The sequence below is a fragment of the Plantactinospora sp. CNZ321 genome (assembly GCF_004217235.1).
Genome location: NZ_SHKQ01000001.1, coordinates 6,793,461 through 6,908,803, shown reverse-complemented (window position 1 = coordinate 6,908,803; position 115,343 = coordinate 6,793,461). Strand labels below are relative to the sequence as shown.

The following is a 115,343-nucleotide window of genomic DNA, read 5'->3' as shown; positions in this document are numbered from 1 at the left end:
TGCGCTTCCAGCCGGTGACAACCTGGGCTTTCTTCTTGAGTTGCGGCGTGATGGAATCTCGGAGGTCCGACCCGCCCGGGTCGGTCGATCAGCGGTGCCCTGGGCCATGGGCCGGGTGCTGGATGGGAAGGCGGTGACGTGAGCAAGCGGCCGAAGACAGCAAGCCCGTTCCTGTCGCGTCTCCGCTGGCCGGTCGCCGGCCGGCTGCGCGACATGCCGATCTGGTCGAAGCTGGGTCTGATCATGATCGCGCCGACCATCGCGGTCGTCGTGGTCGGTACGACCAGCATCGTCGACCACATGGAGACGCTGGACGACGCGAACCGGGCGCACACCCTCGCCACGCTCTCCCAGGCCTCCGGCGAACTGGTGCACGACCTGCAGGACGAGCGGGCCGCCGCCGTACTGCTGCTCGGCTCCCGCAACGACACCGCCCGGAAGGCCGCCCGCGACGTCTACAACAAGGTGCACCCCGAGGTCGACAAGGCCAAGGGGCCCTACTCGGAGCGCCGGGCGCAGCTCGACGAGCTGCCGGGCAACTTCGACGCGCTGCTGACCCAGATCGACCAGGGCCTGGGTGACCTGCCGGGCATCCGCAGCCAGGTCATCAACTCGAAGCTCAAGCTGACCGACGCGGCGCAGTCGTACGAGGGTCTGATCAACGACCTGCTGAACATCCGGGACCTGGCCTCGCAGCTCGCCGGCGACTCCTCGCTGAGCGACCGGATGCGGGCCGCCGCCGCCAACGCGCGCGGCAAGGAGTTCCTGTCGATGCGGCGGGTCGTGGTGCACCGCGCCCTGATCGACGGCCGGCTGACCTCGGCGTTGCAGACCGACTACATCGCCACCGAGACCGGTCAGCAGCAGGCGCTGCAGACCTTCAAGACGATCGCCACCGGTCCCGAGTCCGCCTTCTACGACGAGACGGTCACCGGCGCCGACGTGCGCGAGGTCGACAGCTACGGCGGCTGGATCCGGGGCCGGACGGACGGGAGCATGGCCGCCGCCCCGTTCGACGCCGAAGACTGGGACTCGGCGATGGTCGGCAACGCCCAGCTGATCCGCGCGGTCGAGGGTCGGCTCGACGCCGACGTGCTCGCCGAGGCGAGCGCGCTCCGTGACGACGTGCAGCGGCAGGTGTTCCTGGAGACGGGGCTGCTGCTCAGCATGCTGCTGCTCGCGGTGCTCTTCGCCTATCTGGTCGCCCGCTCGATGGCCCGCTCGCTGCGGGAGCTGCGGCACGGCGCGCTCTCCATCGCCCAGCACGGCCTGCCACACGCGGTGTCCCGACTGCGTGACCCGCAGATGACCGCGCAGATGTCGCCGGTACAGGTGGCCAACCAGATCGCCGAGCCACTACCGGTGCGGAGCAAGGACGAGTTCGGCCAGGTGACCGAGGCGTTCAACGCCGTCCACCTGGAGGCCGTCCGGACCGCCGCCGAGCAGGCCGCACTGCGCTCCTCGGTCGCGACGATGTTCGTCAACCTCGCCCGCCGCTCGCAGATCCTGGTGGACCGGCTCATCGGTCACCTGGACCGGCTGGAGCGGGGCGAGGAGGACCCCGACCGGCTGGCCGAACTCTTCCAGCTCGACCACCTGGCCACCCGGATGCGCCGTAACGACGAGAACCTGCTGGTGCTCGCGGGCGCCGACTCGACCCGGGTGCAGCGCGAACCGGCGGCACTGATCGACGTGCTCCGGGCCGCGCAGTCCGAGGTCGAGCACTACACCCGGATCGAGTTCGGCATGGTCGACCGGGACATCGAGGTCCAGGCCGCCGCCGTCAACGACCTGGTGCACCTGGTCGCCGAGCTCTTCGACAACGCCACGGCCTTCTCCCCGCCGGACTCCCACGTGATGGTGGAGGCCCGCCGGGTGGGTGACCGGGCGACCCTCTTCGTGGAGGACCGGGGCATCGGCATCAGCGCCGAGCAGCTACAGGACCTCAACGAACGGCTCGCCACGCCGCCCGCCGTCGACGTGACGGTCTCCCGGATGATGGGCCTGGTCGTGGTCGCCCGGCTGGCGTCACGGCACGGCGTAAAGGTCGAGCTGCGCCCCGGACACGACCGGGGCACGGTCGCCGACGTCACGCTGCCCACCTCGATGCTGATCCCCCGGGCACTCTCCGGCCGGACGCAACAGCCGGGTGGTTTCCCGGCCGCGCCGGAGCCGACCGCCCGTCCGGCGCTCGGCGCCCCGCTCGCCCTGGAGAGCGGACCGGCAGCGCCGCCGGCACCGGCCTTCGGCGGCGGCGACCGTGGTCCGAGCTTCGGCGGCGACCGTGGCCCGGCCTTCGGTGGGGACCGTGGCCCGGCCTTCGGTGGGGACCGCAACCGCGACGGCGCCCCGACCGGCCGGCCGTACGAGCCGGCGATGAACGGTGGCGGACAGTCCGGCCCGCCGAGCCAGCCGAGGGACATGCCGGCCTGGTCCGACCTGACCGGCGCCCGGGTGGGACGCAACGGCGGCGACCCGTTCACGCCACGGATCCCCAACGGGCACGAGATCGAGCCGCTGCCGCAGCGGCGGGCCACCGAGCAGGACCCGTCCGGTCTCTCCGCGAACGAGACGATGTCCGGGTTCATCCCCCGGCAGCGTCCGGCCACGCCGGAGCCGCAGCCGCACGGGCTGACCGCGCTGCCGCCGGTCTCCGCGCCGCCGGGTCCGCCGGTCTCGGGCCCGCCGGCAGGGCAACCGCCGGTCTCCGCACCGCCGTTCGGTCTGACTCCGCCGCCGGCCGCGCAGCCGCCCGCACCGGTTCCGGTGCCGCCGCCGGCCGCGCAGCCACCGGCTCCGGTGCCACCCGCCGCGCAGCCACCAGCTCCGGCGGTCAGCGCGCCGCCGGCCTGGCCGCCGGTGAACACGCCGGACCGGGAGACCACCGCGCCGCCCGTACCGGAGCGCCTGGCCGCGGCCCTGGACATGACCGCCGAGCTGCCCCGGATGGCTCGGCCCCCGGCGACGGAGACCGCGGCCAACGTGGAGGCCCGGCCGAAGTTCGCCGACGAGACCATGGAACTGCCGATCTTCCGCGAGCTGGAGTCGGCCTGGTTCCGGACCCGCCGGAAGCCCGAGGAGACCGGTGGGCAGCCACAGGGAGCCGGTACGGCTTCCCAGCCGACCGGCCAGGCCGTCGCGGTGGACAACGTTGTTCCCGGCGCGGCTCAGGCCGGATCGGCACCGACCGGCAACCCGGCGCCGGTGAACAGCCCCAGGCCCGGCGGCCAGCAGCCGGGGAGCGGGTCGGCCACCAACGGCACCGGCCGGCCGGGTGACAGCGGCTGGCAAACGGCTGCCGACGACGGTTGGCGGGCAGCCATGGCGGCTACGGCGGCCGCCACATCCGGTACCCAGACCACCCAGACCGGACTGCCCAAGCGGGTACCGATGGCCCAGCTGGTACCCGGAGCCGTGGAGAAGCCGACCACCTCGGTGCAGCGTCGTACGCCGGAGGCGGTGCGCGGCTTGCTGTCCGCGTACCACCGTGGGGTGCAGCGTGGCCGCACGCACCCGACGGACGGCCAGTCGACCAACCCGGAGGCAACTCCGGCAGGGCAGCAGTCCTCGCAGGCCGAGGTGGGCCCCGCGACCGCAAGCGGCCAGAAGGAGCATGAAGGATGACATCTACGCAGGATCTCGGTTGGCTGCTGGCCAACTTCGCCGATCGTGTGCCCGGCGTCGCCCACGCGATCGCCGTCTCCGCGGACGGCCTGCTCCTGGCGTCGTCACGGGATCTTCCGCGCGACCGGGCGGATCAGCTCGCCGCGATCGCGTCCGGCCTGGTCAGCCTCACACAAGGGGCGGCTCGCTGCTTCGAGGGTGGGGCGGTGTTGCAGACAGTGGTCGAGATGGACAATGGTTTCCTGTTCCTGATGTCCATCTCGGACGGCTCGTCCTTCGCGGTTCTCGCCGCCCGGAGCTGTGACGTCGGGCAGGTGGGATATGAGATGGCACTGCTCGTCGACCGGGTGGGTGACGCGTTGACGCCGCCGACCCGGGCCGCCGCGGGGATGCTGAGCTAGGCGGTACCCGGCCGGTATGGTTCGCTGGCCGGTGCGACGACAATGGAACAATGACGAACTCCAGGCTTTGAGTCTCGGGTACGACGAGAAGGGGGTGAACGGCGATGATGGCCGAACGCGACGAGCCGACGGGCGCGCTGGTGAGGCCATATGCCGTCACTCGTGGTCGCACCAGGCCGAGGCTCGACATCGCGCTGGAGGCGCTCGTCGAGACGACGGTGCGCGGTCGGTCCGCCGGCAACGGCAATGGCGGCCAGGGCCGGGAGCATCAATACATCGCCGCGCTGTGTGATGGTCGGCTGCAGTCGCTCGCGGAGATCGCGGCGCGGATGCAGTTACCGCTCGGAGTGGCTCGGGTCCTGATCGCCGACATGGCCGCCGATGGCCTGGTGGCGGTGCACGAACCGACAATCCTGGACGACTCAAACGACGCGGTGGGCACTGAACTGCTGGAGAGGGTGCTGAGTGGACTTCGCAGGCTCTGACATGTCGCACCGCCCAACGGCCGGGCGCGTGACATCGGCGAAGATCGTCATCGCCGGTGGCTTTGGCGTCGGCAAGACAACACTGGTCGGTTCGGTCTCGGAGATCACGCCGCTGACCACCGAGGCGATCATGACGTCGGCTGGTGTGGGTGTCGATGACACCCGCCAGGTGCCGGGCAAGACGACCACCACGGTCGCCATGGATTTCGGTCGGATCTCGATAGACCGAGATCTCATCCTTTACCTGTTCGGCACGCCGGGCCAGACGCGGTTCTGGTTCATGTGGGACGAACTGGTGCGGGGAGCGATCGGTGCGGTCGTCCTGGTCGACACCCGCCGGTTGGCCGACTGCTTCGCGGCCATCGACTTCTTCGAGCACCGGCGGCTGCCGTACCTCGTGGCGATCAACTGCTTCGACGGGATGCAGTACCACGACCCGCAGGACGTGCGGGACGCGCTGGCGATCTCGAACGAGGTGCCGGTCGTCGCGTGTGACGCCCGGAACCGGGAGTCGACCAAGCACGTGCTGATCTCCCTGGTCGAGTACGTGCTCACCATGCGGCGCTCGCGTGCCGTAGCACCGGCCTGACCGCCGCGCCACGTGCCGGCAAGGTGGCCCGGTCGTAGGCGCCGGTACGCCCCACGGGGTCGTCCGGCCCCCGCCGGGTGTCCGGCTGCCCGCGTACCCGGGATGTCGTGCTGGCCGCCAACCTCGGCGTGCCGCGCCGCTTCGCGCCGTGCCGGCGTCGATGATCCGGGCACCTCTCCTGTGGTGGCGACCCGGTGGCGACGGACAGAGGTCGGCGCCCGGGGTCCGGCGCGCGTCGTCGACCCGGCCGAGACGAGGAACGGCCGCGGTCCGCGGGATGACGGACGGTCGAGCGGGGCGGACCGGGTGACGGCCCGAGCACGGCGTGCGGGAGCGACCGGCGGCGGGATGGGTCGGGAGACCGGATCCTTCCGGGTCAGGAGACCCGACTCCAGGAGCCGGAGACCACGCTGAAGACGCCGAGCGAGTCCGCCTCCATTCCGCCGTGCCGGATAGGCGCGAACGAGTACGCCCCGGCGATCCCCTCGGTGATCTGGTTGCCCAGGTAGGCGCGGAGCCGACCCCGGTCGACGCTCTTGCCCAGCCGGGCGGCGTTGACGATCAGTCGCAGGGCGTCTGCCCCGTACGGGGCGAAGCCGCTGAACGAGCCATGCAGGTGGATGTAGCGGTAGACGAAGTCCCGCCGGTCCAGCCCGGCCGGGGTGGTGTTGGTCAGCGACGAGCTGCCCAACGAGCTGGGGTGCACGGCGTACGCCCCCTCGACCGCAGGCGCGTTCTCCTCCGAGAGGGTGTCCTCGGCGACCGCGCCGGCGTCGAAGAAGATCCGTCCCTGGTAGCCGGTCTGGCGCAGTGTCCGGGCCGCCGCGCCGGAGAACGGGGCGGTGCCCCAGACGACCACCGCCTCGGGATCGGGGTCGGTGGCCTTCCGGACCGCCGGGCGGTAGTCGGCGTTCTCACCTCCGGGCAGCCGGACCGCCTTGACGAGCTCGACCTCCACGGACTTCAGGGCTGCTGTGAGGGCCCGTACGCCCGAATCTCCGTGTGCCCCTGGTGCCGCTAGCAGTCCGACCCGTTCGATGCCCTGTGAGCGAATCAGCGGGGCCAGCGTCCGCGCCACGTCACGGGCGTCCGGCGTGAGTTTGAAAATGTACGTCCGCTGAGCCAGCGGCACCGTGATGTTGTCGGCGGCGGCCAGCGAGATGAACGGCACCTGTAGCCGCTGCGCGACCGGGATGATCGCCAGGGAGGTCTCGGCGAGGCAGCCACCGGTCAGCGCGTGCACGTTCTCCTGGTTGGTCAGCTCGGTCGCGTGCTGAGCGGCGAGCCGCGGTTCGCCGGCATTGTCCCGGATCACCAGCCGGACGTTGCGCCGCAGGTTGCCGACCGGCACCCCCTGCTCGTTGAACTTGTCAGCGGTGATCTTCAGGGCCCGTTCCTGGAGCACTCCGAGTGCCTGGCCGGGTCCGGTGAGTTCGAGGCTGACACCGACGACGAGTTCCCGCGAATCGGCCCGACCGGGTCCGCCCCGCTCCTCGTCGTCGCGTCCGCAGGCGGCGACCAGGGTGGTGGCGGCTGCCGCCAGGAGGCCGCGCCGGCTCAGCGTCCACGCGTCGACTGCCGGTCCGGCCATCGTCGCCCCCTCCCTGCGCTGGTCGTAGGTGTCGCCTACGGTCCCGGGGTATGTTCTCGGCCGCTCAGCAGCGCCGTCAACTCCGCACGATGTGGTAAGAAACACCAGGTCGACATAGGTCTGATGCTGATTGGCCAGTCAGTCCACGGGTCCTGACCGGACGGTCCGGCCGGGCTTGTCGAGCGGCCGGGCTTGTCTGCGGCCGGGCTTGTCTGCGGCCGGGCTTGTTCTGCGGCCAGGCTTGGTCAGCGGCCGGGCGCAGCGGTCCGACCCGGCAGACGCATCCCGGCAGACGGAGTCCGGCAGACGCGGAAAACCCACACCGGCTGCCGATGGCGACGCCGGTGTGGGTTCCGGGTGAACAGGGGATCCGGTCGGTCAGGAGCGGTAGCCGGCGGAGCGGTACTCGTAGTCGACGTTGTCGGCCCGCTCGTCCGGGTCACGGCTGAAGTCCCAGCCTCCGGCGGCCTCCCGGCCCGGCCGGCCGCCGACGGCGTAGCCGCCGATCTCCTGACCACGACGCCAGCCCCGGAAGTAGCCGGTGGTGTGCTCGGCGATCCGGGCCGCGTCGCGGACGATCCGCAGCGGCCGCTCGTCGCGCAGCGGCGACCCGGGCACCAGATTGGCCTGCGGCACCCGCTTCGGCAGGCCGGCGTTGGTGGAGGCGCCGACCGAGGGGCGCGCCGCCTGCTGGGCGGCCTGCCAACCGCTGTCGGCCGTCGACGACCACTCCACCTCCGTCTCCTCCGAATGGCCGGTGAACCAGGCGGACCTGGCCGCCGCGAAGATCAGCAGGTCGCCGTCACCCTCGTCGGAGACCGGCGGCGCGCTCGGCTCCGCGCTGCGGCGGGGCAGGCTCGACCCGGCCTGGGCCGGGTCACCCCGGTCCACCAGCCGCAGCGGTGGGTTTTCGGCGGAAAGCCTGTTGTGCGAGGGCTGGTCGGCCAGCGGCGGCTCGACGAGACGCAGCGTGGGCGGCTCCTGGGGCAGGTCGTCCGCCTGCCACGGTGGGGTGACCCGCCCGTCTGCGGGCGCCGGGCTGACCGGCGCGTCCCGCTCGTCGGGGTAGCCCGGGTATCCCGATCCGCTCGCCCGGTCGTCCTGCTCCTCGCCCGAATTCATCAGCGGCCAGTTGGCCCGGGAACCGGGCGGTGCCGGCGGCTCGGGCCGGGTCGCCGGCACCGAGACGGTCAGGCCGGCGGCAGAGATGCTGCCCGCACGTGCCGCGCTGTCTCCGTTGGTCTTCGGCCGGGGGGTGATCGGCGTCGGCCGCCGCTCGTTGCGGGCGCTGTTGATGGCGGCGGTGGTCAGGGTGGCCCGGAACGGTTCGCCGGCCTCGGCGGGTGGGATCGACCCGCGCTGTGCCGGTGGCATCGGCGTCATCCCGGGCGGCGGGGGCGGCGGCGCGGAGACCGGCCGGTTCGCCATCGTGTCGGCCTGGTAGGCCGGCGGCGCGGAGGAGGGCGTGGCCGAGCGGGATTCGCGGGGCGGCCCGGAGACCGGGACGACCGGCATGGCGAGCGTGGCGGCCGGCGACAGCGGCGGTGCGGAGGAGGGGGTGACCGGTGGCGGTGCCATCGGTGGCGGCGAGACGGGTGCCGGAGCGACCGGCGGCGGCCCCAGCGGCTGGGGACTGGCGGGGGAGTTGCCGGCCGCCGTCGGCTGGTGCCGGCTGCGCCGGCCCGAACTGGGCACCGGCTCCCGGGCCGGACCGGACAGTCCGGCGCCTGTCGGCACCGGTGCCTCGGCTGCGCTGCGCCGCCCGGCCCGCCGGCTCGGGGCGGCCGGCGTCGTGACAACCCGGGCCGCCAGGGTGGCGATCAGCGCGTCACAGCCGGCGTCGCAGGCGCGTACGGCCGCCACGGCCTGTCGTACCGTCTCCGCTGCCGCAGAGGTGAGAGCCTTGTTGGCGGTGCCCCGCCGGGGGGTTTCCGCGATGGCGACCCGCAGCGCGGTGACCGCCTCGGTGATGACGTCGGCCTCGGCGACGCCGTCCGCGGCGAGGTGGGCGGCGATGGCGTCGGTGGCCACCGACGTCTCCCTGCCGCGTCCGCCGGTGCCGCCGAGCATCCCCGGCTCGGGCAACGCGTCCAGTACGGCCAGGGAGACCGGCTCGGCCGGATCCGGGTACGCCCGCAGCGCTGCCGGGTAGAGCTCACGCAGCACCTCGCGCAGGGCCACGGCGGCGGCGTGCCGGCCGTTGGCGAGCGCGGCGTGCGCGGCGAGGACCGGCTTGAAGCTGACGAGTTCGCGCGGCGGCGGGAGGCTGGCCGCCGAGAGGGCGCCGGCCTGTAACGCCCGGGCGAGCCCGACGGCGCGTCGCTCGGCCGGGGCGGACTCCCGCTCCTCGACCGACTCGTCGTCGGCGAACCGTTCGGCGAAGTCGTCGACGGAGTCGTCGTCGGCGACGACCAGTGGACGTCCCGCCGCGCTCAGCAGCGAGGTCACCATGTGGTCGTCGCTGTCGGCCGCGACGGCCGCGCCGCTCGGTCCGCTGCCACGCTCCACGAGCACCGCGCCGAGCTGGGCGTACCCAGCCGGGTCGTCGGTGATCTCGCAGACATGGAGCAGTCTGCCTGCGTCGTCGACCACCGCGGAGGTCAGCGTCGTACCGGCCGAAGTCGACCGGCTCGTCGCATCCGCAGAGGCCAGACCGCAGTACACCCGCACGAGCGCCACGGCGTCGTCCTCCTCCCGAGACACAAGTGGTGTGCCAAAGACTGATGCTCCCTGGTGAGGGGTCAGTCGCGCCAGTCCACGGCGGCAGAGATCTTGCCGATAATCGTGCGCCACCCGAGACTTGCGGTTTGTGCCCCGATTTTCTTCAGCCGCCGCCGGCCCCGGAATCCGCCGAGACCGCCGGCCACGGTAGCCCGGAGCGCCTCGTCGAGGTCATCCAGGCTGGAGCCGGGGGAGAGCATATCGAGAACCGCGGGCAGCCGAAGTGCGTAGGCCAGGTCACGGGCCACCTCACCAGCCTCGATGAGCAGCGTCGAGTCCCAGACGTCGTGCCCGCCGCGGAGATTCTCCACCACGAGGTCGAGCTCGTAGGAGTCCTCGTCGAGCGGTGCGACGTCGGCCGGGGTGATCCGTTCGACGAGCTGCTCCCAGGTGTCCAGTTCGGCCAGGTCGTGCGGTGCGCCGGACCTGACGAATGTGACAAGTGCCTCAGGAGTCTTGAACAGGAGCAACCTGCCCCGGTGGGTGAGGAAGGCCGGCACCTCCTCGTCATCCTCCTCGGCATCTTCGGCGGCCGCCTCGGAGTCGGAGTCGGCCTCGGAGTCGTCGGCCTTGGCCTTCCCGTCCCGCTCCGCGTCCTCCTTGTCGGCCTCGGCGAACTGGTCGGCGATCTCCTCGTCGAGGATCACCACCGCCTCGTCGCCGTCCTCCTCCTCGACCTCGGCCTGCCGGGACCGGTTGGCGAAGAGGTCGTCCTGCTCGCGGTCCTCGATGTCGGTCGGGGTCAGCTCGCTCGCCGGGCGGTACGTCCGCAGGGTGAAACCGGAGCCGGAGGGGAGAGCGATCTCGACCGGGTCGATCCGGACCTCTTCCCACAGCGACCGGTCCGGAGTGCCGGACGTCACCGGGTCATCGGCGGTGTCATCGCTGCTCTCCGACGAGCCGGCGTCGATCTGCCCGGGGTCGGCAGCCCCGTCGCTTCCGGCGGGCTCGTTGCCGGGCTCGTCGGTGTCGGGCCGGTGGGACGACTGGCGGGCCACGCTGACCTCCGTGTGCGCTCGATATGGGCACCCGACCCGGCGAGGTGCCGGCGGATCGGTGACTCTGCGCACACACCCTAGTAGGCCGACGGCGGACGTGGATGCCGGCACCCCGTTGGACTTTGCCGCACATATTAGTAGTCTTGCTACCTATGAACGCCCAGGCGCTGCACGGCCATCTCGATGCGCTGCTGCTCGCGGTGCTTGAGCAGGGCGCACTGCACGGGTACGCCATCATCGAGGCGCTCCGGGCCCGCAGCGGCGGTGTGCTCGATCTGCCTACCGGGACGATTTACCCGGCGCTGCGCCGGCTGGAGCGGGCCGGATACGTCAGCAGCGCCTGGAGCACCGTCAACGGCCGGGAACGCCGGACCTACGAACTGACCGGCGCCGGGCGGCGCGCCCTGGCGGGCGAGCGGACCAGCTGGCAGGAGTTCAGCTCGACGGTGGGGCAGTTCCTCGGCGGGGCGGACGCCCCCGGCGCCCCGGCCTGAGCCAGCGAGGACGGACGGCCGGTCGCCAGCCGGTGCCGGCCCAGCCCGTGATCGCGGGGCCCAGCCCGTGATCGCGGGGCCCAGCCGGTGATCGCGGGGGCTCAGCCGGTGATCGCCAGATAATCGCGTTCGGCGCCGGTCTGGCGCAGCCACTGGTCGCGGTACCAGCCCGGTCGGCCGACCAGTTCGGCGTGGCTGCCCCGGTCGGCGATTCGCCCCTGGTCGAGTACGACCACCTCGTCGTACCGGTCCAAACCGGCTAGTCGGTGCGTGACGAGTACGACCGTGCGGTCCGGCCCGGCGTGTGCGGTCGCGGAGGCGAGTACCGCGTCGGCAGCGCCGGGATCCAGCCCTTCGGTCGGCTCGTCCAGCACCAGGATGCCGGCCGGTTCCGCGAGCAGGACCCGGGCCAGCAGCAGCCGCTGGCGTTGCCCGCCGGAGAGCTGACCGCCCTCCTCGCCCGCCATCGTGTCCCAGCCGGCCGGCTGCTGGCGTACCCAGTCGAGCAGGCCGGCCGCCCCGGCCGCGCCGGCCAGATCGTCGTCGTTCGCTCCGGCGCGGCCGAGCAGGAGGTTCTCCCGGACCGTGGCGTGGAAGACGTGTGCCTCGGCGAGCAGCCCGCCGACGATCCGGGGCAGCTGGTCGACGGGCAGGTCGGACAGGTCGACGTTGTCGTACACGACCCGGCCCCGGTCCGGCCGGACCATCCCGGTCAGTACGGCGAGCAGGCTGCTCTTGCCGGCACCGCTCGGACCGACGACGGCGATTCGGCGTCCCGCAGGCAGGTCCAGGCTCACCCCGTCGAGCGCGGGCGGGCCCGACCGGCGGTACCGGAGGCTCACCTCCTCGATCCGGCAGTGCCACCGTGGCGCGATTCCACCCGCCGGCGAGCCGTCCCCCGGCTCGGCCCCCGGCGTGGACGCCGGCCCGCCGGTCGGCGTCCCCGGGTCGGCCGCCGACGAATCGGCCGCCGACGAATCGGAGGCCGACGGGTCGGCAGCCAATGGGGTGGACGCCGACGGATTGGACGCCAACAGGTCGGCCACCCGGGTCAGGCCGGTGCGCAGCCGGGTCCAGTGCCGGGCCGCGCCGACCAGCGCCAGCGCCGCCTCGACGGCGGCGAGCGTGCCGACCGCGAGGACCCCGACGAGTACGCCGGACACGCCCGTCCGCAGCGCCACGGTCAGCACGGCGGCGCTGGTCGCACCGGCCACCAGTACCCCGAGGCCGTCCACGGCCCAGCCCAGGGCCGCGGTCCGGCGCTCCAGGGCCGCGAGTTCCCGGGCCCGGGCGTCCGCCCCGGCCAGGGCCGACTCGGTCGCGCCGAACGCGGCCAGGTCGGCGGCGCCGGTGGTCAGGTCGACCGCGTCCGCGGCGAGCGCGCCGCGCAACGGCGCCACCCGGTCGGCGGTACGCCGGGTGAGCAGCGCCGCCAGCACCGGTAGCGCGACTCCGGCCAGCAGCAGGCCGCCGGCCAGGGCCAGTCCGGCGAGCGGGGTGACGGCGGACGCGCCGGCCACCGCGAGCAGGCCGACGAGCGTGGCGGCCGCCCCGGGGACCAGCACCCGCAGCAGCAGGTCCTGTACCGCCTCGACGTCCGAGACGAGCCGGCTGAGCAGGTCTCCGGAGCGCCGGGCTGCGGTGGTGCGCCGGGCAGCCAGCGCGGCGAAGACCCGGGCCCGGACCTCGGTGACGACCCGCAGCGCGGCGTCATGCCCGGCCAGCCGCTCGGTGTAGCGCAGCACGCCCCGGCTGATCGCCAGGGCCCGGACCACGACGATCGCCACGGTGAGGGTGTCGAGCGGCGGTCGGCCGGCGGCGCTGACCAGCAGCCAGGTCGCGGTCGCCAGCAGGGCTAGCCCGGCGAGTTCGGTGCCGGCGGCGAGCAGGCCGGCGCCGAGCAGCCGACCGAGGTACGGGCGGGCAAGCCGCCAGACGGTACGTTCGGGTCGCAGCCTCACCCCACCACCTCCCGGGGTGGTGTCGTGATCTCCACCGCTGCGGATTGTTGCTCGGTCACCCGGCCGTCCTCGACCCGGAGTACCCGGTCCGCCTCGGCCAGCAGCGTCGGGCGGTGCGCCACCAGCAGCGCCGTACGTCCGGCGACCAGTCGCCGGGTGGCCGCGAGTACGGCCGCCTCGGAGCCGGCGTCGAGCCGGGCGGTGGGCTCGTCGAGCAGCACGATCGGGGCGTCCCGGAGGAAGGCCCGGGCCAGCGCGATCCGCTGCCGCTGCCCGCTGGAGAGCCCGTGGCCGCGCTCGCCGAGCCGGGTGTCGAGGCCGTCCGGGAGGTCGGCGACCACCTCGGTCAGGTCGGCGGCCCGGACCGCTTCCCGGACCGCCGCCAGGGGCGCGTTCGGTGCGCCGAGCCGGATGTTGTCGGCGACGGAGGTGCCGAACAGGTGGGCCCGCTGCGGTACCCAGGCCAGTTGCCGCCGCCACCGGGCCAGGTCCAGCGCCGCGAGGTCCGTACCGTCCACGGTGATCCGCCCGCTGCTGGGGGTGACGAAGCCGAGCAGCAGGTGCAGCAGGGTGCTCTTGCCGGCGCCGCTCGGCCCGACGACGGCGATCCGCTCACCGGGTCGGATGGTGAGGGTGACGTCCCGCAGTGCGGTGGTGCGCGGGTACTCGACCGTCACGGACTCGAATCTGATCTCGTCGTGCCGCCCCGACCAGGGCTGGAGGTCGCACTCCCGGTCGACCAGCGCAACGGCGGTGCGGGCGGTCGGCCGTGCGGCGGTGGAGGCGGTCGGCGGTGCGGCGGTGGAGGCGGTCGGCGGTGCGGCGGTAGGGGCGGGTGGCTCGGGTTCGAGCAGGGTCAGCGCCTCGTCCAGCGCGGTCAGACCCTCCTGACTGGCGTGGAACTGGCTGCCGGCGGCGCGCAGCGGCAGGAACGCCTCGGGGGTGAGCAGCAGCACCAGCAGCGCCGTCTCCAGGGCCAGGCCGCCGCCCAGCAGCCGGAGTCCGACCGGCACCGCGACCAGTGCGACGGAGAGAGTGGCGACCAGTTCGAGTACCAGCGCGGAGAGGAACGCGATCCGCAGCGTCTTCATGGTCGCCTGGCGGTGCCGGTCCGCCATCCGGCGTACCACGGTCACCTGGGCGGAGGCCCGGCCGAACAGGTGCAGGGTGGGCAGCCCGCGCAGCATGTCCAGGAAGTGGCCGCCGAGCAGCGCCAACCGGCGCCACTGGCGTTCGGTGGCGGCCTGGGCCTGCCAGCCGAGCAGGGCTCCGAAGATCGGGACCAGCGGCAGGGTCACCGCGATGACCAGGGCGGAGCTCCAGTCGGCGAAGAACAACCGGACCAGTACGGCCAGCGGCACGGTGACGCTGAGCACCAGCTGCGGCAGATAGCCGGTGAAGTACGCGTCGAGGGCGTCGAGCCCGCGCCCGGCCAGGGTGGCGAGTTGCCCCGTACGCTGCCCGGACAGCCAGCCCGGTCCGCGCCGGCCGACGGCGTCGAGCAGGTCGGCCCGGAGCGTGGCCTTGGCCGTCGCGGCGGCCCGGGCCGCCACCGTGCCCTGTGCCCAGAGCAGGGCTGCCCGGCCGGCCACACTGCCCAGGAAGCCGGCCAGCGCGGCCCGGTCGAGGTGTCCGCCGGCCGCCTCGGCGAGCACGGTGGCGAGCGTGGTGGCCTGGGCGATCACCAGTACGGCGGCGGTGACGCCGAGCATGCCGAGCAGTCCGAGCTGGCGCCGCGTGCCGGGTACCCGGCGCAGCAGGCGAGGGTCGAACGGGCGGCGGCTCACGGGCGTCCCGGCAGCTCGCCGACCCGCCGGTCCGGGCGGGCGTCCGCCTCGCCCGGCCGGCGTGACCGGCGACCGTCCATGACCCATATCCCACGCATCTTTTCGGGCAGCTTCCGTGACAGGGCCAGTTTACTACGAGATGTAGTAGTTGCCCGGTGGCTCAGTGCAGGAACAGCGACACCGGCAGGGCGACCAGGGCCGTCGCCAGGACCAGCGCGGTCGCGCCCGGCAGCCGCCCCGGCCGGCGGGTCGCCAGCAGCCGCTGCAACCGGGCGTCGAGATCACCGTCGGCGACCCCGAGTGCACCGACCGGGGTGACCCGGGCGCCGGCGCTGGCGAACCGCAGCAGCGCGGTCGCCAGGGGGCCGTCGGCGTGCAGGCGTCGGGCCTTGTCGTCGGCCCGCATCTCGACCAGCAGGGCGACGGCGTCGTGCGCCGCGCGCACCCAGCGGACGCCGGGGAGGGCCCGGCAGAGCGCGGTGAAGGGGAGCAGCACCAGGTCGTGCCGCTCGTCGGCATGTGCCCGCTCGTGGCTGAGCACGGCGGCGAGCTGCGCCCGGTCGAGCAGGCTCAGGGTGCCGGCGCTGACCACCACCTGCGGGCGTACCCCGGGCAGGCAGTAGGCGGCCGCGCTGGGGTGGTCGAGTACCAGCGCGCCGGGTGCCGCCGGGTCGTCCCGGGCCACCAGGGCCAGCACGTCCCGGTGCCGACGCTGGGCGCGCAGCGCGCCGAGCAGGCTGCGTACCGTCGAGCCGAGCAGCACCACCGTGACGCCCACGCCGACACCGACCAGCCCGAGATGGGTCACGCCCAGGCCGGGCGGCAGGTTACCGCCGCCGAGCAGGTCACCGGCGAGGGACCGCAGCGCGGACCCGGTGCCCTGACCGTACGGGGCGAGCCCGAGCGAGATCGGCAGGCCGATCGCGGAGAGCCCGAGAGCCAGCCCGACGAACTGCCAGCAGACGATCGCGACTCGGGGACTGTGCCAGGCCCACCCCGCGCCCAGCCGGCCGGAACGGGCCAGCACCTGCGCGGCGAGATAACAGGCCAGCACGGCGAGCGCGAAGCACGCGGCGTAGCGCATCGGTTCAGACCTGCCGCTCCGCGGCCGACGGGCGGTCGGTCGCCGGCGAGGTGTCGTCGGCCTCCCCGGCGAGCGCCGCGCGCAGCACCTCCGCCTCGGTCCCGGTCACCGACCGGGCGAACCGGACCAGCGCGGCGTCCCGGCTGCCGGCCAGGTCCAGGGCGTCGAGCATCAACCCGGCGATGTGCGCCTCGCGGCTGGCCGCCGGCCGGTAGCGCCAGGCCCGGCCCTCCCGCTCGCGCTCGACCATGCCCTTGCCGGCCAGCCGGTCGAGCACCGTCATCACCGTGGTGTACGCCAGCTCACGGCCCCGCAGCGCCTCGGCCACCTCGCGTACGGTCGCCCCGGCACCGGTGCCCCGGTCCCAGAGCACGTCCATCACCGCACGTTCGAGATCACCGAGTCGCGTCACGCGGCAAGTCTACTACCCTCCGTCGTACGTCAGCTCGCCGCCACAGCAGGTGTTGGCAAGGGGCGCTTCTACGACAGCAGACGATTCGCGGGGGCCCTTCCTTACCCGCCCTTGGGGTGCCAGACCGTCTTGGTCTCCAGCAGGGCGGTCATGCGGCCGATCCCCGGATCGGCGGTCCAGTCGACCGGGGCGGCAGGTGGCCGGAGTACCCGCTTGAGGTTGCCGGCCGCGGCCCGTTCGAGTTCGGTGCCGAACTCCGGGTCGGTGACGCCGGTCAGGTCGAGCGCGTTCACGTCCATGTGCCCGGCCAGCCAGGGCGCGGTCTCGGTCGGCCGGCCGGTCAGCAGGTTCACCACCCCGCCGGGCAGATCCGAGGTGGCCAGCACCTCGGAGAGGGTGATCGCCGGCAGCGGACTCGCGTCGGCGACCAGCACCACCACGGTGTTGCCGGTGACGATCGCCGGAGCCACCACGCTGACCAGCCCGAGCAGTGCCGGCTCGGCCGGGGCGAGCACCCCGACCACCCCGGTCGGCTCCGGTGCGGAGAGGTTGAAGTACGGGCCGGCGACCGGGTTGGCGTTGCCGTACACCTGGGTGATCTTGTCGGACCAACCGGCGTACCAAACCCAGCGGTCGATCGCCTCGTCCACCTCGGCGGTCGGTACGCCGAGCCCGACGAACTGGTCCCGCCGACCCTCCAGCATCTCGGCGACCCGGTAGAGGACCTGACCCCGGTTGTACGCTGTCGTGCCCGACCAGCCCCTGACCGCCGCCCGCGCCGCCAGGACGGCGTCCCGGACGTCCTTGCGGGAGGCGAGTGCCACGTTGGAGTTCTGCACCGGATACGACCGCCCCGACTCGCTGCGCGGGAACTTCCCGCCGATGAAGAGCTTGTACGTCTTGCGTACCGCCACCCGTTCAGACATCGAGGTACGCCTCCAGCCCCTGCCGGCCACCCTCCCGGCCGTAGCCCGACTCCTTGTAGCCGCCGAACGGCGAGGTCGGGTCGAACTTGTTGAACGTGTTGGCCCAGACCACTCCGGCGCGCAGCCGATCGGCCATCCAGAGGATCCGGGAGCCCTTGTCGGTCCAGATCCCGGCCGAGAGCCCGTACGGGGTGTTGTTCGCCTTCTCCACCGCCTCGGCCGGGGTGCGGAAGGTCAGCACCGAGAGCACCGGCCCGAAGATCTCCTCCCGGGCGATCCGGTGTGCCTGGCTGACCCCGGTGAAGATGGTCGGGGCGAACCAGAAGCCCCGGTCCGGCAACTCGCACGGCGGCGACCAGCGCTCGGCCCCCTCGGACGACCCGATCTCGCTCAGCGTCCGGATCCGGTCCAGCTGAGCCGACGAGTTGATCGCGCCGATGTCGGTGTTCTTGTCCAGCGGGTCGCCGACCCGCAGCCGGGCCATCCGGCGCTTGAGCGAGGCGAGTACCTCGTCGTACACCGATTCCTGGACCAACAGCCGGGAGCCGGCGCAGCAGACGTGCCCCTGGTTGAAGAAGATGCCGTTGACGATGCCCTCGACGGCCTGGTCGACCGGGGCGTCGTCGAAGACGATGTTCGCCGCCTTGCCACCGAGTTCCAGGGTGAGCTTCTTGCGGCTGCCCGCCACGGAGCGGGCGATCTGCCGGCCGACCTCGGTGGAGCCGGTGAAGGCGACCTTGTCGATCCCGTCGTGTTCGACCAGCGCCCGGCCGGTCTCGCCGGCTCCGGTGACGATGTTGACCACGCCGGGTGGCAGGTCGGCCTGCTGGCAGATCTCCGCGAAGAGCAGCGCGCTCAGTGGGGTGGTCTCGGCCGGCTTGAGTACCACGGTGTTGCCGGCGGCCAGCGCGGGGGCGATCTTCCAGGCCAGCATCAGCAGCGGGAAGTTCCACGGGATGACCTGGCCGGCCACCCCCAGCGGGCGGGGGGCGGGACCGAAGCCGGCGTACCCGAGCTTGTCGGCCCAGCCGGCGTAGTAGAAGAAGTGCGCGGCGACCAGCGGGATGTCGACGTCCCGGGACTCCCGGATCGGCTTGCCGTTGTCCAGCGACTCCAGCACCGCCAGCTCGCGGGCCCGCTCCTGGACGATCCGGGCGATCCGGAACAGGTACTTTGCCCGGTCCCGGCCCGGCATCTTCGCCCAGACCTCGTCGTACGCCCGGCGGGCCGCCCGGACCGCCCGGTCCACGTCGGCCGGGCTGGCCGTGGTCACCTCGGCCAGCACCTCCTCGGTGGACGGATTGATCGACTTGATCTGGCCGCCGTCGCCGGACTCGACGTCGAGACCCTCGCCATCGACGAACTCGCCGCCGATGAACAGCCCGTACGACGGCTTGAGGTCCACCACGGCGCGCGACTCTGGCGCGGGGGCGTATTCGAACACGTCCAGTCCAGGGTGAAATTCGAACATGTTCAGTCCAGGGTGAAGTAGTCGGGACCGGAGTAGACGCCGGTGCTCAGCTTGGTGCGCTGCATGAGCAGATCGTTGAGCAGGCTGGAGGCGCCGAACCGGAACCGGTCCGGGTGCAGCCAGTCCGGGCCCGCGGTCTCGTTCACCAGTACCAGGTACTTGATGGCGTCCTTGCTGGTCCGGATCCCGCCGGCCGGCTTGACCCCGACCTGCCGCCCGGTGGCGTCCCGGAAGTCCCGGACCGCCTCCAGCATCACCAGGGTGACCGGCAGGGTCGCGGCCACCGGCACCTTGCCGGTCGAGGTCTTGATGAAGTCGGCGCCGGCCAGCATCGCCAGCCAGGAGGCCCGCCGAACGTTGTCGTAGGTGACCAGCTCGCCGGTCTCCAGGATGACCTTGAGGTGGGCGTCCCCGCAGGCCGCCTTCACCGCGACGATCTCGTCGTAGACCTCCTGGTAGCGGCCGGAGAGGAAGGCACCCCGGTTGATCACCATGTCGATCTCGTCCGCCCCGCCGGCCACCGCCGAGCGGGTGTCCGCGAGCCGGACCTCCAGCGGCGCCTGCCCGGACGGGAACGCCGTGGCAACGCTCGCCAGGTGCACCCGGGGCGCGTCCCCGGCGGGTCGGTGCACCCCGGGCGCGTCACCGGCCGGTGGGACGGTCCCGCCCCAGAGTGCCTCGGCGGCCACCGGGACCATCGTCGGGTAGACGCAGAGGGCGGCGACCGGCGGGCAGGACGGGTCGGCCGGGTCCGGGCGGAGCGCCTTGGCGGCCAGCGCGCGTACCTTGCCGGGGGTGTCGGCGCCCTCCAGCGTGGTCAGGTCGACCATCCGGATCGCCAGGTCGATCGCCCACGCCTTGCTGGTGGTCTTGATCGAACGGGTACCGAGCATCGCCGCCCGCTGCTCCGCGCCCACCTGGTCCACCCCGGGCAGGCCGTGCAGGAAGGTCCGTAGGGCCCTCTCGGAGCGCCCCACCTCGGTCAGGTCGGATCGCGCCGACGTCGCTGTCGCCGTCATGCGGGCAAGTCTACGCACCGATCCGCACCTGTGATCTTGGCCATAGCCACCCGCTGGCCGTCGCCCGCTGCCCGCCGACGTCCGGCATCCGGTGCGCTCCGGACCCGGCGACCAGGGGCCCGGAAGCCGGTGACCAGGGGAGGGTCCGGCCCGGGGTTGGCGGTAGGTTGAGCGACCGTGGACGTACTCGTGGTTGACCATCCCGTGGCCCAGACGCGGCTGACCGTGATGCGCGACGCCCGGACCGACTCGGCGTCGTTCCGTGCCGCGCTGCACGAACTCACCACCATGCTGGTGTACGAGGCCGCGCGCTCGCTGCCGGTCGAACAGTTCCCGATCGACACCCCGGTGGCAGCCACCCAGGGCATCCGGCTGGCCAACCCGCCACTGCTGGTACCGGTACTCCGGGCCGGGCTCGGCATGGCCGACTCGGCGCTCGGGCTGCTGCCCGAGTCGTCGATGGGCTTCGTCGGGCTGGCCCGGGACGAGCACACCTACGAGCCGCGTGCCTACATGGAGTCGCTGCCGACCGACCTGACCGGCCGACCGGTACTGGTACTCGACCCGATGCTGGCCACCGGCGGTTCGCTGGAGCACTGCTGCCGGCTGCTCGCCGACCGGGGCTGCACCGACATCACCGTGCTCTGCGTCCTCGCCGCGCCGGCCGGCATCGAGCGGCTGGACCGCTCCGGTCTGCCGCTGCGGCTGGTCACCGCCGCGATCGACGAGCGGCTCAACGACCGGATGTTCATCGTCCCCGGCCTCGGTGACGCCGGAGACCGGCAGTTCGGCGGCATGCCCCGGTTCTGACCGCCGGGGGTTGGCTCTGACCGTCCGGGGGCCGGTTCTGACCGCCCGTCCCGGGGCCGGTTCTGACCGTCCGGGGCCGGCGCTGATTCCGTGTCGGTCGGTCCGGTGTCGCGCCGATCGGTATCGATTTCAGCGCGGCCGGCCCCGGTCCGGCCGGGACGCATGCGCGGCTGGCCCGGAACGGCTACCGTTCCGGGCCATGACAGGTGTTGGGTTGGCCGAGGAGTTGCTGCTGCTCGGCTACGACGATGAGTCCGGCAAGGCGACCGGGTCCCGGATCGGCCTCGACCTCGGCATGGCCGCCGCCGTGCTGGTCGACCTCGCGCTCGCCGGCCGGGTCGCCTTCTCCGACGGTTCGATCGTGGCCACCGATCCCACGCCGACCGGCGACCCGGTCGCCGACGACGTGCTCGCCCGGATCGCCGCCGACACCCCGCACACGCCGGCCTCCTGGGTGCAGCGGCTCCGGCACGGGCTGCGCGACCGGATCCTGGCCGGCCTCTGCGCCCGCGGCGTGATCAGCGACGTCGACGAGACCGAACTCGGCCACATCCACATCCACCGCTATCCGGTGCGGGACCCGTCCGTGGAGGCGGAGATCCGGCGCCGGCTGATGGACGCGTTGACCGGGGAGGCCGTACCGGACGAGCGGACCGCCGCGCTCGCCGCGGTGATGGCGGCGATCCGGGTACAGCCCAGCCTCGGGCTGACGGGCCCGGCGGCCGAGGATGCCCGGAAGCGGCTGACCGAGATCGCCCGGGGCGCGGGCTTCACCGACGGGGGGAGCCTGGAGGAGTCGACCATCCGCCCCTCGGTGGCACTGGTGATCGCCGCTCTCTCCCGGGCCATCGACGCCGCGCTGGGCAGCCGGACCTGAGCGCCGGCCGCCGCCGGCCGGCGGGGATCGGCGGCTGACGGCCTACCAGATGCCGAGGGCGGCGGCGGTCTCGGTGCGCAGCGCGCGGACCGAGGCGGCGGCACGCTCCCGGGCCGCCGGTACGTCGCCGTCGACCACCGGCTCCACCACCTCCAGGTACGCCTTCAGCTTCGGCTCGGTCCCGGACGGCCGGACCACCACCCGGGCCGAGTCGGTACGCAGGATCAGCACGTCCGCCTCCGGGTTCAGGTCCCGCACCGAGGTCACCGGCTCGTCGAGCAGGGTCTTCGGGGTCCTGGTCCGGATGTAGGTCATCGTGGTCCCGATCTCGCTCAGGTCGTCCACCCGGACCGAGAGCTGGTCGGTCAGGTGCACCCCGAACTCGCCGGCCAACTCGTCCAGCCGGTCGGCCACGGTCCGCCCCTGCTCCTTGAGTGTCGCCGCAAGCTCGGCGAAGGTGAGCGCGGCGCTGATCCCGTCCTTGTCGCGCACCTGGTCCGGGGCGACGCAGTAGCCGAGCGCCTCCTCGTAGCCGTACACCAGTTCGGCGTCGCCGTTCTCCGCCCGGACGATCCACTTGAACCCGGTCAGCGTCTCGCCGTACGGCAGGCCGCGCGCCGCGCACAACGCGCCGAGCAGGGACGACGAGACGATCGTGCTGGCGTACAGGCCGGTGCGGCCCTGCCGGGCCAGATGGTCGGCGAGGAGTACGCCCACCTCGTCGCCGTGCAGCATCCGCCAGCCGCGTACCCGGTCGGGGATGGCCACCGCGCACCGGTCGGCGTCCGGGTCGTTCGCGAGCGCGATGTCCGCCCCGATCTTCTCGGCCAGCGCGATCAGCCGGTCGATCGCGCCCGGTTCCTCCGGGTTGGGACATGCGACGGTGGGAAAGTCGGGATCCGGCTCGGCCTGCTCGGCCACGATTCCCGGCATCGCGAACCCGGCCCGGGCGAAGACCGAGGTGAAGACGGCGGCACCCACCCCGTGCAGCGGGGTGTATGCCACGGTCAGCCCGCGCGGCCCGTCCGGCGCGACCACCCCGGCGGTGGCCCGGACGTACCGGGCCACCACGTCGTCCCCGAGTACCTCTCCGGGCTGGCCGAGCGGTACCGCGGCGAGCGGCCCGACGGCCTGGATCGCCGCGGAGATCTCGGCGTCGACCGGGGGCACGATCTGCGCCCCGGCGCCCCGGGGACCGCCGGTCGAGGCGCCCAGATAGACCTTGTAACCGTTGTCCTGCGGCGGGTTGTGGCTGGCGGTGACCATCACCCCGGCGACCGCGCCGAGGGCCCGGACCGCGTACGCCAGCACCGGGGTGGGCAGCGGCCGGGGCAGCAGCAGGGCCGGCCGCCCCGCGCCGGTGGCCACCCGGGCGGTCCGCTCGGCGAACTCCTTCGAGCCGTGCCGGGCGTCGTACCCGATCACCAGCGGCCCGGGTGCGCCACGGCCGGCGAGCCAGCCGACCAGACCGGCCGCGGCCGCGGTGACCACGGCCAGGTTCATCCCGTTCGGGCCGGCCCGCAGCGGGCCTCGCAGCCCGGCGGTGCCGAAGGTGAGCGGTCCGGCGAACCGGTCGGCCAGTTCGGCCCGGCTCGCCGGCAACCGGTCGAGCACTCTCCGCAGTTCCTCCCGGGTCGCCGGGTCGGGGTCGTCGTCGAGCCATGCCTGGGCCCGGGCTCGTAGCCCGGCCAGTTCGTCGGGGGACCCGTCCGGGGTTACGTGGTCCGGGGATACGTCCGGCTGGTTCGGTTTCGCCGCCATCGGACTGTGATAGCACGTCGACCGTCCCCGGACGCGGTCCGGCCCCGTCCCCGGCGTGGTGTGCGCCGGGGCGGGACCGGGTCGGAACGGGTCAGCCGGCGCCGGTGAGCCGGAACGACTCGACCATCTCGTCGAAAATCGGCCTGCTCTCCTCGAACCGCTCGTCCGGGGTGGTCAGATAGAACGAGTACACCTTGCCGCCCTGGACGGCCCCACGCCATATGCCGTGCCGTTGCTCGCTGCCGCTGCCGCAGGTGTACTCCAACTGCGCGGCGGGCTTACCGCCGAGTTCCTCATCCGTCAGGTCCACCTGGCGATAGGGCTTGGCGCAACTCCTGCTGTTCTTCAGGCCGTTTGCGGCGATCTCGGCCCAGCGGCGCGAGCTGTCGCCCTTGAACTCCTCGACCAGGACCCGGACCCGTCGTCCGCTGTCGTCCGGGTCGGTGTAGTCGATGTAGACGGCCTTCTTCGGAGCCGCCTTCTTCCAGTCCTTCGGCACGTTGACCGAGACACCGCGTTCGGCGTGCGATTTGGTGGGGAAGGCCGCCGGCACCTTCACCTCGGGCGAGTTTCCGGCCTGCGGGGGAGGGGTGACGACCGGCTCCTCGCCGCCGCCGAGGGAGAGCGCGACGATGCCGATCAGCAGCACCGCGGCCACCCCGCCGGCCACGGCGACCTGCGTCCGTCGGTTCCAGCCCCGGACGGTCCGCAGCGCCGAGTCGCCGGCCTGGCGGGCGCCGGTCAGGCCGCGCCCCAGCCGGCCGCCGCTGGCCGTGTGCACCGTGCCGCCCCGGCCGCCGGGCCCGGGCATCGCCCCGGTCGGCGTACCGAGTGGACCACCGCGCCGGCCGGTCGAGCCGGGCATCGCCCCGGTCGGGGTGTTCAGCGGGTTGGCGCCGGCCGCCGGGGGCCGGTTGGCGGCGGCCTCGTGGGCGTTCCGGGCGATCCGGTCGGCCGGGGACTCACCGGGGGCGAGCATTGCCGAGCCGCCGATCTCACCGCTGCTCGGCGGCCGGGTGAACTGGCCCGGCCCGGCTCCGGCCGGCGCCGGTGACTGGGAGCCGGAAGCCGGCTGCTGCCACGGCGAGCGCTGGGACGGCACCACCGCGTACGGGTCGGTGACCATGTGCCCGGCGGCGTTGCTGGCCAGCGGGCCGGCCAGCAGTTCGCGGAGCATGGTGCGGGAGGCGGTGACGTCGAGCCGGCGGGCCGGGTCCTTCTCCAGCAGGCCGAGTAGCACCCGGGTCAGTGGACCGGACCGGACCGGCGGCGCCGGCGGGTCCTCCACCACGGCGTGCATGGTCTCGATCGGGTCGCCCTTGTCGAACGGCGGCCGCCCCTCCACCGCCGTGTAGAGGGTGACGCCGAGCGAGAAGAGGTCGCTGGGTGGGCCGAAGTCCTGGCCCATGGCCCGCTCAGGCGAGATGAAGTGCGGGGAGCCGAGCACCATGCCCGGGGTGGTGAGCTGGACGTCGGTCGGCATCCGGGCCACCCCGAAGTCGGTGAGCACGCACCGGCCATCGGAGCAGATCAGCACGTTGGCCGGCTTGACGTCGCGGTGCAGCACCCCGATCGCGTGCGCCACCTCCAGCGCGCCGAGCAGGGCGATGCCGATCTTGGAGACCGCGCGCGGCGCGAGCGGGCCGTCCTCGATCACCATGTCGGCGAGGCTGCGCGCGTCGAGCAGCTCCATCACGATCCACGGTCGCCCGCCCTCGGTGACCACGTCATAGACCTGCACCACCGCCGGGTGCTGGAGGGCCGCCGCGGCCCGCGCCTCGCGGAGGGTGCGTTCGTACATCGCGTCGCGGTCGCTGGGTGCCAGCCCCGGCGGGAGCACGACCTCCTTGACCGCCACGTCGCGGCGCAGCAGGGTGTCGGCCGCGCGCCACACGGTGCCCATGCCGCCGTGGCCGACCGCCGCCCGCAACGAGTACCGACCACCGATGGTGATGCCGGGTGCCGCACGTCCGTTGGTGGGATTGGCCGGTCCGCCACTCCACGTCGGGATCTGAGTCACAGAAGAGCCACCGGAGAGAATCGAGGGGGCACAGGACAGAACCCCCCTATATTGCGGGTTCCGACCGCAGAAGGGAAAGACAACCGCCGGACTTGCCGAGAACTCGACCGTACGTGTCGTTATCCTCACTCAGGGTTCGTCTTTGTCGACGGTGAGTGCCGGTCCGCTCACCCGGCCCGACGGCCGGGCCGAGCCGGCCGAGCCCTTTCGGGCGCACCATCCGGCCCAGCCGGGTCGGCCCAGCTCAGACGCGTCGCCAGATCGGGCCTACCATGCGGTTCATGAGTGAAGGCCGGTCGAGCGAGTCGGGTTTCCCGATCAAGACGATCTACGACGCCGCCGACGTACCGGAGGGTTTGGACGCCCGGCTCGGTGCGCCCGGCGAATTTCCCTACGCCCGGGGCGTCTACCCGACGATGTACACGTCGCGGCCGTGGACCATGCGCCAGTACGCCGGCTTCGGCACCGCCACCGAGTCGAACGCCCGCTACCACCAGCTGCTCGCCGCCGGCACGATGGGGCTCTCGGTCGCCTTCGACCTGCCCACCCAGATGGGCTACGACTCCGACCAGCCGATCGCGCAGGGCGAGGTCGGCAAGGTCGGCGTGGCGATCGACTCGATCGACGACATGCGGGCCCTCTTCGCCGGCATCCCGCTGGACCGGGTCTCCACCTCGATGACCATCAACGCCCCCGGCTCGGTGCTGCTGCTCCTCTACCAACTGGTGGCGGAGGAGTCCGGGGTGTCCGGCTCGGCGCTGAACGGGACGATCCAGAACGACATCCTGAAGGAGTACATCGCCCGGGGCACGTACATCTTCCCGCCCAAGCCGTCGCTGCGGCTGGTCGCCGACACCTTCGGCTACTGCCGCAAGGAGGTGCCGAGGTGGAACACCATCTCGATCTCCGGCTACCACATGGCGGAGGCCGGGGCGACCCCGGTGCAGGAGATCGCCTTCACCCTGGCCAACGGCCTCGAGTACGTCCGCGCCGCGATCGCCGCCGGCCTCGCCGTGGACGACTTCGCGCCCCGGCTGTCGTTCTTCTTCGTGGCCCGGACCACCCTGCTGGAGGAGGTGGCGAAGTTCCGGGCCGCCCGGCGGATCTGGGCCCACCTGATGCGGGACGAGTTCGGCGCGCAGAACCCGAAGTCGCTGATGCTGCGTTTCCACACCCAGACCGCCGGGGTGCAGCTCACCGCACAGCAGCCGGAGGTGAACCTGGTGCGGGTCGCCGTGCAGGGCCTGGCGGCGGTGCTCGGCGGCACCCAGTCGTTGCACACCAACAGCTTCGACGAGGCGATCGCGCTGCCCACCGAGAAGGCGGCCCGGCTGGCGCTGCGTACCCAGCAGGTGCTGGCGTACGAGACCGACCTGACCGCCACGGTGGACCCGTTCGCCGGCTCCTACGTGGTGGAGTCGATGACGGACGAGATCGAGGCCGGGGTACGCGAGCTGATGGGCCGGGTCGCCGAGTACGGCTCGGCGGTGGAGGCGATCGAGGCGGGCTTCCAGAAGCGCGAGATCGAGGCGTCGGCGTACCGGGTGGCGCAGGAGATCGAGTCCGGTGACCGGGTGGTGGTCGGGGTCAACCGGTTCACCGTCGACGACGAGGAGCCGTACCAGCCGCTCCGGGTCGACCCGGCGATCGAGGCGGCCCAGCGCGAACGGCTGGCCCGGCTGCGGGCCGACCGGGACGCCACCGCCGTCGAGCGCGCCCTCGCCGACCTGCGCACGGTCGCCTCGGGTACCGAGAACGTGCTCTATCCGATGAAGGAGGCGCTGCGGGCCCGGGCCACCATCGGCGAGGTCTGCGGCGTGCTGCGCGAGGTGTGGGGGACGTACCGGCCGAGCGACCGGTTCTGACCCGCCCGCCACCGCCCCGGGACGTCTCCGGCCTGGGCCGCTCGGCCGGGGCTGGTCGGGGCTGCCCGAGGAGTGATCGGCGGTCCGTGGAGTGTCAGGGCGGTTTTTCGGGTAACGGGAGGTTGCCCGGCCCCGCCGGTGGATGACGGACAGCCTGTGCGCGGTCCGTTTGACACCAACTGTCACCCTGGGACGCCCGCCATCCCACCCGGTGGTGCCGCACCGTCACCTGCGCGCAGGACCGTCGGACAACTCGACAAACCGGACGGGCGGCGCTGCTGCCGAGCTTGATCGTGACCGGTGAAACCGTCACGCGTTGTAGGAGGTGTGGCACAGATGGCGGGGTCTGACGGCGGGATAGGCAGCGTTCCGCCCGTCGCTCGACGCTCCTACCAGGGATTTCGTGACGCTGTGCTGTCTGATCACTACCAGAACGAGGTTGCGCAGCGTCACCGTCGGCGGTCTAGGCTGTCCGAGTCCCATCCCATCCACAGTGATCGAGAATTCGACGTGACGAGTGCGTTGCAACTGCCCACCGGCAGCCAGCCGGCGTCGTCGGAATCCGAGACGCCGCCCGGGGCCGGGCCCCTGCCCTTCGGGCTCGACCGGATGCTCGACGCCCGGCTGTCCGATCTGATCGCGACCCGCCGGTTCCTGCACGCCCACCCGGAACTCTCCGGCCAGGAGTTCGACACCGCCGCGCTGATCGCCCGGGAACTGGCGTTGGCCGGCCTGGAGCCGCGCCTGCTGCCGAAGGGCAACGGGGTGATCTGCGACATCGACGGGCGGCCCTCCGGGCCGGTGGTCGCACTCCGGGCCGATCTCGACGCACTGCCGCTGACCGACGTCAAGGACGTACCCTATCGGTCCACGGTGGACGGAGCCTGCCACGCCTGCGGGCACGACGTGCACACCACCGTGCTGCTCGGGGTCGGACTGCTGCTGGCCCAGCTCGCCCGGCGGGGCAAGCTGGACGGGCGGGTCCGGCTGATCTTCCAGCCGGCCGAGGAGATCCTGCCCTGCGGCTCGCTGGAGGTCATCGAGGCCGGCGGACTGACCGACGTGACCCAGATCTTCGCCCTGCACTGCGACCCGAACCTGCCGGTCGGCCGGGTCGGCCTCCGGGTCGGCCCGATCACCGCGGCGGCGGACAACATCACCGTCCGGCTCGGCGGACCCGGCGGACACACCGCCCGGCCACACCTGACCGTGGACCTGGTCGACGCGCTGGGCCGGCTGGTCACCGAGGTACCGGCGCTGGTCAACCGCCGGGTTCCGGCGAACAGTGGACTGCTGCTGGTCTTCGGACAGGCCTCCGCCGGTACCCAGTACAACGTCATCCCGAACGAGGCGATGGCGGCCGGCACGCTGCGGGTGCTGGACCGGGACACCTGGGACCAGGCGCCGAAGATCGTCGCGCAGGTGGTCCGGGACGTGATCGCCCCGACCGGCGCCACCGTGGACGTCGAGTACCTGCGCGGACGCCCTCCGGTGGTCAACGACGCCGGGGCGATCCGGGTGCTGGCCGCCGCGACGGCCGCGTCGGCCGGCCCGGCCGCTGTCGCCGAGACCCCGCAGAGCATGGGGGGCGAGGACTTCTCCTGGTATCTGGAGCACGTACCGGGGGCGCTGGCCCGGCTCGGCGTCGGGCGGACGGCCGCCAACGTCGACCTGCACCGGGCGACGTTCGACGTGGACGAGCGGGCGATCGGGGTCGGCGTACGGCTGCTGGTGCAGACCGCGCTCAAGGCGCTGGCGGACTGATCCACCGGCACCGTACGCCGCCCGAACGAAAGGCCCGGACCCGCAACGGCAAGGACTCAGCCGGGCGGGGCCGGCGCCTGGGTCGGGACCGTGGGCGTGCCCCGGGGCGGAGTCGGCGGAGCCGGTGGAGTCGGCCGGGAGCGGCCCCGGAACCGGCGGACCAGCCAGACCACACCGAACGCCGGCAGGCCCAGCGCGACGGCCCACGGCAGCAGCGCACCCAGCACGGTCAGCAGAATCCGCAGCGACACGACGAACGCCTTCCAGCCGCCCTTCAGCCCGGCCAGGAACCCGGTCGCCGGCTCGTCGTCCTCCGGCGCCTGCGCGTTCGGGCCGAGCAGTACGGCGGTGACCGTGGAGAGCGCGGTCAGGTCAGCCAGCCGGCGCTTCTTCGCCTCCAGCGAGGCGAGGTCCGCCTCCCGCTTGGCCAGCTCGCTCTCCAGCATCACCAGGTCCGACAGGGACTTCGCCTGGGCCAGCAGCCGCCGGCCGCTCTCCACCCTCGCCCGCTGGGTGGCGATCCGGGCGTCCAGGTCGAGGGTCTCCTCGGTGACGTCGTCGGTCTTCACGTCCCGACGCAACTGCTCGCCGAGCCGGGCGACCTCGTCCACCACCGCGGCGAACCGGTCGGCCGGGACCCGCAGTTGCAGGGTCGCCTCGGAACGGGACGCGTCGCTGCTCCGGTTGTCGCCGCCGACGAAGCCGCCGGCCCCGTTCACGATGCCCACCGCCCGGGCCGCCGCCGCGTCCACGTCGTCCACCCGTACCGTGACGGAGCCGGTGTAGACGATCGCCCGCTGGCCGACTCCCAGTTCCGTCGGGGGTTCCTTCGCCGGCTGGCCGGCCCGGGGTTTACCGTCACCGGCCAGCGGCACCTCGGCCACGCCGGGCTGTCCCTGCTCGGCGCCGCCCGCGGCCGGTGCGTCCGCGACCGAGCTGCCGGAGCTGCTGTCCCGGCCTTCGGCACCGCAGCCGGCCAGCACCAGGGTGGCAGCCAGCGCCACCGCGCCCAGCAGTCCAGCCCGGCGGCGACGAGCCGCCCCGGGCATGGTATCGCTCTGTCTGGTCATGTTCCCTCCCGTTCGTCCGCCCCCGTGGAGGCGTTCCGTCAGACGCGCCGCGAAGTCGCTCCGGTTCCGGCAGACTGCGCTGGGGACATCACGATTCGGTGACCGGGGAGTCTCGATGCGACGGTCCAGCTACGGCCACGTGTGCGTACGAGTGGCGGACGGCACCGAGCGCTGTCCACACCGGACCGGTCGGCCCCTGCGAACCGCTGGCGACTGAACCCGGAGGATCGAGAGAATGCCCGGCCTGTCCCGTGACCTCGTCGAGCGGCTCTACGCCGCTCCGCCGGACGGCTTCGTCGCCGCCCGCTCCGAGGCGGTCGCCGCGGCCCGGGCCGCCGGTGACCCGACCACCGCTCGGGAGATCGCCAGGCTGCGCAAGCCGACCGTGGCCGCCTGGCTGGTGAACCTGCTCGCCCTGCGCCGCCCGGAGTTGATGGCCGAACTGGTCGAACTCTCCGCCGCGCTCCGCGGCGCCCAGCGGGAACTGCGCGGCGACCGCCTACGGGAACTCTCCGCCCGGCGGCGGGGCGTGGTCGGCGCGCTGGTCGGCCAGGCCCGGGCGCTCGCCGAGGAGGCGGATTCCCGGCTGGCCGCCGGAAAGCTGCCGCTGGCCGAGGTGGAGGCGACGTTGAACGCGGCGCTGGCCGACGTCGAGGTCGCCGAGCAGGCCCGGTCCGGCCGGCTGGTCCGGGCGACGAGCTACGCCGGCTTCGGCGAGGTACCCCGGCCGCAGCTTCGGCTGATCGTCGGCGGCCCGGACACCGACGAGCTGACCGGGGACGTCGTCGACGTACCGGTCGAGGATGCCGCCGAGGAATCGGCCCGGGCCACCGGCGACGGGTCCCGGGCGGCGGGTGGTCGGCGTGCCGGGGGAGGGGTGGCCCGACCCGGTGGTGCGGGTGGGCAGCGGGCTACCTCCACGGCCGACCGGGCGGCCGCCCGGACAGCCCGGGCCGAGGAGTCCGCCCGGGCCGCCCGGGCCGAGGAGTCAGCCCGGGCCGCCCGGCGCCGTACCCTGGACCGGGCGCTGGCCGAGGCGCGTAACCGGCAGGAACAGGCAGAGGCGGAGCTGGCGGCGGCGGTGGCGGCCGAGCGGGACGCCGCTGCGGCGCTGGCCGCGATCGAGTCCGAACTCGCCGAACTGGAACGACGCAGGGCCGTAGCCGAACAGGACTCCGGGCGGCGCAAACTCGCGCGACGGGCGGCCGAGCGGGCGGCGGTTGCCGCCCGCCGCCGGACCGGCGAGGTGCAGGCGGCGGTCGAGGCGATGGCGGAGGACGGCGACGACACGCCCTGACCCGGCACCGGTTCGCGGGCCGACCGGGGCGTGCCCGGCGAGTCGTCCGGCGCGGCTGAGGGCCGGGGCTGCCGAAATCGCGGTCCGCGGGGCAGACTCAACCGGGTGACGCGGGCGGAACCCGGAATTCAGACCGGAAGGCAGTGTCGTTGACCCCCGAGCAGGCCGCCGGCGCGGCCAGGCCGATCGTGCAGAAGTTGGGCACCGCCTTCATCGAGTGTCCCCGCACGTTGCGCCGGGCGCGCCAGATGGGCATCTCCGGGTGGGCCTTCCTGGTGACCGGTCGGGGCGCGGTCCTCGGCGACGTACGGACCGAGACCGTGGCCGCCGCGATCGGCATCCTCTCCCCGGAGGCGGTCGCCGACGGCTGGGAGGCCGCCGTCCGGGTGACCACCCCGAGCGCCGTGGCCGAGGTCAGCCGGGCCGAATGCTGCCGCTGGGGGATCGACTACCTGGCCGGCTTCCCGCCGATCGGGCGGCTGATCGAGTTGGTCGAGCCGGTCGTGGTGGCGGCCGACGCCACCGGGATGCCCCTCTTCGCGGCCTGGCGCGGCATGCCGGTACCGGCCGACGCCGCACCGGCGGCCCGGGCGGCGGTACTGCTGCACCTGCTCTTCGAGTACTACTCCGGTGCCAACCTGATGGCGGTACGTGCGGCCGGTATGACGGCGATGGAGATCATCCTTGCCGGCCCGGAGGGCGAGTCCGGCGCGGTGGCCTACGGCTGGTCACCGCCGTACCCGCCGGTCGGGCCGCTGGTCCGGCGGCGGCTCTGGTCCGAGTCGGTGGCCGACCGCATCGTGGCCCAGGCCTACGGGGTGCTCGACCCGGCGGAGCGGGTGGAGTTGGTCAGCCTGCTCGGCGCCGCGCTGGCCGGGGCCCGGATGTCACCGCCCAACCTGGACTGACCCGCGGATCCCGGCCCGCGGGCGATCAGGACCAGCGAAACAGCTTCGCGGCCAGCCCACCGAAGAGCGCGATGCAGCCCACCAGCACCGCCAGGTGCAGCGGCTGCGGCCAGTCGCCGGCCCAGCTGTCCTGGAGCGCCTGGGAGGCGGCGCCGAGCGGGGTGAAGTCGGCGACCCGGCGTACCGCCTCCGGCATCAGTGGGCCGGGGGTCCAGACTCCGGCGGCGAAGAGCATCGGGTAGTAGATCAGACTGCCGATGCCCATCGCCGCCCGGCTCGTCGGGGTGAAGGCGGCGACCAGCAGGGCCAGCGCCACCATCGAGGCCGAGCCGAGCACGAAGGCGGTGAGCAGTCCGGCCACGTTCGGCCGGGCCTCGATCCCGAAGACCAGCCGACCGGCGAGCAGGGCCAGCGCGGAGCCGACCAACAGCGCGACCACGGTGACCGTCAACTGCGCCACCAGCAGCCGGACCGGCGAGACCGGCGTGGTGGAGAGCCGGCGCAGTACGCCCTTCTCACGGTCGGCGGCGAGCGTGTTCAGCAGGTTGACCAGGGCGACGGTGCCGATCGCCAGGGCCAGGGTGATCGGTAGGAAGAACTCGATCGGCTTCCGGCCGCCGATGTCAGCGCTCGGCTCGTTGAAGCCCGGCATGGCGCTGCCCAGGACCAGGATCAGGGTGGCGGGGAAGATCACCGCGAAGAAGGAGCCCAGCGGGTCCCGGACGAAGAGCTTCGCCTCGGTGACGACCAGCTTGGCGGTGCTCCGGCCGGCGGTACGGCCTCTGCGGGGCCGGCCACCGGTGGCGCCGGACGGAGCGGTTTCGGGCAGGGCGGTGGTGTTCATCAGAGTTCCTCGATTCTTGGGGTCGGGTGGTACCGGCTCAGTTCGGGCTGCTGGCGGTCGGACCGGTCAGGGCGAGGACGGCGTCCTCCAGGGTGGGCCGCTCGACGCCGGGCACGTCGGCCCGGGCCACCAGCGCGGCCGGGGTGTCGATCGCGACCACCTCACCGGCCCGGATCACCGCCAGCCGGTCGCAGAGCCGCTCGGCCTCGTCCATGAAGTGGGTGACCAGGACGACCGTGACGCCCCGGTCCCGGACCTGCCGGACCAGCTGCCAGGTGTCCCGACGGGCCTGCGGATCCAGCCCGGTGGTCAGCTCGTCGAGTACCGCGATCCGGGGGTTGCCGACCAGGGCGAGCGCGACGGAGAGCCGCTGCTTCTGCCCGCCGGAGAGCTTGCTGAACACCGTGTTCCGCTTCGCGGTCAGCCCCAGCTCGTCCATCAGCGCCCGCCAGTCGGCCGGCTCGGCGTAGAACGAGCTGTACAGGTCGAGTGCCTCCCAGACCTTCAGCCGGTCCGGCAGGTGGCTCTCCTGGAGCTGGATGCCGACCTGGCGGCGCAGCGCGGTGCGGTCCCGGGCCGGGTCCAGTCCGAGTATCCGGAGCGTTCCGCCGTCGGCACGGCGCAGCCCGGTGAGGCATTCGACCGTGGTGGTCTTGCCGGAGCCGTTGGGACCGACGATCCCGAAGATTTCACCGGCCCGTACCTCGAAGGAGACATCGCGGACCGCGACCTGGTCGCCGTACCGCTTCTGCAGGTTGCTGATCTCGATGACTGTCATGGGAGAAACGCTAGGAATTCTGGCGGTCGACCGTACTGCGTCCAGCTGCCCGGCCCGGGTGCAGGTAACTACACCCCGGCCGGGTCCCTGGCCACAGTCCGTCGTGAACGACCGGGGACGAGACTGGACGCATGCTGCGCCGGTACGGTCTCGCATTCGTCCGTAACCTCGCCCTGGCCGGGTTGGGGCTGCTCGGCATGCTGATGTCGGTACTGCTGGTGGCGGCGGCCACCCTGGTCGTGCCGTACCTGCCGGCGGCCCGGGCCGGCAAGCGGCTAACCGACCTCGGGCGGCGGCTGGCCGGGCGCTGGGGCGGCGTCCCGGTGCCGGTCGAGCACCGCCCGGGACCGCCGGTGCCGCAGCGCCGGGCCGACGGCTGGTACGTGCACGAGAAAGAGCTGTACCGCTCGCCCCGGCTGCCGGCGTACCTGATGGAACTCACCTGGCGCGGCGAGGACCCGGCGCTGCTCCGCGAGTGGGTCTGGCTGCACCTGACGCCGTTCGTCGGCGGTCTCGGCACGCTGGTCCCGCCGGTGCTGGCCGGTGCCGGGATCGGGCTCGGCGCCCTCGGGCTGACCGGCGGCACAGCCCCGGTCGTCGGCTCGCCGCCGCCGGTGCTGGCGCTGCCGCTCGGGCTGGCGCTGGTCGTGCTCGGTGTGACGGTCGCGCCGCTGGCGCTGCGGCTGCACGCCCGGTGGACCCGGCTGCTGCTCCAGCCGCCGGAGCGGTCCTGGTGGCACCGGTCGGGGCTGGCCGGCTGGACGCGCCGGCGGTCGAGCGCCGCCTGGCACGCTGCCGGGCTGGCCGGCCTCGGCTTCGCGGCGTTCGGCGGCTTCCTGTTGAACCTGGTGACCCTGATGGTCGGCTTGGGTTGGCTGGCGCCGCAGGTGTCGAGGGTGACCCGCCCGCTGGTCAGCCGCTACCGCCGGTACGGACACCGATGGGCCGGGGTGACGATCCCGGAGCCCTACCGGCCGTATCCCGAGCCGCCACGACCGGAGGAGGACGGCCGCTACCGGGTCGGCCGTACCCTCTACGACGACCGGGCGGCGGCGATCCGGGGCCAGGCGTACGGCTGGCTCCTCACCGATCCGGCATTCTGGCGCGACCAGCTCTGGATGGCCACCAACCCGCTGGTCGGGCTCCTCGGACTGGTCCCCGCCGCGCTGGTCTCGGTGGGGCTGTTCGGGCTGGTCGGGCAGCCACTGTGGTGGTGGCCGTGGGCGGTGCCGCTGGGACTGGTCACCGGCGAGTGGGTCACCCCCTGGTACATCTGGTACGGCGTCACGTACGCCGTGCCGGACCTCGCCGGGATCCCCGGCTGGACCAGCGCGCTGCTCGGGCTGGCGATGGCCTGCCTCGGTGTGCTGCTCGCCCCGGCCCTGCTCCGGCTGCGTCTCCGGTACGACCGGCTGCTGCTCGTACCGACCCGCTCGGCCGAACTGACGTCGCGGGTACGGCAGCTGACCGAGACCCGGGCCGACGCCGTCGACACCCAGGCGGCCGAACTGCGCCGGATCGAACGTGACCTGCACGACGGGGCGCAGGCCCGGCTGATCGCGGTCGGGCTCAGCCTGGCCGGGCTGGAGCGGCTGATCGAGGAGGATCCATCCGCCGCGCAGGCGATGGTGGCCCAGGCCCGGCTGGCCTCGGCGACCGCGTTGACCGAACTGCGGGACCTGGTCCGGGGCATCCATCCACCGGTACTGGCCGAGCGGGGACTGCCGGACGCGCTCCGCGCGGTGGCGCTGGACAGCCCCGTCCCGGTACGGGTGACCGGAGAGCTGCCCGGCCGGCTCGACCCGCCGGTGGAGTCGGCGGGGTACTTCTGCGCGCTGGAGGCGCTGGCGAACGCCACCCGGCACGGCGGAGCGAGCAAGGTGGAGATCGACATCACGCACACCGGTACGGTGCTGCGGGTCACGATCACCGACGACGGCCGGGGCGGCGCCGATCCGGACCGGGGCACCGGGCTGCGCGGCGTGCAGCGCCGGCTGGGCGCGTTCGACGGGGTACTGAGGGTGCACAGCCCGGCCGGCGGGCCGACCACGGTGACCGTGGAGATCCCCTGCCCACTCCCGGAGTAGCGGACCGGCGCGGGTCAGCCGGGCGCGGCGCGGGTCAGCCGGACGCGGCGCGGGTCAGCCGGACGCGGCGCGGGTCAGCCGGACGCGGCGCGGATCAGGTGGAGGCGGTGCCGGTGGGCCGGGAGCGCAGTTCGGCCACGTAGTCGTCGGGCGCGCCGGCCTTCTCCGCCGCGTTGGCGATCTCCGACAGGTACCACGCGGTGGGCAGCCCGCCCTCGTAGCCGGCGAAGACGTAGACCCAGGCGGTGATCTCGCCGTCCAGGGTGACCACCCGGACGTGCAGCTTCCGGTACGTGCCGGAGGACACCCCCTCGACCTCGTCGAGCTGGGCGGCGTCCCAGGAGTGCACGTCGTAGAGTGCGACGAAGACCCGATCGCCGGGCGACTCGACGATGGTGGTGACGGCACCCTCCCAGCCGATGACCCCCTCACCGGCGAAGGTGAGCCGCCAGCCTTCCAGCCAGCCGGTGCCCACCATCGGTGAGTGCGGGCAGTAGGCACGCATCCGGGCGGGATCGAGGTTTGAGCCGTACGCGGCGTAATGACGCACGGCGATGACGATAGCCCGGTGGAGGGGTGGGGGAGAATACGACGGTGCGTGTCGGACGGGTTCTGGACAAGATTGTCACTGGGAGCAGCGACGGAGGGCGAGCACTGTGAGCCGGATTGTGATCATCGGCGGAGGGCCGGCCGGCTACGAGGCGGCGCTGGTCGCCGCCCAGTTGGACGCCGACGTGACGGTGGTCGAGACCGACGGGGCGGGCGGAGCCTGCGTACTGCACGACTGCGTACCGTCGAAGACCTTCATCGCCAGCTCCGAGGTGGTGACCGGCTATCGGGACACCGAGGAGTTCGGGGTGCACTCGGACGGGCTGGACGCGATCACCGTCGACGCACCGACCGTGCACGGTCGGGTCAAGCGGCTCGCGCTCGCCCAGTCCGCCGACATCCAGGCAAAACTGATCAAGGCGGGTGTGACCTTTGTCTCCGGTCGGGCCCGGCTCGGCGAGGACACCCTCGGTCACACCCACCGGGTGCTGGTGACCCCGTCGGGCGGTGACTCCGCGTATTCGATGGACGCCTCGACCGTGCTGATCGCCACCGGTGCCACCCCGAGGGTGCTGCCCACCGCGGTACCGGACGGCGAGCGGATCCTGACCTGGCGCCAGGTGTACGACCTGCCCCAACTGCCGGAACGGCTGATCGTGATCGGCTCCGGCGTCACCGGTGCCGAGTTCGCCAGCGCGTACCTGGCGATGGGCGTCGAGGTGACCCTGGTCTCCAGTCGGGACCGGGTGATGCCGCACGAGGACCCCGACGCCGCGATGGCGATAGAGCAGGTCTTCCGGTCCCGGGGGATGGAGATCCTCAACAACAGCCGGGCGAACGCGGTGCGGCGTGCCGGCGACGGGGTGGAGGTCGAGCTCGCCGACGGCCGTGTGGTGTCGGGCTCGCACGCGCTGATGGCGGTCGGCTCGGTCCCCAACACCGCCGACCTCGGCCTGACCGAGTACGGCGTCACGGTGGCACCCGGCGGCTACGTCAGCACCGACCGGGTCTCCCGGACCAACGTGCCCGGCATCTACGCCGCCGGTGACTGCACCGGGGTACTGCCGCTGGCCAGCGTCGCCGCCATGCAGGGCCGGATCGCCATGTGGCACGCGCTCGGCGACGCGGTCTCACCGCTACGACTGCGTACCGTCGCCGCGAACGTCTTCACCGACCCGGAACTGGCCACGGTCGGGGTGTCGCAGAACGAGGTGGACTCCGGTCGGATCCCGGCCCGCCAGGTGATGCTGCCGCTGGCCGGCAACGCCCGGGCCAAGATGGCCGACGTGCGGGACGGGTTCGTGAAGCTGTTTTGCCGGCCGGCCAGCGGGCAGGTCGTCGGCGGGGTGGTGGTGGCGCCGAACGCGAGCGAGCTGATCCTGCCGATCACGATGGCGGTGGAGAACAACCTCACCGTCGACCAGTTGGCGATGACCTTCACCATCTATCCCTCGCTGTCCGGGTCGATCACCGAGGCGGCCCGGCAGTTGATGCTGCACGAGCTGGAGTAACGGTTCCGGTGCACACCCGTCTGGGCGGCTCCGGACGGGTGGTACGGATAGCGTCGCGGGGCGGTGCCGGCGCGGCTGGCGGCGTACCGTTGTCCGCGCGCGAACCGCCTCCCGCCGGGTCCCCCGTTTCCGGTGGTCGAAGCGGTTCGCCACCGGGCCGCCGGCGGGTCCCGCGCCGGCGGCCCGCTATACCGGCTTGCCCGGCAATCCCGATTCCCGACCTGAGCGCGGCCTCTCCTCGTTCTCGGGCACCACCCGGGGCTCGACGGAGAGGTGTGGCAGGATCCGGTCCAGCCATCGCGGGATCCACCAGTTCGCCCGACCGAGCAGGTGCATGACCGTCGGGACGAGCATGGTGCGCAGCACGAACGCGTCGAGTGCGATGGCGGCGGCGAGCCCCAGGCCCAGCTCCGAGACGACCCGGTTCTCCTGTAGCACGAACGAGCTGAAGACGAAGATCATGATGGCGGCGGCGGCAGTGATCACCCGGCTGGTCTCGACCTGTCCGACGGTGACCGCCCGGCGGTTGTCGCGGCTGTGCAGCCACTCCTCGTGCATCCGGCTGACCAGGAAGACCTGGTAGTCCATGGCCAGCCCGAACAGGATGGCCAGCAGGATCACCGGCAGGAACACCTCGATCGGCCCGCTGCCGACACCGATCAGGTCCGCCGCCCAGCCCCACTGGAAGACCGCCACGACGATCCCCATCGTCGCGGCGGCGGCGAGCAGGTTCATCACCGCGGCGGTGAGCGGGATCAGGAGGCTGCGGAAGGCGACCAGCAGGAGTACGCAGCCGAGACCCACGACGAGCGCGACGAAGAGCGGGAGGTCGCCGCGGAGCACCGCGGTGAAGTCTTCGAGGACGGCGGTCTGGCCAGCCACGTACACGCGCAGGGTCCGGCCCTCCTCGGCGGCGGGTACGACCTCTTCGCGGAGTTTCCTGATCAGCTCGGCGGTCGCCTCGTCCTGCGGAGACGTCGCCGGCACCAGCTCGATGATGGCGACCGTGCCGTCCGGGCTCGGCACGACGGGACCGACGGCGGCGACCCCGGCCAGGCCGGCGACCCGGGTGCCGAGCTGGTCGAAGCCGGCCCGGTCGTCGGCCGACCGGATCTCGGCGACGAGTTGGAGCGGCCCGTTGAAACCCGGACCGAACCCCTCGGCGAGCAGGTCGTACGCCTGGCGGGTGGTCGTCGACGGCGGGTCGATCCCCTGGTCGGGGAAGCCCAGCCGCACCGAGAGCGCCGGCAGCGCGAGCACCACCATGCCGACCGCCGCGACGGCGGCGAGCAGCCCCGGCCGGCGGGCGCTCACGGCGGCCCAGCGGACCCACAGACCGGTACGGGCCGGCGCGAGACCGGTACCGGCGGGCGCGTCGCCGGCCGCGCCGGCGGCGAGGCGGCGCCGCTCGCGGCGGCTCAGCACCCGCCGACCCACGATGCCGAGCATGGCCGGTAGCAGCGTGGCCGCGGCAGCGACCGTGAGAAGCACGGCGATCGCCGAGCCGAGCGCGATGCCGGCGAGAAAGCTGACATCCAGCACGAGCAGGCCGAGCAGCGCGGCGCAGACCGTCCCACCGGCGAAGACGACGGCGCGCCCGGAGGTGTCCAGGGCACGGGTGGCCGCCTCCCGGACGCCCAACCCGGCCCTGAGCCCGTCCCGGTGCCGGGTGACGATGAACAGCGCGTAGTCGATCCCGACGCCGAGCCCGATGAGGGTGCCGAGGACCGGTGCGATGGTGGAGATCGCCATGCCGTGGCTGATCAGGCCGATCACCATCAGCGCCGGGGCGAGTGCGAACAGCGCGATGACGATCGGCAGCAGCATGGAGAGCAGCGAACCGAACGCCAGCAACAGGATCACCGCGGCGGCCGCGATGCCGACCAGCTCGCTGTGCACCTCCCCGTCGCCGGGGATCTCGCCGACGGTGGGGCCGCCGACCTCGACGGTCAGGCCGCTGGTACGCGCGCGGTGGGCGGTCCGCACGAGTTCCTCGACCGCGGCCAGGCTGGGGACGACCGCCTCGAAGGTGACGGTCGCGTACGCGGTCCGCCCGTCCCGGCTGATCTGGCCTTCGCCCTCCGGACCGTACGGGCCGACGACGGCGGTGACCCCGTCGATCCGGGCGATCTCGTCGAGTGTGCTGGTCATCCGGTGCCGGACGGCGGGGTCGTGGACCGTCCCGGACGGCGGCACCTGCCAGACCACCGTGTCGGTCTCGCCGCCCCGTCCGGGAAACGCGTCCTCCAGCACCGCCAGCGCCGCACCCGACTCGGCACCGGGCAGCGAGAAGTCGTCGTTGTAATCGGTGCCGACGACGATCGAGACCGCGCCGAGCCCGACGACGGCCACCAGCCACAACCCGAGCACCGTCAACCGGTACGTCACACACCACTGCGCGAGTCGACTCATGGTCGACATCGAATCGGCGCGCGGGCGGCGGCGGTAGCGGGCAAGGTCCTGGCCCGAACCGACGAAAGTCGCATGGCCGCCGGCCAGCCACGACTTTCGTCGCCGGGACAGCAGGAATCGGCACCCGGCGGCCTACCGTGTTGCTATGCGGCGTGAGGTGCTCTACGACGGCGCGGTGATCTGCGGCGCGGTCGCGCTCGCCTGTTTCGACACGCTCGACCCGCAGGGCAGCACACGGGCGCTCGGCGGGGTGACGACGGCCGTCCTGGCCGGCTCCGCGCTGTGCCTGGTGTGGCGGCGGCGTATGCCCGTCACGGTCGGCTGGATCGCGGTGGCCGCGGCGTTGGCGATGGCGGCGGTGGAGTGGACCTCCCCGGGCAGTCTGCTGCGGGCGAACCCCGATCCGGAGGCGGGACCCTGGCTACCGCCCATCGCACCGTTCGCCGCGTACGGCGTCATGGCGTTCGGCCGGGACCGCCGGACGGCCTGGCTGACCATCGGCGGGTTGACCGTCACGGTTGCCGGCCTGACCGCCGTGTCGGGGCAACCCACCGGCCTTCCCCGGTACGGGCAGTACCTGATGGGTCTCCTCTGGGTCGGCGTGCCGGCGTTGCTCGGCAGCTACGCCGCAGCGCGCCGGCGACTCCTCGACGCGCTGCGCGAACGCGCGGATCGCGCCGAACGGGAACGACACCTGCTCGCCGAACGGGCGCGGGCCGAGGAACGGGCCCGGCTCGCCGCGGACATGCACGACGTGATCACCCACCGGGTCAGTCTCATGGTCCTGCAGGCCGGGGCTCTGCGCATGACCACCGAGGACGAGACCGTCCGCCGTGCCGCGGAGAACGTACGCGACACCGGCTGTACGGCCCTGGAAGAGCTGCGTGACCTGGTGGGCCTGTTGCGGGACGCCGATCGGGCTGCCGGATCCGGCCCGGTCGACGAACCGGCTCCGGTCCCGGACCTGACACCGCTGGCCGCCGAATCCCGGGCGGTCGGCGTCGACGTCGAACTGGTCGAGCAGGGCAGCCCCACCCTGGTCTCACCCGTCGTGGGGCGGACGGCGTACCGGATCGTCCAGGAGGCGTTGACGAACACGCGTAAACACGCACCCGGTGCCCGGGCCCGGGTCGAGCTCCGGTACCGGCCCGACGGCGTACGCCTGCGGGTGACGAACACCGCTGCCACCCATCCGCCTGATCCGGCCCTCGCCGGCCCCGGCGCCGGCAGCGGGCTGGCCGGCCTGCGCGAGCGCGTCGACCTGATCGACGGCGTGCTGCACGCCGACCCGGAACCCGACGGCGGGTTCCGGGTCGACGTCCTCCTCCCGGCCCAGGTCTCCGCCGCCGGACGGGGGGAGGCCGGGTGATCCGGGTCGTGGTGGTCGACGACGAACCGATGGTCTGCACGCATCTGCGCGCCATCCTCGGCGCCGCCCCGGACATCGAGGTCGTCGACGACGCCTACGACGGCGCCGCCGCGGTCGAGTCGGTGGTCCGGCACCGCCCCGACGTCGTCCTGCTCGACCTGCGGATGCCCGGCGTGGGCGGGCTGGCCGCGATCGGCCGGATCACCGCGCTGCGTGAACCACCGGCCGTCGTCGTGCTCACCACCTTCGACGCCGACCAGTACGTCTTCCGCGCGCTGCGCGCCGGAGCCGCCGGCTACCTGCTCAAGTCCACGCCTCCGGAGGACCTCATCGGGCTGGTCCGGGTCGCCGCCCGCGGGCACAGCGTGCTGTCGCCCAGCGCCACCCGCCGGCTGGTCTCGGAGGCGGCCACCCGACAGGCGGCCCGCGACCGGGCGAGGGCCCGGCTCGACCAGCTCACGCAGCGGGAACGGCAGGTGCTGGCCTGCCTCGCCGAGGGGCTGTCGAACGCCCGGATCGCCGCGCGGCTGCAGCTGACCGAGGCCACCATCAAGGGGTACGTATCCCGGCTGCTGGACAAACTCGAGTGCGACAACCGCACCCAGTTGGGGCTGTTCGCCCACGAAGCGACGCGGCAGGGCGGCTGACGGCACGATTGGCTTCGCGCCGGGCCGTCGACGGTTTCCGCGTCGACGGCCCGGCTGGAAGCTGTCCGGCCTCTAGCAGCCGGTCCAGCGCACCGCCCGTACCCCACCGGGCACCTGGGGGTTGTGGAAGCCGGCCACCGTTCCGTTGTCGGCGAGAGCACGACCGCCGACCCCGTGGCCGGGTTCAGGCGAGGGAAGCGTCAGCACGCTCTTCCCACGCTGCAGCAGGGAGCCGGCCAGCACGGTGCCGTACGCGTTGACGTCGGCCTGCTCGTAGGCGAGCTGCGGGTCGAGCACCGTGTACCGGCCGGTCCGCAGGTCCCAGCGCAGCGCGGCCGGCGCACCTTCCTGCGAAGCGTGGCCAACCGCCCAGCGTCCGCTCGCGGCCTCGACAGTCACCGACGTCTCGCCGTCGGGGCCGGTCAGTGGACGCAGCACGCCGGATGGCGTCCGCAGCCACGAGGTGACCTGCATGGTTTCCGTGGTGCCGACGATGGTGCCGTCGTCGGTGAAGCCGGTGATGACGGAGTACGGCGAGGGAGTGTCGATCACCCGGACGGTGCCCGGAGCGCTTGCCGGCCACAGCAGCCCGTACCGCTGGTTCGTCGGGGTGAGGCCCATCCCCACGATGTCGCCACGGGAGTTGATGGCCACCACGGTGGTGTGGTCCGCCGGATCGGCCACCGGCAGCAGCTCTCCCCGGCCGTCGCGGTACCGCCACGGCGGCGACGGCACCCCTGTCGGACCGTTGCCGATGGCGACGCCGTACCGGTTGACGTCGATCGGAGCTCCGCCCGACGCCGGAGGGTCGAAGCTGGTGAGCTGGCCCTGATCCCAGAGCAGCACCGGGTAGGTGTCGGTGTCCTGGCGCACGATCGCCGAGCCGAGGATGTACCGGCCCGAGGGATCGATCGCCACGACGTCGCTGCGGTAGGTGTCCACCGGCGCCGGCAGGGTCTGCATGGTGCAGGGGGTGGGCGGGGGGAGAGACGCGGCGGAGGCCGCGAGGGCGGACCCGGACATCAGGGCGGCGGCTGCGGTGGTGACGGTCACTCCACGCAGGACAGCCCGTCGTGAGATTTTGATCATCGGTACCCCTCTTCAGGTGATCGAACAGTCGAAACACGTTGCGGAGTCGGAGAGGGTTGCGGTCGTGGATCCGACAGCGGCCGGCTGCAACCGATCGATACATCGATGGCAATCGTTCGATGGGTGGCGGCTCGGCCGGAGGGCCCGGAAATGGGCTGCGGCGGTGCCTCGGGCCGGAGTACCGTGGCCGCCATGCGCAGCGTGATGCGGGAGACGACGACGCCGGGAGACCCCGGCGTGCCGCGCTGACGCATACCAACTCGTCGACTGGCCCCGGGGCGATCCGCTCCGGGGCTTCGTCGTGCACACCAGATCGGCGCCGTTCCCGGGCCGGAGTCGCCGCCGGGTCCGTACCGATCCGGGAGAGAAGATGCACGACCACCGCAGGCTCGGTCGCGAGCTCGAGCTGTTCCACGCCGATCCGCTGTCCGGGGCCGGGCTGCCGGTCTGGCTGCCGGCCGGCGCCGCCGCCCGGCACGCCGTCGAGGAGTACGTCCGCGAGCTGGAGCGCCGGGCCGGCTACCAGCACGTGTACTCGCCCCCGCTGGGCAAACGCGAACTGTTCGAGCTGTCCGGGCATCTCGGCTACTTCGCCGCCGACATGTTCCCGGTGCTGCGGCTCTCGGCCGACGACGAGTTCGTACTCCGTCCGGCGCTCTGCCCGCACCACGCCCTCGTCTACCGGGCCCGGGGAAGGTCCTACCGGGAACTGCCGCTGCGCATCGCCGAGTTGGGCGGGATGTACCGGCCGGAGCGGTCCGGGGTGCTCGGCGGACTCAGCCGGGTGCGCGCGATCTCGCTCAACGACGCGCACAATTTCTGCGCCCCCGAGCAGGTCGGCGCCGAGGTCGTCGAGGTGCTGGACCTGATCCGCGCCGCACACGCCGCGCTCGGGGTACGCCCGGCGGGATTCCGGCTGTCGCTGCGCGGACCGGGCGAGAAGTACGTCGGTGACGACGAGGAGTGGCAGCGGGCCGAGGACCTGCTCCGGGCGGCGCTGGTCGGCCTCCCCTACGTCGAGGCGCCGGGGGAGGCGGCGTTCTACGGGCCGAAGATCGACATTCAGGTGCGGGACGTGGCCGGCCGGGAGTCGACCCTCTCCACCATCCAGCTCGACTTCGACAAGCCGGCCCGGTTCGACCTCTGCTACACCGACGCCCGGGGGCGGCGGGCGCGGCCGGTGATGGTGCACCGGAGCCTGGTCGGCAGCATGGAGCGACTCTTCGCGTACCTGATCGAGGTGCACGCCGGAGCCTTCCCGGCCTGGTACGCCCCGGTCCAGGTGCAGGTCCTGCCGGTCGGGCCGGAGCAGGTGGCGGCGGCGGAGGCGTTCCGGCGGGACTGCGTACTCGCCGGGCTGCGGGCCGAGCTGGTCGTCGACGGATCGCTCGGCGCCCGGGTCCGGGCGGCCGCCCGGCGCCGGGTTCCGTACGCGGCGGTGCTCGGTGCCCGGGAGGTGTCGGCCGGGCAGGTGGCGCTGCGGCTGCGGGACGGTCGGTCGGTGGAGCCGATGTCCGCGCCGGACGCGCTGCGGCTGGTCACCGGGATCGTGCTCGGCCGCTCGGCGGAGCTGCTGCCCTGAATCGCGCCGGAGCTCCCGGCCCCCGGACCAGGGGTGGTTCGGTCGGGCCGGAGTTCGGTGCGGCCCCCGGTCAGTGGGGGAGAAGGAGCACGAGCAGGGCGACGCCGACGTAGAGCACCTGTTGGGCCGTGCGGATGCCGAGCGGGGTGACCGGTCGGCCGGCCAGGGTCAGCTTGCGGCGGGCGGCGGAGACGTTGGCCGGGAACATCGCGATCATCAGTAGTGCCAACCCACCCGCGACCCAGCGGGAGCTGGCCGGAACGAGTAGCCCGACCACGCCGGCCAGCTCCAGTACGCCGGTCACGGTGACCAGCAGGGCGGGCCTGGGCAGTGCCGGCGGCACCATCGCGATCAGGTCGCGGCGGTGGCTCGGTGTGAAGTGCGCAGCCCCGGTGAGCAGCAACATCAGTGCCAGCCCGATCCGGAGTGCGGGCTGCCAGCCGTCGAGCGCGTCGACGCCGAGGAGTCCGGCGAGTCGAGCGACGAGCGAGCCGGCGAGGAGGGCGATCAGCGGCGCCATGGTGGGTCGTCCATCCGACGTCGGGAACTTGTCACTATCAAGATTGCCTGACGGGCGGCATCTTGTCAATAGAAAGATATGCTGTCGGGTATGACCGAGGAGGATGCCGCAGGGCGGCCCTACCATCACGGAAACCTGCGCCGCGCGCTGCTGACCGCGGCGGCGACCGCGATCGAGGACTCCGGTCCCGCCGGGCTCAGCCTGCGCGACCTGGCCCGCCGGGCGGGCGTCTCGCACGCCGCACCGGCGCACCACTTCGGCGACAAGGCCGGGCTGCTGACGGCGTTCGCCACCGAGGGATTCGAGATGCTGGCCGACACGTTGGCCCGGGTCGGAGAGGAGTCCGGCGGCAGTCTGCTCGAACTCGGCGTCGGCTACGTCATGTTCGCGGTGCGCCATCGCGCCCACTTCGAGGTGATGTTCCGGCCGGAACTCTTCCACCGCGACGACGCCGGGCTCACCGCCGCCCAACAACGGACCCGGGCGGCCCTCCGGGCCGGGGTTGCCGGGCTCCCGGCGGCGCCGGTCGGCCCGGCGGCCGCAGAGTCCGAGCTGGCCGCCTGGTCGATCGCGCACGGCTTCGCCACCCTGTGGCTCGGCAGGGCGCTCCGAACCGACCAGATCGGCGAAGATCCGGAGGCCGCCGCCAGGCTCGTGCTCAGCCGACTCTTCGCGCCCCTCGGCTGAGCGGCCGGGACCGGTGCCACCTCACCGGTGAGTGGCCGCGCCCACCGGGTGCTGGGCGGCGTTCACCAGTTGGTGGGCAGCGGCATCCCCTCGGTGTAGCCGGCGGCGCTCTGCACCCCGACCACCGCGTTGGCGTGGAACTCCGCGAGATCGGCCGCCCCGGCGTACGTGCACGCGCTGCGTACCCCGGCGACGATCTCGTCGATCAGGTCCTCCACGCCCGGCCGGTTCGGGTCGAGATACATCCGGGCGCTGGAGATCCCCTCCTCGAAGACCGCCTTCCGAGCCTGGTCGTACGGGCTGTCCTCGGCGGTACGCGCGCTGACCGCCCGGGACGACGCCATGCCGAAGCTCTCCTTGTAACGCCGTCCGTCGGCATCGGTGTAGAGGTCACCGGGGGACTCGTAGGTGCCGGCGAACCAGGTGCCGATCATCACGTTCGACGCCCCGGCGGCCAGAGCCAGGGCGACATCGCGCGGGTGGCGCACCCCGCCGTCGGCCCAGACGTGCCGGCCCAGTTCGCGGGCGGCGGCGGCGCAGTCGAGTACCGCGGAGAACTGTGGCCGGCCGACCCCGGTCATCATCCGGGTGGTGCACATCGCCCCCGGCCCCACGCCGACCTTGACGATGTCCGCCCCCGCCTCGACCAGGTCGCGTACCCCGTCGGCGGTGACCACGTTGCCGGCGGCCACCGGCACCGGCGGATCGAGGCTGCGTACCGCCCGCAGTGCCCGGAGCATCCGTTCCTGGTGGCCGTGCGCGGTGTCCACCACCAGGGTGTCCACCCCGGCCTCGAAGAGCGCGGCGGCCCTGCCGGCGACGTCGCCGTTGATGCCGATCGCGGCCGCGATCCGCAGCCGGCCCCTGCCGTCCAGCGCCGGCCGGTACAGCGTGGCCCGCAGCGCGCCCCGCCGGGTCAGCACCCCGACCAGCCGGCCGTCGACGTCGACCACCGGAGCGAGCCGGCGGCGACCCCGGGACAGCCGGTCGAACCCGGTGCGCGGATCGGACTCGGCGGGCACGGTGTGCAGTTCGGTGGACATGACATGCCGCAACTGCGCGAACCGGTCCACCCCGACCGTGTCGGCCTCGGTCACCACGCCGACCGGCCGCCCATCCGGATCGACCACGATCACCGCTCCGTGCGACCGCTTCGGCAGCAGGTGGATGGCATCCCCGACGGTGTCGGTGGGGCCGAGCGCGATCGCCGTGTCGTGCACCAGGTGCCGCTGCTTGACCCACCTGATCACCTCGGCGACCACGTCGATCGGGATGTCCTGCGGCAGCACGGTGAGTGCCCCGCGCCGGGCCACCGTCTCGGCCATCCGCCGGCCGGCCACCGCCGTCATGTTGGAGACCACGATCGGGATCGTCGTGCCGGTCCCGTCACTGCTGGCGAGGTCGACGTCGAGCCGGGACTCGACGGCCGACCGGACCGGGGCCAGGAAGACGTCGTTGTAGGTCAGGTCCTGGCTGGGCTTCCCACCGGTGATGAACCGCACCTCGCCATCATGCCGGAGGGCGATCCACCCGGCCGGTCACTCCCGCTGGTCGAGTGACCGACCTCTCCGGTCAGCGGAGAGCACCGGCCCGCGGCCGACCGTCCAGCCCAGCCGGGCCGGCCTGCGGTTCGTACTCAGTTGATGAGGCAGACGACGCCGCCAGCGGTGAGGACCGCGCCGACCTCGGCGGCGAGTTCGCGCACCACACCGGCCTTGTGCGCGTGCAACGGCTGCTCCATCTTCATCGCCTCCATCACGACGATCAGGTCACCCTCGGCTACCGTGTCGCCGTCGGCAACCGCGATCTTGACGATGGTGCCCTGCATCGGGGAGGTCAGCGCGTCGCCTCCGGCGGCGGCTCCGCCGGACGCGGCGGACCGGCCAGCCCGCCGGGATGGTCGCCGGGTGGCCCCGCCGGAGGTACCCGGGCCGGCGGCCAGGGCGGTACCCGTGCCGTAGCCGGCCGGCAGACTGACCTCCAGCCGCTTGCCGCCGACCTCGACCACGACGGTCTCCCGGGCCCCGGCCGGCTCGTCGGCCGGCACGGCGGCGGCGAACGCCGGCAGGGTGTTGTCGAACTCGGTCTCGATCCACCTGGTGTGCACGGCGAACGGCGCGGAGGTGAAGGCCGGGTCCCGGACGACGAGCCGGTGGAACGGCAGTGCGGTGGCCATCCCGTCCACCACCATCTCGTCGAGAGCCCGACGGGCGCGCTCCAGCGCCTCTGTACGGGTCTCGCCGGTGACGATCACCTTGGCGAGCAGCGAGTCGAAGTTGCCGCCGACCACGTCCCCGGCCACGATGCCGGTGTCCACCCGTACGCCGGGTCCGGTGGGCAGCCGCAGCGCGGTCACCGCACCGGGGGCCGGCAGGAAGTTCCGGCCCGGGTCCTCGCCGTTGATCCGAAACTCGAACGAGTGCCCGCGCGGGACGGGATCGGCGTCGAACCGGAGCTTCTCGCCGGACGCGATCCGGAACTGTTCCCGGACCAGATCGATGCCGGCGGTCTCCTCGGTCACCGGGTGTTCGACCTGGAGGCGCGTGTTCACCTCCAGGAAGGAAACGGTGCCGTCCGCGCCGACCAGGTACTCCACGGTGCCGGCGCCGTGGTAGTCGGCCTCCCGGCAGATCGCCTTCGCGCTGGCGTGGATCTTCGAGCGCTGCTCGTCGGTCAGGAACGGCGCCGGCGCCTCCTCGACGAGTTTCTGGTGGCGGCGCTGCAGCGAGCAGTCCCGGGTGCCGACCACCACGACGTTGCCGTGCTGGTCGGCGAGGACCTGCGCCTCGACGTGCCGGGGCCGGTCCAGGTAGCGCTCGACGAAGCACTCGCCCCGGCCGAACGCGGCCAGCGCCTCCCGGGTGGCCGACTCGAAGAGCGCCGGAATCTCCTCCACCGTCCGGGCCACCTTGAGGCCCCGGCCGCCGCCCCCGAAGGCTGCCTTGATCGCCACCGGCAGACCGTGCTCGGCCGCGAAGGCCAGCACCTCGTCCGGCCCGCTCACCGGCTCGGAGGTGCCGGGTACCAGGGGAGCACCGGCCCGCCGCGCGAGATGTCGGGCGGTGACCTTGTCACCGAGGTCGCGGATCGCCTGCGGGCTCGGCCCGATCCAGGTCAGGCCGGCGTCGATCACCGCCGCCGCGAAGTCCGCGTTCTCCGAGAGAAACCCGTAACCCGGGTGTACGGCGTCAGCGCCGGACCGGGCGGCCACGTCGAGCAGCTTGTCGATCCGCAGGTACGTCTCGGTCGCGGTCTCGCCACCGAGCGCGTACGCCTCGTCGGCGAGGGTGACGTGCAGCGCGTCCCGGTCGGAGTCGGCGTAGACGGCGACGCTGGCGAGTCCGGCGTCCCGGCAGCCGCGGACGACCCGGACCGCGATCTCGCCTCGGTTGGCGATCAGTACCTTGCGCACGCGGCTGTTCCTCCTCGAATCGCTCCCCACCGTCGCCGGCCGCCGAGGACGGCTGTCAGGGACGTGGCCAGGGATCTTGCCAGGGACGCTGCCAGGGACATTGTCAACGACCTCGGCCGTCCGGCCACCGGGTGGGGCGGCCGGGGCCACCTGGCCCCCCGCCCGGCCGCTCGGCCGGTGCCCGGGCCAGCGGTGGCAACTATTCAATTTTGGCTATTACGCTTCTGGGTGTGTCAGCTACCCGAATGATGATTCTCGGCCTGGTCCGGTGGATGCAACCGGTGCACGGCTATGACGTACGTCGCGAACTGCTGAGCTGGAGCGCGGACAAGTGGGCGAACGTCCAGCCCGGGTCGATCTACCACGCGCTGCGCAAGCTGACCGAGGAGGGACTGTTGCGCGAGGTGGCCACCGAGCAGGTCGGCGCCCGCCCGGCCCGGGTCACGTACGGGATCACGCCGAAGGGCGAGGATGAGTTCCAGGGCCTGCTCAGAGGAAACTGGTGGAACCTCGGCGAGGTGGTCGACCCGTTCTTCGCGGCCTTCTCCTTCCTGCCGGCGTTGCCCCGGGAGGAGGCGTCCGCAGCGCTGCGTAACCGGGCCCGGCTGCTGCGGGCGATGAACGACAGCCTGCGGGCGGCGATGGAGTCCGGTTGGATGAAGACGGACAAGCCGGTCCATGTCTCCTGGATGTGGCAGCTGTCCATCGCCCGGGCGGAGGGTGAGATCAGCTGGTGTGAGCGGATAGCCGACCTGATCGACGCCGGGGTGACGTACCTGCCGGAGGAACACGCGAAGAACTTCGACTGGCCGCACCTCGACTGGGCGCAGCACGCCCCGATGGCCGGCGATCAGGACGACGAGGAATCGCCGGGTGACGCGTAATAATCAATGTTGACTAGATGAGCTATATCGCGTTAGCCTCCGAGAGCGTTGCGGTGGGGCGCCTTCTGGCGTGCCCCGGGGGAAGGGGCCGGTGGGATGCCGGTCCGGCTGACCAGGAGCAGGCATGATCGAGACGAAAGGGTTGCGGAAGTCGTTCCGCTCCCGACAGGGCAGAGAGAAGAAGTCGGTCGACGCGGTCCGCGGTGTCGACCTTGTGGTGGCCGAGGGCGAGATCTTCGGCTTCCTCGGCCCGAACGGCGCGGGCAAGACCACCACGCTGCGGATGCTCGCCACGCTCATCGAACCGGACGGTGGCGAAGCCCACATCGCCGGTGTCGACCTGCGGACCAACCCGGGTGAGGTGCGGCGACGGATCGGCTACGTGGCCCAGGGCGGCAGCACCTGGGACGAGTCGACCGCCCGGGAGGAGCTGGTGCTGCACGCCCGGATGTACGGACTGAGCAAAGCCGAGGCGCACCGGCGCGCGGTACGCGCCCTGGAGGCGTTCCAGCTCACGGAGTACGCCGACCGCAAGTGCAAGACGTACTCCGGCGGTCAGCGCCGCCGGGTCGACATCGCCCTCGGCATCATCCACGAACCCAGGATCGTCTTCCTGGACGAGCCGACCACCGGCCTCGACCCGCAGAGCCGGGCGCACATGTGGGACGAGATCCGCCGGCTGCGGGCCCAGGGCATGACCGTCTTCATCACCACGCATTACCTGGACGAGGCGGACGCGCTCTGCGACCGGATCGCCATCATGGACCACGGCGAGGTGGTCGCCGAGGGGACACCGGCCGAGCTGAAGCGGGAGATCTCCGGCGACGTCGTGCAGGTCGCCATCGAGGGGTCGGCCCAGGACGCCGCCAAGGTGCTGGAAACCGAGCCGTACGTGACGAGGCTGGAGAGCTCCGACGACGGCGGGCTCCGGCTCTATGTCAACGACGGGGCCCGGGAGATGCCCCAGATCCTCCGCGTGCTCGACGCCGCCGGCGTCGCGCTCAGCTCGATCGAGTTGCACCGCCCCAGCCTCGACGACGTGTTCCTCACCAAGACCGGCCGCTCGCTGCGCGAGTCCTGACCTCTCGCCGCGCGAGTCCTCAGTGCTCGCCGTGCACGCCCAACAGGAGAACTGTGATGAAACTCGCCCGCGACACATGGTTGATCTTTCAGCGGCAGTTCCTGCTGCTGGTCCGCCAGCCCGTCTGGCTCTTCGTCGGCATCTTCCAGCCGGTGATGTACCTACTGCTCTTCGCCCCACTGCTCAAACCCGCGTTGCAGGCGTCAAGCGACGCCGAGGCGTACCGGATCTTCGTGCCCGGCCTGCTGGTGCTGCTCGCCATCTTCGGCGGGCTGTTCCAGGGCTTCGGCCTGATCGCCGAGCTACGGGCCGGGGTGATCGAACGGTCCCGGGTCACCCCGGTCAGCCGGCTCGCCCTGCTGCTCGGCCGATCGCTGCGCGACGTGGTGTCGCTGATCGCCCAGGCGATCATCATCACCCTGCTGGCGCTCGCCTTCGGGCTCTCCGTCTTCATCGGGGACCTGCTGCTCGCCTACCTGATGCTGGCCCTTATCGCGCTGATGACGTCGGCGCTGTCGTACGGGATCGCACTGGTGGTGAAGAGCGAGGACGCGCTGGCGCCGCTGATGAACACGATCGCCCAGCCGGTCCTGCTGCTCTCCGGCATCCTGCTGCCGCTGAGCTTCGCACCCGGCTGGTTGCAGGGGATCGCCGACTGGAACCCGTTCTCCTGGGCGGTCGACGGCGCCCGGGCACTCTTCGCCGGCGATCTCGGCAACGACGCCGTCTGGCAGGGACTGTCGGTGATGGCGGTGATCACGGCGCTCGCCGTGGTCTGGGCCGCGCGGGAGTTCGCCCGAAGCGTCCGCTAGCTCCTCATCGGGTACGGGTGGAGCCGGCGCCTCGACGCCGGTCCCACCCGTTGTGCGGAGTTGTTCTGGTGGGTCAGCGGCGGCGGGCCAGGGTGAGGCCGTCGGCGATCGGCAGCATCACCAGATCGACCCGCTCGTCCTCCAGCACCGCATCGTTGAACTCGGCGACCGCCCGGTCGGCCGCTGTCTCCGGGGCCAGGATCCGACCGCCTCGGAGCACGTTGTCCACCACGATCAGCCCACCGGTACGCATCCTCGGCACCAACTCGGCCCAGTAGCGGGGATAGCCCGGCTTGTCGGCGTCGACGAAGACGAAGTCGAGGTGCGGCTCCACCGGTAGGGACCGCAGAGTCTCGGCGGCGGGGCCGAGCCGCAACTCGGTCCGGTCGTCGACTCCGGCCCGCGCCCAGTAACGGCGGGCGACCGCCGTGTACTCCTCGGAGATGTCGAAGCAGATCAACCGGCCGTCGGCGGGCAGACCACGGGCGATCGCCAGCGAGGAGAGGCCGGTGAAGGTGCCGACCTCGACCGCCTGCCGGGCGTTCACCAGCCGGGTCAGGAAGGTGAGCAACCCGGCCTGCTCCGGAGCGATCTGCATCCCGGCGTCGGCGGGAAGCAGGGACACGGTCTCGTCGATCAGCTCCCGAGCCAGGGCGTCCGGCGGGGAGCCGTGCGCCAGGACGTACGCGTGCAGGTCATCGGTGAGCGGGATCGACTTGGGCGGCACTGCTCGACGCTATGTCAGGTTGCCGGCGGACGATAGCGGTTCGTCAGTGTGTGTCGGCAACCGTCTTCGCTGCCCTCGTCACTGCCGTCTCGGAGCCGGCCCCGGGCGGGGACGTCCGGTCGGCCCAGAGGTCGGTGATCCGCAGGTCAAACTCGCCGAGCAGGTTGCGAAACAGTGGCAGGGAGAGCCCGATCACCGCTCCGGGATCGCCGTCCACCCCGTCGACGAACGGTCCACCCAGTCCGTCGATGGTGAACGCGCCCGCCACCTGCAACGGCTCACCCGTCGCGACGTACGCGGCGATCTCGTCGTCGCTGACCTCGGCGAAGTAGACGGTAGTGGCGCCCACCCGGGCAACCTCGCGCCCATTCGACAGGTCGATCAGGCAGTGCCCGGTGTGCAGTACGCCACTCTTGCCCCGCATTGCCTGCCAGCGGCGGGTCGCCTCTTCCGCATCGGCCGGCTTGCCGAGAATCTCCCCACCGAAGGCGAGCACCGAATCACACCCGAGGACGAGGGTACGGAGACCATTCGCGTCCTCGCCGCCGGTACCGGCGGGACGGCGTGGCTCGCCCGTGTTGGTGCCGGTCTTGGTGGCGGTGCCGGCGCCGGTGTTGGTGTCGGGGGCGCGGTCGCTGTTCGAGTGGGCGCTGAGACTGCCGGCTACCGCCCGCGCCTTCAACTGGGCGAGCGTGAGGCTCAGCGCCTCCGGAGTCGAGGGGTCCACCCGCGATTCGTCGACCCCGCTGACCAGTACCTCCGGCTCGATGCCGGCGGCCTGTAGAAGCTTGCGTCGGGCCGGGCTCGCCGAGGCGAGCACCAGGCGAAGCCGGTTTGTCGTGTGCACGACGGCCAACGCTACCCGGCCCGACGAGAGCTGGCCGCGATCGGGCCGGGGGTTCGGTGGGTTCGGTTTAGAAGCGGCGGGGTTGCTGCCGCCGCCGGACCAGGAACACCACCAGGAGGGTCACCACCAGGCCGAGTACGACGAGAGCCACCAGAACACCGATCAGAATCGTCGACCCGATGCCCGACTTGTCCTCCGGCTCGGGAGCCGCGTTGGCGGCAGGCTGGGTCTGACTGAGGCTGGGCGCGGCGCTAGCGCTCGGGTTGGCGTCCCCCTCCAGCGGAGGTACGTCGGCCGTCAACGCCTTGACCAGGTTGACTACGCCGTACCCGTACTCCTCGTCCCTACCCGGCGCACCCTTGTCGTCAGCAGTAGCAGTCAGTCGATGTACGACTTCCTCCGCCGACAGATCCGGAAACTTGCTCCGTACGAGCGCAGCCGCCCCAGCCACGATCGCAGTCGAGAAGGAAGTCCCCGTACCGCTTCTGTAGCCTCCGTCGCGTGCAGTGGTGTAGACGCCTACGCCAGGCGCGCTGATCGCTAGTCGACTACCTGTCACTGATACGGCCGCGTGGTTGCCGGACTTGTCAGTTGCGCCGACCGCTACTACGCCCTTAATAGCGGCCGGGAACTGGATCAGGAGATCACCAGGTCGATTGCCTGCGGCAGCCACGACCACGATATCTGCCTTTAGAGCTGCCCTAACCGCTGCGTTTAGACGGGATGTTGCGCCCACGCTGGCAGATAGGCTGATGATGTCGGCGCTTCTGGATATTGCCCACTCGATCGCTGCCGCCGTATCGTCAGACGTTCCCTGGTCCCTTTTCACATCGCGAATGGGTAGTATCTTGGCTTTCGGGGCGATGCCAAGTGCCCCGCTACTACCTCGGCCGTGCGCTGCTATTAGTCCAGCCATTGCGGTTCCGTGGCCGTTCGGGTCTCCATCCTGGCGACCATCACCTGACCCTCCCGCGAAGGTCGCGGTTCCCCGTAACAGATTGTTGCGCAGATCAGAATGGGGCTCAACGCCGCTGTCAATGACCGCTACGATAACGCCTTCCCCTTGGGTAACCTTATGGGCCTCTGTCACCTTGAGTTGCTCTAGGTGCCACTGATCCCTGCGTGCCTGGTCTGCGCTCGCGGGGGACGAAGGCAGAAGGGTGACGGCCGTGGCAAAGAGGAGCGCCACGGCCGCCTGGACCTTACGTAAAGTCACTGCCTATTGCCAATCGCCGGCCCCGGATCAATCCTGCGGTTGTCGCGGGTCGGCATCATGACCGGGGCTACACCATCATCGGTTTCCCATGGATTATCCGGATCCCAATGCTGACTGTTTTCTTCAGTCTTGCCCTGATTGCTGGTTCGTATGCCAGATCCCGCTCGGACCGCCTGACTGTCACTCATAGAGGCACGACTCAGGCCTGTGCTGGCTCGCTGGCCAGCGCCGAGTGGCGTCTTGCCTGCGCCGTTGCCACCGATGACACCGCCAACTGGATTGATGCGCCTAGCTCCCCCAATTCCAGAACTGGGTTGCGAGAGACCTCCGCCCGGTGGCCCACCGATCAGCCCTCCCGGAGGCATAGCTCTGGGACTTATCCCAGGGCCAAGTCCTGGCTTGTTCGGCCCACTGCCCGGCGGTATCACCGACGTCGGGGGGTAGCCAGTGGGTAGCGCTGATGGCTTGACCCCTGGCAACAACCCAGGGGGAACCGGGGGCAGACTGGGGCCAGGGGTGGGCGGGGGCGACGGAACGAGGCTCGGTGGAGTTGGCGGCACTGCTGGGGGAGCTATCGGCCCAGTGCCGCCCAGGATTGGACCTGCACCGGGAGGGAATGGTGTCGGGACGACGGTGTGGACGGCCGAAGATGGCGACGGGGTATAGCCTACGCCACCACCACCTGCCGGAACCGGCACTACTGGTGGGAGGACTGGTGGGCCGGAGCCGCCCATCACGTTGCCGCCTGAGGCGGGGGTATTCGGGTCTTGCTCTCTGCCCGTTTTGTTGTTCTTGTAAACCGGCGGCTTTCGGAGCTGTACCTGGGCGGTGGCAAGTTCGCTGCTCAGCCCGTACATGATGTGGCGGGCGCGCCAGTTCAGGTCTTCCAGATCGGCTTGAGTCGTCGCCTGCTGACCGGCGGGCGGCCGCCCGTTGTTCGCCGTAACTGCCGCGTCGTACTGCTGCTTGGCCTGCTCCTTCGCGAGGTACTGCCGATGGATCTCCTCAAGATTCCTGCGCGACTCCCAGATCGCCTGGGTCACACCCGTGAGGGTCTGCTGGTTCGCTGCGGCGGTGTCGTAGACGCCCTGCACTGTCTCGATGAGGTAGTCGAGTCGCGCGACGTACGCCTTCGAGGCCTCGTTCTTCTCCGGCGGCCAAGCCTCGGCCAGGTTCTCGCGGTACTGCTTCAGCCGCGAGAGGTGTAGCAAGCTGAGCTCGGAGGTCTTCCGCCAGCCGCTGACGTGCTGCCAGTGCGTGTCGGTCTGCTGGTTCTCCACCAGACTCCACATCTGCCGCACATTATGTGACACCCAGTTGGTCGTACCGGCGAGCTGGCCGGTGCCCCCGCCATCAAGCATCTGGACTCCCCGTGTTCGCCGCGCCACCCTGCGGCGCTGGCGTGTTCTGTGACCCGGGTGGCGGCGGTGCCGCTGCACCGGTTTGGTTCAGTGCGTTCTCGACGTCGCGGACCCGAGCCTGCGAGAACGCATCGGAGTTGTTGTAGTTCTTACTGACGGTTTCGGCGGCGATGGCGAGGCCGCCGGTGCCGTCGCCGACGTCCCAAACCCGTGTCGAGGTGTCCTGCTGGACGTTCCGGTGCGCCTCGAAGAACGACACCAGCTCCGCGAAGCCCGCATTTGGTGCGGGCAGGTTGGGCAGCATGTCCGTCTGGACTTCCTCCATGTGCGGGACGTAGTTCTTCTGAACCTCCGCCAGGAGCTGCTTGGCGAACTCTTCCATTCGCTGGATGTCAGCTTCTATGGACCCGCCGTAGTCGCGCAGCCACGCAGGGCCGCGGTCTTCATCAGGTATCACGTCTTCTCCCCAGGTACTGCGTACTGCCCCACATCAAGGTTAGTGGGTACGGGCCCGCGTGGGCAGCCCCGTCGGGCGCCCGGAGCAGGTCAGTGAGGAAGGCCTGAGACCCGCCAGGCGTCACGGCCGATGCGGGCCGGTATGCCGGACGGGGACACCGTACCGGGACGACCTCTTCGTGCCCAGGTCGACAGCGTGCCGGGTCGGGCCGATGTGGTCGGTCGGGGCCGGAGGAAGATCGCCCCGACCAGGGCGGCCAACTCCTCCGGCGTGGGGGTGCCGCGGACCACCCGGAGCAGCGACTCTTCGTCAGCCATGGCATTCAGGGTACGTCCCCCGTCGGTTGGTGGGCGTCCCAGATAGGCGTGCCGAAGGTGTGACGCTGGTTGCCGTTGGGTACCGTCCACGGGTGTCCAGTGCGCCTCCGCAACTCATCGCTGACCGGTACCGACTTGTCGAGCCGCTCGGCCAGGGTGGGATGGGTCGGGTCTGGAAGGCGCGTGATGAGGTGCTGCACCGCGACGTCGCGATCAAGGAACTGGTCCCGCCGCCGGGGCTCACCGAGGACGAGCGCCGGGAGATGCGCGAGCGCTCGCTCCGCGAGGCGCGCGCGATCGCTCGGCTCAACCACGCGAACGTGGTTCGGGTCTTCGACGTACTCCGTACCGATGGTGATCCCTGGATCGTCATGGAGTACGTCCCGTCGCGGTCCTTGCAGGACACGCTGGCCAGCGACGGGCCGGTGTCGCCGACCCGGGCCGCCGAGATCGGCCTGGGGGTGCTCGGCGCGCTGAAGTCCGCGCACCGGGCCGGGGTGATGCACCGGGACGTGAAGCCCGGCAACGTGCTGCTCGGCGACGACGGCCGGGTGGTGCTGACCGACTTCGGGCTGGCCACCGTGCCGGGGGACCCGAACGTGACCCGTACCGGACTGGTGCTGGGGTCGCCCGCGTACATCGCACCGGAGCGGGCGCGGGACGGCACGGCGGGGCCGGAGGGTGACCTCTGGTCGCTGGGCGCGACCCTCTACGCCGCCGTCGAGGGACAGTCGCCGTTCGCCCGGCCGTCCGCGATCGCGACGCTGGCGGCACTGGCCACCGAACCGCCGCCGGTGTCGCGCCGCGCCGGCCCGCTCAAGGCTGTGCTCGCCGGCCTGTTGCGCAAGGACCCGACGACGCGGATCAACGCCGAGGTGGCGGAGCGGTTGCTCCGGCGCGCGGCAGGCCGGCGCCGGAACCCCGGGATGTCACTGCTTGACGGGGTACGCCGACCAGGTCCGCACGGCCCCCGCGAACCGGGCGAACCGCGTACCCGGATCGTGCCGTTGCCGTCGCCCCGACCGGCCCCCGCCACCCCGCCGACCGCCGCGCCCCCTGCTGGCTCGGTGCCGCCGGCCTCCGAGACGACCAAGCTGCCGGCCGCTCCTCCGCCGGTCGCGGAGACCACGAAGCTGCCGGCTGCCGAGACGACGAAGCTGCCTGCCCCGCCAGCGGAGGAGGAGCCGGCGGCGGAGTCATCTCCGGCGGAGACACCGGAGAAACCGGCCAGCTCGGCAGGTGCCCGGCCGCCCACCGAACCGGCCGTCGTCGTCGTGCCCGGGGAGTCGGTCGACGCGCCCAAGGTGAAGTCGGATCCGGCGCCCACGGCGGTGCAGCCGAAGCCCGACGACGCGCCTACCGAGCTGGTAGCCCCGGAGGCACAACCGGTAGGCCAGGCACCCGTCCCCGCCGGCCGCGATATCGAGTACGACGAGGGCGGCCGCAACGGTGGCGGTTTGTTGGCTGCCCTACCGGCCGGCAACCGACGGATGTGGCTTTTCGGTGGGCTCGTCGTCCTGCTCCTGCTCGCCTTAGCCGTGATCGTGCCACTGGCCAACGGTGGTTCGGGGGAGGACGACAACGGCGGCACCACGGGCTCGACTTCGGCCGTTGAGCCGACCGCCGCCGGTACCAAGGCACCAACAACGCCGACTCCGGCTGCGACCGCGCCGTCGGCTCAGCCTTCGGCGACCCCGACCGGTCAACCCAATCAGCCGCAGCTACCGCCTGGCTGGCGCATGCACAGGGACCCGACGAACTTCTCCGTGCCGGTTCCGGAGGGATGGAAGATGACTCGGGAGAAGACCGGGCCAGCGGCGGATGCTGTCCGGGTGTGGTTCCGTGACCCGGATGGTCCGGGACAGCTACTCATCGACCAGACCAACCGGCCTGAGCCTGATCCGGTAGCCGACTGGAAGAGCAAGGAGAGCTACCGGCGGAACAATACGGTCAACTATCAGCGGGTCGGGCAGATTCGTGCGGTGGACTACTGGGACAAATGCGCCGACTGGGACTGGTTGGAGACTGTGGATGGAGTCCGGGTCCATGTCCGTAACCGTGGCTTCGTGACGGCCCCTGACAAGGCGTATGCGATCCGTTGGGACACCGCGGCAGACGAGTGGGACGAGAACCTCCCCAACTTCCAGATCATCGTCGACGGGTTCCAACCCGCGAAGAGCTGACAGGTATGACCTCACTTCCGGCGGGGTAGTGGTGATCTCGACGGAAGGAGGTACGACTGATGCGCTCCCGATATCACGCGACGAAGCCGAGTGTCGCACTGTGGATGCTCGTGGCGATCGGCGACCTCGCCCTGCTGGTGGCGGGCGTCGGAATGGTCGCGCTCGTCGGCGTCGTCACCGTGGCCGTCGCTACGGTCGGTGCTTGGCTGCTGCTGCGGCGAGGCATGCCGAACCGGACTGCGGTGCCAGCCCGGGTCGCCGTATCGACGACGGGCCGAGCGCGGGGCGGCTCCGCCGGTCAGCTTCGTTGAGATCGGGCTACGAGGATGGCGGCAGCCGGATCGGTCATCGACCGGACAGGGATGACAGGTCCCGCTGCCGCCAACTCGTCTCAGGGGTGCGGCCAGCGGCTGTTCAACCGTCGTGCCACCTGCGCGATGTCGTGCCGGTCATGGGCGAGCAGGTTGCTGCGGGCGTCGCGATAGCGCGGGCAGGGCCAGCGGCGCCGGCAGGCAACGCACCGCCACATGCCGAGTAGTCGCCAGAGTGGTGCCGGCCGATGTCGTTCGACGACTGCCATGGAGCGGTCGCGTTCCATTGCGGACCTCCGGCGGTTGCGGGACGCGCGGCGGCTCGCCGGCTGTCGGGGAGAGAGACGAGCCGCCGCGCGGGGAGACCGACCCCCACCAGGTTGCGGACCAGGAGAAATCGGCTCCCAAAACCTAATGCATAAGGTAGGGCAAGGCAAGGCCATATGCACCTTGATGCCTCGTGATGCTTGTGGTCCCTCGGTTCAGCGTGATCAAATGTGGCTGCGGACCAGGGAGTGCATTGTGCCTACCTCGAAGACACAAAAGATCATTAACGACATCACCGTGCAGATCGAATCGGGAAAGCTGGCGCCGGGTGACCGGTTGCCGAGCACAGCAGAGCTGCGAGCCCAATACGGTGTTTCCATCACCGTGGTGCGCGGTGCGGTCAACTGGCTCAAGGCGAAGGGCCTGGTGGAGGGTCATCCTGGGCTGGGCGTCTTCGTCGTCGGGGGCGATGAGTAAGCCGGGCCCCCGCTGGCGTTGGCGACGTGAGCTAGGCTCGCTCGGATGTCAGTGGACGGCGTGACAGACCTCTGGGACAAGCTCTTCGGGGCACAACCGGACCCACCCCCGCTACTGGTCCTGATCACCGGGCTGGTCGCGCTCACCGTCGTACTCACCCGGGTGCCCTGGCGGGTCGGGCGCAATGCCATCACCATCGCGCACGAGGGCGGGCACGCGCTCGCGGCGGTACTCACCGGACGCCGTCTCCAGGGCATCCGGCTGCATTCGGACACCTCCGGGTTGACCCTGTCGGCGGGTCGGCCGACCGGCCCCGGAATGATTTTCACCCTGCTGGCCGGCTATCTCGCACCCTCGCTGATCGGACTGGCCGGTGCCTGGGTGCTCGGCGGAAACCGGATCACCCTGCTGCTCTGGGTCGCGGTCGCGCTGCTGCTCGCCATGCTGGTGATGATCCGCAACGTCTTCGGCATCATCTCGATCGTGGTCACCACCGGGGTCGTACTCGGAGTCTCCTGGAAGGCCTCGCCGGACGTCCAGGCCGCGTTCGCGTACACCGGGGTCTGGTTCCTGCTGCTCGGCGGCGTACGGCCGGTCGGTGAACTCCAGACGCTGCGTCGGCGGGGCCAACTGCCGCAGTCGGACGCGGACCAGCTCGCCTGGCTCACCCGGGTGCCCGGCGTGGCCTGGGTCGGGGTCTTCGGCGCGGTCAACCTGGTCGCCCTGCTCGCCGGAGCCGCCCTGCTCACCGGCCCGATACTGACTTCCGCCAGCCTGCCCGGTTGACGGGTCGGAGCCGGGACGCTCCACCAGCCCGTTGCGAACATCTGGGGCAGCCCGGGATGCTCGGCACTATCGGCGCCGGAGAAAGGCGTACACGACCCGACTGCTGCCGAACTCGGCGACGTTCAGCAGCTCCCAACCGTACGGGGCGAGCGTCTCCGCGGCCATCATGGCGTACGTCACGGGCTCCTGGCCGACCCCACGCCGCGCCGCGATCGCGAGATGCCGATACGGGTACGCTCGCAGCTCGGCGAGGTTGGTAAGCACCAGCTCCGCGCTGACCGTGCGGCTCCGCGCGATCGTTTCCAGCGTCTCCCGGTTAGGCATGCCCGACACCCTAGCCAGGACGGGCGGCGCTCGGGTGGAAGGTGAAATCCGGCGCTGACCGGGGGACGGGTACCTTGTGGACATGGGTCAGGCATCTCGTACGTGCCGAAACGCGTCTCCCGGCCGAGGTCGGGGTGGGGCGCAGCTGGCTGGGCTGGCGGTGCTCGCCGGGCTCCTCACCGCTACCGCCTGCACCACCGGTCCGGCGGAGCCGACGGCGGCACCCAGCCCGCCGGCCGGCACGGAGTCCGTACCGAACACCAGCGCCACGCCCGATGGGCCCGGCCGGACGTACGACGCGGTGGGGTTGGACCTCTGTGCCCGGACCAGCCTGGCGCCGCTGGCGGATCTTTCGCTGACGGTACAGCAGAAGATCCCCAAGCAGCCCACCTCAGCCCCGGGTGCGGCCTGTCTCTTCGAGTTCCGTGCCCGTGGCGGCCATGAGGCGAGTCTGCTGGTCGAGGCGTCGACGTTGGGCTCGCCCGACGAGGCGGGGCGGCTCTATCGGGCCACCCAACGAGTGTCGGGGATGAGCCGGGACGGCGCGGTGGCCGGGATCGGTGAGGAGGCCGAGGGCTTCACCGAGCAGTCGGAGTCCGGTGCGAAGCGGTCCGAATACATGATCCACTCGCGGGCTGGCAACCTGGTGCTCAAGGTGTGGCTCGCGGTGGGGGGTACGGAGTTCACTCCGAAGGACGTCCTGGCGGCGAAGGTGAAGCAGCTGCTGACCGCGACGCTCGCCGAAGTACCCTGACCCGTCCTCGGCCGAGCGTCGCCGTCGCCGTCAGTCCTCGACGAGCGTCGCCAGCGTCAGCCGCGTACCGCCTCGGGCCACTTTCCGCCGGGGAGCTTCGAGTGGTCACCGACCTGGGTGGCCAGATCCCGGATGTTGCCGAGCGCGTCGACGAACCGCTGACCGACCGTGAGTAGGGTGTTCAGACCCGACTCGACCAGGCTGCCCACCGCGTCGCCGAGGGTCTCCACCACCAGGGGAATCGTGATGACCCCACCGGCCTCGGCAGCCGCCTCGACGATCCGCTTGGCCAGACCTGTCACGATTTTGGCCAGCTCGACCGCGAAGTCGACGTTCGCCTTGGCGATCTTGAACAGCCACTGGCTGATGAACTCGGCCTTTCCGACGGCCTCGTCGACCGCGGCCTTCTGCTGCCCGGCCTTCCGGGTGTATGCCGACGCGGCGTCGCCGCTCCACCGGACCAGGTCCTCGTCCCGTGGTTCCGTGGTGCTGAACGAGAGCTCGGAGACCGGCGTCTTCACCTGCTTGACCCACTGGAAGCTGATATTGATCAGCGAGAGCACCGGTGTCTGGTGCTCGAGCGCGTACTTGACCTTTTCGAGCACCTTGCCCAGGGCATCGCGGACGGCGTCGAGCTTGCTCTTGATCCACCACAGGGCCGCCGCGCCGAGCGCCCAGGCCCACTTGTTGACCTTGCTTACCAGGTCGTTGAAGCCGTCGACGGCTTTCTTGATTCCGTCGCGGATCTGGTTGAACGCGGTGTTGAACGGGCCGGTGTACTCGGCCGGATCACCAATCCCCGGTGGCGCCACTTCGGTTCCTCTCCCCTTACGCTGTGTAGATCTCGTTCAGATTGAGTGCGACGACCTCGTCTGCCCGGTCATACGCGTCGGCGATACGGTCGAGTGCCAAGCCGAGCTGCTCGAACTCGGTCACCGCGCCGGCGAGCACGGTCTCCATGAACGACTGGAAGCCGTTGTACGCGGCGGAGTGCCCCCCGGCGTTGGCGTCGCCGATGAAGAACGCCGACATGCTCAGGTCGAGCCCGCCTACCGCAGCCTTGATCGGCTCCATCTGGTCGGAGAGCTGCTTCCACTTCTTGCCTTCGTTGTAGACCGCCCGGGTGATGACGCTCACCTCTGACATGGCGATTCTGCCTCTCGGTCGAGCCGGATCAGTTCTCGGTGGCCTCGGCGGCGGCTCGGAACAGGGCCAAAGCCGCCAGACGCAACTGCTCGGTACTGGCGTTCCGGATGCTCTGTGGATCGCCGGTGATCGTGGTGACCCCACCGCCGTTGATCCGTGCGGTGAGGTGCCCCTCCGGGCTGGTCAGAATCTTCTCCCGGCTCTCCCGGAACTCGATGTCCGTGCTGATCTGGTCCAGACGCCGGAGCTGCTCGTCGATGTCCTCGATCGCCTGCCAGGTCTGGCTGAGCCAGTCCCGCTCGTCCACCGGACCGGGTGCCGGTGGCTCGGGCGTGGGTGTCGGCCGGCCGGCCGGCGGGTTCGGTGGTGCGAACGGATGCCGACCGATCTCCTCCTGAGCCGCGAGGGTGGCCAGCACGCTGGCGTTGACCAGCTTTCGCACCGCACTGGTGTACGCGGCGTGGAGCGCGGATGGAAAGCCCTCCGCGTCCAGCCGGTCCAGCCAGTGCCGGCTGATGTCGACGCTCTCCACCCGACCGTCGGAGTCGACGGTGACCCAGACCGAGTCCGACGGGTCGGCGCCCTCGTGGTGGGCCGGCGGTACGAAACGTTCGCCGGCCTCCGTCAGCTCTCGCCGTGCATCCGCACGCAGCCGATCGGAATCGCCGAGTGAGTCCAGCCTCGAAAGTTCCAGGTTGTCGTCGCGGCCGTATTGTTCTCGCACAGCGCGTCCCCGTTGTTCGGTTGTCCACAGGTGACCTGGTACTCGACGTCGAGTCGGCGGACATGGACGTCGGTCAGCTGACCGGTGGCAGGTCGACGCACAGGTTAGCGTATCGGCCATCGATCTCGCGTCCGGCAAGGTCCAGCCGACCGAGGTACCGCCGCCCTGCCAGGACACGGTGCAGGTGGCTGAAGACCGTCCCTTCCGGCGGGGCCGGATCAGAGCGGGATGTTGCCGTGCTTCTTGGCCGGCAGCGTCTCCCGCTTGCTGCGGAGGGTCCGGAGCGCCCGGACGATCTGGCTCCTGGTCTCCGCCGGCCGGATCACCGCGTCGACGTACCCGCGTTCGGCCGCCACGTAGGGGTTGGCCAGGGTGTCCTCGTACTCCCGGATCTTCTCGGCCCGGACGGCGGCCGGGTCGTCGGCGGCGGCCAACTCACCCCGGTAGAGGATGTTCACCGCGCCCTGCGCCCCCATCACCGCGATCTGCGCGGTCGGCCAGGCGAAGTTGAGATCCGCGCCGAGGTGCTTGGAACCCATCACGTCGTACGCCCCGCCGTACGCCTTCCGGGTGATCACGGTGACCTTCGGGACGGTCGCCTCGGCGTACGCGTAGATCAGCTTGGCGCCCCGCCGGATGATGCCGTCCCACTCCTGGCCGGTGCCGGGCAGGAACCCGGGAACGTCCACGAAGGTGAGTACCGGGATGTTGAACGCGTCGCAGGTGCGGACGAACCGGGCGGCCTTCTCCGAGGCGGCGATGTCCAGGCAGCCGGCGAAGTGCATCGGCTGGTTCGCCACCACCCCGACCGGCCGCCCCTCGACCCGGCCGAAGCCGACCACGATGTTCTGCGCGTAGAGCGGCTGGACCTCCAGGAAATCCCCGTCGTCGACGACGTGCTCGATCACCTGGCGGATGTCGTACGGCTGGTTCGCCGAGTCCGGGATCAGGGTGTCCAGGTCCCGGTCGACCTCGGTGACCTCCAGCTCGGCCGGTGCGTCGAGGACCGGAGCCTCGTCGAGGTTGTTGCTCGGCAGGTACGACAGCAGCGCCCTGACGTAGTCGATCGCGTCGTCCTCGTCGGCGGCCAGGTAGTGCGCGTTGCCGCTGCGGGTGTTGTGGGTACGCGCCCCGCCCAGCTCCTCCATCGCGACGTCCTCGCCGGTCACCGTCTTGATCACGTCTGGACCGGTGATGAACATGTGCGAGGTCTGGTCGACCATCACGGTGAAGTCGGTGACCGCGGGGGAGTAGACGGCGCCACCCGCGCACGGCCCCATCACCAGGGAGATCTGCGGGATCACCCCGGAGGCGCGGACATTGCGGAAGAAGATCTCGCCGTAGAGGCCGAGGCTGACCACGCCCTCCTGGATCCGGGCGCCACCGGAGTCGTTGATGCCGACCACCGGGCAGCCGATCTTCATCGCCAGGTCCATCACCTTGACGATCTTCTCTCCGAAGACCTCGCCGAGGGAACCGCCGAAGACCGTGAAGTCCTGGGCGAAGACGCAGATCTGCCGGCCGTCGACGGTGCCGTACCCGGTCACCACGCCGTCCCCGTACGGTCGGGTGCGGTCCAGCCCGAAGTTGGTCGAGCGGTGCCGGGCCAGCCCGTCCAGTTCGACGAAGGAACCCGGGTCGAGGAGCAGTTCGATCCGCTCCCGGGCGGTCTTCTTGCCCCGGGCGTGCTGTTTCTCCACCGCCCGGGCCGAGCCGGCGTGCACCGCCTCGTCCACCCGTCGGTCCAGGTCCGCGAGGCGGCCGGCGGTGCTGTGGGGGTCGATGTCGGCGGTACTCGGCTGCCCAGTCACGTCCGCGATCGTAACGACGGTCGGTGCCCAGGCCACACCGCCAGGGGCGGGGGCGTGTGCCGTACCACCCCGACGGCGGTCGACGGTGGCTCCGGCATCCGCCCCGGGTGGGCGTCGGCTCCGGCTCCGGGCGGGGCGTCCGCCGCGGCTCCGGATGGGCGTCGGCTCCGGCTTTGCGGGGTCGGGCCCGTACGCTGGCCTGATGCCGGGATCGCCGTACACCGACCTGGATCGTCCGCCGCTCGACGCGCGGCGGCTCCAGCGGGCCCTGATCACGCCGGAGAGCCTCTGGACCCGGCTGGTGCTGCACCGCGAGACCGGTTCGACGAACGCCGACGCGGCCGAGGCGGCCCGGGCCGGCGAGCCGGAAGGGCTGGTCGTGGTCGCCGAGCGGCAGACCGCAGGGCGGGGGCGACGCGGACGTACCTGGGAGTCGCCGGCCCGGGCCGGGCTCGCGGTCAGCGTGCTGCTCCGGCCGGGCGTGGCCGGACCCGACCGGAACTGGCCCGCCGTGCCGCCACCCCGGTATGGCTGGCTACCGCTGCTGGCCGGCGTGGCGCTGGTGGAGGCGGTGGACCTGCTGGCCGAGCTGGACTCCGCGCTGAAGTGGCCGAACGACCTGCTGGTCTGGCCCGAGCCGGGCGACAGAGCCCCCGTGGCAGAGCCGCCCCCGGCCGGAGCGGACCGCATCGGTCAGGCGGCCGCAAACGATCGGGCGGCCAGCGATGATCACGCGGCGACCGGCGGTCGGGCGGGCAGCGACGGCCGGGTGAACGGGCGGGCGGCGGGTGGGGCGAAAGCTGCCGGGATCCTGGCCGAAGGGGTCTCCGCGGCCGGCGGGACGGACCCGGCGGTGGTGCTCGGCCTGGGCGTGAACGTCACGGTGCGCGCGGACGAGCTGCCGGTCAACCCGACCGGACTGCCCGCGACCTCGCTGCAACTGGCCGGCGCGGCGGCCACCGACCGTGACCCGCTGCTGCGGGCGCTGCTGCGCGGCATCGACCGCTGGTACGGCCGCTGGCGCGCCGCCGGCGGCGACGCGCTCACCTGCGGCCTGCACGAGGCGTACGTGCGGAACTGCGCGACCCTCGGCCGCGAGGTACGGGTGCTGCTGCCGGCCGGCGAGGAACTGGTCGGCACCGCCAGGACGGTCGACCCGGACGGACAACTGGTGCTCGGCACCGTCGACGGTGAACGGCGGGTCGCCGCCGGTGACGTCCTGCACCTGCGCTGACTGAACCTTTTTCAACCTCCCCTTGCGGTCCGTCGGAGCGCAAGGTCGGACGCGGTGCGTGAGCGCCGCGCGGTTCAGGTTGAAAAAAGTTCACTGTGATGCTGGCCTGATCGGTCCCCTCGGTAAAGAGTCGATACCGGATACCACGGTCGTGGCGCGGAACCGTTACGGTCACCGCGGACATACGGTTGTGGACGAGGAGGATGGGGTGGCTTTTCCCGAGGACGTGCTCACCAAGGACGAGCATGTCGTAGCGCACCTGCACCCGCACTGGAAGGCGTTGATCCGACCGGTCGTGGTGCTGGTCCTGGCCGTCGCCGCGGTGGTCGCCGGCTTCGTTCTGCTGCCGTCGACCGGTGCGGGCACGATTCTGGGCTACGTGATCGCGGCGGCTGCGCTGGTGCTGGCGGTCTGGCTGAGCATCTGGCCGTACCTGGTCTGGCGGACCACGCACTATCTGTTCACCAACGAGCGGGTACTGCTGCAGAAGGGGGTCCTCTCCCGTGACCGCCGGGACATCCCGTTGGGCCGGATCAACGACCACTCGATGAATCAGAAGTTCATCGAGCGCCTGCTCGGCTGCGGCACGCTGACCATCGAGTCGGCCGGTGAGCGGGGCCAGTCGGTGCTGGAGGACATCCCGGGCGTGGAGAGGGTGCAGACCATGCTCTACGAGATCGTGGAGGCCAACCACGACAAGCACTCGCTCGGTGACGACGAGATGCGCGAGATCATGGCGGACATGACCGAGGGCAAGCCGCTGCGCGAGGAGTCGAAGTAGGCGGCAGGGACCCTTTTCCGGCTGGCGGTCGGGGCCGCTTCCGGGCAGGTCAGCCCGGCGGTACCGGTTGCCGCATCAGGAACCAGCCCCGGAAGCGGGTACGCAGCACCTCGCGTTCCGGCTGGCCCTGGTCGTCCAGCCGGTCCATGCTGGCGGTCAGGGTGACGGTGCCGAAGCCGGGCCGTGCCACCGACGGCTTGCTGCCGAGTACGGTCAGCCGGGTCGCCAGCCGGTCACCGGCGCGTACCGGGGCCAGCCAGCGCAGTTCCTCCAGCCCGGGTGAGGCGTCCCCGGCGGCCCGGGCCAGCACGTGGTCGACGTACGCCCGCATGAAGAGGCTGACCGTGAAGAAGCCGCTGGCGATCAGCCCACCGTGATGACTGCGTCGGGCCAGTTCCTCGTCGACGTGGTACCACTGCGGGTCGAAACGCCGGGCGAAGTCGACCATTTCCCGCCCGTCGACCACGGTGACCCCGAGGTCGAAGGAGCGGCCGGGCGTCAGATCCTCGAAGAACAGTTCGGCGGGCGCGCCGGTACCCGATCGGCTCACCGTGTCGCTCAGCGGGCTGACGAACGCCGGGGGGCGGCGTTCAACTCGGCGGCGAGTTCGGTTTCCAGCGCGGCGTCGATGGTCTCGGCGAACTGGACCTCGATCGGCTGGGCGGAGCCGACCGGTACCCCGGCAGGTCGGTCCCCGGTGGGCTGGATCCGGGTGGGCTGGTCCCCGGTGGGTTGGCTCCGGGTGGGCTGGTCCCCGGCTGTCGACTCGGGCTCGACCAGCTCACCGACCGCCTCGGCGAGTTCGGCGACCGGGTCGAGCTCGGCCAGGAAGTCGCCGTCCGGCTCGCCGGCCGATCCCGGGCCGGACGTCCTGGACACCCCGCCGATCCCGGTCGGGACGGCCAGCGTGCTCGACGCCTTCCGGAAGACGAAGGTGCGATAGGACCAGAACCGGAAGACGGTGGCCAGCCCGACGCCGACCGTCTTGGCGACGTTGAGGGCCAGCAGGCCGCTGATGCCGAACCCGTACTTGGCCAGCGCCAGTACGCCCAGCTCGATGATCAGGCCGGCACCGTTGAAGAGGAAGAAGAGGGCGTACTCCCGCCGCATTGCCGATTTCGGCCGGTCCCGATAGGTCCAGTGCCGATTCATCAGATAGGACGAGATGGTGGCGACGACCGTGGCGATGACGTTCGCCTTGAGTTGCCCGTCGGCGAACACGGTGAGCGCAAGGGCGTTGAACACCGCGTAGTTGATGGCGGCGTTGACGCCCCCGACGGTGCCGAATTTCAGCACCTCGCGCAGGAACCTCTGCCAGCGCTCGGGTAACAGACGGGCGAAACGCATTCGACCACCTTAAGGGCAGATGTGGGTGCCGGGCGCGTCGACCGGACAGGGCGGGTCGCCGGTCACTGTCGGTTGTGCCCCTGGGTGATCACGTCCGGTGCGTCCGCGGCGGCCGGGCCCACGAAGACGAACCGGCGGTACGACCAGAACCGGAAGAAGGTGCCCAGCGCGGCGCCGATAAAGTTGGCCGCGATGTTGTCGGCGACCAGAGACTTGAACACGCCCGGCCAGATGCTGCCCAACCCGTAGTGGCTGATGGCCAGGCAGGCGAGGCCGATGCCCAGGCCGACGGCGTTGAAGAAGAAGTAGAGCGAGTATTCCCGGGCCATGCCGGAGCGTTCCCGGTGCCGCCAGGTCCAGAACCGGTTGCCGACGAAGGCGACGGTCGCGGCGATGACCGTGGAGAACGTCTTCGCCGTGAGGGTCTCCCAGCCGAGGCTCGCGTTGGCGTAGTTGAACAGCACGAAGTCGACCGCGAAGGCGACCCCGCCGACCGCGCCGAACTTGCCCAACTCCCGGATCAGGTGACCGAACCGGTCCAGAAGGGTGCGAAGCAAGCCACGGCGGGCGGCCGGCGGTGAGGGCTGTTCGCCGGTGGCGGTCGAGGACACGGTTTGAGCGTACCGGTTGCCTGTCGTCCTCACGGCCCGCAACCGGCGACTCGCGGCGCTGGCGCGATCGCCTCCGCGGACGGTCGGTTGCGGCCACGGTGAAAGGAGTGCCGGGAGTGACGTCAGGGTCACCTGGCGCTGTCGGCTGCTGTGAGGATGCCGTGACGCAATGCTGTTGCCCTGAAGGATTTGCGTGAAACTGCGCGTGGGAGCGAGGAAAAAATCGCCTAGCCGCAGCACGTCCGCATCTTGTGCAGTTCTTCACAACCAGTCTCGCTGCCCCGAACGCCGGCTCGGTTTACGCTGACGGAAATCCCAGGCTTTCACAAGGCGACGCGGTCGTCGGTCTGTCGGCACCGCGCACCCTGCAATCGGTCAGCGTCGACCAAAGGAGAACAGTCATGGCCGCTCCGGCGACAATCCGGGGTCTCGATCAAGCTCCGACAAGCCACCCGAAACTACTCGCCTGGGTCAAAGAGGTAGCCGAACTCACCAACCCCGACCAGGTCGTCTGGGTGGACGGCTCCGACGAGGAATGGCGGCGCCTGACCGACGAACTGGTCGACGCCGGCACCCTCGTACGCCTCGATCCGGCCCGTAAGCCGAACTCGTTCTGGGGGCGTACCGATCCTGGCGACGTGGCTCGGGCCGAGGACCGTACCTTCATCTGCTCGGTCGACGAGGCCGACGCCGGACCCACCAACAACTGGATGGCCCCGGCGGAGATGAAGCGCATCATGACCGACCTCTATCGGGGTTCGATGCGCGGCCGCACCATGTACGTCATTCCGTTCTGTATGGGGCCGCTCGAGGCGGAACAGCCGATGTTCGGCGTCGAGATTACCGACAGCCCGTATGTCGTCGCGTCGATGCGCATCATGACCCGGATGGGCACCAAGGTGCTGGCCGGGATGGGAGACGACGCGGATTTCGTGCACGCATTGCACTCGATCGGCGCGCCGCTGGAACCGGGCCAGCCGGACGTACCGTGGCCGTGCAATGACACCAAGTACATCTCGCACTTCCCGGAAACCCGGGAGATCTGGTCCTTCGGCTCCGGCTACGGCGGTAACTCGCTGCTCGGCAAGAAGTGCTACTCGCTGCGGATCGCCAGCGTGATGGCCCGGGACGAGGGTTGGCTCGCCGAGCACATGCTCATCATGAAGCTGACCTCACCGGAGGGGTCGGTGCACTACATCGCCGGCGCCTTCCCGTCGGCCTGCGGCAAGACCAACCTGGCCATGCTGGAACCGACCATTCCCGGTTGGAAGGTCGAGACCATCGGCGACGACATCGCCTGGATGCGGTTCGGTCCGGACGGCCGGCTCTACGCGGTCAACCCCGAGTACGGCCTCTTCGGCGTCGCGCCCGGCACCGGCTGGAAGACCAATGCGAACGCGATGCGCACCATCGACCAGGGGAACTCCATCTTCACCAACGTCGGGCTGACCGACGACGGCGACGTCTGGTGGGAGGGGATGAGCGAGCCGCCGGCCCACCTGATCGACTGGAAGGGCCGGGACTGGACGCCGGAGAGCGGCGAACTCTCCTCGCACGCCAACAGCCGGTTCTGCACCCCGCTGCTGCAGTGCCCGATCGTGGCCGACGAGTTCAACGACCCGAACGGCGTACCGATCGACGCGATCCTGTTCGGCGGGCGGCGCAAGGACACCATCCCGCTGGTCACCGAGGCCCGGGACTGGGTGCACGGTGTCTACATGGGAGCCACGCTCTCCTCCGAGACCACCGCCGCCGCCTCCGGCGAGGTCGGGGTGGTCCGCCGCGACCCGATGGCCATGCTGCCGTTCATCGGCTACCACGGCGGGGACTACTTCCGGCACTGGATCGAGATGGGCAAGGGCACCGACGGTGACGAGTCGAAGCTGCCGAAGATCTACTACGTCAACTGGTTCCGCAAGAACGCCGACGGTGACTTCATCTGGCCCGGTTTCGGCGAGAACTCCCGGGTTCTCAAGTGGATCGTCGAGCGTCTGGAGGGCCGGGGCGAGGCGGTCGAGACGCCGATCGGGTTCGTACCGGCACCGGACGCGCTCGACGTCGAGGGGCTCGACATGAGTCCGGAGAACCTGCGCATCGCGACCCGGGTCGACGTCGAGGAGTGGCGTGACGAGCTGCCGATGATCACCGAGTGGTTCGAGAAGTTCGGTGACAAGCTGCCCGGTGTGCTCTGGGCCGAGCTGGACGCGCTGCGGGCCCGGCTCGACGACGAGGCGATCCGGGTAGCCGCCAACCAACGCTGAGGTGCAAGGAAGGGCCCCTGCACAAAGAAAACGATAAGCGGGGGGCCCTTCCTCACAGGTGTGCGGGTGGCGCTCGGCGGGCATCATCGACGGCATGACGACGGCCGCCGCGACCGAGGTCCGGCGGCCGTCCGCCGTCCGCGTGCTGACCTGGTTGCTCGCCGCGACCGCGGCGGCCACCGTCGCGGTCGACGCGCTCAACTGGTGGTACGCCGCCGACCGCGGCTTCGGGCTGGCGATCCGCAGCGGCTGGGCGCTGCTGCGTACCCTCGGATTCCTGATCCTGATCCGGCATGTCCGGCGGGGCCGGGCCGGTGCCCGCCCACTCGGGCTGATCCTCGCGGTGACCACGGTCTTCGCGGTCGGCCGGCTGATCGTGCCCCGGGCCGGCGTACCGGCGCTGCCGGGGGTGCTCGGCTTCGCCCTGCTGGCCGTGCTCTGTGTCGCCGTCGTCTGGCTGCTCTACCGGTCACCGCCGCTGCGGGAGTACCTGGTCCGGCATCCGAGCCGGCTGGTCGTGGACCGGCGGGGCATCTCCTGGCGGGAGGTGACCCCGCGCCGGCCGCCGGTCACCGGCTGGCTGCTCACCGCCCGGGTCGCCGCGTTCACGTACGGGCCGTTGACCCTGGTGCCCTGTCTGGTGGCAGTCGGCACGATTCTCGACGGCCGGCTGCTCGCGGTGCCTACCGTGGTGCTGTGGTTCGGCATCGGCATCGGGGTCAGTTACGCGGTGCTGTTCAGCACCTTCTTCCTGCTCCGCGGCCGGACCTGGGCCGGCGGGCTGCTGGTGTTGATCAGCGTGCTGGTGGTCGTGGTCGACCTGGCGTTCTGCTGGCTGCTGCTCGGGGTCGACGGGCTGGTCCGGGACGGTGTGCCGCTGGTGGTGGCCGCGGCGCTGACCCTCTACGCGCTGGGCCGGGCGAACCGGGCCGCCGGGCAGCAGCCCTCCACCCGGGTGACCACCGCCGCCCGGTCCGGCTGAGGTGACGGCGGTGGAGACCGTCGACGTCGCGGTGGTGGGTGCCGGTCCGGCCGGAGCCAGTGCCGCGCTGGCGGCCCGCCGGGCGGGAGCCCGGGTGCTGCTGCTGGACCGGGCCGGCTTTCCCCGGGACAAGCCCTGCGGGGACGGGATCGCCGCGCACGCGCTGGACGTACTCGCCGAACTGGGGGTTCCCGACCCGGTGGCCGGTTACCGGCCGGTGCCGGAGCTGCGGCTGGTGGCGCCCGGTGGCGGGAACGTGGCGCGGCGACTGCCCCGGCCGGCGTACACGGTGCCCCGCCGGGTCTTCGACGCCCGGCTGGTGGCGGCGGCGCTGTCGGCCGGCGCGGAGCTGCGCCGGCACGCCGTGCGGCGGGTCGAGCGCTGCGGTGACCTGGTGCTGCTCGACGGTACGGTGGCCGCCCGTGCCGTGGTCGGTGCCGACGGCGCCGGTTCGGTGGTCCGGCGGGCGCTGGGCAACGGCGCCAACCCGGACGGCCACCTGGCGCTGGCCATCCGGGGGTACGCCCCGGTCCCCGCCGGCCCGGTCGAGCAGCGGATCGTCACCTCGGCCGCGCACTGGCCCGGCTACGCCTGGTCGTTTCCGATCGGCGACGGGCGGGCGAACGTCGGGTACGGGGAGGTGCTGGCCGGCCGTCCGCTGCGCCGGACCGAACTGCTGGACCGGCTGGCGGCGCTGCTTCCCGAGATCGACCCGGCCACCGTCACCGGGGTGCGGGCGCACCACCTGCCGCTCTCCACCCGCCGTCCGCCGCCGGGCCGGGGCCGGATCGTGTTGGCCGGGGACGCGTTGTCGCTGGTCAATCCGTTCACCGGCGAGGGGATCTTCTACGCGGTCCTCTCCGGGGCGCTGGCCGGGGCGGCCGCCGCCACGGTGCCGCACGCCGCCGCCGACCGGTACGCCGCCGCGCTGCGGGCCCGGCTCGGTGCCCACCTGCGGGACAGCTCGGCGGTGGCCTGGCTGGCCCGCCGGGCCCCGGTGGTGGACGGGGTGGTCCGGGCCGCCGACCGGGACGCCCGGGTCTTCCAGACCCTGGTCGAGCTGGGCCTGGGCGACGGCCGGCTGGACGTCCGGACATTGACCAGGGTCGCCGGCGCGGTCGTCGGTACGGTTGCCGGTACGGTCGCCGGCTCGGCCGGGCGGCACTTCCGTAGTCGCCTCTGATCGGTACGCTGCAGGGGATGAGTCTGCGCGACCTGATCTACTCGGTGTATGAGCGACGTCTGAGGGCGAAGCTCGCCGGTAAACCCGTGCCGAAGCACGTCGGGGTGATGTGCGACGGCAACCGCCGCTGGGCCAGGGAGATGGGCTACGTCGACCCCAACGACGGGCACCGGGTCGGCGCAGCCAAGATCAAAGATGTGCTGGGCTGGTGCGACCAGGCCGGCATCGGGCACGTCACGCTCTACCTGCTGGCCACCGACAACCTGCGGCGGCCGGCGAGCGAGCTGGATCCGCTGGTGCAGATCATCGAGGATCTGGTGGTCGAGCTGGCCGAGGAGGGCAATCCCTGGCGGCTGCGGATGGTCGGCGCGCTCGACCTACTGCCGGCGCAGACCGCCATCACGCTCAAGTCGGCGCAGGAGCGTACCCAGAACCGGGTCGGCGGGGCGCAGGTCAACATCGCGGTCGGTTACGGCGGCCGGCGGGAGATCGCCGACGCGGTCCGCTCCCTGCTCTACGAGTACGCGGCGACCGGCGGCACCATCGAGGAACTCGCCGAGGCGATCGACGTGGACCACATAGCGGAGCACCTCTACACCCGGGGGCAGCCCGATCCCGACCTGGTCATCCGGACCAGCGGCGAGCAGCGGCTCTCCGGCTTCCTGCTCTGGCAGTCCGCGCACTCCGAGTTCTACTTCTGCGAGTTGAACTGGCCGGACTTCCGGCACGTCGACTTCCTGCGCGCACTGCGTTCGTACGCCAACCGTCAACGCCGGTACGGCGCATAGCCGGCCCGAGGGTCGTGGAGCGGTCCCGGGAGTCGCGGTGCGGTGCCCGGTCAGGTCAGCCGGTGCAGGGCTTCGGTGAGGAAGTCACCGAGGGCCTCCGGAGACTCTATGTTCAGGTCGGCGGCGTGCGAGACCTCGTCGCCGGTCTCCGGGTTGGCCACCGCCACGCAGACGCCGAAGAAGTCCGGATCCGCGGCCTCCCGGGCCCGCAGCGCGGCGAATGCCTTGATATCGGAGACGTCGTCACCGAAATACCAGGCGCAGCCGGCGTCCCGGACCGCCTCGTCGATCACCATCCCCTTGTCCCGGTCGACGGGGGGCTTGAGCTCCAGCACCATCCGGCCGACCTGGACCCGCAGGCCGAGCCGGTCGGCCTGGTCCCGACCCCACTGTTCGACCTGCTCGGCCAGGTGCGGGGCGGTGCGGTAGTGCAGGGCGACGGAGAGCCGCTTGTACTCCACCAGCGTGCCCTCGGGCAGCTCGGCCCGGGCGTGGTCGGCGAGTTCGGCCATCGTGGGTACGAACGGCAGCGCCGCCCCCTCGGTGATGGTCTCGCCCGAGGCGTGCAGGTGCTCCAGCCCGTATAGGCCGTAGAGGTCCACGCCGGGGGCACCGGCGAACCGGTCGCGGAGGAACTCCACAGGTCGGGCCGAGACGATCGCCACCCGCTGCACCACCTCGGTGAGCGCGGTGATCGCGGCCAGTGCCTTCGGGGCCGGCTCGACGGTTGTCGGATCGTCCCGGACCGGGGCGAGCGTGCCGTCGAAGTCGAAGAACAGGACACAGCGCCCGGCCCGCTCGGCGGTCGCCCGCCATGCCTGCTCGGCAGTCAGTGGACGGGTCGGGGGCTCGCCCCCCGTGTTGATCGGCCGCACGGGCGTCAGCGTACCCCGGCGGGTTGCCACCGCAGACGTCGAAGCGAAAACGTCTCACTCGTCGAGGCGGCAACCTCAAACCCTGCGGTGGCGACCCGCCGGCGCTACGGGTGTCGGCCGCCGGCTGGCACGCCTACCGGCCGGCGGAGCTGCCGACGGCGACCTCCCCTTGTCGTCCTGATCGGCGCGGGCGTCCCCGTCGCCGGGGTCCACCCTCTGTCAGTCGTCGCCGCCGAGCATCGCCCGGCGGCCGTGCAGTCGAGGCCCGATCGGCACCACCGCCGGGTCCTGGTTGCGACTCAGCAGGTAGCCCTCGACGAAACCGGTGTTGTGGTCCCCGGCGTTGCGGTCGAGTTCGTTGAGTCGGGTGATCAGGAATTCGGTGAGTGCGGTGATCCGGGCGTTGAGTCGTTCGTGGAGATCGGCGATGACGGCCAGGACGATGGCGGTACCGGTGGCGGTGACGGCGAGCACGTTCACGAGGAACGGCACCGGGTCGCCGCCGTGCACCGTCCCGACCACGACGTTCGCGGTCACGCACAGGGTCAGGGACACCGCCGCGACAACGACAGCCATCCACTTCAGGGTCATGGCTGACCCTCCTTCTGTCCCGCAGGGCTGAATTCGGCCTTGTCCCGTCCCCCCGCCGACGACGAGCCCAAGCAGTACCGAGGGACGTTAGCGCGACTGATTGATTCCTGGAGCTGATTGGTTGGGACTCATGCGCGAAGTTGCGCCATCTGAGTAACTACCCGGCTTGCTTTCGACCTTTTCGGACATCTTTGGGCAGAGTCGGGCGATATGCTAGATAACGGATCGTTTCCCGAATGTGGAACTTCTCCGCGTCCGAGACGTTAGGGTCGACCAGCCGGCGCAGCAGCGCCTCGACGTCGGGATCCATCGGCGGGGCGCTCGGTGCCGGGCGGGACGGGGTGGTCCGGTCCCAGCCGAGCACTCCGAACGCGACACTCGGATCCAGCCCCAGCCCCTCGCAGAACGCGACCACCCGGGCCGCCTCGGGGTCGCTGGCCCACTCACCGCGTACCCAGCGGTTGATGGTCTGGCGGGAGACGCCGGTCCGCCGGGAGACCTCGGTGCCGGTCCAGGCTCGGGTCGTCCGGGCGTCGTCGAGTGCCTTGCGTACGAAGGCAGCGAACGCGATCTTCCGTCCGTGGGCGCGGTCCGGCACCTGGTGACGGTACGGCCAGCTTTCCCCCTCCGGGGGCACTGTGGTCAGTCTGTACTGCGTGCGTGACAACGGCTCACTTTTCCGCCGCGCGGTGTTCTTGCTTGTGTTGAGGGGCATCACGTGGCCACAATAGATGTACGTAGGTGTGGGGGTAATCAGACGAAAAGCTGATACTGTCACGCGTACGATACGCCCTACCGTTTGTCTCGTGCATGAGACGTTTCGTGCTCGCGAGGGTGACACCCTCGTGACTGGAGGAGTCCGGTGACCGAACTAGCAACCCGGGCCCAGGCATTCGGTCTGATCGCCGACGGCGTCGCGGCCGGTCTCAGTGCGCCGTGGCGGCTCTACCTGGCGCGCGGCTGCCGCTACCTCTCGCTCAACGTCGGCGACCGTGCGGAGTGGAACTCCTGGCGCACCCATCTCGGCTGCCCGGAGTTGAGCGTCCGGGTGTACGACGCCGGTGGCGAGATCCGGCGGGCCTCGGTCGCCGAGGTCGTACTGGACGGCTGCCGGATCAGCGTCGAGCTGGTCGAGGAGGTGAGCACCGAAGACCTCGACCGGCTGCTCGTCTCCGATCCCACCTCTTTCGACCCGACCTCCTCCGACCCGGAGGAGAAGTGACCGGGCCGGCGACCGGCCGGCCCGATGTGGAACAAGCTGCGGGACAGCGACGAGCGGAGCGAGGAGATTGCGTGAGCGAGAGTTGCGAGCGAACCGGTCGGCTCAAACCCCGAACCTCCGGCGTCGGGGGGCGACGCGGCGTCGGGGGGCGACGCGGGGTCGGCGAGCGATGCGAGGAGACGCGGTGAGCCCGTTCTTCGTGGTCTTCCTCCTGCTCCTGCTCGCCTCGGCCAGCTATGCGGCCGGGCGGCTGCACGGCCAGCTCAGTTACCGGCTCGGTTACCGGTTCGGGTACCGGCAGGGATATTTCGACGGGGACCGGGGGGCCTGGAACCGTCGACGTAGGGAGGCGCAGGCGGCCATCGCCTCGGTGTTGGCGGTGCCATCACCCACCACACCGCACATCGCCCACACCGTCGTAGGTCAGGGAACGACGTATACGGGCGCCTCTTTCGCGGGGACCGCGACCAACGGCGGACGGCACTCCACCGACGCCCTCGCCTTCAGGAACGCCTGACCGGCGGAGCGGTGGGGTGAGCGGTCACCCGCGAGCACGGTGCCGGTCCGGAAGGACCCGCACCGTCGGGATCACGTCAGACCGGTGACGGTGATCCCACCGGCCGGGATGCGCGCAGGGGGCATGCATCCCGGCCGGTCCGCCGCCCGAGCACCGGGTGGCAGTGGCCGGGGCACCGTTGGAGGTGACCCCGAGCGCTGTGCGCAGTGGGCTGGATGCGGTGCGAAGTCGCACAGCTGCCCGCCCTAGCCCAAGCTGGCATCTCCCGGTTAGCGTCTACGCATGGCAAGGGGTCCTCCCGAGCCAGCCGGCCGGCCCGGACTCTGCGACTGCACGCGCCACGGGGCCCGCATCCGACCCCGTGTCTCCGGGCACCGGACGAGGCGGAACGCGGGTGGACGGGTGCACGCCCGCCGGAGCAGGCCTGTGACGAATCGCCGTACCACCCCTCGGGCCGACGACCAGAACCCGGGCGCCAGCACTACCCCGGGCCGAGCCAGGAGCGGACGCCGCACCCGTACGTCCGAGCCGGCCGCCAGTGCGGAGCCCGCACCAGCCCGCCGGGCGTACGTCCTGGACACCTCGGTACTGCTCTCCGACCCCGGCGCCTTCCACCGGTTCGCCGAACACGAGGTGGTGGTGCCGCTCGTGGTGATCTCGGAACTGGAGGGGAAGCGCCACCATCCGGAGCTGGGCTGGTTCGCCCGCCAGTCGCTGCGGATGCTCGACGAGCTGCGGGTGCGGCACGGCCGGCTGGACCAACCGGTGCCGGCCAACGACGCGGGCGGGACGCTGCGGGTGGAGCTGAACCACGCCGACGACGGCGTACTGCCGCCGGGGTTCCGTACCGAGTCCAACGACACCCGGATCCTCTCGGTCGCGCTCAACCTGGCCGCCGAGGGCCGGGCCGTCACGCTGGTCAGCAAGGACATGCCGCTGCGGGTCAAGGCGGCGTCGGTGGGGCTGACCGCCGACGAGTACCGGCACGGCCAGGCCAGCGATCCGACCTGGACCGGGATGGCCGAGCTGGAGTTGGGCGAGGAGCAGGTCAACCAGCTCTACGGGGGCGCGGCGCTGGACGTGGACACGGCGGCCGGCCTGCCCACGCACACCGGCCTGGTGCTGCACTCGCCGCGCGGTTCCGCGCTGGGTCGGGTGCTGCCGGACAAGACCGTACGCCTGGTCCGGGGTGACCGGGAGGCGTTCGGGCTGCGCGGCCGCTCGGCCGAGCAGCGCGTCGCCCTCGATCTGCTGCTGGACGAGTCGATCGGCATCGTCTCGTTGGGCGGCCGGGCCGGCACCGGCAAGTCCGCGCTGGCGCTCTGCGCCGGTCTGGAGGCGGTGATGGAGCGGCGCCGGCACCGGAAGGTCATCGTCTTCCGCCCGCTGTACGCCGTCGGCGGTCAGGAACTCGGCTACCTGCCCGGCTCGGAGGCGGAGAAGATGTCGCCCTGGGCCCAGGCGGTCTTCGACACCCTCGGCGCGGTGGTGCACGAGAACGTGATGGAGGAGGTGCTGTCCCGGGGGATGTTGGAGGTCCTGCCGCTGACCCACATCCGGGGCCGGAGCCTGCACGACGCCTTCGTCATCGTCGACGAGGCCCAGTCGCTGGAACGCGGGGTGCTGCTCACCGTCCTGTCCCGGGTGGGACAGAACTCCCGGGTGGTGCTTACCCACGACGTCGCCCAGCGGGACAACCTGCGGGTCGGCCGGCACGACGGCGTGACGGCGGTGATCGAGGCGTTGAAGGGGCATCCGATCTTCGCGCACGTCACGCTGACCCGGTCCGAGCGCTCCCCGATCGCCGAGGTGGTCACGGACCTGCTGGAGGACATCCCGCTGTAGCGGACAAGTGTGCCGGTGGGCGGCCACCGGCTGTTATTTGTCCTGTTTTGTGGCGATAAGCGGCGTGACGCAGTTCACAAATTCCGCCTCTCCTTTCCCAAGCGCCTCACCTTGCGCAATCGTGTCCTCCGAGCGCCACCGGCGGCCTTCCGCCTCCGGGGGCGTCGCGACCTTGCCCCCGACGAGAGGACCACTTTGTGAGTCGGCTGTGGAGCCGGTTCGGTGTCCGGGGAATCGCCGTCGCACTGCTCCTGGGGGGCGTCGGCGGTGGCTACTACCTGGGCGAGGACCGGGAAGCGCAGCAACACACCATCGAGGCCGAGTCGGCGCTCGACGCGCAGCAGGCCGAGTGGGACCTGCTCCGCGATCGGCATGCGGCGCACCTGCGGGCCACTGCCGCGCAGCGGGCCGCCGAGGCGGAAGCCGCGCGCAAGGCGGCCGAGGTCGCCAAGGCCGCGGCGGAGCGGGCCAAGAAGGCGGAGCAGGCCGCGAGCCGCAAGCGCCAACGCGAGAAGCAGGAGAAGGAGGAGGCGGAGCAGGCCACGAAGCCGTACACCGGGCCGATCCCCGCCTCGTGCAACGAGTACAGCGGTAACCGCAAGATCGGCTGCGCCCTGCTGCTCGACGCGGGCTTCGAGATCGCCGAGATGCCCTGCCTGGACAAGCTCTGGACCAAGGAGAGCGGCTGGAACCACAAGGCCGAGAACCGGTCGTCCGGGGCGTACGGCATTCCCCAGGCGTATCCGGGCAAGAAGATGGCCTCGGCCGGCAGCGACTGGAAGACCAGCCCGGCGACCCAGATCAAGTGGGGGCTGGGCTACATCAAGGGCCGCTACGACACGCCGTGCGGCGCCTGGCGATACTTCCAGGCCAACAACACCTACTGAGCACGACCGCCAGAGCGGGGGGCCGGAGACCGTCCGGCCCCCCGCTCTGTCCGTGCGGTGCGTCCCCCGATCTGTCCGTGCGGTGGTCGGAGCGGGTGAGATCCCGGCGACACCCGACCGGCACTCCGGCCCTGTTTCGGCTCCATCGTCCGGCTCCGCTGGCGGTCGGCGCCGGAAGCTGATAGCAACGTGAGGGTGACGTTCGACCCGATGTCCCGCGGCAACGATCCGAACCGGTTCGGCACCGAGGCCTTCTACGCGGCGCTCGGCCGGGCCTTCGTCGCGATGTGCGCCGTGGTGCCGGTGCTCTTCGTGATCGAGGCGCTCGACGTCTGGCTGGGGGCCGGATTCGACACCACCGCCGGGATCATGCCCCGGAGCATCGCCGGGCTCGACGGCATCTTCTTCGGGCCGTTCCTGCACCATGGCTTCGACCACCTCTACAGCAACAGCGTGCCGCTGATCCTGCTCGGCACCTTCGTCCTGGCCACCGGGGCGCGACGGTTCCTCTACTCGACCCTCCTGATCATGTTCGTCAGCGGGCTCGGCGTGTGGATCACCGGATCGCCCCAGTCGATCGTGGTCGGGGCCAGCGGTGTGGTCTTCGGCTACCTCGGCCTGCTCCTCATGCGCGGGATCGTGGAGCGGAGCTGGTGGAACTTCGGCGTCGTGCTGCTGGTCGGGCTGCTCTACGGCTGGCAGCTGCTCGGGGTGCTGCCGACCGACGAATTGATCTCCTGGCAGGGCCACCTGTTCGGGCTGCTCGGCGGGTTGGTGGCCGCGGTGGTCTTCCGGCGACGCCGGCCCCGCGACGACGATCCGTACCGGTCGGAGTCCACGTTGACCCTGCCCTGACCCCCGCGCACTCGCCGGTGGGACGGCTATTGCTTCGGTACGTGTCGTCCGCCTACGGTCGGATAAGCACAGCTGTTGATCAGTCCGTGGTCGGAGAGCGACGGTGAGCACATGCGTGAGGTCGATGTCGCGATAATCGGGGCCGGCCCCACCGGACTCTTCGCCGCCTACTACGCCGGTTTCCGGGGACTGTCGGTGGCGGTCATCGACGTGCTACCCGAACCGGGCGGACAGGTCACCGCCATGTACCCGGAGAAGGTCATCTACGACGTCGCCGGTTTTCCGGCCATCAAGGGCCGCGACCTGGTCGCCAACCTGGTCACCCAGGCCGCGTCGTTCAACCCCGAATACCTGCTCGGGGTACGCGCGGAGAAGCTGTCGTACCTGGACGGCACACCGGTGCTCAGCCTGGCCAACGGGGACGTCCTGCGCTGCGGCGCGATCATCGTCACCGCCGGGCTGGGCAGTTTCACGCCCCGCCCGCTGCCCGCCGCCGAGAACTTCGTCGGCAGCGGCATCGTCTTCTTCGTCCCGCACCTGGCCGACCTCGCCGGGCAGGACGTGCTGATCGTCGGTGGCGGCGACTCGGCGTTCGACTGGGCGCTGGCGCTGCAGCCGCTGGCCCGGTCCGTCACCCTGGTGCACCGCCGGGAGAGGTTCCGGGCCCACGCCGCCACCGTCGACCGGGTACGCCAGCTGCCGGTACGCATCGTGGTCAACGCCGAGGTGACGGCGCTGCACGGCGAGGCCGCCGTGACCGGGGCGGACATCGCGGTCAAGGGTGGCGGGACCGAGACCGTTCCGGTCGACACCGTGGTCGCCGCGTTGGGCTTCACCGCCGACCTCGGCCCGCTGACCGAGTGGGGACTGGCGCTCGACCGGCGACACATCCTGGTCGACAGCACCATGCTGACCAACCTGCCCCGGGTTTTCTCGGCCGGTGACATCACCGAATACCCGGGCAAGGTCCGGCTGATCGCCACCGGATTCGGCGAGGCCGCGACGGCGGTGAACAACGCGGCCGTGGCGATCAACCCGGCGGCGCACCTCTTCCCCGGTCACTCCTCGGACGCGGGTTGACCCGGCCGGGCGGCTGGGCCCGGGTCGGAAGAGGGCCCCGGCTCCGCCGGTAGGCCGGCGAGGTCGGCCATCAGTCGCATCTGGTGGTCGAAGTACGCCTCGCTATCCTCGACCACGCCCTGGGCGAGCCGACCGAACACCTCGAAACTGACCAGACCGAAGAGCTGGCTCCAGGCGGCCATGCCGCGGGCGAGCTGCTCCTCGGTGAGCGCGCCGGGACGCTGCTCCAGCAGCCGGGCCAGGTCGACGCGGACCGGGGGCGGCACGGGGGTGCCGTCGGGTGGGGCGAGCCGGCCGGCGACGGCCGCGTCGATCATGACCTGGACCAGTGCGAAGGCCACCCGCTGGGCCGGGACGACGGTCTCGGACGGGGCGGCGTATCCGGGCACCGGACTGCCGTACAGCAGTGCGTACTCGGCGGGGTGGGCCAGCGACCAGGCCCGTACGGCGTGGCTCACCCCCAGCCAGCGTCCGCGCAGGTCGTCCCGGGCGGCTGCCGCGTCGCCCGCCTCGGCCGCGTCGCCGAGCGCCTGGTACGCCTCGATGATCAGCTCGGTGAGCAGCGCATCCCGGCTCGGGAAGTACCGGTAGACGGCCGACGAGACCATGCCGAGGTCCCGGGCGACGGCCCGGAGCGAGAGGTTGCCGCCCTCGGTGGCGAGGTGCCGCCGGGCGACCGCCTTGATCTCCTCGATCATCTCGGCCCGGATCCGGGCCCGGATCGACGGTGCGGACATGCCGCCACCCTGCCACATCCGGAGGTGCCCCCGAGAGCGGCCGTTCCGTCGGGGAGCGGCCGGTGCCCGGCGGAGCATTGGCCTTCGACATGAGCAGCAGTCATGAATTAGAGCACCGCTCTTGACGTTCGCGCTCGGATGGATCAGGCTGAAAGAGCCAAACAGAGAGCAGTGCTCTCGACTCGGGGGAGCTGAACGGAAGGGTGGGGTGGATGGCACTCCAGGTGATCATCGGGGCCGGTCCGGTCGGCCAGGGGGTGGCGCGGCTCCTCGCCGACCGGGGCGAGCAGGTGCGGCTGGTCAGCCGTCGGGGCAGCGGACCGGAGCATCCCGGAATCGGGCGGGTCGCCGCCGACGCGGCCGACCCTCGGCTGGTCGACGTGGCGCAGGGCGCGGCGGCGATCTACAACTGCGCCAACCCGGCCTACCACCGCTGGGCCACCGACTGGCCACCGATCGCCGCCGCGCTGCTGGCCGTGGCGGAACGCACCGGTGCGGTGCTGGCGACCACCGGCAACCTGTACGGCTACGGCCCGGTGCACGGACCGATCACCGAGGCCGCGCCGTTGCGTCCGAAGGGCGTGAAGGGCCAGGTCCGGGCCCGGATGTGGCAGGACGCGCTGGCCGCGCACGAGGCGGGGCGGGTCCGGGTGACCGAGGTACGCGGCTCCGACTACCTCGGTGCGGGCGCCCAGACCCTGTTCACCCTCCTCGCGGTGCCGAAGGTGCTGGCGGGGAAGCGGGCGTACCTGCCGGCCGATCTGGACGCCCCGCACAGTTGGACGTACGTCGGCGATGTGGCCCGTACCCTGGTCGCCGCTGCCGCCGACGAGCGGGCCTGGGGCCGGCCCTGGCACGTACCCAGTCAGCCGCCGGTGTCGATCCGGGCGCTGGCGGTCCGGCTCGCGGAGCTGGCCGGTGCCCCGGCGCCACGGCTCTCCTCGATGCCGGCCGCGCTGCTCCGGCTCGGCGGGCTCTTCGATCCGACGGCGCGCGAACTGCGGGAGACGGCGTACCAGTTCCGCCGGCCCTTCGTGCTGGACTCCACGGCGGCGACCGAGGCGTTCGGCATCGAGCCGACCGGGCTGGACACCGCGCTTCGGGAGACCGCCGGACCCGTCCCGGCGGCGGCCCGCTGATCCGGCGGACGTCCGGGAGTCTCGGCGAACCCGGGCTACTCCTGCTCGGCCAGGGGCCGGCCGTCGAAGTCGATCGCCGAGTACAGCGCCAGCTTCTCCAGCCGGTGGTACGAATCGATCACCCGGATCGTGCCGCTCTTGGAACGCATCACGATCGACTGGGTGTACGCGCCACCGGCCCGGTAGCGGACTCCGCGCAGCAGGTCTCCGGAGGTGATCCCGGTGGCCACGAAGAAGGCGTTGTCCCCGGTCACCAGGTCGTCGGTGCTGAGCACCCGGTCCAGGTCGTGCCCGGCGGCGAGCGCCTTCTCCCGCTCCTCGTCGTCGCGGGGCCAGAGCTTCGCCTGCATCACCCCGCCCATGCACTTCAGCGCGCAGGCGGCGGTGATGCCCTCCGGGGTGCCGCCGATCCCCATCAGTACGTCGACGCCGGACTCGCCCCGGGCGGCCGCGATGGCCCCGGCGATGTCGCCGTCGGAGATGAACTGGATGCCGGCGCCGGCCCGGCGGATCTGCTGCACCAACTCCTTGTGCCGGGGACGGTCGAGTACGCAGACGGTGACGTCGGAGACCTCGGTCCCCTTGACCTTGGCGATCCGGCGCAGATTCTCCGCGACCCCGGCGTTGATGTCGACGGCGTCCGCGTAGACCGGTCCGACCGCCAGCTTCTCCATGTAGAAGACGGCGCTCGGGTCGAACATCGCGCCGCGTTCGGCCACCGCGAGCACGGCCAGGGCGTTGGGCATGCCCTTGCTCATCAGCGTGGTGCCGTCGATCGGGTCGACCGCGACGTCGACCTCCGGCCCGGTACCGTCGCCGACCTGCTCACCGTTGAACAGCATCGGGGCGTTGTCCTTCTCACCCTCGCCGATCACCACGACACCGCGCATCGGGATCGAGTTGATCAACTTCCGCATGGCGTCGACGGCCGCGCCGTCGCCACCCTCCTTGTCGCCCCGGCCGACCCACCGGCCGGCGGCCATCGCCGCCGCCTCGGTCACCCGGACGAGGTCGAGGGCAAGGTTGCGGTCCAGGTTCTGCGGCACCCGGATACGGGTGTTGGTCATGTCGGCTCCTCCTCGCGGCACTGCGGGGTGGCCCGGCACAGCGCGGCGCGCCGCCGCCGGCCTTGTCAGGAATCCTGACACGCTGGTCAACCTAACGCCCGTTCGGGGCCCGGTTGCCCGGATCACGGCAACCGTTCGGCCGTGGCGGATCCGGACCACCCATTCTGCCGGGTACGGCTGGCGCGGTATGCCGGATCCGGCGACCCGGTCGACCGGATGGGCGGCGGCGTCCCCGTCGGCCTGAGGTGGGGCATCCCGGTCGGCCTGATGGCGGCATCCGCTGGGCTGCATGAGGAACGGCTGCCGGCGACTGCCCGCAGGAACGGCTGCCGGCGAAGCTGTCAAGATGGTGGGGTGAACTCCGCACAGCCTGCCGGCCGCAACCCGGCCGACCAGCTCAGCCCCGCCGACCTGCTTGGTTCGGCCGACCAGCGTGGTTCGGCCGAACCCGACGCGGCAGCCGTCACCCGGCCCGGTGGCGGGCCCGAGGACGGCAGACCCGAACACGGCGGACTCGAGGACGCGGGGCCGGGCGACGAGCGGGTCGTGCCGGCAGCGATCAGGTCGCAGCGGTCGACCAAGGACATCGTCATCTCGCTGCTCGTCCTGCTGGTGCCGATCGCCCTGGTAATCGGCTTCGCCCGGGTCTTCCTCGGCGCGGAGCAACCGGTGGTGATCGATCCGACCCCGGTACTCCAGGAGGCCCGGGCGGCCAACGCCTTCCCGGTCAGCGAGCCGACCGATCTGACCGACGGCTGGCGTACCGTCACCGCCCAGTTCCGCCGCGAGGCTGCCGGTGCGACCCTCCGGCTCGGATACCTCAGCCCGGACGGCGGCGGAGTGCAACTGGTGCAGAGCAGCCTGCCGGCCGAGGGGCTGTTGCCGGCCGAGCTGACCCGCGACGGACAGCCGCAGGGCACGGTCGAGGTGGGTGGACGGCTCTGGCAGCGCTACACCGCCCGCCCCGGCGAGTCGGCCCTCGTCCTGCTGGAACCCGACCGGACGGTACTGCTGGTCGGTCGGGCATCCGAGGACCAGCTGCGGCAGGTGGTCTCTTCCCTGCGGTAGTCGTCCACCGTCGGTACTCTTCGTGTTTGTGTATCCCGTTGGGTGCGTGCCCGGCGGGCAGATCCCGGGGAGGATCGACAGTGACATTCCGACGGTGGAGCGTCGCCACGACATTCCGACGGTGGAGCGTCGCCACGACATTCCGACGGTGGGGCGTCGCCACGCTCGCTGCGGCGGCCCTGTTCACGCCAGCTCTGACCGCCTGCTCGGGCACCGGCACCGAGCCGGACACCCCGGGCGCCCCGGGCGCCGATTCGCCGGCGATTCCGACGGACGCCAAGGAGGCGTTGCTCGCCTCGACCAAGGAGATCACCAAGGGTAACTTCACGTTCAGCATGACCGGCGCGGATCTCGACGGTCAGGGCTTCGTGCACGTGCCGAGCAAGAGCGCCCAGATGAACATGAAGGCCGGCGGCGACGAGTTCTCGATGGACATGGAGATCATCTACATCGAGCCGGAGAGCTGGGTGAAGCTGACCGTCACCGGCGCCGAGGACGTACCAGGGCTGGAGAAGCTGAACTCCGGCAAGTACCAGCACCTGGACCAGTCCAAGATCAAAGGCACCCGGGGGCTGGGCTTCGACTTCACCGACGTCGACCCGGCCGGCAGCGAGGCGCTGACCAGGGCCATCGTCGACGTGCAGAAGACCGGCGAGGGCACGTACACCGGCACGATCGACCTGACCAGGGCCACCGACGCCGGCATGGTCGACGAGGACGCGGTCAAGCTGCTCGGCGACGAGGCGACCAAGCTGCCGTTCGATGCCAAACTCGACGCGGAGGGCCGGCTCACCTCGCTGACCATCCAGCTTCCGGCGGTCGCCGGCGGCAAGGCGCAGGAACTGACGGTCGGCTACTCCGACTACGGCGCGGCGAGTCCGGCCAAGGCGCCGCCCGCGGCCGAGGTCGTGGAGGCGTCGCCGGAGACGTACGAGCTGTTCAACAAGTAGTACGGGTGCCGGGTGGGGTGGCCCAGCCGCTCCACCCGACGCACCCCGGATGCCGTCGGCGCACCCCGAATGCCATCGGCGCGGTCGGGTTCCGTCGGGTGGCTGTCGGGGCGCGGCAGGGTGGCGCGGGTCAGCCCTGGGTGGTTTCCCGGGCCTGCCGGACGGCGTCGATTCGCTGCCGGGCACCGTCGAGCCAACCCTGGCAGATCTCGGCCAGCTGCTCGCCCCGCTCCCACAGCGCCAGCGACTCCTCCAGCGAGGTGCCGCCGGCCTCCAGCCGTTCGACCACCGTGGCCAGCTCTGCCCGGGCCTGCTCGTAACTGAGTCCCTCGCCGGGGCCGCTCGCGCGATCTTGCGTGTCAGTCATGGTGGCTCCCATCTCAGCACACCGGCACCGGGCGGGTCCGCGCACACACCCGTACGACAGACGACTACGGCTCGACGACCGCGCCGAGTTCGCCCTCGGCGAGGCGTACCCGCAGCGGGTCACCGGCGGCGACCTCACCGGGTCCCCGTACGACGTGTCCGTCGGCACGCTGCACGATGGCGTACCCCCGGTGCAGGGTGGCGGCCGGGGAGAGCGCCCGGAGCCGCGCCACGGTGTGCCGGAGTTCCCCGGTCGCGGTGTCGAGCCGATGCTCGACGCAGCGGACGGCGCGGTCCCGCAGCCCGTTCACCTCGGCGGCCCGCTGGTCCAGCAGGATTTCCGGCCGGGCGAGCGAGGGACGGGACCGCCAGGCGTCGAGGCGGTGCGTCTCCCGGTCGACCAGTCCGATCATGGCCCGGTCGAGCCGGTCCCGGGCCATCCGGATCAGCCGGGTCTCCTCGCCGAGGTCCGGCACGATCCGTTTGGCGGCGTCGGTCGGGGTCGAGGCGCGCAGGTCGGCCACGTAGTCGACCAGCGGCGCGTCGGTCTCGTGGCCGATCGCGCTGACCACCGGGGTACGGCAGCCGAAGACCGCCCGGCACAGTGCCTCGTCGGAGAAGGGGAGCAGGTCCTCGACGCTGCCACCGCCCCGGGCCAGCACGATCACCTCGATGTTCGGATCGGCGTCGAGCACCCTGAGCGCGTCGACGATCTGCGGTACGGCGGTCGGGCCCTGCACCGCCACGTTGACCGTCCGGAACTGGACCGCTGGCCAGCGACGCCGGGCGTTCGTCAGCACGTCCCGCTCGGCCGCCGAGGCCCGGCCGGTGATCAGGCCGACCCGGCCGGGCAGGAAGGGCGGCCGGCGCTTGCGGGCACGGTCGAAGAGTCCCTCGGCGGCGAGCAGCTTCTTCAGCTTCTCCAGCCGGGCCAGCAGTTCGCCGAGACCGACCTGCCGGATCTCGTCGGCCCGCAGGCTCAGCGTGCCCCGGGCGGCGTAGAACTCTGGCTTGGCGTGCAGGAGTACCCGGGCACCCTCGGCCAGCTCCGGCGCTCCGACGTCCAGTACGTCCCGGTTCGTGGTGACGGTGAGGCTGAGGTCGGCCGACGGGTCGCGGAGGGTGAGGAAGACGGTTGCCGCGCCGGGGCGGCGGCTGAGCTGCGCCACCTGGCCGTCCACCCAGACCCAGCCCAGCTTGCCGATCCAGGCGCTCAGCTTCTGGCTGACCACCCGGACCGGCCACGGCTCGTCGGGCGTACTGCGCGGGATGCCGGCCTCGGTCATCCGGTCAGCCTACGGCCGGCACCGCCCGACCCGGCACCGCCGGTCCGGTGACCGCGGGCACCCGGGACAGCGGCCAGCGGGCGGAATCACGGGCGGAACGTAGACTGGCCGGGTGACCGAGGCTCAGACGACACCCCAGACCAGTAAGCGTGTCCTGCTGGCCAAGCCTCGCGGCTACTGCGCCGGCGTCGACCGTGCCGTGCAGACCGTGGAGGAGGCCCTCAAGTTGTACGGGGCGCCGATCTACGTGCGCAAGCAGATCGTGCACAACAAGCACGTCGTCTCCACCCTCGAACGGCAGGGCGCCATCTTCGTGGAGGAGAACGAGGAGGTGCCGGAGGGATCGACCGTGATCTTCTCGGCGCACGGTGTGGCGCCGGAGGTCCACGAGCAGGCGAAGGCCCGCTCGCTGAAGGCGATCGACGCCACCTGCCCGCTGGTCACGAAGGTGCACCACGAGGCCCGGCGGTTCGCGGCGGACGATTACGACATTCTGCTCATCGGGCACGAGGGGCACGAAGAGGTGATCGGCACCTCGGGTGAGGCGCCCGCGCATATCCAGCTCGTGGACGGTCCGGACGGTGCCGACAAGGTGACCGTACGGGACCCGGCGAAGGTGGTCTGGCTCTCCCAGACGACGCTGTCGGTGGACGAGACGATGGAGACCGTCGCCCGGCTCAAGCGCCGGCTGCCGCTGCTCCAGTCGCCGCCGAGCGACGACATCTGCTACGCCACCCAGAACCGTCAGCACGTGGTCAAGGAGATCGCCGCCGAATGTGACGTGGTGATCGTGGTCGGTTCCCGCAACTCGTCGAACTCGGTGCGGCTGGTCGAGGTGGCGCTGGACGCGGGTGCCCGGGCCGGTTACCTGGTCGACTACGCCTCGGAGATCTCCGACGACTGGCTCGCCGGGGTCACCACGGTCGGCCTGACCTCGGGGGCGAGTGTCCCCGACGACCTGGTCATGGAGGTGCTCGACCATCTCGCCGCGCGCGGTTTCGCCGACGTGACCGAGGTGACCACCGCCGACGAGCGGCTGACCTTCTCGCTTCCGCAGGAACTCAGGCGCGACATGAAGGCGGCCGCGGCGGCCAGGGCGGCGGCGCAGCAGGCCGACTCACTCGCGGCGAGCACCGCCAAGGCCTGATCGGGGTACGGGGTGCCGGCGTTCATCAGCCCGCGACGCGGAACAGGCGGCAGCCTGCGACGCGGAACGGGTGGCGTGGCGTACGCGTCGGATCTGTCATGAGGACAATTCATATTGTCGGTGTCGTGCTCGCCACCGGGCTGGCCCTCGGCGGTTGCGCGGACACCGGCTCGACGCCGCCGAACGGTTCAGGAGGAAGTCCGGTGACCGTGTCCCCCTCGCCTGATCCGGCCTCGTCCGGTCCCTCCGGCTCTGTTCCGACACCCCCCGGCGGCCCGACGGCCGATCCGACCGCCCCGCCGCGCGGCGGGGCGGCGCCGAGCGGTACGACCACGCTGCGCGGGACGGTCCGGGCCGGTGTCGAGCTGAACTGTGTGCTGCTGGACGACTATCTGCTGGTCGGTGGCCCTCGGGACGTGCTCACCCCCGGAGCCCGGGTGACGGTCGTCGGCGAGGTACGCGCCAATCTGATGACCACCTGCCAGCAGGGCACCCCGTTCCAGGTGCACAGCGCCACCCGGGACTGACCGCGACACCGGATCACCGGATCCTCGGGATGGGTGAGCGGATTCTCGGACAGGACCGTCAGCGGCGGCGCGGGACCCAGTAGAGGATCTGGCCCGCGAGCAGCGCGGGATGGACGTCGGGCCGCTCGCGCAGGGCGCGGGCGAGCTGGGCGCCGAGGTACACCATCAGGCCGACCCGGTCGCCCCGGAAGGCGGTCACGAGCGCCAGTCGCGCCTGCTGGCACGGCCAGGGCGCCCCACAGGCCCGACAGCGGTACGACGGGTGTGCCGGGACGTGCCGGCGCCAACGTTCCTGCGGCCCGATCACGCCTACCCCCGGCCTACCCGCTCGCCGTGCCGGGCGCGGTACTCCCCGGCCCGGGTCAGGCTCCCCGCCCGACCGTTAAGCAGTCGAGGGTGCGTCCCGACCCGGGTGTCCCAGGCGGGCCGGCGGTTGCGCATCCGGTCCCGGGCCGGCGGGGGTGCGTCCACGATCGGCGAGACGAAGGCCTTCGCCCGGACCGCCGCCCGATATTCCGCTCTGGACAGTGGCGGCGGTGGCGGTGGCTGGTAGGGCATCGGCACGAGTTCGACGGAGTCCGGGCAGCGCCACCGCCACCCGCATCGGCAGTACCGCCAGAGCCGGCGCCAGTCCCGGCGGTGGTACGGCTTTGGCCCGCGACCGAGTCTCATCAGTGTCTCCCGTCGGTGGAAGGTAGCCGGGGGCGGCGCCTGGCTCCGACCTGGTACCGCCCCCGTAGGCGCCACCGCCCGGCATCGGAGGGCTGTTGCACGGGGAACCGGACGGTGTTGCCTGAATTCCACCTTGGACTTTGGTCGGCAATAGGCGGAAGATAATGAGTCGGCAGCAATGGTGACGTACCCAATGGAGTGCCGGGAAGGGCGGGGAATGTCGATTCACAACGCCGGACTGGGAAGAATGCTCAAGTTCGCGCGATCCAGATCAACAATGACGCAGGATCAACTTGCCGAGCGGCTCAACGTGTCGACCTCATTGATCGCGAAGTTCGAAACCAATCGACTGATCCCGAAGCCCGACACGGCGCGGGGTCTCGACGCGGTGTTCGACTCCGGGGATATGTTCCAGGAGTCGGCGGCCGAGGCGCGGGCCTTCTCCGGCGGCACGGTCTGGATCCGGCCGTGGCTGGAGTACGAGCAACAGGCCACGATGGTCCGAAGCTTCCAACTGACGGTGGTCCCCGGGCTGCTTCAGACCGAGGATTACGCGCGGGCCATTCTCCGGTACGCCGGAACCCGCGTGCCGGACCTGGACGGCACGGTGGCGAGCCGGATCGCCCGGGCCGAGATCCTGCACCGGGTCGACAACCCGTGCCGGCTCTTCGCGGTGATCGACGAGGCGGTGCTGCGCCGGCCGGTGGGCACCCCGAAGGTGATGGCCGACCAACTGCACGCGATCGTGCAGGCCTGCGCCCTGCCGAACGTCAGCGTCACCGTGGTGCCGGCATCGGTCGGCGCCTACCCCGGTCTCAACGGACCGCTCGCACTCGCCACTGTCGACGGTCGCGACGTCGCGTTCCTGGACGATCCGCTGGGCGGTCGGGTGGTCGAGGACCCGGACCGGGTGGCCGCGCTCGGCGAGGTCTGGGAGGCCATCCGCGAGTACGCTCTACCCGGACAACCGTCCCTCGAACTGATTATGGAAGCGGCGGAATCATGGAGCTGATGGCTGTGCCGCGCTGGCGGACGTCTTCCCGCAGCAACGGGCAGGGTGGTGACTGCGTCGAGGTGGCCGACAATCTTCCCGGTCGGGTGTTGGTCCGGGACAGCAAGGACCGGCAGGGGCCGGCGCTGACCTTCGGGCCGGTCGCGTGGCAGGCGTTCGTCGACGAGGTGGCCCGGCGACCGTAACCCTGCCCGGGACGCCACCAACCACCTGTATGACCGTTCCTCGAACCGATCACGGAGGCGGCGGAATCATGGAGCTGATGGCTGTGCCGCGCTGGCGTACGTCTTCCCGCAGCAACGGGCAGGGTGGTGACTGCGTCGAGGTGGCCGACAATCTTCCCGGTCGGGTGTTGGTCCGGGACAGCAAGGACCGGCAGGGGCCGGCCCTGACCTTCGGGCCGGCGGCCTGGCGCGCCTTCGTCGGCGCGACGGCGCGCGGACCTGCCTCGAAAACCGGCTGATCGGCGCGGACCGTTTTCGGCGGCCGGCTGATCGGCGCGCGGACCGGGCCCGGCGCCCGACTGGCCGCCGGGGTCCGAACCGGACGGTCAGCGCGGGGTCGAGCGGGGAACCCCGAGCGGTGCCGTCGGCGGATCGACCAACTCGGGCGCCTGCGGCTGGCGCGGCGCCGTCTCCACCTGCGGCGGCGCCGGCAGGTCGTCGCCGGCCACGCCCAGCTCGGCGAGCTTGCGCGCGCTGACCAGCACCCGCGCCTCCAGCGAACCCACCGCCCGGTTGTACGCGGTCACCGCCCCGCCCAGCGCCCCGCCGAGCTTGCCGACGTGTTCGCCGAGGGTGCCGAGCCGGCCATACAGCTCGCGGGCCAGCGCGTGCACCGCCACCGCGTTGCGGGCCAGCGCCTCCTGCCGCCACGAGTACGCGACCGTACGCAGCAGCGCCACCAGGGTCGCCGGGGTGGCCAGTACCACGTTTCGGGCGAAGGCGTGCTCCAGCAGCGTCGGGTCGCGTTGCAGCGCCACGTCGAGGAACGGGTCGGCCGGCACGAAGAGCACCACGAACTCCGGGGACTGGTCGAACGCCGTCCAGTAGGACTTGGCGGCGAGCGCGTCGACGTGCGCCCGCAGGTGCCGGGCGTGCGCGTCCAGGTGCCGGTCCCGGCCCTGCTCGTCCCGGGCCTCCATCGCGGTCAGGTACGCGTCGAACGGCGCCTTGGCGTCCACCACCACCGAGCGGCCGCCGTGCAGCCGGACCACCAGGTCGGGGCGTACCGTCTGGTGCTCGGTCGCCGCCGTCACCTGCTCGGAGAAGTCGCAGTGCTCCAGCATCCCGGCGGCCTCCACCACCCGGCGGAGCTGGTGCTCGCCCCAGCGGCCGCGCACCTGCGGGGCGCGCAGTGCCGCCACGAGCTGCTTGGTCTCGGTACGCAGCTCCCCGGAGACCGAGGTCATCGCGCGAACCTGCTCGCGCAGCTCGGCGTACGCGTCGACCCGGTCGTGCTCCAGCTCGGCGACCCGCTGCTCGTAGCGGCGCAGCGTCTCGTGCAGCGGCGCCACCGCCCGGGCCACCGCCTCCTGCGACTGGGCGGTCGCCTCGTAGGAGAGCGCCCGCATCGACTGCTCCAGCCGGCCCTCGCCCTCCCGGGTCGCCCGCAGCGTCGCGTCCAGCCGGGCGATCTCGGCGGTCGACCGCGCGGTCGCGGCGAGCCAGCCGATCACCCCGCCCGCGACGAGGCAGACGATCACCACGGCCACGGTCGAGAGGTCCACCTCACAGAGCATGCCAGGCGCCGGGCCGCGTGGCGCGGGTACTCGCCGGTGGTGGGTACCGTGGGGTGATGGGTGAGGGGATCTGGTTCCTCCTGTTGGTACTGCTGCTCGTCGGCGGGCTCCTCTGGTGGCGCCGGGAGAGCGCCGCCCGGCAGGCCCGGGAACTCGCCGACGCGCGGGCCGAGGCCGGTCGCTGGTACGAGCGGCTCGGCGGGCAGTTGATGAACCTGCACGGCACCGAACCGGCGGTCCGACAGGCGCTGGCCGACGCCGGGGAGCGGTACAACGCCGCCGGCAGCCAGCTCGAACAGGCGCGCAGCGCCCGACAGTACGAGCTGGCCCGGGAGACCGCCCTGGAGGGGCTGGCGTACGTCCGGGCGGCCCGGGTGGCGCTCGGCATCGATCCGGGGCCGGAGCTGCCGCCGCTGGCCGCCGCCCGGGGTGTCGGCGCGATCACCGTGCCCAGGGAGGTGCAGGTCCAGGGCGAGACGTTCCGGGCCGGGCCGCATCCGGGGGCGGCGACACCGTACTACTACCCGGGCGGGCGGATGCGGGGCCGGCCGGTTCCGGCCGGCTGGTACTCGACCCCGTGGTGGAAGACCGGCCTGGCGGCCGGCGCCGGGGTGCTCGGCGGCATGCTGATCGCCGACGCGCTCTTCTCGCCGGCCTTCGCCGACCCCGGGTACGGCCACGACGCCGGCTCTGCGGAGGGGTTCGCGGACGGCGCGGACTACGGCGACCCGGGCGGCGGCGGAGACTTCGGTGGCGGTGGGGACTTCGGCGGCGGCGGGGATTTTGGCGGCGGTTTCGGTGGGGGAGACTTCGGTGGCGGAGATTTCTAACGGGGGAGATTTCTAGCGGTACGCTCCGGTTGTCCCGGCGGTCGTTCCGGCCGTCGGGCTAGCTGCCCGGCGAATGGTAGGGCTGACGGGATGGTCCTCGCCAGCGTCGGTTGGCAGAGTCGTCGACTGTGAGCGTCGACGTGGAAACCGTGGAGACCGTGGGGAGGCGCCGGCTGGTGATTGCCGGACGCTGGCTGACCAGCCTGGCCGTGGCGGGGCTCGGGGTCGTGGCCGTGACCGTGACCGCGCAGTCGATCGACCGGTTCCACTGGTGGGCCGGCTTCGTGCTGGTACCCGGGGCCCTGATCGCCGCCTCCGGCGGGCCGCTGCTGACCCGTGGCGGCGGGCGCGCGTTCGTCGGATATCTGCTCGCCTGCGTCGGTGGACTGGTCTTCGCGGTCGGCACGATGTTGATGCTCGGGGTGATGGGACGCGGCTGGCCGTTCATGATCACTCTGCCGGCGCTGGCCATCGTCGGCACCTACCTGTGGCGGTCGCCGGACCCGCTGCCCCGGGCCTTCCACCGCACCGTCGCGCTGCTGGGGCTGAACGCCGCCGCGCTCGGGGTGACCTTCCTGCTGCTGGTCAACGACGTAGTGGACTTCGGCTCGGCCGGCTGGTGGGGCGCCTTCATGATGGTCGGCAGTGTGATCATCCTGGCCAACGGGCTGGAACTGCTCCGGCACCGGATCAGGTACCGGGCCCAGGCCGTCACCCTGGCCGTCGGCCCGGCGGTGATCGCCTTCCTGCTGGGGCTGCGCTTCCTGCGCGACTGGCCGTTCCAGTTCTGAGCGCGCGGCCCACAGCCCGCTCAGTTCAGGCGCGGCGGGCCGGGCAACTGTACACCCGTCGACCGAGGCTACTGCTCACATCTGGTCACCCGGGCGTACGATGCCCGCCTCGTATGCGAAGACCACTACCTGGACCCGGTCCCGCAGGCCGAGCTTGCCGAGGATCCGGCCGACATGGGTCTTCACGGTCGCCTCGGAGACGGTGAGCAGCCCGGCGATCTCGGCGTTGGACCGGCCCCGGGCCACCTCCGCAAGTACTTCCCGTTCCCGGTCGGTCAACCGGTGCAGCCGCTCGTCGACCGGGGACCGGCCGGTCGACGGGTCCGGCAGGTGCGAGGCGAAGGCGTCGATCAGCCGCCGGGTCACGTTCGGCGCCACCACCGCGTCGCCGGCCGCCACCGCGCGGATCCCGGTGAGCAAGTCCGGCGGGGGTACGTCCTTGAGCAGGAACCCGCTCGCCCCGGCCCGCAGCGCGGCGAAGACGTACTCGTCGAGGTTGAACGTGGTGAGCACGAGGATCCGGGCCGCTTCGCCGGACCCGACGATCCGCCGGGTCGCCTCGATGCCGTCCAGGATCGGCATCCGGACGTCCATCAGCACCACGTCCGGGCGGAGCGTACGGGTCATCGAGACGCCCTGCGCACCGTCACCGGCCTCGCCGACCACCACCAGGTCGGGCTGGCTCTCCAGCACCATCCGGAAGCCCAGCCGGAGCAGCGGCTGGTCGTCGACGAGCAGGACCCTGATGGTCACGCCAACTCCCCATCCCGACCGGTCACCCCGGGACCACTCTCGACCACCCTCGACCACGCCGTCACGCCGTCTCCTCGTCGTCGAGCCGCACCCGGGCCCGTACCCGCCAGCCGGGGCCGTCGGGGCGGGGCCCGGCCTCGACCTTGCCGCCGTACGCGGCGGCTCGCTCGATCATCCCAGCCAGCCCGTGCCCACCGGGCGACGCCGGTGCGGCGGTACGGCCGGCACCGTCGTCGAGGATCTCCAGGTGGAGGCCGTCCGGCCGGAGGTAGAGCCGGATCCGCACCTCGGCGGCCGGGCCGGCATGCTTGAGGGTGTTGGTGAGCGCCTCCTGGACGATCCGGTAGACGGCGAGCCCGGCGCCCGGACCGCTGATCAGCGGTGTGTCCTGCACGGTCAGCCGGACCCGTAGCCCGGCGGTGCGGACCTGTGCCACCAGCGTGTCCAGGTCGTCGAGGCCCGGCTGTGGTGCCCGGCCGACCGCCTCGTCGCGGAGCAGGCCGAGCAGCCGGCGCATCTCGCCGAGCGCCTGCCGCCCGGTCGCCGACACCTGGGCCATGGTCTCGGCAGCCCGCTCCGGCGCGGTGCCGGCGGCGTAGCTGGCGCCGTCGGCCAGCGCCACCATCACGGCGAGGTTGTGCGCCACGATGTCGTGCAGGTCCCGGGCGATCCGGGCCCGTTCGGCGGCGACGGCGAGTCGGGCCCGCTGGTCGCGTTCCCGCTCCAGCCGGCGGGCCCGCTCCGCCAACTCGGCCAGGTACGCCTGTCGGAAGCGCACCGTCACCCCGAGCAGCACGGTCGCGGCGAGGCCGAAGGTGATGAAGCCGAACGAGGTCCAGTTCGGTTCGCCCGGCAGGAGGAGGATGATCGCCGGCCCTTCGGTCGCCGCGACGATCGGCCAGACGTGGCGCTGTGGGCGGTACCGGGCGACGGTGTAGATCGCCACCGCGACGACAAGCTCCGGGTGGATCCCGTCGACCCGGATGCCTACGAAGAGCGTCGATACGATCGCCAGGCCGTACACCGCCCAGCAGGTCAGGACCGGGGCCCGTCGGCGCCAGACCAGCGGGGCGTGCACGGCGACGAACCACAGCCAGACGGCGACGCCGGTGCCGGCCAGCGCCACCGGGCCGCTGGCCAGCCCGATCAGTACGACCAGACCCGCGTCGACCCACCGGGGATTCCGCCGGAGCAGGCTGCGTGCCCGGCGCGCGACCGCCGGAATCACCGGTCCGTCAGCCGACGCGGTGTCGGGCGCTGGGGTCGTCCCTCCAGCCGGCGCGGTGTCGGGCACCGGAGCTATCCGTCCCGGCGGCGCAGCACGGCGACCCCGCCGAGCAGCAGCAGACCGGCCCAGCCGACCAGCACCGCGGCGGCGGGGCCGGGGGACAGGGTGTCGAACGGGCCGCCGGCACCGTCCAGGGCGTACATCGCCTGGCCGGCGAGGGTCGGTACGTATTTCAGCACCGCCTCCTCCCGCTCGCCGGGCAGCACCGGCCCGAGCAGTGCCGGTACGACCATCAGCAGCACCACCAGCGCGGTGATCGCCCCGGCGGTGTGCCGCAGCATCGCACCGATGCCGAGCCCGAGCAGCCCTATCAGGGCCGCAGATCCGGCCGCTCCGACGATCGCACCCGGCACCCCGGAATCGCCGAGACCGGCACCGTCCGGTCCGAGCGCTGCCTGGCAGACCAGGAACGCGGCGAGGCAGCCGACCGTCAGCACCGGTACGGTCACCCCGGTCAGGGCGACCGCCTTGGCGGCGAGCACCGGCCAGCGCCGGGGTACGGCGCTCAGGGTGGCCCGGATCGTGCCACTGCCGTATTCGCCGGTGATCTGGAGTACCCCGAGAATGCCGATCACCAGCATCAGGAAGTCCATCGGCAGGAACGCCGTCCCGACCGCGTCCGCCGTGGTCGGGGCCGGGTCGCCGGACTGCACCGAGCGGCGTACGCCGTAGCCGATCGCGCCGGCCAGTCCCACCGCGAGCAGCAGTACCGTACCCAGGGTCAGCCAGGTGGAGCGGAGTGAGTGGAGCTTCGTCCACTCCGACCGGACCACCCGGGCGAACGTGATCCTCACCGGTACTCCACCGCCTCCCGGGTCAACTCCATGTACGCCTCCTCCAGCGACGCCCGTCGCGGCGTCAACTCGTGTATGGCGAGCCCGCCTGCCAGAGCCAGATCCCCGATCCGTTCGACGCCCAGCCCGGCGGCATGGAACACGCCCGGCCCGACCGGGCTCAGCGCGGCACCATGCGCGGTGAGCAGGTCCCCCAGCTCGGTGGCGTGCGGCGAACGCACCAGCACGCTGCCGACGGCGACCCGGGCGATCAGTTCCGCAACCGTGGTGTCGGCGAGCAGCCGCCCCCGGCCGATGACCACCAGGTGTTCGGCGGTCACCGCCATCTCGCTCATCAGGTGGCTGGAGACCAGCACGGTACGTCCCTCGGCGGCCAGCCCCTTGAGCAGGTTGCGTAACCAGAGCACCCCGTCCGGGTCGAGCCCGTTGACCGGCTCGTCCAGGATCACCACCGCCGGGTCACCGAGCAGTGCGGCGGCGATCCCGAGCCGCTGGCCCATCCCGAGGGAGAAGCCGCCGGCCCGGCGGTCGGCCACGGCGGTCAGCCCGACGGTTTCCAGCACCTCGTCGACGCGTCGCCGGCCGATCCCGTGTGTCTGGGCCAGCGCCAGCAGGTGGCTGCGGGCACTCCGCCCGCGATGCGCCGCCGCGTCGAGGAGTGTACCGACCTGGCAAAGCGGCGCCGGGTGGTCGCGGTAGGGGCGGCCGGCCACCGTCACCGTGCCGGCGGTCGGCCGATCCAGCCCCACGATCATTCGCATGGTGGTGGACTTGCCGGCCCCGTTCGGCCCGAGGAACCCGGTGACCTGGCCGGGTGTGACCGAGAAGGACAGTTCGTCGACGGCGAGGGTGCCGCCGTAGCGCTTGGTCAGCGCCTGTACCTCAATCATGGCTCCGACGCTAGGCGCGGCCGGACCGTCCGCCGACCGCCGGAAGGCTGGTCGTCGACGTCCCGGCCGTACGCCTGAGGTCGTACGCCGTGCCGCTAGCGGCGGAGCCGCCAGGTGAGGCCGTGGCCGTACGGGTAGCGGAGCGTCGTCGGGTCGGCCGGGTCCGGGACGCTGACCGGGAGCTTGCCGCGCGGCGCGACCTCGCCGACGAGTACCCGGGTCAGCGCATCCATCGACGCCTTCGTGTAGCCGAACGTGACCAGCTGGGTCGGTACGTCGTCGAAGTGCCCGACGTCGTACGCGTCCCGCACCGCGACGACCACCACCGGCCGGCCGGTGGCGGCGAGCGCGTGCACCAGCTTCTGCTGCCGGGCGTTCGGGTCGGTGACCGTGGTGTCGAAGGACTTCTGGGTCAGCACGACCGTCAGGTCGTTGGCCTGGGCCGCCGCCACCGCCTCGGCGATCTTCGCGTCGTTGGGCAGCCCGGTCGGCAGTGTGGTGGTCCGGTTGCCCCGGGCGGCCAGCCCGGCGGCGAGGGTGCCGACGTTGTCGAAGGCGCCGGAGTTCCAGCCGGTGACCAGCACCGACCGGTCAGCCCTCGGCAGCGGCAGCAGCCTCGCGTCGTTGCGTACCACGGTCACGGTCCGGTCGGTGATCTTCCGCAGTTCGGCCTGATGGGCGGGCTGCCCGACCACCCGCTCGGCGGCGGCCGGGTCGACCGACGGCACTCCGTCGAGTACGCCCCGGCGCTGCTTGAGGGTGAGGATCCGGCGTACCGACTGGTCGATCCGGGCCTCGGTGAGTTCGCCGGAGGCGACGGCGGCCAGTACCGAGTTCACGGCCAGGTCGAGGCTCGGGGGCATCAGCAGCAGGTCGGCACCGGCCTTGAGGGCGAGTACCGGGACGCGGTCGTCGCCGTACTTCTGCCGTACTCCGGCCATGCCGAGCGAGTCGGTCACCACCACGCCGCGGAACCCGAGCTGGCCCCGGAGCAGCCCGGTGAGGATCGGCGCGGATAGCGTGGCCGGATCGCCGGAGTCGTCCAGCGACGGTACGACGATGTGCGCCGTCATGATCGTGTCGACTCCGGCCGCGACGGCGGCCCGGAACGGCGGTGCGTCCAGCCGTTGCCACTCGGCCCGGCTGTGGTGGATCACCGGCAGGTCGGTGTGGCTGTCGTCCCGGGTGTCGCCGTGCCCGGGGAAGTGCTTTGCGGCCACGCTGACCCCGGCACCGGACTGGAAGCCGACCACCTGGGCGGCGGTCATCCCGGCCACCAGCAGCGGGTCGGAGCCGAAGGAGCGTACCCCGATCACCGGGTTGGCCGGGTTGACGTTGACGTCGGCCGTCGGCGCCCAGGCCTGACCGATGCCGACCGCCCGCAGTTCCCGCCCGGTGATCCTGGCCGCGGTGTACGCGTCGACCAGGCTGCGTCCGGCGCCGAGCGCCATGTTCCCGGGGAAGAGGGTGGCCGGCGCCGGCAGCCGCTGCACGATGCCGTGCTCCTGGTCGGTGGAGATGAGCAGCGGAATCCTGGAGCCGCTGGCGGCGGCGCTCGCCTGGAGCCCGTTGGAGAGCGTGGCGATCTGCCGGGGCGAGTCGAGGTTGTGTGACCAGGTGAAGTAGATGACCCCGCCGAGGTGGTACTTCGCCACCACCTCGGCACCGGTGTCCACTCCGTACGCCTGCCGGTTGGCGGCGGCGTCGGCCGCGCTCGGCGCGGTGGCGGAGCCACCGTAGACGTAGGTGGCGAAGAGCTGGCCGACCTTCTCCGGCAGGCTCATCCGGCCGATCAGCCGGTCCACCGGGGATCGCCCGGCAGTCTGGCCGGGGGATGCGGCAGTCTGGCCGGGGGATGCGGCAGTCTGGCCGGGGGATGCGGCCTGGGCGGGCGGGCTGGCGCCGCCGGCGGCGAGCAGCGCGATCGTGACGGTTGACGCCAGTAGCCGGCTCCGCATCACACCTCCAGGTGATACATCCGACTCTATAAATTAGTTGGCTCGGCGGCATCGGGCAAGAACCTTCCCTGTTATTGCCAAGGGCGAAGGAAACCTTCATTCTGGTCGTGCCTGACGAGATCGGTCGATGACTGACACGGAGGTGTGGCGATGCGCCGTCGGAGGATCAGCACGAGCGTGCTCGGTGCCGGATTCGGCACTGCCGTCCTGGTCACGGCCCTGGCCGTACCACACCCGGCGACCGCCGGCCCGAACGTCGGTCAGTTGCTGACCGGCCCGGAGGCGGGTCAGGCGCTGACGGAACCGGAGGTGGGTCAGGCGCTGACGGGCGGGCGGGGCGGGGGATGGCACGGTGCGGGATGGCGGGACGGACCGCCGACCGTCGACCCCGCCGACGTCCGGTTCGAGCGGCGTACGCTGCGGACCGGTCGGCCGCAGGAAGTCGGCCTGCTGCCCGAGTACGTCGACCGGCTGCGCACCGACGCCGAGGCGTACCTGTCGCCGACCCCGGACCACCCCAACTTCCCGACGTACGCCGGGGCGGTGCTGCTGGCCGCCAAGGACGGGGTGGTGGTCCGGCACGAGGCGGTCGGCACGGCGGTGAAGTACAGCGAGGTCGGGGCCGCACCCGGGCGGGTCGGTGTCGAACTGCCGGCCGACCAGCAGATCCCGATGCGCAAGGACACCATCTTCGACCTCGCCTCGATTTCCAAGCTCTTCACCACCGTGGTGGTTCTGCGTCAGGTCGAACGCGGCACCGTCGAGCTGGACGCGCCGGTGGTGCGCTACCTGCCGGAGTTCGCCGCCGGAGGCAAGGAGGCGGTGACCGTACGGATGCTGCTCACCCACACCGGTGGGCTGCCCGCGTTCGCCCCACTGTGGAGCCGGTACCCGACCCCGGAGGCACGGGAGGCGGCCGCGCTGGCCACCCCGTTCGCCGCCGGTGCCAGCCCCGGCAACCAGTACGTCTACTCAGACCTCGGGCTGATCGCGCTCGGCGTACTCGTGGAGAGGGTGACCGGGCGCCCGCTGGAGGAACTCGTCGCCACCGAGGTGACCGGGCCGCTGCGGATGGTCGACACCGGCTACAACCCGGCACCGGCGGTACGGCACCGGATCGCGGCCACCGAATACCAGCCGTACGCGGACCGTGGCATGGTCTGGGGCGAGGTGCACGACGAGAACGCCTGGGCACTCGGCGGGGTGGCCGGGCACGCCGGACTCTTCTCCACCGCCAACGACCTGGCCATCTTCTGCCAGATGCTGCTGAACGGCGGCGAGTACCGGGGCGCCCGGATCCTCCGCGAGTCGACCGTGCGGGACATGCTGGCGAACTACAACGCACACCTGGAGAGCGGCTATCCGGAGAGTGACCGGGGGCTCGGGGTCGAGCTGCACAAGCACTGGTACATGTCCGGGCTCGCGTCACCGGTCACGTTCGGGCACACCGGGTTCACCGGTACGTCGATCGTGGTCGACCCGCTGTCACACACCTTCCTGATCCTGCTGACCAACCGGGTACACCCGGATCGGAACTGGGGCAGCAACAACGTGGCCCGGCGGGCCCTGGCCCGCGACCTGGCGTACGCGAGCCCGGTCCGGTCGCCGCTGGGCGGCACCGCCTGGCGCGCGGACGACCGCGACGGCGGCAGCGTCACCCTCACCGCGCCGCTGCGCCGCGCCGCCGGCCGTGCGTCGGTGGCCAGCTTCCGACTCTGGTACGACACCGAGCCGCGCTACGACGTGCTGCACTTCCAGACCTCGGCCGACGGTGGCGAGACCTGGGCACCGGTCGACGTGACCCTGGTCGGCCCGGCCGGGCGGTGGACCGCCGAGGGCTCGGTCACCGGCTACGGCGGCCGGCGCTGGTGGCAGGCGTTCGCGGAACTACCCACCGGCACCACCGACCTGCGCTGGAGCTACACCACCGACGGCAGCGCACAGGGCCGTGGCGTGTACGTCGACGGCCTGCTCGTGGTCGGCACCAACGGCCTGCTCTTCTCCGGCGAGGGCACCGACGCCACCCGCTTCACCGCCACCGGCTGGACCCCGTCCCCCACCTGACGCGCTTCGCACGCGATGGGCCCTCAAGATTCTTGTTGTGCTGCGGTTAGCCACGCGCCACAGCACAACAAGAATCTTGCGCGCGGTTGTCCACAAGCGTGTGGGCCGGGGTTGTGGGGCGGGGGGTGGGGTGCGGAGACTCGCGGGGTGGGTGGGGTTGGCGGGGTGGGGCGGTGGGACCGGTCGGTGCTGCCCGATCAGGACGGCGCCGAGTTCGACTGGTTGGTGTTCGAGCAGGCCGGTGTGGTGACGAGCCGGCAGGCGACGGATTCGCTCGGCAGGGCCACGGTTCGGGGCCTGGTGCGATCCGGCCGGTGGCGCGCGATATGCCGCAATGTACTGCTCACCGGCAACGGCCGGCTCACCCGCGACCAGCAGTTGTGGGTCGCGGTCCTCGCGGCGGGCAGCGACGCCGTACTCGCCGGTGCTACCGCGGCGGCCGAGGCGGGCGTACGCGGACTCCGGCAGGAGCCGCTGCACGTGCTCATCCCCGCCAACCGGCAGGTGTCCGGCATCCTGCGCCGGTTGCCCCTCGACATGCCAGCCGTCCTGGTGCGGCGCACCACGATACTGCCGGATTCACACCTACAGGTTGCCCGGCCAACGCGTACCAGCGCAGCCCGGGCCCTAGCCGACGCGGCGGGGTGGGCACGCTCGGACGACGAGGCACGGACCGTCCTCGCGGCCGGTTGTCAGCAGCGCCGTACCACGGCCGGCGAGATCCGGGGCGTGGTGGTGGAGTTGCCGAAGATACGACGTCGACGGTTGATTCTGCGCACTCTCGACGACATCGAGGGCGGCGCTCACGCGTTGTCCGAACTGGACTTCGTGGCGCTGTGTCGCCGGTTCCGCATTCCGCCACCCGACCTACAGCAGCGTCGCGTGGACGCTGGCGGGCGGGTCCGCTACCTGGACGTGTACTGGCGGCGGTGGCGGCTGCACGTCGAGATTGACGGCGCGCACCACATGGACGTCCGGCACTGGGCCGCCGACCTGCGTCGACAGAACGACATCTGGATCGCCGGGGACCGGATACTGCGCTTTCCCGCGTGGTTGGTCCGCAGCCGACCTGCGGAGGTAGCCGAGCAGGTAAGGGCCGGACTGAGCGCCGCCGGCTGGCGCGGGGAGCCCTGACGGCCCGGCCCTCCGGCCTTCCTGGTTTCCGGCTCTCCGGGCCCCGTCGCCGCAGCACTCGGTCGTCGCGGCCTCCGGTTGCTGCGGGCCCCCCGACCGCCCCGGCTGACGGTTCCGGCTGACCGTCCCGGCCCTCTGGAGCCGGTCAGGTCGCGCCCGGGGTGGTGGCCGACGGAACGAATTCGTCGGTTTCCCGGAGCAGCCGCACGCTGTACGCCACGATCCAGAGCAGCCAGAGCAGCCAGCCGACCAGACCGAACAGCGCGAGCGGGTTGACCCCGTCGGCGCCGTACGGGCTGGTGGTGGCGGCGAGGAAGAGCAGCGCTGCGCCGGCCAGCCCGACGCCGGCATGCCAGCGGTCGACGAGGCCGGCCCGCCGGCCGCTGACGGAGAGGCCCAGCAGGGCCGCCGCCAGGAAGATCTGGTTGAAGCCGAAGAGTGCGTTGTGCAGGCCCCATAGCCCGGCGACGGTACCGAGCCCGGCGACGGCGCCGGGATCATCGGTCGCGGCCGTGGCCACGGCCAGCCGGGTGGCTCCGACGCCGGCGAACGCGACGCACTGCATGAGGATGCCGGCGAGGCCGACCACTGCCCAGCCCTCGCTACGCGCCCGGTCGTGGCGCCACAGCGCGGCGAAGACTCCAGCGGCGAAGATGGTGGCCAGCAACCAGGCCGTGGGCAGCAGGGCGGAGGTGAGACGGAGTGCGTTCGACTCTCCGGCGTGGACCGTGGCTATCTCGTCGAACCCCACCGCGTCGGAGGGGTTCGGAAAGCCGGCCGAGAGCAGCACCAGGTTCCCGCCGAGCAGCAGCAGTACGAAGCCGATGCCGGAGAATCCGGCCAGCCGGGCGAAACGCATGGGAACCGCCTTCAGTTGACTTTACGGAGCTTATATTGAATATAAGCGGCGACAAGAAGGAGAACAAGATGGCGGCGGTGCCGGAACGGCGGCGTTACGACTCGCTGGTCCGGACCGCGCAGGCCGACGAGACCCGCCGGCAGATCGCCGGGGCGGCCCGCCGGCTCTTCCTCGCCCGGGGATGGGCGCGGACGACCGTCCGGGACGTGGCCCGCGAGGCCGGCGTCTCGGTCCCGACGGTCTACTCGGCGTACGGCAACAAGACGGGCCTCGCCATCGCGCTGATGGACGCCGCCGACCTGGCCGCCGATCCCGACCGGCTGGCGGCGGACCTGGCGGCTGCCGCCGACCCGTCCGGCCAGCTCGCGGTCTCGGTCGCCTTCCACCGGCGGCTGTACGAGCGGGCCGGAGACGTGATCCTGCTGCTCCGCGAGGGCGGCCGGACCGAACCGGAACTGGCCGCCGCCTACCGCGAAGGACCCCGGCGCGGCGAGGAGGCGTTGCTCGCCCTCTTCACCTCGTGGCCCGCCGGCACGTTCTCCGACGGCGTCGACCCGCGCTCCGCCGTCGACATCTACGGCGTGATCTGCGGCATCGACGCGTACACCGAGCTGACCGCCGGGCGCGGCTGGTCGCCCGACCGGGTCGAGCGCTGGTGGACCGACCTGCTCAGCCGCGAGCTGCTGCGGCGACCGCCCCGCCCGACGGGTTAGGCAGGGCCCCTTCCACACCAGAAAGCGACAGGAAGGGGCCCTTCCTTACAGCCGCTGTCAGAAGGCGCAGGCGATGACGAGTTCCGGGGTGCGGTCCGGGAGGAAGTCGAGCCTGCCGATCCGGCCGGCCGCCCTCAGGTCACCGGCGACGGTGGCGAGCTGTTCCAGCATCGCCGCCGGGCCGAGCGCCTCGGCCAGCGGGATCTCGGTACGCATCGACACCTTCCGCTCCGACTTCGCCCGCCGCACCTGGGTCAGCGCCGCGCCGGCCAGCTCCAGCATGGCCGGGTCGCCGTCGGCGGCCACCCGCGCCAGCTCGTACGTCGTCGGCCACGGCGAGCGGTGCACCGAGCCGTACCGCCACCACGACCAGACCTCCTCGGTGACGTACGGCAGGAACGGGGCGAACAGCCGCAGCAGCGTGCCGAGGGCGGCGGAGAGCGCGGCCCGGGCCGACTCGGCAGCCGACCCTTCCCCGTAGGCCCGCTCCTTCACCAACTCGATGTAGTCGTCGCAGAACCGCCAGAAGAACGCCTCGGTGACCTGCATCGCCTCGGTGTGGTCGTACCGGTCGAAGGCGGCGGTGGCACCGGCGACCACCCTGGAGAGTCCGGCGAGCATCGACCGGTCCAGCGGCTCGGTCGCCGGCGCCCGCAGGGCGTCGCCGGCACCGAGACCGAGCGCGAATCGGGAGGCGTTGAGCAGCTTGGTGGCGAGCCGCCGGCCGATCCGGATCTGGCCCGGGTCGAACGCCAGGTCGGTGCCGGGCCGCCCGTTCGCCGCCCAGTAGCGGACCGCGTCCGGGCCGTGCTCGGCCAGCAGCGCCAGCGGAGTCTGCACGTTCCCCTTCGACTTGGACATCTTCTTGCGGTCCGGGTCGAGGATCCAGCCGGAGAGCACCGCGTCCCGCCAGGGCAGCACCCCGGCCTCCAGGTGCGAGCGGACCACGGTCGCGAACAACCAGGTACGGATGATTTCCTGCCCCTGTGGCCGTAGGTCCATCGGGAAGACCCGGGAGTACAGGTCGGGGTCGTCGAGCCAGCCGCCGACGATCTGCGGGGTCAGCGACGAGGTGGCCCAGGTGTCCATCACGTCCGGGTCGGCTGTGAAACCGCCCGGCTGGTCGCGCTGCACCTCGGCGTAGCCGGCCGGGACGTCGGAGGTCGGGTCGACGGGTAGCGCCGACTCGTCCGGCGTCAGCGGCTGGGCGTAGTCCGGCTCGCCAGCGTCGTCGAGCCGGTACCAGACCGGGAACGGCACCCCGAAGTAGCGCTGCCGACTGATCAGCCAGTCACCGGTCAGCCCGCCCACCCAGTGCTGGTAGCGGTGTCGCATGTGCGCCGGCACCCAGTTCAGCTCGTCACCCCGGTCGAGCAGTGCGGCCCGCAGTTCGGCGTCCCGGCCGCCGTTGCGCAGATACCACTGCCGAGTCGAGATGATCTCCAGCGGGCTGTCGCCCTTCTCGTAGAACTTCACCGGGTGGGTGATCGGCCTCGGCTCGCCGTCCAGGTCGCCGGAGCCGGCCAGCAGCTCCGCGATCCGCCGCCGGGCCGCGTTGACCTTCAGCCCGGCGAGTTCCGCGTACCCGGCCGGGTCGACGCCGGCGGGTGGCTCGGGCAGCAGCCGGCCGTCCCGACCGATCACCACCCGGGCGGGCAGCCGCAGCTCCCGCCACCAGGTCACGTCGGCGAGATCACCGAAGGTGCAGGTCATCACCAGGCCGGTGCCCTTGGCCGGATCCGCCAGTGGGTGGGCGTAGACGCTCACCTCGACCCCGAACAGCGGGGTGCGGACCGTGCCGCCGACCAGGTCGGCGTAGCGCTCGTCGTCGGGGTGGCAGACCAGCGCCACGCAGGCCGGCAGCAGCTCGGGGCGGGTGGTCTCGACGTGCACGTACGGGTCGTCGCGGCCCGGGCCGGGGCCGATCGGGGTACCTGCACTGCCCGGCCCGGACGCCACCACCTCGAACCGGATCCGGTGGTACGCCCCCGGCCGCTCCCGGTCCTCCAGCTCCGCCTGGGCCACCGCCGTGCCGAAGCCGACGTCCCAGAGCGCGGGCGCCTCGGCCGAGTACGCCTCACCCCTGGCCAGGTTCCGCAGGAACGCCCGCTGCGCGGTCGCCCGGGCCGTCCGCCCGATCGTGGTGTATGTCAGCGACCAGTCCACCGACAGCCCGAGGCGGCGCCACAGTTCCTCGTAGACCTGCTCGTCCTCGGCGGTCAGCGAGGCGCACAACTCGACGAAGTTGCGCCGCGAGATCGCCACCGGGTTCTTCCGGGCCTCCTCGTCGACCGGCCGGCGCGGCGGCCGCCAGTCCGGGTCGTACGGCAGGCTCGGGTCGCAGCTCACCCCGTAGACGTTCTGCACCCGGCGCTCGGTGGGCAGGCCGTTGTCGTCCCAGCCCATCGGGTAGAAGACCGTCCGGCCGCGCATCCGCTGGAACCGGGCCACCGTGTCGGTGTGGGTGTACGAGAAGACGTGCCCCATGTGCAGTTCGCCGGATACGGTCGGCGGGGGAGTGTCGATCGAGTACACGTCCGACCGGCTCTTCGTCCGGTCGAAGGCGTACGTCCCCTCCTCCTGCCACCGCTGGGCCCACTTCTCGGCCAGCCCGTCCAGGCTCGGCCGCTCGGGCACACCGGTGCGCTGGTTCCGCGCGGTATCCGTCATTGGCCGATGGTATGGGAGACGGCCGGGCGGCCGACCGGGATTTCCGCACCGCCGGATAGCGTGGACGCCGTGATCTCGGAGGCGACGACATGATCTCGGATGCGCTGGCCCGCAACGCCCGACAGGTGTGGGGAGCGGACGGCGTCCGCTGGCTCGCCGAACTGCCCGGGGTGCTCGCCGAGGTGGCCGCCGACTGGGGGTTGACCGTCGGGGAACCGTTCGACCTGTCGTTCCACTACGTCACCCGGGTGACCTGTGCCGACGGCCGGTCGGCGGTGCTGAAGCTGGGGGTGCCGAGCGGCCGGTCGCTGCGTACCGAGGCAGCCGCACTGGCCGGGTTCGCCGGCCGGGGCGCCGTACGCCTGCTCCGGGCCGACCTCGACCGGGGTGCCCTGCTGCTGGAGCGGGCCGAGCCCGGCCGGCGGCTGCGGGACCTGGTGCCCGGCCGGGACGCCGAGGCGACCTCGGTGGCGGCGGAGTTGCTGCGCCGGCTCGCCGTGCCGCCGCCGGCCGACTGCCCGCTGCCGGATCTCTCGACCTACATCGCCGGCCTCGACCGGTACCTGGCGGCGTGGGGAGACGGCGGGCCGCTCCCGGCCGACCTCGTCGGCCGGGCCGGCGGGCTGATGCGCGAGCTGTGCGCGTCGGCGACCGGGCGGGTGGTGCTGCACGGCGACCTGCACCACGACAACATCCTGCGCGCGGAGCGCGAGCCGTGGCTCGCCATCGACCCGCACGGGCTGGTCGGCGATCCCGGGTTCGAGATCGGGGCACTGCTCTACAACCCGGAGCCGGACGACCGGGACCCGGCGTTGACCGCGCTGGTGCCGGCCCGGGTCGAGCAGCTCGCCGAGCTGCTGGCGATGCCGATGGACCGGGTGGTCGGCTGGGGCTTCGTGATGGCGGTGCTGTCGGACGTCTGGTCGGCCGAGGACTGGAAACCGGGCGACGCCTCGCCGGCCAGCCGGGCGTTGGACGTCGCACGCCTGCTGCTGCCCCGGCTGGGCTGAACCCTCTCGGGTCGGTCTGTGCAGCCCTTGCGGGTCGGTCAGTGCAGCAGGGAGTCCTGCCACTGCCGGTGCAGGGCGGCGTACCGGCCGCCCCCGGCGATCAGCGCTCCCGGCGGGCCGTCCTCGACCACCCGGCCACCGTCCAGCACCAGCACCCGGTCCGCGTGCTCCACCGTGGACAGCCGGTGGGCGATGACGATGGCGGTCCGGTCGGCGAGGATGGTGCGCAGGGCCCGCTGCACCAGCCGTTCGCTCGGAATGTCCAGCGCCGAGGTGGCCTCGTCCAGGATCAGCACCGCCGGGTCGGCCAGGAACGCCCGGGCGAACGCGACGAGCTGCCGCTGGCCGGCGGAGAGCCGGCCGCCACGCCGGTGCACGTCGGTCGCGTACCCGGCGGGCAGCGCGGCGATGAAGTCGTGCGCGCCGATCGCGGCCGCCGCCGCGACCACCTCCTCGTCGTCCGCGCCCGGCCGGCCGAACCGGATGTTGTCCGCCACCGACCCGGTGAAGAGATGGTTCTCCTGGGTGACCATGACGACCGCCCGGCGCAGCTCGGCGTCGGCGACGTCGCGCAGGTCGACGCCGTCGAGCGTGACGGTGCCCCGGGTCGGGTCGTAGAACCGGGCGACCAGCTTCGCCACCGTCGACTTCCCGGCCCCGGTCGCGCCGACCAACGCCACCGTCTGACCGGCCGGGATCGACAGGGTCAGCTCCGGCAGGACCGGAGTGGCGGCGCGGTAGCCGAAGGTCACCGACCGCAGTTCGACGGCACCCCGGGGTGGCCCGCTCGGCAGCGGGCGGGGCGTGGCCGGTTCCGGTACGCCCGGCCGCTCGTCGAGGACCCCGGCCAGCTTCTCCAGCGCGGCCGTGGCGGACTGGAGCGCGTTGTAGAACTGGCTCAACTCCTGCATCGGCTCGAAGAACCGGCGGAGGTAGAGCAGGAACGCGGCGAGTACCCCGATCTCGGCGTGCCCGTCCAGCACCCGCATCCCGCCGTACGCCAACACCACCGCGATGGTCACGTTGCCGATCACCTTGATCGCCGGGGAGTACGTGGCGATCAGCCGGAACGCCCGCAGGTTCGCCCTCCGGTGGTCGTCGTTGACGGTGCCGAAGATCTGCTGGTTGCGCGACTCCCGCCGGAACGCCTGCACCGCCCGGATCCCGCCGAGCGACTCGACGAAGTGGACGATCACCAGCGCGACCGTCTCCCGGGTGCGTCGGTACGCCGACGCGGAGGCCCGGGCGAACCAGCGGGACAGCAGGAGCAGGAACGGGAAGGCGAGCAGGGTGACCACGGCCAGCGGCGGATCCAGCCAGAGCAGGACGCCGGCCACCGAGACGATGGAGAGCACGGCGAGTACCAGGTCGTCGATGCCGCCGTCGACCAGTTCGGCGATCGAGTCCATGTCGGTGGTCAGCCGGGCCACCAGCCGGCCGGAGGTGTAGCGCTCGTGGAAGCTGACCGACAGCCGCAGGAAGTGGTCGTAGACCCGGCGCCGCAGGTCGAGCAGGATGGCCTGGCCGATCCGGGTGGAGAGGGTGAGGAAGCCGCGCTTGCCGGCGTACTCGGCCCCGGCGGCGACCCCGAACGCGGCCGCCACCGCGACCAGCGGACCGGGGTCACCGGCCCGCAGTGGCCCGATCGTCCGGTCGATGCCGAGCATCACCAGGTATGGCCCGGCCATCCCGGCCGCGTTCTGGAGCAGCAGCAGGGCCACCGCCAGGCCGATCAGCCTGCGGTGCGGCCGGATCAGCGAGCCGAGCAGGAGCCGGCTGCGGCTGCGGAGCCTGGCCATGCCCTGCGTGGTGCCGGTCTCGGCGGCGGTGCGATCCGCCTCCGGGTCGGCGGCTATGCCGCGCCACCGGGCCAGATCCGCGGCGGTGGCTGTCGGGGCGTCGGCCGGCTCGGCCGCCGTCGCGCCGTTGACCGGGCCGGTCGCCGTCATGACCGGACGAGTCCCAGGTCGTCGGTATCCTCGGCGGCCACACCGGCCCGGATCTCCGTGCCGGCTGCGGCGGTGCAGCTGCCCTCGGCGGAGAGGGCCGCCCGATAGGCGGGCACCTCGCGCAGCAGGTCGGCGTGGGTGCCGACGGCGGCGATCCGGCCGTCGGCGAGCAGCGCCACCCGGTCGGCGATGGCGACGGTCGAGGGCCGGTGCACCACCACCAGCGCGGTGGTGTCCCGGAGCACCCGGGCCAGTGCCCGCTCGACCAGCGCCTCGGTGTGTACGTCCAGCGCCGACAGCGGATCGTCGAGGACCAGCACTCCGGGCCGGCCGAGTACCGCCCGGGCCAGGGCCAGCCGCTGCCGCTGACCGCCGGAGAGGGAGAGACCCTGCTCGCCGATCCGGGTATCCAGACCCCACGGCAGGTCGTACACGAAATCGGCCCGGGCCACGGCGAGCGCGGCGCGTACCTCGTCGTCACCGGCGTCCGCCCGGCCCAGGGTGAGGTTCTCCCGGACGGACATCGAGAATAGCGTCGGTTCCTCGAACGCGATCCCGACCCGGCTGCGCAGCGAGTCGAGCCGGATGTCCCGGATGTCCCGCCCGTCCAGGGTGACCCGGCCGGCCGTGACGTCGTAGAGGCGCGGTACCAGCGACAGCAGGCTGGTCTTGCCGCAGCCGGTGGCGCCGACGATGGCCAGCGTCTCGCCGGGCTGGACCGTCAGGTCGACCCCACGCAGCACCGGAGGACCCTGCGGATAGCCGAACCACACCGCCTCGAACCGGAGTGCGCCGCCCCGGCCGGTGCCGCCGGTCGCGGGCAGCACCACCGCGCCCGGCCGGTCGACGACCGTCGGGCGGGTGTCGAGCACCTCGTAGATCCGGTCGGCGGCGGTCATCGCCTCCTGAGCGTTGGCGATGATCCAGGCGAGCGACTCGATCGGCCAGATCAGCATCAGTTGCAGGCTGACGAAGGCGACGAGTCCGCCGATGGTCAGCGCGCCGTGCGCGACGGCCACCGCACCGGCGACCAGCACCGCCGCCAGGGTCAGGTTGGGGATCAGGTCGAACTGCGCGGAGGTACGGGCCAGCAGCCGGCCCTTGCCGGTCGCGGTGTCGTGCAGCGTACGGCTGCCGGCCGCGAACCGTCGGGTCATCTCCGGGCGCTGGCCGAACGCCTTGACGGTGCGGATGCCCTGCGCGGACTCCTCGATCAGGGTGGCCAGGTCGCCCTGCTCGTCCTGAAGTCGCCGGGCGGCCAGCAGATAGGCCCGGGTGAACCGGCGGCTCGCGACGAACAACGGCACCGCGCCGGCCGCCACCAGCAGTCCCAGGCCGGGATGCAGCGTGATAAGCAGGGTCACCACGGCGAGGTAGGTGGTGACGTTCACGATGAGGAAGAGCAGCCCGAAGGAGAGGAAGCGCCGGATCACCGACAGGTCGCTGGTGACCCGGGAGAGCAACTGGCCGGACTGCCAGCGGTCGTGGAAGCCGATGTGCAGCCGTTGCAGGTGTGCGTAGATCTCGTCCCGGATGGTGGCTTCCATGCCGACCGCCGACGAGGACTGCGCCCACCGCCGAATGAAGATCAACGCTGCTTCGGCGAGCCCGAGCAGCAGCGCCAGCCCACCGAGCCGGAGCAACCCGCCGGGGTCGCGGTGCGCGATCGGCCCGTCCACGGCCCGCTGCACGACCAGCGGTACGGCGATGCTGGCGCCGGTCGCCGCGAAGGCCGCGAGCAGCAGCCAGACAAGTTGACCACGGTACGGGTGGAGGTAGCGTCGCAGCCGCCAGAGGTTGCGGGGCAGCGGATTGCCGGGCAGCCGGAGCCGGCCCCGGACCGTGGGCTCGTCGTCACGGTCCGGCACCATGCCCTGACGTTAACGGCAAATCCCGCGTCCGACCCAGTCGTGTTGTTGTCACCTGGTGTCATCGGGTCGCGCCGGTCGGGCGGTGCCTGGCTGGTCGACGTCGGACGAGAGCCGACGTCCCGGACGGTACGGCCGCTGCGCTCAGCCGACGTCCGGCCGGCGCTCGTGCGCGAGCAGCCACGTCTTCACCGGCAGCCCCCAGCGGAAACCGCCGAGGCCCCCGTCGGTACGCAGCACCCGATGACACGGTACGAAGAGCGCGGCGGCGTTGCGGGCGCAGGCCATCGCCGCGGCCCGGACCGCCCGGGGCCGGCCGCAGAGCTCGGCGAAGCCCGTGTAGGTGATCGGTTCGCCGGGCTTGACCCGCCGCAACGTCTCCCAGGCGTGGGCCAGGAACTCGCCGTCGGTGTGCTGTGCTACCGGTACCGCGTCGATCGCGGCAAGATCGCCGTCCAGGTAGGATCGTACGGCCGCGCTGACCGGACCGAGTTCGGACCGCTCCCGGACCTCCCGGCGAAGTCGGGGGTGCACCAGGCCGAGCAGGTTGGCGCTGTCCGTGGTGAAGCCGGCGGCATGCACCACGCCCTCCGGGTCGGCGAGGACGGTCAGTGGTCCGATCGGGGTCTCGATCCGGCTGCTGTACATCTCGTTCACTCTGCTCTCCATAGTCTGATCACCGCGTAGGAGCGCCAGGGCCGCCAGCGGCCGGCGTACGCGTCGAGGCTCTTCGGGTCGTCGGGGAGGCCGAGCGCCGCGGCGCCCCGGCGTACCCCGAGGTCGGTGGGGAGGAAGACGTCCGGGTCGCCGATCGCCCGCATCGCGACGTAGCCGGCGGTCCAGGCACCGATGCCGGGCAGCGCGGTCAGCCGGTCGAGCAGTTCCGCCCGGTCGGCGCCGGGATCCAGGTCCAGCTCACCGGCGGCGACCGCCTCGGCCAGCCGGCGAATCGTCGCCCGCCGGGCGCCCGGCATGCCGAATGCGGAGTCCGGCAGCGCCAGCACCTCCTCGGCAGTCGGGAACGCCCGCAGCCCGCCGGACCCGCCCGAGATGTCGCGCCGATCAGCGGTGCCAGGCTCGATCGGCACCTCCGG

105 protein-coding genes and 4 pseudogenes are annotated in these 115,343 nt (G+C 71.8%); 52 read left to right on the top strand and 57 right to left on the bottom strand.

Translation table 11 applies throughout. The annotated features are described in order from the left end of the window. The first annotated feature begins 138 nt into the window (after positions 1-138). The 4 genes from EV371_RS29975 (at position 139) to EV371_RS29960 (ending at position 5,099) form a co-directional block, all read left to right on the top strand. Entirely contained in the window at positions 139-3,624 is a 3,486-nt protein-coding gene (locus EV371_RS29975) for a nitrate- and nitrite sensing domain-containing protein (protein WP_130465006.1), read from the top strand. Beyond that, a complete protein-coding gene (locus tag EV371_RS29970) occupies positions 3,621-4,025 on the top strand; it encodes a roadblock/LC7 domain-containing protein (protein WP_130465005.1) in 405 nt (134 codons plus the stop codon). The genes EV371_RS29975 and EV371_RS29970 overlap by 4 nt, the downstream gene beginning before the upstream one ends. Positions 4,026-4,132: 107 nt before the next feature. After that, entirely contained in the window at positions 4,133-4,510 is a 378-nt protein-coding gene (locus tag EV371_RS29965; RefSeq protein WP_101371820.1) for a DUF742 domain-containing protein, read from the top strand. Between the two features lies 1 nt (position 4,511). Beyond that, positions 4,512-5,099: a GTP-binding protein gene (locus tag EV371_RS29960; protein ID WP_101369592.1), complete on the top strand. Its 588-nt coding sequence runs from the start codon at positions 4,512-4,514 to the stop codon at positions 5,097-5,099. 376 nt (positions 5,100-5,475) lie between these two features. Here the strand turns inward: EV371_RS29960 and EV371_RS29955 are convergent, their stop codons facing one another. The 3 genes from EV371_RS29955 to EV371_RS29945 all read right to left on the bottom strand — a co-directional run bounded on the left by EV371_RS29955 (position 5,476) and on the right by EV371_RS29945 (position 10,409). Beyond that, positions 5,476-6,690 carry an ABC transporter substrate-binding protein gene (locus EV371_RS29955; RefSeq protein ID WP_130465004.1) on the bottom strand — a complete coding sequence of 405 codons (1,215 nt, stop codon included), beginning with the start codon at positions 6,688-6,690 and terminating at the stop codon, positions 5,476-5,478. 378 nt (positions 6,691-7,068) lie between these two features. Next, on the bottom strand, positions 7,069-9,393 hold the full coding sequence (locus EV371_RS29950; protein ID WP_130465003.1) for a transposase: 2,325 nt from the start codon (positions 9,391-9,393) through the stop codon (positions 7,069-7,071). Positions 9,394-9,431: 38 nt separating this feature from the next. After that, the gene (locus EV371_RS29945; RefSeq protein WP_130465002.1) at positions 9,432-10,409 is read right to left on the bottom strand and encodes a DNA primase; all 978 of its coding nucleotides are present in this window, start codon (positions 10,407-10,409) and stop codon (positions 9,432-9,434) included. A 152-nt stretch (positions 10,410-10,561) separates the two neighbouring features. Here EV371_RS29945 and EV371_RS29940 point away from each other — a divergent pair, with 152 nt between their 5' ends. Further along, entirely contained in the window at positions 10,562-10,903 is a 342-nt protein-coding gene (locus EV371_RS29940) for a helix-turn-helix transcriptional regulator (protein ID WP_130465001.1), read from the top strand. 101 nt (positions 10,904-11,004) lie between these two features. On the opposite strand, the gene cydC is transcribed toward EV371_RS29940, so the two are convergent. From cydC to deoC, 7 genes are all read right to left on the bottom strand, one after another. Continuing rightward, a complete protein-coding gene (cydC, locus tag EV371_RS29935) occupies positions 11,005-12,909 on the bottom strand; it encodes a thiol reductant ABC exporter subunit CydC (RefSeq protein WP_130466317.1) in 1,905 nt (634 codons plus the stop codon). Beyond that, positions 12,861-14,651 (bottom strand): thiol reductant ABC exporter subunit CydD, encoded by a 1,791-nt coding sequence (gene cydD / locus EV371_RS29930; protein ID WP_130465000.1) that lies wholly within the window; start codon positions 14,649-14,651, stop codon positions 12,861-12,863. The genes cydC and cydD overlap by 49 nt, the downstream gene beginning before the upstream one ends. A gap of 160 nt (positions 14,652-14,811) precedes the next feature. Then, entirely contained in the window at positions 14,812-15,735 is a 924-nt protein-coding gene (locus EV371_RS29925; RefSeq protein ID WP_130464999.1) for a M56 family metallopeptidase, read from the bottom strand. Positions 15,736-15,739: 4 nt separating this feature from the next. After that, positions 15,740-16,147: a BlaI/MecI/CopY family transcriptional regulator gene (locus tag EV371_RS29920; RefSeq protein WP_130464998.1), complete on the bottom strand. Its 408-nt coding sequence runs from the start codon at positions 16,145-16,147 to the stop codon at positions 15,740-15,742. Positions 16,148-16,248: 101 nt separating this feature from the next. After that, positions 16,249-17,073 carry an aldehyde dehydrogenase family protein gene (locus EV371_RS29915; RefSeq protein WP_130464997.1) on the bottom strand — a complete coding sequence of 275 codons (825 nt, stop codon included), beginning with the start codon at positions 17,071-17,073 and terminating at the stop codon, positions 16,249-16,251. Further along, entirely contained in the window at positions 17,066-18,517 is a 1,452-nt protein-coding gene (locus EV371_RS29910) for an aldehyde dehydrogenase family protein (RefSeq protein WP_130466316.1), read from the bottom strand. Before EV371_RS29910 ends, EV371_RS29915 begins: the two co-directional genes overlap by 8 nt. Positions 18,518-18,546: 29 nt before the next feature. Continuing rightward, on the bottom strand, positions 18,547-19,563 hold the full coding sequence (deoC, locus tag EV371_RS29905; protein ID WP_130464996.1) for a deoxyribose-phosphate aldolase: 1,017 nt from the start codon (positions 19,561-19,563) through the stop codon (positions 18,547-18,549). A 177-nt stretch (positions 19,564-19,740) separates the two neighbouring features. On the opposite strand from deoC, the gene upp reads away from it, so the two are divergent. Beyond that, entirely contained in the window at positions 19,741-20,373 is a 633-nt protein-coding gene (upp, locus tag EV371_RS29900; RefSeq protein WP_130464995.1) for a uracil phosphoribosyltransferase, read from the top strand. 199 nt (positions 20,374-20,572) lie between these two features. Next, positions 20,573-21,250: a GPP34 family phosphoprotein gene (locus tag EV371_RS29895; RefSeq protein WP_130464994.1), complete on the top strand. Its 678-nt coding sequence runs from the start codon at positions 20,573-20,575 to the stop codon at positions 21,248-21,250. Positions 21,251-21,292: 42 nt separating this feature from the next. Here EV371_RS29895 and EV371_RS29890 read toward each other — a convergent pair whose 3' ends face one another. Then, the gene (locus EV371_RS29890) at positions 21,293-23,011 is read right to left on the bottom strand and encodes a phospho-sugar mutase (RefSeq protein ID WP_130464993.1); all 1,719 of its coding nucleotides are present in this window, start codon (positions 23,009-23,011) and stop codon (positions 21,293-21,295) included. A 91-nt stretch (positions 23,012-23,102) separates the two neighbouring features. Next, the gene (locus tag EV371_RS29885) at positions 23,103-25,031 is read right to left on the bottom strand and encodes a protein kinase domain-containing protein (protein WP_130464992.1); all 1,929 of its coding nucleotides are present in this window, start codon (positions 25,029-25,031) and stop codon (positions 23,103-23,105) included. A gap of 281 nt (positions 25,032-25,312) precedes the next feature. Here EV371_RS29885 and EV371_RS29880 point away from each other — a divergent pair, with 281 nt between their 5' ends. Together EV371_RS29880 and EV371_RS29875 are read left to right on the top strand one after the other, a co-directional pair. After that, entirely contained in the window at positions 25,313-26,896 is a 1,584-nt protein-coding gene (locus EV371_RS29880; RefSeq protein WP_130464991.1) for a methylmalonyl-CoA mutase family protein, read from the top strand. 510 nt (positions 26,897-27,406) lie between these two features. After that, positions 27,407-28,660, top strand: a complete 1,254-nt coding sequence (locus tag EV371_RS29875) for an amidohydrolase (RefSeq protein WP_130464990.1) — start codon at positions 27,407-27,409, stop codon at positions 28,658-28,660. Between the two features lie 56 nt (positions 28,661-28,716). On the opposite strand, the gene EV371_RS29870 is transcribed toward EV371_RS29875, so the two are convergent. Continuing rightward, positions 28,717-29,730, bottom strand: coding sequence for a DUF4349 domain-containing protein (locus tag EV371_RS29870; RefSeq protein ID WP_486484846.1), 1,014 nt, complete (start codon positions 29,728-29,730; stop codon positions 28,717-28,719). Positions 29,731-29,965: 235 nt separating this feature from the next. Here EV371_RS29870 and EV371_RS29865 point away from each other — a divergent pair, with 235 nt between their 5' ends. Both EV371_RS29865 and EV371_RS29860 read left to right on the top strand, forming a co-directional pair. Beyond that, positions 29,966-31,027: a hypothetical protein gene (locus EV371_RS29865; protein ID WP_130464989.1), complete on the top strand. Its 1,062-nt coding sequence runs from the start codon at positions 29,966-29,968 to the stop codon at positions 31,025-31,027. A gap of 149 nt (positions 31,028-31,176) precedes the next feature. Beyond that, entirely contained in the window at positions 31,177-31,935 is a 759-nt protein-coding gene (locus tag EV371_RS29860) for an SCO6745 family protein (RefSeq protein WP_130464988.1), read from the top strand. Between the two features lie 25 nt (positions 31,936-31,960). Here the strand turns inward: EV371_RS29860 and EV371_RS29855 are convergent, their stop codons facing one another. Continuing rightward, entirely contained in the window at positions 31,961-32,779 is an 819-nt protein-coding gene (locus tag EV371_RS29855; protein ID WP_130464987.1) for an ABC transporter permease, read from the bottom strand. A gap of 121 nt (positions 32,780-32,900) precedes the next feature. Next, a pseudogene (locus tag EV371_RS29850) lies at positions 32,901-33,557 on the bottom strand (ABC transporter ATP-binding protein); the annotation flags it as partial. Positions 33,558-33,688: 131 nt separating this feature from the next. Here EV371_RS29850 and EV371_RS29845 point away from each other — a divergent pair. Further along, the gene (locus tag EV371_RS29845; RefSeq protein WP_130464985.1) at positions 33,689-35,644 is read left to right on the top strand and encodes a histidine kinase; all 1,956 of its coding nucleotides are present in this window, start codon (positions 33,689-33,691) and stop codon (positions 35,642-35,644) included. A gap of 94 nt (positions 35,645-35,738) precedes the next feature. Here the strand turns inward: EV371_RS29845 and EV371_RS29840 are convergent, their stop codons facing one another. After that, entirely contained in the window at positions 35,739-36,194 is a 456-nt protein-coding gene (locus EV371_RS29840; protein WP_130464984.1) for a gamma-glutamylcyclotransferase, read from the bottom strand. 106 nt (positions 36,195-36,300) lie between these two features. Here EV371_RS29840 and EV371_RS29835 point away from each other — a divergent pair, with 106 nt between their 5' ends. After that, on the top strand, positions 36,301-37,704 hold the full coding sequence (locus EV371_RS29835) for an NAD(P)H-quinone dehydrogenase (RefSeq protein ID WP_130464983.1): 1,404 nt from the start codon (positions 36,301-36,303) through the stop codon (positions 37,702-37,704). 186 nt (positions 37,705-37,890) lie between these two features. Here EV371_RS29835 and EV371_RS29830 read toward each other — a convergent pair whose 3' ends face one another. Beyond that, positions 37,891-40,116, bottom strand: a complete 2,226-nt coding sequence (locus EV371_RS29830; RefSeq protein ID WP_130464982.1) for an MMPL family transporter — start codon at positions 40,114-40,116, stop codon at positions 37,891-37,893. A 145-nt stretch (positions 40,117-40,261) separates the two neighbouring features. Between EV371_RS29830 and EV371_RS29825 the strand changes: the two genes are divergently transcribed. Together EV371_RS29825 and EV371_RS29820 are read left to right on the top strand one after the other, a co-directional pair. Next, complete coding sequence (locus tag EV371_RS29825) at positions 40,262-41,485, top strand: sensor histidine kinase (protein WP_130464981.1); 1,224 nt, start codon at positions 40,262-40,264, stop codon at positions 41,483-41,485. Beyond that, positions 41,482-42,132 (top strand): response regulator transcription factor, encoded by a 651-nt coding sequence (locus EV371_RS29820; protein ID WP_130464980.1) that lies wholly within the window; start codon positions 41,482-41,484, stop codon positions 42,130-42,132. Before EV371_RS29825 ends, EV371_RS29820 begins: the two co-directional genes overlap by 4 nt. A 72-nt stretch (positions 42,133-42,204) precedes the next feature. Here EV371_RS29820 and EV371_RS29815 read toward each other — a convergent pair whose 3' ends face one another. After that, positions 42,205-43,185, bottom strand: coding sequence for a hypothetical protein (locus EV371_RS29815; RefSeq protein ID WP_130464979.1), 981 nt, complete (start codon positions 43,183-43,185; stop codon positions 42,205-42,207). A gap of 406 nt (positions 43,186-43,591) precedes the next feature. Here EV371_RS29815 and thrS point away from each other — a divergent pair, with 406 nt between their 5' ends. Continuing rightward, entirely contained in the window at positions 43,592-44,803 is a 1,212-nt protein-coding gene (thrS, locus tag EV371_RS29810) for a threonine--tRNA ligase (protein WP_130464978.1), read from the top strand. Between the two features lie 70 nt (positions 44,804-44,873). On the opposite strand, the gene EV371_RS29805 is transcribed toward thrS, so the two are convergent. Beyond that, a complete protein-coding gene (locus EV371_RS29805) occupies positions 44,874-45,323 on the bottom strand; it encodes a DoxX family membrane protein (protein WP_130464977.1) in 450 nt (149 codons plus the stop codon). A 90-nt stretch (positions 45,324-45,413) separates the two neighbouring features. Between EV371_RS29805 and EV371_RS29800 the strand changes: the two genes are divergently transcribed. Next, on the top strand, positions 45,414-46,010 hold the full coding sequence (locus EV371_RS29800; RefSeq protein WP_130464976.1) for a TetR/AcrR family transcriptional regulator: 597 nt from the start codon (positions 45,414-45,416) through the stop codon (positions 46,008-46,010). A 62-nt stretch (positions 46,011-46,072) separates the two neighbouring features. Here EV371_RS29800 and EV371_RS29795 read toward each other — a convergent pair whose 3' ends face one another. Together EV371_RS29795 and EV371_RS29790 are read right to left on the bottom strand one after the other, a co-directional pair. After that, on the bottom strand, positions 46,073-47,512 hold the full coding sequence (locus tag EV371_RS29795; RefSeq protein WP_130464975.1) for a GuaB1 family IMP dehydrogenase-related protein: 1,440 nt from the start codon (positions 47,510-47,512) through the stop codon (positions 46,073-46,075). Positions 47,513-47,646: 134 nt separating this feature from the next. Continuing rightward, positions 47,647-49,422: an ATP-binding protein gene (locus EV371_RS29790; RefSeq protein WP_130464974.1), complete on the bottom strand. Its 1,776-nt coding sequence runs from the start codon at positions 49,420-49,422 to the stop codon at positions 47,647-47,649. A gap of 245 nt (positions 49,423-49,667) precedes the next feature. On the opposite strand from EV371_RS29790, the gene EV371_RS29785 reads away from it, so the two are divergent. The 3 genes from EV371_RS29785 (at position 49,668) to EV371_RS29775 (ending at position 52,199) form a co-directional block, all read left to right on the top strand. Beyond that, positions 49,668-50,306 (top strand): helix-turn-helix transcriptional regulator, encoded by a 639-nt coding sequence (locus tag EV371_RS29785; protein WP_130466314.1) that lies wholly within the window; start codon positions 49,668-49,670, stop codon positions 50,304-50,306. A 124-nt stretch (positions 50,307-50,430) separates the two neighbouring features. After that, positions 50,431-51,387 (top strand): ATP-binding cassette domain-containing protein, encoded by a 957-nt coding sequence (locus EV371_RS29780; protein ID WP_130464973.1) that lies wholly within the window; start codon positions 50,431-50,433, stop codon positions 51,385-51,387. Between the two features lie 56 nt (positions 51,388-51,443). Next, positions 51,444-52,199 carry an ABC transporter permease gene (locus EV371_RS29775; protein WP_130464972.1) on the top strand — a complete coding sequence of 252 codons (756 nt, stop codon included), beginning with the start codon at positions 51,444-51,446 and terminating at the stop codon, positions 52,197-52,199. Positions 52,200-52,272: 73 nt separating this feature from the next. On the opposite strand, the gene EV371_RS29770 is transcribed toward EV371_RS29775, so the two are convergent. The 6 genes from EV371_RS29770 to EV371_RS29745 form a co-directional block, all read right to left on the bottom strand. Then, entirely contained in the window at positions 52,273-52,926 is a 654-nt protein-coding gene (locus tag EV371_RS29770) for a class I SAM-dependent methyltransferase (protein WP_130464971.1), read from the bottom strand. Between the two features lie 43 nt (positions 52,927-52,969). Next, entirely contained in the window at positions 52,970-53,773 is an 804-nt protein-coding gene (locus tag EV371_RS29765; protein ID WP_130464970.1) for a Maf-like protein, read from the bottom strand. A gap of 67 nt (positions 53,774-53,840) precedes the next feature. After that, a complete protein-coding gene (locus EV371_RS29760) occupies positions 53,841-54,863 on the bottom strand; it encodes a S8 family serine peptidase (protein ID WP_486484988.1) in 1,023 nt (340 codons plus the stop codon). 122 nt (positions 54,864-54,985) lie between these two features. Beyond that, positions 54,986-56,302: a hypothetical protein gene (locus EV371_RS29755; protein WP_130464968.1), complete on the bottom strand. Its 1,317-nt coding sequence runs from the start codon at positions 56,300-56,302 to the stop codon at positions 54,986-54,988. Positions 56,303-56,342: 40 nt separating this feature from the next. Then, a complete protein-coding gene (locus tag EV371_RS29750; protein ID WP_130464967.1) occupies positions 56,343-56,732 on the bottom strand; it encodes a hypothetical protein in 390 nt (129 codons plus the stop codon). Positions 56,733-56,896: 164 nt separating this feature from the next. Continuing rightward, entirely contained in the window at positions 56,897-57,124 is a 228-nt protein-coding gene (locus EV371_RS29745) for an acyl-CoA carboxylase epsilon subunit (protein ID WP_130464966.1), read from the bottom strand. 92 nt (positions 57,125-57,216) lie between these two features. Between EV371_RS29745 and EV371_RS29740 the strand changes: the two genes are divergently transcribed. Further along, entirely contained in the window at positions 57,217-59,307 is a 2,091-nt protein-coding gene (locus EV371_RS29740) for a serine/threonine-protein kinase (RefSeq protein ID WP_130464965.1), read from the top strand. 59 nt (positions 59,308-59,366) lie between these two features. Beyond that, positions 59,367-59,618: a hypothetical protein gene (locus EV371_RS29735; protein WP_130464964.1), complete on the top strand. Its 252-nt coding sequence runs from the start codon at positions 59,367-59,369 to the stop codon at positions 59,616-59,618. A gap of 80 nt (positions 59,619-59,698) precedes the next feature. On the opposite strand, the gene EV371_RS29730 is transcribed toward EV371_RS29735, so the two are convergent. Beyond that, entirely contained in the window at positions 59,699-59,905 is a 207-nt protein-coding gene (locus tag EV371_RS29730; protein WP_165436870.1) for a hypothetical protein, read from the bottom strand. Between the two features lie 235 nt (positions 59,906-60,140). Here EV371_RS29730 and EV371_RS29725 point away from each other — a divergent pair, with 235 nt between their 5' ends. Both EV371_RS29725 and EV371_RS29720 read left to right on the top strand, forming a co-directional pair. Continuing rightward, positions 60,141-60,362, top strand: coding sequence for a winged helix-turn-helix domain-containing protein (locus EV371_RS29725; RefSeq protein ID WP_349338029.1), 222 nt, complete (start codon positions 60,141-60,143; stop codon positions 60,360-60,362). 45 nt (positions 60,363-60,407) lie between these two features. Next, entirely contained in the window at positions 60,408-61,148 is a 741-nt protein-coding gene (locus EV371_RS29720; protein ID WP_130464961.1) for a M50 family metallopeptidase, read from the top strand. A gap of 66 nt (positions 61,149-61,214) precedes the next feature. Here the strand turns inward: EV371_RS29720 and EV371_RS29715 are convergent, their stop codons facing one another. Continuing rightward, positions 61,215-61,472, bottom strand: coding sequence for a transcriptional regulator (locus EV371_RS29715; protein ID WP_130464960.1), 258 nt, complete (start codon positions 61,470-61,472; stop codon positions 61,215-61,217). Between the two features lie 82 nt (positions 61,473-61,554). Between EV371_RS29715 and EV371_RS34790 the strand changes: the two genes are divergently transcribed. Continuing rightward, a complete protein-coding gene (locus EV371_RS34790) occupies positions 61,555-62,226 on the top strand; it encodes a hypothetical protein (protein WP_486484845.1) in 672 nt (223 codons plus the stop codon). 56 nt (positions 62,227-62,282) lie between these two features. On the opposite strand, the gene EV371_RS29705 is transcribed toward EV371_RS34790, so the two are convergent. The 4 genes from EV371_RS29705 to EV371_RS29690 all read right to left on the bottom strand — a co-directional run bounded on the left by EV371_RS29705 (position 62,283) and on the right by EV371_RS29690 (position 65,907). Next, complete coding sequence (locus EV371_RS29705) at positions 62,283-63,038, bottom strand: hypothetical protein (protein ID WP_130464959.1); 756 nt, start codon at positions 63,036-63,038, stop codon at positions 62,283-62,285. A 16-nt stretch (positions 63,039-63,054) separates the two neighbouring features. After that, the gene (locus EV371_RS29700; RefSeq protein WP_130464958.1) at positions 63,055-63,372 is read right to left on the bottom strand and encodes a hypothetical protein; all 318 of its coding nucleotides are present in this window, start codon (positions 63,370-63,372) and stop codon (positions 63,055-63,057) included. Between the two features lie 28 nt (positions 63,373-63,400). Next, entirely contained in the window at positions 63,401-64,096 is a 696-nt protein-coding gene (locus EV371_RS29695; RefSeq protein ID WP_130464957.1) for a hypothetical protein, read from the bottom strand. A 218-nt stretch (positions 64,097-64,314) separates the two neighbouring features. Next, the gene (locus tag EV371_RS29690; RefSeq protein ID WP_349338031.1) at positions 64,315-65,907 is read right to left on the bottom strand and encodes an acyl-CoA carboxylase subunit beta; all 1,593 of its coding nucleotides are present in this window, start codon (positions 65,905-65,907) and stop codon (positions 64,315-64,317) included. A 202-nt stretch (positions 65,908-66,109) separates the two neighbouring features. Here EV371_RS29690 and EV371_RS29685 point away from each other — a divergent pair. From EV371_RS29685 to EV371_RS29680, 3 genes and pseudogenes are all read left to right on the top strand, one after another. Further along, positions 66,110-67,030: pseudogene (locus tag EV371_RS29685) on the top strand (biotin--[acetyl-CoA-carboxylase] ligase); the annotation flags it as partial. Next, positions 67,004-67,141: pseudogene (locus EV371_RS34785) on the top strand (biotin--[acetyl-CoA-carboxylase] ligase); the annotation flags it as partial. The pseudogenes EV371_RS29685 and EV371_RS34785, both read left to right, overlap by 27 nt. A 208-nt stretch (positions 67,142-67,349) precedes the next feature. Next, positions 67,350-67,922 (top strand): PH domain-containing protein, encoded by a 573-nt coding sequence (locus EV371_RS29680; protein ID WP_130464955.1) that lies wholly within the window; start codon positions 67,350-67,352, stop codon positions 67,920-67,922. 49 nt (positions 67,923-67,971) lie between these two features. Here the strand turns inward: EV371_RS29680 and EV371_RS29675 are convergent, their stop codons facing one another. From EV371_RS29675 to EV371_RS29665, 3 genes are all read right to left on the bottom strand, one after another. Continuing rightward, positions 67,972-68,472 (bottom strand): MaoC/PaaZ C-terminal domain-containing protein, encoded by a 501-nt coding sequence (locus tag EV371_RS29675; RefSeq protein WP_207230643.1) that lies wholly within the window; start codon positions 68,470-68,472, stop codon positions 67,972-67,974. A gap of 8 nt (positions 68,473-68,480) precedes the next feature. Beyond that, a complete protein-coding gene (locus EV371_RS29670) occupies positions 68,481-69,269 on the bottom strand; it encodes a GtrA family protein (protein ID WP_130464954.1) in 789 nt (262 codons plus the stop codon). A 62-nt stretch (positions 69,270-69,331) separates the two neighbouring features. Beyond that, complete coding sequence (locus tag EV371_RS29665; protein ID WP_130464953.1) at positions 69,332-69,880, bottom strand: GtrA family protein; 549 nt, start codon at positions 69,878-69,880, stop codon at positions 69,332-69,334. 401 nt (positions 69,881-70,281) lie between these two features. On the opposite strand from EV371_RS29665, the gene EV371_RS29655 reads away from it, so the two are divergent. From EV371_RS29655 to EV371_RS29640, 4 genes are all read left to right on the top strand, one after another. After that, positions 70,282-72,141 (top strand): phosphoenolpyruvate carboxykinase (GTP), encoded by a 1,860-nt coding sequence (locus EV371_RS29655; protein WP_130464952.1) that lies wholly within the window; start codon positions 70,282-70,284, stop codon positions 72,139-72,141. Between the two features lie 94 nt (positions 72,142-72,235). Next, complete coding sequence (locus tag EV371_RS29650) at positions 72,236-73,123, top strand: hypothetical protein (RefSeq protein ID WP_130464951.1); 888 nt, start codon at positions 72,236-72,238, stop codon at positions 73,121-73,123. 10 nt (positions 73,124-73,133) lie between these two features. After that, positions 73,134-74,306 carry a geranylgeranyl reductase family protein gene (locus EV371_RS29645; protein WP_130464950.1) on the top strand — a complete coding sequence of 391 codons (1,173 nt, stop codon included), beginning with the start codon at positions 73,134-73,136 and terminating at the stop codon, positions 74,304-74,306. 17 nt (positions 74,307-74,323) lie between these two features. Continuing rightward, positions 74,324-75,094 (top strand): isoprenyl transferase, encoded by a 771-nt coding sequence (locus EV371_RS29640; RefSeq protein WP_130464949.1) that lies wholly within the window; start codon positions 74,324-74,326, stop codon positions 75,092-75,094. A 50-nt stretch (positions 75,095-75,144) separates the two neighbouring features. On the opposite strand, the gene otsB is transcribed toward EV371_RS29640, so the two are convergent. From otsB to EV371_RS29625, 3 genes are all read right to left on the bottom strand, one after another. After that, a complete protein-coding gene (gene otsB / locus EV371_RS29635) occupies positions 75,145-75,969 on the bottom strand; it encodes a trehalose-phosphatase (RefSeq protein WP_130464948.1) in 825 nt (274 codons plus the stop codon). Positions 75,970-76,188: 219 nt separating this feature from the next. Continuing rightward, positions 76,189-76,560 carry a hypothetical protein gene (locus tag EV371_RS29630; RefSeq protein WP_130464947.1) on the bottom strand — a complete coding sequence of 124 codons (372 nt, stop codon included), beginning with the start codon at positions 76,558-76,560 and terminating at the stop codon, positions 76,189-76,191. Between the two features lie 157 nt (positions 76,561-76,717). Then, entirely contained in the window at positions 76,718-77,158 is a 441-nt protein-coding gene (locus EV371_RS29625; RefSeq protein WP_130464946.1) for a helix-turn-helix domain-containing protein, read from the bottom strand. Positions 77,159-77,422: 264 nt separating this feature from the next. On the opposite strand from EV371_RS29625, the gene EV371_RS29620 reads away from it, so the two are divergent. The 6 genes from EV371_RS29620 (at position 77,423) to EV371_RS29595 (ending at position 82,966) form a co-directional block, all read left to right on the top strand. Then, positions 77,423-77,782 (top strand): hypothetical protein, encoded by a 360-nt coding sequence (locus tag EV371_RS29620; RefSeq protein ID WP_130464945.1) that lies wholly within the window; start codon positions 77,423-77,425, stop codon positions 77,780-77,782. Positions 77,783-77,966: 184 nt separating this feature from the next. Continuing rightward, positions 77,967-78,299 (top strand): hypothetical protein, encoded by a 333-nt coding sequence (locus EV371_RS29615; protein WP_130464944.1) that lies wholly within the window; start codon positions 77,967-77,969, stop codon positions 78,297-78,299. Positions 78,300-78,725: 426 nt separating this feature from the next. Beyond that, positions 78,726-80,144, top strand: coding sequence for an RNA 5'-3' helicase PhoH2 (gene phoH2 / locus EV371_RS29610; RefSeq protein WP_130464943.1), 1,419 nt, complete (start codon positions 78,726-78,728; stop codon positions 80,142-80,144). 197 nt (positions 80,145-80,341) lie between these two features. After that, positions 80,342-81,031: an aggregation-promoting factor C-terminal-like domain-containing protein gene (locus EV371_RS29605; protein WP_130464942.1), complete on the top strand. Its 690-nt coding sequence runs from the start codon at positions 80,342-80,344 to the stop codon at positions 81,029-81,031. A gap of 210 nt (positions 81,032-81,241) precedes the next feature. Then, complete coding sequence (locus tag EV371_RS29600; RefSeq protein ID WP_130466310.1) at positions 81,242-81,886, top strand: rhomboid family intramembrane serine protease; 645 nt, start codon at positions 81,242-81,244, stop codon at positions 81,884-81,886. 111 nt (positions 81,887-81,997) lie between these two features. Next, positions 81,998-82,966, top strand: coding sequence for an FAD-dependent oxidoreductase (locus EV371_RS29595; protein ID WP_130464941.1), 969 nt, complete (start codon positions 81,998-82,000; stop codon positions 82,964-82,966). Here EV371_RS29595 and EV371_RS29590 read toward each other — a convergent pair. Next, the gene (locus tag EV371_RS29590) at positions 82,945-83,703 is read right to left on the bottom strand and encodes a WHG domain-containing protein (RefSeq protein WP_130464940.1); all 759 of its coding nucleotides are present in this window, start codon (positions 83,701-83,703) and stop codon (positions 82,945-82,947) included. The two genes, EV371_RS29595 and EV371_RS29590, sit on opposite strands and share 22 nt — an antisense overlap. A gap of 212 nt (positions 83,704-83,915) precedes the next feature. On the opposite strand from EV371_RS29590, the gene EV371_RS29585 reads away from it, so the two are divergent. Next, positions 83,916-84,842 (top strand): NAD-dependent epimerase/dehydratase family protein, encoded by a 927-nt coding sequence (locus EV371_RS29585; protein ID WP_130464939.1) that lies wholly within the window; start codon positions 83,916-83,918, stop codon positions 84,840-84,842. A 35-nt stretch (positions 84,843-84,877) separates the two neighbouring features. Here the strand turns inward: EV371_RS29585 and glpX are convergent, their stop codons facing one another. Beyond that, positions 84,878-85,909: a class II fructose-bisphosphatase gene (gene glpX / locus EV371_RS29580; RefSeq protein WP_130464938.1), complete on the bottom strand. Its 1,032-nt coding sequence runs from the start codon at positions 85,907-85,909 to the stop codon at positions 84,878-84,880. A 354-nt stretch (positions 85,910-86,263) separates the two neighbouring features. Here glpX and EV371_RS29575 point away from each other — a divergent pair, with 354 nt between their 5' ends. Continuing rightward, positions 86,264-86,977, top strand: a complete 714-nt coding sequence (locus EV371_RS29575; protein WP_130464937.1) for a DUF4245 domain-containing protein — start codon at positions 86,264-86,266, stop codon at positions 86,975-86,977. Between the two features lie 80 nt (positions 86,978-87,057). Further along, positions 87,058-87,927, top strand: a complete 870-nt coding sequence (locus tag EV371_RS29570; RefSeq protein ID WP_486484844.1) for a hypothetical protein — start codon at positions 87,058-87,060, stop codon at positions 87,925-87,927. Positions 87,928-88,057: 130 nt separating this feature from the next. Here EV371_RS29570 and EV371_RS29565 read toward each other — a convergent pair whose 3' ends face one another. Then, positions 88,058-88,294: an exodeoxyribonuclease VII small subunit gene (locus tag EV371_RS29565; protein WP_130464936.1), complete on the bottom strand. Its 237-nt coding sequence runs from the start codon at positions 88,292-88,294 to the stop codon at positions 88,058-88,060. Between the two features lie 64 nt (positions 88,295-88,358). After that, positions 88,359-89,579, bottom strand: coding sequence for an exodeoxyribonuclease VII large subunit (gene xseA, locus EV371_RS29560; RefSeq protein ID WP_130464935.1), 1,221 nt, complete (start codon positions 89,577-89,579; stop codon positions 88,359-88,361). A gap of 112 nt (positions 89,580-89,691) precedes the next feature. On the opposite strand from xseA, the gene EV371_RS29555 reads away from it, so the two are divergent. Both EV371_RS29555 and EV371_RS29550 read left to right on the top strand, forming a co-directional pair. Then, positions 89,692-90,726: a 4-hydroxy-3-methylbut-2-enyl diphosphate reductase gene (locus EV371_RS29555; protein WP_130464934.1), complete on the top strand. Its 1,035-nt coding sequence runs from the start codon at positions 89,692-89,694 to the stop codon at positions 90,724-90,726. A gap of 203 nt (positions 90,727-90,929) precedes the next feature. After that, positions 90,930-91,253 (top strand): RAD23 family protein, encoded by a 324-nt coding sequence (locus tag EV371_RS29550; RefSeq protein ID WP_130464933.1) that lies wholly within the window; start codon positions 90,930-90,932, stop codon positions 91,251-91,253. A 58-nt stretch (positions 91,254-91,311) separates the two neighbouring features. Here the strand turns inward: EV371_RS29550 and EV371_RS29545 are convergent, their stop codons facing one another. After that, the gene (locus tag EV371_RS29545) at positions 91,312-91,560 is read right to left on the bottom strand and encodes a flavin reductase (RefSeq protein WP_486484843.1); all 249 of its coding nucleotides are present in this window, start codon (positions 91,558-91,560) and stop codon (positions 91,312-91,314) included. 2 nt (positions 91,561-91,562) lie between these two features. After that, positions 91,563-91,925 carry a hypothetical protein gene (locus tag EV371_RS29540; RefSeq protein WP_130464932.1) on the bottom strand — a complete coding sequence of 121 codons (363 nt, stop codon included), beginning with the start codon at positions 91,923-91,925 and terminating at the stop codon, positions 91,563-91,565. Between the two features lie 178 nt (positions 91,926-92,103). Here EV371_RS29540 and EV371_RS29535 point away from each other — a divergent pair, with 178 nt between their 5' ends. The 3 genes from EV371_RS29535 (at position 92,104) to EV371_RS29525 (ending at position 93,400) form a co-directional block, all read left to right on the top strand. Beyond that, complete coding sequence (locus EV371_RS29535; protein ID WP_130464931.1) at positions 92,104-92,937, top strand: Scr1 family TA system antitoxin-like transcriptional regulator; 834 nt, start codon at positions 92,104-92,106, stop codon at positions 92,935-92,937. Further along, the gene (locus EV371_RS29530; protein ID WP_486484842.1) at positions 92,937-93,122 is read left to right on the top strand and encodes a DUF397 domain-containing protein; all 186 of its coding nucleotides are present in this window, start codon (positions 92,937-92,939) and stop codon (positions 93,120-93,122) included. Before EV371_RS29535 ends, EV371_RS29530 begins: the two co-directional genes overlap by 1 nt. Before the next feature lie 77 nt (positions 93,123-93,199). Next, entirely contained in the window at positions 93,200-93,400 is a 201-nt protein-coding gene (locus EV371_RS29525) for a DUF397 domain-containing protein (RefSeq protein WP_486484987.1), read from the top strand. A gap of 87 nt (positions 93,401-93,487) precedes the next feature. On the opposite strand, the gene EV371_RS29520 is transcribed toward EV371_RS29525, so the two are convergent. Next, a complete protein-coding gene (locus tag EV371_RS29520) occupies positions 93,488-94,666 on the bottom strand; it encodes a DNA recombination protein RmuC (protein ID WP_486484841.1) in 1,179 nt (392 codons plus the stop codon). A gap of 68 nt (positions 94,667-94,734) precedes the next feature. Here EV371_RS29520 and EV371_RS34000 point away from each other — a divergent pair, with 68 nt between their 5' ends. Both EV371_RS34000 and EV371_RS29510 read left to right on the top strand, forming a co-directional pair. Beyond that, entirely contained in the window at positions 94,735-95,508 is a 774-nt protein-coding gene (locus EV371_RS34000; RefSeq protein ID WP_207230642.1) for a hypothetical protein, read from the top strand. A 128-nt stretch (positions 95,509-95,636) separates the two neighbouring features. Then, a complete protein-coding gene (locus EV371_RS29510; RefSeq protein ID WP_486484840.1) occupies positions 95,637-96,299 on the top strand; it encodes a hypothetical protein in 663 nt (220 codons plus the stop codon). Positions 96,300-96,374: 75 nt separating this feature from the next. Here EV371_RS29510 and EV371_RS29505 read toward each other — a convergent pair whose 3' ends face one another. From EV371_RS29505 to EV371_RS29485, 5 genes are all read right to left on the bottom strand, one after another. Beyond that, positions 96,375-97,052: a response regulator gene (locus EV371_RS29505; RefSeq protein ID WP_130464927.1), complete on the bottom strand. Its 678-nt coding sequence runs from the start codon at positions 97,050-97,052 to the stop codon at positions 96,375-96,377. Positions 97,053-97,113: 61 nt separating this feature from the next. Then, positions 97,114-98,280 carry a histidine kinase gene (locus EV371_RS33610; RefSeq protein WP_165436868.1) on the bottom strand — a complete coding sequence of 389 codons (1,167 nt, stop codon included), beginning with the start codon at positions 98,278-98,280 and terminating at the stop codon, positions 97,114-97,116. A gap of 71 nt (positions 98,281-98,351) precedes the next feature. Continuing rightward, complete coding sequence (locus tag EV371_RS29495) at positions 98,352-99,134, bottom strand: ABC transporter permease subunit (protein ID WP_165436867.1); 783 nt, start codon at positions 99,132-99,134, stop codon at positions 98,352-98,354. Beyond that, on the bottom strand, positions 99,131-100,024 hold the full coding sequence (locus EV371_RS29490) for an ATP-binding cassette domain-containing protein (protein WP_130464925.1): 894 nt from the start codon (positions 100,022-100,024) through the stop codon (positions 99,131-99,133). The genes EV371_RS29495 and EV371_RS29490 overlap by 4 nt, the downstream gene beginning before the upstream one ends. A 95-nt stretch (positions 100,025-100,119) precedes the next feature. Continuing rightward, entirely contained in the window at positions 100,120-101,982 is a 1,863-nt protein-coding gene (locus EV371_RS29485; protein WP_130464924.1) for a glycoside hydrolase family 3 N-terminal domain-containing protein, read from the bottom strand. A 150-nt stretch (positions 101,983-102,132) separates the two neighbouring features. Here EV371_RS29485 and EV371_RS29480 point away from each other — a divergent pair, with 150 nt between their 5' ends. Both EV371_RS29480 and EV371_RS29475 read left to right on the top strand, forming a co-directional pair. Next, a complete protein-coding gene (locus tag EV371_RS29480) occupies positions 102,133-104,046 on the top strand; it encodes a serine hydrolase (protein WP_130464923.1) in 1,914 nt (637 codons plus the stop codon). Between the two features lie 147 nt (positions 104,047-104,193). After that, positions 104,194-105,180 (top strand): endonuclease domain-containing protein, encoded by a 987-nt coding sequence (locus tag EV371_RS29475; RefSeq protein WP_486484839.1) that lies wholly within the window; start codon positions 104,194-104,196, stop codon positions 105,178-105,180. A gap of 145 nt (positions 105,181-105,325) precedes the next feature. Here EV371_RS29475 and EV371_RS29470 read toward each other — a convergent pair whose 3' ends face one another. Continuing rightward, the gene (locus EV371_RS29470; RefSeq protein WP_130464922.1) at positions 105,326-106,039 is read right to left on the bottom strand and encodes a hypothetical protein; all 714 of its coding nucleotides are present in this window, start codon (positions 106,037-106,039) and stop codon (positions 105,326-105,328) included. Between the two features lie 35 nt (positions 106,040-106,074). On the opposite strand from EV371_RS29470, the gene EV371_RS29465 reads away from it, so the two are divergent. After that, positions 106,075-106,752, top strand: coding sequence for a TetR family transcriptional regulator (locus EV371_RS29465; RefSeq protein WP_207230641.1), 678 nt, complete (start codon positions 106,075-106,077; stop codon positions 106,750-106,752). Positions 106,753-106,809: 57 nt separating this feature from the next. Here the strand turns inward: EV371_RS29465 and valS are convergent, their stop codons facing one another. Continuing rightward, positions 106,810-109,422: a valine--tRNA ligase gene (valS, locus tag EV371_RS29460; RefSeq protein WP_130464921.1), complete on the bottom strand. Its 2,613-nt coding sequence runs from the start codon at positions 109,420-109,422 to the stop codon at positions 106,810-106,812. Positions 109,423-109,511: 89 nt separating this feature from the next. Here valS and EV371_RS29455 point away from each other — a divergent pair, with 89 nt between their 5' ends. Continuing rightward, complete coding sequence (locus EV371_RS29455; protein WP_130464920.1) at positions 109,512-110,432, top strand: aminoglycoside phosphotransferase family protein; 921 nt, start codon at positions 109,512-109,514, stop codon at positions 110,430-110,432. Positions 110,433-110,470: 38 nt separating this feature from the next. Here EV371_RS29455 and EV371_RS29450 read toward each other — a convergent pair whose 3' ends face one another. From EV371_RS29450 to EV371_RS34780, 4 genes and pseudogenes are all read right to left on the bottom strand, one after another. After that, on the bottom strand, positions 110,471-112,381 hold the full coding sequence (locus EV371_RS29450) for an ABC transporter ATP-binding protein (RefSeq protein WP_130464919.1): 1,911 nt from the start codon (positions 112,379-112,381) through the stop codon (positions 110,471-110,473). After that, on the bottom strand, positions 112,378-114,252 hold the full coding sequence (locus EV371_RS29445; protein ID WP_130464918.1) for an ABC transporter ATP-binding protein: 1,875 nt from the start codon (positions 114,250-114,252) through the stop codon (positions 112,378-112,380). The genes EV371_RS29450 and EV371_RS29445 overlap by 4 nt, the downstream gene beginning before the upstream one ends. Positions 114,253-114,393: 141 nt before the next feature. After that, positions 114,394-114,897 (bottom strand): methylated-DNA--[protein]-cysteine S-methyltransferase, encoded by a 504-nt coding sequence (locus EV371_RS29440; RefSeq protein ID WP_486484986.1) that lies wholly within the window; start codon positions 114,895-114,897, stop codon positions 114,394-114,396. 5 nt (positions 114,898-114,902) lie between these two features. Then, a pseudogene (locus EV371_RS34780) lies at positions 114,903-115,325 on the bottom strand (DNA-3-methyladenine glycosylase family protein); the annotation flags it as partial. Between the last annotated feature and the right edge of the window lie 18 nt (positions 115,326-115,343).

Coding starts and splice junctions, on each gene's coding strand:
- EV371_RS34000 (WP_207230642.1), top strand. CDS start 94,735: ATGGGTGAGGGGATCTGGTTCCTCCTGTTGGTACTGCTGCTCGTCGGC.
- EV371_RS29915 (WP_130464997.1), bottom strand. CDS start 17,073: ATGTCTGAACGGGTGGCGGTACGCAAGACGTACAAGCTCTTCATCGGC.
- EV371_RS29775 (WP_130464972.1), top strand. CDS start 51,444: ATGAAACTCGCCCGCGACACATGGTTGATCTTTCAGCGGCAGTTCCTG.
- EV371_RS29655 (WP_130464952.1), top strand. CDS start 70,282: ATGGCCGCTCCGGCGACAATCCGGGGTCTCGATCAAGCTCCGACAAGC.
- EV371_RS29865 (WP_130464989.1), top strand. CDS start 29,966: ATGCCCGGCCTGTCCCGTGACCTCGTCGAGCGGCTCTACGCCGCTCCG.
- EV371_RS29565 (WP_130464936.1), bottom strand. CDS start 88,294: ATGACTGACACGCAAGATCGCGCGAGCGGCCCCGGCGAGGGACTCAGT.
- EV371_RS29490 (WP_130464925.1), bottom strand. CDS start 100,024: ATGATTGAGGTACAGGCGCTGACCAAGCGCTACGGCGGCACCCTCGCC.
- EV371_RS29780 (WP_130464973.1), top strand. CDS start 50,431: ATGATCGAGACGAAAGGGTTGCGGAAGTCGTTCCGCTCCCGACAGGGC.
- EV371_RS29825 (WP_130464981.1), top strand. CDS start 40,262: ATGCGGCGTGAGGTGCTCTACGACGGCGCGGTGATCTGCGGCGCGGTC.
- EV371_RS29535 (WP_130464931.1), top strand. CDS start 92,104: ATGGTGACGTACCCAATGGAGTGCCGGGAAGGGCGGGGAATGTCGATT.
- EV371_RS29955 (WP_130465004.1), bottom strand. CDS start 6,690: ATGGCCGGACCGGCAGTCGACGCGTGGACGCTGAGCCGGCGCGGCCTC.
- EV371_RS29455 (WP_130464920.1), top strand. CDS start 109,512: ATGATCTCGGATGCGCTGGCCCGCAACGCCCGACAGGTGTGGGGAGCG.
- EV371_RS29745 (WP_130464966.1), bottom strand. CDS start 57,124: ATGGCTGACGAAGAGTCGCTGCTCCGGGTGGTCCGCGGCACCCCCACG.
- EV371_RS29735 (WP_130464964.1), top strand. CDS start 59,367: ATGCGCTCCCGATATCACGCGACGAAGCCGAGTGTCGCACTGTGGATG.
- EV371_RS29870 (WP_486484846.1), bottom strand. CDS start 29,730: ATGACCAGACAGAGCGATACCATGCCCGGGGCGGCTCGTCGCCGCCGG.
- EV371_RS29485 (WP_130464924.1), bottom strand. CDS start 101,982: ATGCGGAGCCGGCTACTGGCGTCAACCGTCACGATCGCGCTGCTCGCC.
- EV371_RS29650 (WP_130464951.1), top strand. CDS start 72,236: ATGACGACGGCCGCCGCGACCGAGGTCCGGCGGCCGTCCGCCGTCCGC.
- EV371_RS29960 (WP_101369592.1), top strand. CDS start 4,512: ATGTCGCACCGCCCAACGGCCGGGCGCGTGACATCGGCGAAGATCGTC.
- EV371_RS29595 (WP_130464941.1), top strand. CDS start 81,998: ATGCGTGAGGTCGATGTCGCGATAATCGGGGCCGGCCCCACCGGACTC.
- EV371_RS29750 (WP_130464967.1), bottom strand. CDS start 56,732: ATGGAAGAGTTCGCCAAGCAGCTCCTGGCGGAGGTTCAGAAGAACTAC.
- xseA (WP_130464935.1), bottom strand. CDS start 89,579: ATGACCGAGGCCGGCATCCCGCGCAGTACGCCCGACGAGCCGTGGCCG.
- EV371_RS29940 (WP_130465001.1), top strand. CDS start 10,562: ATGAACGCCCAGGCGCTGCACGGCCATCTCGATGCGCTGCTGCTCGCG.
- EV371_RS29880 (WP_130464991.1), top strand. CDS start 25,313: ATGAGTGAAGGCCGGTCGAGCGAGTCGGGTTTCCCGATCAAGACGATC.
- EV371_RS29805 (WP_130464977.1), bottom strand. CDS start 45,323: ATGGCGCCGCTGATCGCCCTCCTCGCCGGCTCGCTCGTCGCTCGACTC.
- EV371_RS29445 (WP_130464918.1), bottom strand. CDS start 114,252: ATGGTGCCGGACCGTGACGACGAGCCCACGGTCCGGGGCCGGCTCCGG.
- EV371_RS29965 (WP_101371820.1), top strand. CDS start 4,133: ATGGCCGAACGCGACGAGCCGACGGGCGCGCTGGTGAGGCCATATGCC.
- EV371_RS29590 (WP_130464940.1), bottom strand. CDS start 83,703: ATGTCCGCACCGTCGATCCGGGCCCGGATCCGGGCCGAGATGATCGAG.
- thrS (WP_130464978.1), top strand. CDS start 43,592: ATGCACGACCACCGCAGGCTCGGTCGCGAGCTCGAGCTGTTCCACGCC.
- EV371_RS29585 (WP_130464939.1), top strand. CDS start 83,916: ATGGCACTCCAGGTGATCATCGGGGCCGGTCCGGTCGGCCAGGGGGTG.
- EV371_RS29890 (WP_130464993.1), bottom strand. CDS start 23,011: ATGGCGGCGAAACCGAACCAGCCGGACGTATCCCCGGACCACGTAACC.
- EV371_RS29715 (WP_130464960.1), bottom strand. CDS start 61,472: ATGCCTAACCGGGAGACGCTGGAAACGATCGCGCGGAGCCGCACGGTC.
- EV371_RS29830 (WP_130464982.1), bottom strand. CDS start 40,116: ATGAGTCGACTCGCGCAGTGGTGTGTGACGTACCGGTTGACGGTGCTC.
- EV371_RS34790 (WP_486484845.1), top strand. CDS start 61,555: ATGGGTCAGGCATCTCGTACGTGCCGAAACGCGTCTCCCGGCCGAGGT.
- EV371_RS29670 (WP_130464954.1), bottom strand. CDS start 69,269: ATGCGTTTCGCCCGTCTGTTACCCGAGCGCTGGCAGAGGTTCCTGCGC.
- EV371_RS29720 (WP_130464961.1), top strand. CDS start 60,408: ATGTCAGTGGACGGCGTGACAGACCTCTGGGACAAGCTCTTCGGGGCA.
- EV371_RS29730 (WP_165436870.1), bottom strand. CDS start 59,905: ATGGAACGCGACCGCTCCATGGCAGTCGTCGAACGACATCGGCCGGCA.
- EV371_RS29530 (WP_486484842.1), top strand. CDS start 92,937: ATGGCTGTGCCGCGCTGGCGGACGTCTTCCCGCAGCAACGGGCAGGGT.
- valS (WP_130464921.1), bottom strand. CDS start 109,422: ATGACGGATACCGCGCGGAACCAGCGCACCGGTGTGCCCGAGCGGCCG.
- EV371_RS29855 (WP_130464987.1), bottom strand. CDS start 32,779: ATGAACACCACCGCCCTGCCCGAAACCGCTCCGTCCGGCGCCACCGGT.
- EV371_RS29440 (WP_486484986.1), bottom strand. CDS start 114,897: ATGTACAGCAGCCGGATCGAGACCCCGATCGGACCACTGACCGTCCTC.
- EV371_RS29970 (WP_130465005.1), top strand. CDS start 3,621: ATGACATCTACGCAGGATCTCGGTTGGCTGCTGGCCAACTTCGCCGAT.
- deoC (WP_130464996.1), bottom strand. CDS start 19,563: ATGACGGCGACAGCGACGTCGGCGCGATCCGACCTGACCGAGGTGGGG.
- EV371_RS29640 (WP_130464949.1), top strand. CDS start 74,324: ATGAGTCTGCGCGACCTGATCTACTCGGTGTATGAGCGACGTCTGAGG.
- EV371_RS29480 (WP_130464923.1), top strand. CDS start 102,133: ATGCGCCGTCGGAGGATCAGCACGAGCGTGCTCGGTGCCGGATTCGGC.
- EV371_RS29925 (WP_130464999.1), bottom strand. CDS start 15,735: ATGCGCTACGCCGCGTGCTTCGCGCTCGCCGTGCTGGCCTGTTATCTC.
- glpX (WP_130464938.1), bottom strand. CDS start 85,909: ATGACCAACACCCGTATCCGGGTGCCGCAGAACCTGGACCGCAACCTT.
- EV371_RS29600 (WP_130466310.1), top strand. CDS start 81,242: ATGTCCCGCGGCAACGATCCGAACCGGTTCGGCACCGAGGCCTTCTAC.
- EV371_RS29450 (WP_130464919.1), bottom strand. CDS start 112,381: ATGACGGCGACCGGCCCGGTCAACGGCGCGACGGCGGCCGAGCCGGCC.
- EV371_RS29845 (WP_130464985.1), top strand. CDS start 33,689: ATGCTGCGCCGGTACGGTCTCGCATTCGTCCGTAACCTCGCCCTGGCC.
- EV371_RS29700 (WP_130464958.1), bottom strand. CDS start 63,372: ATGTCAGAGGTGAGCGTCATCACCCGGGCGGTCTACAACGAAGGCAAG.
- EV371_RS29630 (WP_130464947.1), bottom strand. CDS start 76,560: ATGACCCTGAAGTGGATGGCTGTCGTTGTCGCGGCGGTGTCCCTGACC.
- EV371_RS29540 (WP_130464932.1), bottom strand. CDS start 91,925: ATGAGACTCGGTCGCGGGCCAAAGCCGTACCACCGCCGGGACTGGCGC.
- EV371_RS29525 (WP_486484987.1), top strand. CDS start 93,200: ATGGCTGTGCCGCGCTGGCGTACGTCTTCCCGCAGCAACGGGCAGGGT.
- EV371_RS29785 (WP_130466314.1), top strand. CDS start 49,668: ATGATGATTCTCGGCCTGGTCCGGTGGATGCAACCGGTGCACGGCTAT.
- EV371_RS29470 (WP_130464922.1), bottom strand. CDS start 106,039: ATGCGTTTCGCCCGGCTGGCCGGATTCTCCGGCATCGGCTTCGTACTG.
- EV371_RS29895 (WP_130464994.1), top strand. CDS start 20,573: ATGACAGGTGTTGGGTTGGCCGAGGAGTTGCTGCTGCTCGGCTACGAC.
- EV371_RS29800 (WP_130464976.1), top strand. CDS start 45,414: ATGACCGAGGAGGATGCCGCAGGGCGGCCCTACCATCACGGAAACCTG.